This window comes from Paraburkholderia sp. 32 (assembly GCF_050435345.1).
In the GTDB taxonomy this organism is placed as follows: Bacteria; Pseudomonadota; Gammaproteobacteria; order Burkholderiales; family Burkholderiaceae; genus Paraburkholderia; species Paraburkholderia tuberum.
In genome coordinates this window covers 1,437,820-1,553,162 of record NZ_JBNDKD010000002.1, presented here as the reverse complement: position 1 = coordinate 1,553,162, position 115,343 = coordinate 1,437,820, and the positions used below count along the sequence as shown (strand labels likewise).

The window sequence follows — 115,343 nt, the reverse complement described above, 5'->3', positions numbered from 1 at the left end:
TCAAACCCCGGTAGTCGAAGTCACTGGCGCGCGCTTCAAGATGAACCTGATCTCCGCGATCAGCCCGCGTGGCCAACTTCGATTCATGTGTTTCGAAGGCAGCTTCAAGATCTCCGTGTACGTCGACTTCGTCAAACGGCTGATGCTCACCGCCGATGCGCCTGTCTTCCTGATTGCCGATGGTCATCCGGTACATCGTTGCAAAGCGATCCGGCAGCTTGCCGCGGAATCGAATGGGCGCCTTTGTCTGTTCTTCCTTCCTGCTTACTTGCCAGACCTGAACCCGGACGAGCTGGTATGGGGTTATCTCAAACATCACAGGATCGGCAAGCTTGCCATCAAAGGTCCCGGGCATCTCAAGCAGCGAGTTCGAGCGGTTCTGCGCTCGTTGCAGAAGATTCCAGCCTTGGTCCGATCCATGTTTCAACATCCGTCAGTCCGCTACGCGGCTTGACCCATGTCCGGTTACTTTGTTTCGGCTTAGTAACAGCATGGTTGGCGTCCTGTATGAAGACGCCCGCAATGACAAGCTCACCGGACTCATGCGCCGCGCCGCCTTTGAATCCGAGTACGGCCGCTTCCAGGATGGGTGGCTCAACAGACTGCTGGTCATCGATTGCGACAGGTTCAAAAGCGTGAACGGCACGCTCGGGCACTGCACCGCGGAGCTTGTCCTTCAACGGGTTGCCGCCGCGATCAGAGGCAGCGTCCGTGGATGGGATCTTGCGTGCCGGTGGGGCGGTGACGAATTCGTTGTGCTTCTCCCCCATACGAAACCGGAGGACGGAATGCGCGTTTGCGGAGCGCATACGCACCGCCGCTGAGACGATGGAACGGCATGGAGTCACGCTGTCAACGGGCGTGGCCACCAATACCAAGGCAGAGCCGCTGGCATCGGTCATCGAGCGCGCCGACGCGGCGATCGACGACGCAAAGCAAGCGGGCAGAAATACGGTCGTGTTCGCCTAATCCGGATTGCCGTATGCCCAGGCCCCCGGCGCCGCAGATCGCGCAATTGCCGCTCGATGCGCACCGCCAGCTTGTCCGGCTGGGCACCGATAAAAGCGGTAGCGACCCAGCCGCCTGCCGTTCGCTCAGGCTTGCGGAAATTCGCGCAAAAGAAGTCCTGACGACTGAAGCGATCAGAGACGGTCAGTATCGGTTCCGGGGGAGTTGGGCGAGGATTTTGAGCCTTTCTGATCCTCAGTTGGCCGCCTCGCGGGCGGCTCTTTGAGCACGCCCAGTTCCAATGGCGTGGTGGTGGCAGCCGGCCTGCGTCGGGGCTCACTGTTCCCATCGATCGCCTGTTCGCGCTCGTCCTCGCCACCATCGTCAGGCTGCGACCGTGCGTTGGGTCCGCTCGGCGGGGTGTGAAGCCGCATGTGCGGTACCGGCATCTCAATGCCCGCCTCGTCCATCTTGCGCTTAAGCCGTGCGTTAAACGCCCGCGCCACGCTCCACTGTTGCAGCGGCCGCGTCTTGATCTGCCCTTTCACCACCATCCAGTTCGATTCAAAGCGGTCGAGCCCCCACACTTCAACAGGCGCGAGTATTTCGTTGCGCAGACGATAATCTGCCTGCAGATCGGCGCCCACTTGCACAATCATGCGCGACACTTCGTCGAGATCAACGGTGAACGGCACCCGCACCTCGAATACCGCATTGGCGAAATCGCGCGACAGGTTCTTCACGATCTTGATCTGCGAGAAGGGGATAGTGTGAACCGCGCCTTGTCCGTCACGTAAGCGAACCGTGCGGATCGTCAGGTCCATGACGATGCCGGAATGACTGCCGTCAATCTCAATCCAGTCGCCGGCCGAGATCGTCTCCTCGACAATGATGAAGAGCCCCGTGATCAGGTCGGTGACAAGCGCCTTCGCACCGAAGCCGACCGCAAGACCGATTACGCCCGCACCGGCCAGGAGAGGCGTCAGATTGACGCCTAGCGTGGCGGCCGCGACGATCGCGGCGAGGGTCGCCACCGTCGTGAAAACCGCGTTGCGCACGAGCGGCAACATCGTGCGTGCGCGCACACCGGGATCGAGTGCCTTGCTACGCGAACTGCTCGGGCCCAGCGCGTTGAGAATCGCGGTATCGCACAGTATCCATATGAACCAGGCGCCGAAGACCGTCGCGATGACTGTTACGAGCGCATGCTTGAAACTGGGTGTCATCGCACTGTGCTTGATCATTCGAGCGATCGGGCCGCTCCACAGGTCCAGTTCGAATTTAATGAACGCGAGCCACATCAGGAGAGTGAGCAGCGTGATCGCGAAGCGCAACAGTCGCATCAGGTGCGGCGCGCGGCGGTGTGCGCGCGTGTCCCTTCTACGCGTCACGTGCATGAGCAGCGCTGACACGAACAGCGTGAGCACGAGTAACAGCGCACTGAGCAGCGACGGCTGTAATACGTTCTCTTCCGAACCGCGCGCATCGATGATCGCCACGACCGAGGCGATCGCGATTAAAAGGATCGGGATGTGCCATAGCGATGCGAGGATATCGAGCGCTTCCGTTGCGAGTTTGTGATCACGCCTTCGTTTATACGGGCGATTGCGTATCAGATGCGTGACGGGCCGCCGGTAAGCGAGTGCGAAATAACCGATCAGGACCGCCGCCGCCACGTTTGCCGATGCGGACACGAGCCCGGCGAGATTCACGCCGAGCAGGCCTGTGACGACCGGATTGGCCGTCGCGTCACCGAGCGCACCACACGCACCGATCGCGAAAAGCGGCCAACGACTTTGCGCGAGCAGTTGGTGAACGGCGACACGCCGGTGTGCCGTGTTAAACGCCGAGAAGACGATTAGGCAGATCGCCGAGAAAAGCAAGCCCGCGACTATGGCATAGACGATCACAAGCCCCAGCGTGCTGCCGAGCGCGTCGGGCATTCCCCGCATGAACAGCGCCACCGTCACGAATGCAATGACCCATGGCGCCGTACGCCAAAATGCGAAGCTCAATAGTTCGAACGACGTTGGATTCGGTTCGAGCGCGGCCTTCCAGCCATATCGTGCACTGACGCGCCGGCGCAGATAGACCAACAGGCCAGCGCACGCGCCCCAGCCCGCAAGCGTCGCGATCAGGCCAAGCAGGACCTGGCCGAACGGCTCCCGGCTCCCGCCACCAAGAATGGTCCACAACTCGTTAGCCGCTGCGCTCGAACGGGCCGCCCAGTAGTGCAAGGGGGTGCGGCCCTCACTCAGATCCGTCTCGACAGACGCAATGCTTGACGCAATCGTGCCGAGCAGGTCGCTGTTGCCCTGTCCGGACGACACCGGCGCCGTAGGTACCGTGGGTGATGCACTTTGGGTACCTGCAAGCAGTCCCTTCAACTGGGCGACCAATTCTTTGCGTTTCGGATCGCTCTCGAGCGTGCCGATCAGGCTGTCCAGCGAACGCGCAAGTTCGGCCTGACTTGCGGGCGTTGGTGCCGATGCAGCCTGCGCCGCCGAGGCTGGCGGCGCGGGACCTCCCGTCGCACTGTTGATTAGGTTTTGCAGCCCGGCGGGCAAGGCGGCGGTCGCCGGATTGAAGGCCACCGTCGCCAGAACGAGGAGGCAGGTCGCGGCCAGCCGAAAGCAGGCGCACTCTATGGCGCGCCACACGCCGGGGCGAGCCCGCCGTCTGACGAAGACCATGGCATGGCTGAATTCTCCCCGCATGCATGCGTGCATGGAGCCCCCTTCCGAAAGGTCACCCCTGTGAGAGCTGGGTCGTCCGGCTAACGCTTTGCGAAAGGCCCTGAGGCGCCCGAACTGTACTTTGTGCGGATAACGGGTAAAAGCTTACATCACCACGAAGCCCCGCCCCTTCCATGCCCCTTCGGCCCTCTCAAATGAAGGACGCAGCGCGTAGGCGGCGAAAGTCTCACCGCGCCACCGACGAGCGGTGGCGAGCCGAGCCCCTGCCGGTCCGCTTGCGGCTTGTGTGCAGGCGCAGACTCGCGCTCCTTTCGAACGTGAGTGTCACGCATATCAACGCCACGCGCTGCCAACCTGAATATAAAACGCGTTCTGGTCCTTGCTATGGGCGACGTCGATCCCGATCGAGACGCCCAGCTTGCGTGCGATCAGGTAACGGAAACCCGCCCCGACACTTTGGACGTTCTGCGCCTGAGAAAAGCTCTGCAACCGTCCATAGGCCTTACCCACGCCACTGAAGCCCAGCAGCGACCACCTGGGCGTCACGTCCCAGCGCAGCTCCGCTTCAGCCGCAAGCGCATTGCGGTCCTGGTATCGACCCTTCTGGACGCCACGCAGATCAACATACGGTTGCGCATAGAACGGGATATCACCGGTCGAAAACTTTGTGTCCAGCCGTAGCCCAAGGATTAACGTATGCGTGAGTGGAATCCACGTGAAGCCCCGCGCAGCGTACACGTTGTAATTCTCGGTGCCCCCGAACCCTGGGCGCGCGAATTGTGTCTCGAACTCGGCAAAACTGCCCGAGGCCGGATAAAAATGTTGAACTAAACCGCTGACGCGGTAGCAGGTGGTTGGCCAACGGAGTCGGCTTCGGCATCGTTGACGGCGAGCATTTCTTCGAATGCGACGATGGCAGTGCAGTTTCTGCCCTGTCCATTTCGAAGGAGTCCGCCATGACGGCATTACGTCGACGCATGATCGAGGATATGCGCGTGCGCAACCTCGCGGCCAATACCCAGCGCGCCTACCTGCAGCAGGTCCGCGGCTTCGCCCAATACTTCGGACGTTCGCCTGCGCTGCTGGGCCCGGAGGAGATTCGCGCTTACCAGGTGCACCTCGCTGAATTCCAGCAGCGTTCCCGGAGCACGCTGGTGGTGGCCACGGCGGCGCTGCGCTTCCTGTACACCATCACGCTCAAACGCGACTGGCCGATCGACGAGATCCCCATGTCGAAGGTACCGCGCAGACTTCCGGTGATTCTTAGCCCCGACGAGGTGACGCGGTTTCTCGAATCGATCAGAAGCGTCAAGCATCGCAGCCTGCTAATGGTGGCGTACGCGGCTGGCCTGCGCATCTCGGAAGCAACCCGCCTGAAGGTCAGCGACATCGACAGCCAACGCATGGTACTGCGTGTCGAACAGGGCAAGGGCGACACCGACCGCTACGTCATGCTTTCGCCGCGACTGCTGGAGATCCTGCGCAGCTACTGGCGTATCGGCCGGCCACAGTACTGGCTGTTCCCCGGGCGGTTTCCTGACCAGCCCATCGATCCAGCAACGATACGCCTGGCGTGCCAGCAAGCGCGTCGCCGTGCCGGCATCAGCAAATCCATCACTCCGCACTCCTTGCGTCACGCGTTTGCGACGCACCTGCTCGAATCAGGTACCGATGTGCGGACCATCCAGTTACTGCTCGGCCATCGCAGCCTCGCCACCACGTCGCGCTATCTGAAGGTCGCAACCAGCACCGTCTGCGCGACGACCAGTCCGTTCGACCGACTGCCTCAACAATCTCCTACATCGATCTGCTCCGCGCCGCCGTCCGTAAGCTGAGCGCGATCATGCGCGCCGCGCTGGAGTTGGCGGACGTTCTGCGTCGCCACGGGCCAACGTATCGGGAAGTCCATGTCGACTCGCTCAGCCGGGAGCAGCGTCGCGTCATGAGCGCGATCGAGCAGTGTCGTACCGCAGCGCTCGGTGGCCACGTCGAACAGTGCGACACATGCGGACATCAGCGCATCGCCTATAACTCCTGCGTTATGGGAAGTTCTGTCTAACGGGGAGAGGATGGCCCGGAGCTAGCGCGAAGCGGACTCACCACCCCCATTGACTCTCCATTAAAGCTTGGCCCTGAGCATCGCGATTACCTTATCGGATGGCCGAAACGAACCCCTGCGCAGATGCGGTGGGACGATCGCGTTGAGGGCTTCGAGCTTCTCAGTTGGATCAGCGCGAGTGTAGATTTCAGTGGTCGCCAGATCGCTATGCCCGAGCCATAAGGACACTTTCCGAATATCCTGAGTGCTTCGTAGTACTATCATTGCGCAGGTGTGCCTCAACACGTGTGGTGATACCTGCTTCTTCGATAGCGAGGGACACGTATGACGAGCTGTCTCAGCGTGGTATCTAAGGATATACGCGAAACCCCAGCGACTCATTGCTTCACCGCGAGCATTGACGAACAATTCCGGTACTGCAGCAGTTCCCCGTACCGCCATCCAGGCACGCAACGCGTTAGTGGTCGTTTTCCACAGGGGCAACGCGCGCTCCCGCCGACCCTTGCCGTGAACACGAATGCTCATCGACGGGAACACAACATCGGCGACTTGCAAACCCGTCAGTTCCGATACACGCAGTCCGGCGCAGATGGCCAGATGCAGCATCGCCCGGTCCCGGATCCCCTCGCGCGTTGATGGATCGGGCGCATCGAGCAGGGCCTGAACCTCTTCCTCGACCAGATAAGGCACTAACCGGGAATCAGTTTTCTTGTAGGGAATGCCCAGGATTCGTCGCGCCTGCTCGAGTATCGCGGGCTCGCGATACTCAAGGAAGTGGAAGAATGACCTGATTGCAGCCAGCCGGACATTGCGAGTCCCAGGCGAGTTCTGGCGCGTATCTTCCAGATATTCCAGGAAGTCGCTGATCAGTCTCGCATCGAGCTGCTCCAGCGCTAGCGACGACGGCGTCATCCTGAGTCGCCCGGCGGCGAACTCGAACAGGAGCTGAAAGGTGCAAGCATAGGAGTCGCAGGTGTGTTGGCTGGCGCCTCTCTCATGAGCAAGGTTTTGACGAAGAAATGCCACAATGTGCGGTGCGATCGGGATCATTTCTGTTCTCCAGTGAGAAACCCCTCTGCGGCGACAGCAATGTCATGCAGAAGCTCGGGAGTGGCCTCCAGATACCAATAGGTGGCGTTGATGTTGACGTGACCCATGTAGGTCGCAAGGGCCAACATGTGCCGCCCAACGCGGTCCCGGCCTTCCGGGCTCACCTCCAGTGCCCTGACGGCGAACGTGTGCCTGAGCTCATGCAGGCGGGGACGGTGGCCGTTGTGGGTGGTGCCGATGCCGGCAATCTTCAACAGCTTCTGGAACGTCCAGTAAGCGACCGTATATCTGAGTGGTCGACCATCGTCATCAACGAACACATGGTCGTCACCCGGACGGGCCTGCAGCCGCAGGGTCAAGTACCCCTGCAAACCCTCCGCCGCCGTCTCGTGAAGTGGAACCAGACGGGTCTTCTGGAATTTACTCTTTCGAATGAGTAATCCTTCGGGTGTAATGTCGGCACGCCGCAGGTTCAGGGCCTCAGAGATCCGCATGCCCGTGACTGACAGCAGGGCGATTAATGTCGCATACGTTTGTGGTTGCAACATATCGCGAGGACCCGATTGCAAGGCTGCGTTGACCAGGCGCTTGATGTCGGCGCGCGAGTAGATGAACGGGACGCGGCGTGTCTTTCGGTAGCCAAAGTACCGGGCGGGCGGCAGCTCATGGCTTTGATCTTCGGTACGCAGATACCGGGCGAACCGACACACGGTCTTTAGCCTCGCGTCACGCTGGGCCACCGACGCAGCCTCAGCGGCCCAGTTGATTGCGGTTTGCGCGCGAACGTGCGTTTCACCGCGCTTGACGGCAAAGCACGCGAAGCTGTGCAACAGATAGTCTGCGTTCAGTAGTTTGAAGCCGGCCGCACGCCGCGCGGCAAGATAGGACTCCACGGCCGGCATCATTTCGTCACCTCCGGCCATGGCTGCGCGACTTGCCTGAGCAGCGCGACGTCGACCTTGGCGTAATAGGCCGTGGTGTCGATGCCGCGATGCCTCAGGACCTGGCCAATCTGGTCGAGGGGAAGCCCATGACGTAACATCTCGGTCGCCGCTGTGTGGCGCAGCAGATGGGCGCCTTTGGCGGGCGAACTCACCCCGGCACGTTTTAGTGCGCGCTTCACTACCGACGATATGCAATCGCCTGAGATAAACGGCTTGAAAGGGGCGATGTTTCGAACAAAGACGTGGTCGCTGCAGGCAACTCGAGGTCGCGACTCGATGTACCGCAGAAGTGCCTCACCGGCATCCTGCGGCAGCGGCAGACGAACTTCATAGCGCCCCTTTCCCGAGACGCGCAGTGTCCCGGTTTCCCACTCGATATCGCTCATGCGAAGGTTCGCCAGGTCACCAGCGCGAACCCCGAGTCGCACCAGCAACAGGACAATCGCGCGATCGCGAAGGCGCCCGTGTAAATTGCCATCGCATGCGGCAATCAGACGGTCAACTTCGTCAGCGCTCAGACACCGTGGCAGTGTCGCCAGGCGCCAGTGCGCCAACGCCGGAACCGCTTGATCGAGTCCGGCGCGACATAAACCCTCAACACCGAGATAACGCAGGAAGGCCCGCGCGCTGGTGACCAGCTTTTCTGCGGTACCGATGCCACAGTTGCAGGCACTGTTCAACAGGAACGTGCGCATGTGCTTTGCGTCCCACTGGGTCGCGTCGCTACCAAGCACCTCCACCATCACTGCGGCATCGCGACAGTAGAGCCGAATGGTCGACGCTTTCGCGCCTCGGTGCGTGTGCAACCATCGCCGGAAACCGCTCACGATTGCCGGCTCTCGAATCTCGGCAATCGAGGGCTTGTTGTCCTGGCAGACGCCGATCTCAATCAGGTATTCGCGAAAGCGCTTGGCACCGAAATACAGATGGTGGTTGGCTTTACCTCCTTTTGCTTCCGGACAGGTGCAGGTAGGCAGATGACGATAGAAGATTTCTGGAGTCTGTGGATCCGCATCGACCAGGGTGCCGCCGTGCGCCAGCATGAAGCGGCCCAGATGGTCGGCGGCTCGCAGATAACGTACGGCGCTGGCCGCGGAGTATCCGTCCCGTTCGAGCGCATCAGCAAAGTCATCAATGAAGGCTCCGCTGGGCCCCGAGCGCAGGCGTTTCAGGGTTTTGGGTGCTACCAGGTAGGTGTCTAGCATCACGTCCTCCTATGAGGGTTGCCGGGGAAGGCCAGACGACCATAGCAAAGGAGAACCGAGATTTTATGGGGAGTTGACCGACGACCAACCAGACACCAAACCGACGCGGCCAGCCGCATTCGTGTCGAATCTGATCTGCAACTCCCCGTTAGACAGAACTTCCCATAAGGCAGGTAACGGAGTGCACTCCGTTACCTGCGGTAACCGGCACTGTCCGAAGTGCCAGTCGCTCGCCCGCGCGCAATGGCTCGAGGACCGCCAGGCCGACCTGCTGCCCGTACCGTACTTCCATGTTGTCTTCACCATCCCCGAGGAGATCGCGTCGGTCGCCTTCCAGAACAAGCGCGTGGTCTACGACATCCTGTTTCAGGCCACGGCCGAAACGCTACAGACGATCGCTTCCGATCCACGCCATCTCGGCGCGACCATCGGCTTCATCGCGATCCTGCACACGTGGGGGCAGAATCTTGTGCATCATCCCCACCTGCACTGCGTCGTCCCGGGCGGTGGCCTCGCACCCGACGGCAGCCGCTGGGTAGCCTGCAAGCCTGGTTTCTTCCTGCCCGTGCGGGTGCTTTCGCGTCTGTTCCGGCGACTGTTCCTCGAACGGTTGCAGCACGCCTTCGACGTGGGCGAACTGCGGTTCTTCGCCTCGCTGGCGCACCTGGCCGAACGACGCGAATTTGCCCGCTACCTGGCCGGTTCGCGGCACACCGAGTGGGTGGTCTATGCAAAGGAGCCGTTCGGCGGCCCGCAGCAGGTCCTCGACTACCTCGGCCGCTACACACACCGCGTCGCGATCTCCAACAACCGCCTCGTCGGCCTGAGCGCCGACCACGTCACGTTCCGCTGGAAGGACTATCGTCATCCGGGCCGGCCGCGCGTGATGCACCTGGACGCCCACGAATTCATCCGGCGCTTCCTGCTGCATGTGTTGCCGCGTGGGCTACAACGCATCCGCCACTACGGGTTGCTCAGCAATCGCCTGCGTGAGCCCCGGCTGACCGTATGCCGTCATCTGCTCAACGTCGAACCCACCGCCATGGCCTGCAGCGTTCCCGAACCTGACTATCGCGACCGCTACGCGAAACTCACAGGCCGCTCGCTCCGCGACTGTCCGGTGTGCTCGCGCGGGCGCATGCTGTGCATCGACCGGCTGTTACCCTGTGCGCCGCCGCGAGCACCACCGGCGAATTCCCGATGAATCTCGACCCCTTCTCCTGCAACACCGGTTCCAGCGCGTCCCGCAGGCACCGTTGGACACGCTTGGCCAGACGGCGCCGACCGTCCACGCACGCACCCCGCGTCGATTGTTCATCGTCTGCGTTGCGCGGACATTCCTTCCTCAACCCGGACCTCCAACCGTTCATCCCGGACGCTGCGAATACTGTCGTCGTGAACATCGCAAGCGCGCGTCGATTCAATGCCCATAGCCCAACCGTCTGCGGAGCGGTTTAGCTCAAAGAATTTTTAGCGAAGCACAGACGGCCCGCACGTTGTGCCAACGCGCGCCTCGTGCGCCGTCTGCGCTTCGCTAAAAATCCTCTGCCTTATCGCGCGAATCGTAGTCCACGATAAGGCTTCCGGCGCCGATTCGCTGGTCCTTCTGGAAATGGCCCAGTTCACCGGGAACGCTCCCGCCCGTGAAGGTGGAGGAAGAATCGAAGAAAACGTAACGTACGCCCCCATACCAGCGGGTGTTGCCCATGCGCACAAGAAACTGCTGGAGCAACGCGTTGCCCTGCAGCGTATAGGCCCTCGGCTGGCTCGAGAGGCCGAAGTAGTCCAGGTGCGCATCGACTTTTGCCAGCGCACCGAGGTAGCGGTACCGGTCATCGTCCCAGGTGTGAAAGTGGGCGGCCGCCGCTGCCCACGTTCCGTTTGCCGTATACAGACCGCCCAGCGCGGTGACGTTCGGAGGAACGCGGTCGGGATGATCGGCCGTTGTATCCGTGGCGGCGTCGGCAATCGGCCCTGAAAAGAAGAGCAGTCCGAGTCCAAGACCATAACCGACGGCCGGCTCAGTGATCACGATCGGCACTGGTAACGCGCCTTTGTGTTTGAGAAGGAAGTCGCTCATGTCCAGTTGGCCATCTTCTGGATCGAAAAAGCTGAGCGGCTGCTCATCGGCGTGCACGTCAACGGCCACGGCCGTGCTTGCCACAACAATAGCAGCGGTCAAACGGGCTAGCTTCGACGCAGGATCACGATGCAATGCCGGGCCTTAACAAATGTTCGTAATCTCGTAAGCGTTGGCTTTAAGGCCACAAACACGACGTTCGATGCCAGGATGCGTGGCGAGATACCGTGGCTAACGGGACGGGTGTCGGAATCTATAGGCTACCGAATGCACGAGGACAACTCAAGGACGCGGCGGCGGAGTCGCGGGATCGTGCCACGCTTCGAGCATGATCGTCCCTTTAGTGAGAGTCGCGGCTCGCCGTGGGCAACTTACCGAGCAGATACGAAGCGTCGATGAGTTTCTGAGCCACGAGATGGCGAACTCACCCTCGCGATGCCAGACGCCGTACGCAGCAAGCAGTGGTTCGCCGCGTACCTCGCGTCGCTGCGCCTCGAGCACGGATGGCCAGACGATCACGCTCACATGGCCGGTTTCATCCTCCAGCGTCATGAACATCACGCCATTGACCGTGCCCGGCCGCTGACGCACGCAGACAAGGCCACACGCGCGCGCGAACTGGTTGTTGCGGTACCGCTTCGATGAACCGCCCATGCCCAATCTCCACGTGCGTTGCTGGGCGAGTGGCTGGTTGCTCGCCGGAACAGACGTCTGAATGTCCGAACCGCGGCGGGTGCGAATGACGGCTCATGGCCGGTCACTGCCTCATGCAATCTGCAGCGATCGGAAGGCTGCGATCGGCAGCAAGCGACCCCAGTCGGCCATAGCAGCTCGCACGCTGGTCGTCGTCCGTTACCGGATGGGGAGCGGCCACGCATACGGGCGAGCCGAACATCGTATTCAACGAGCGGCAGGGCCCGGTCACTTCAAGGGTGAGGGGAAGCATTCCTGAATTCCATCCGTGGAGCGGCGGGCGGGCGTCCGGCCGCCAGGCTCGACAACTTACGGAGTTCAGTCGTCCTGCTGTTCAGCCATTTCTGCCGCCACATGAAGTCCATTGTCCATGGCGGCCTCTTCTGTCGCGTAAGCGATCCCCGGTTCGTGCCGCACCTCTTTGATCGCGTCTCCAGTATGGTCAATATGGACGATCTCAAATGTGTACCCTCCTTCAGCCAGTCGGATCGGTTCAATACGGTAGGTGTGTTTGCCCTTGCTAATCGTTCTTGTCGGCACCGATTTTCTCCTTTGCGTCATCTTTCACCGCCACCGATATTCCACGCCTGTTGCTTCTGAACTGTCGCTAATGGCAGGTTAGCCCGCTGCCAGTCCGCCGGCTGACAAGTCACGGCTCAATCTGCCGAAACCAAGCGTTTGCACAGTCGCGCAAGGACCATGCCGCGAGAGTGGCTGCGCATCGCCTTTGACGTGAGCGTTGTCCGCCGCTCGCTGCGCATATGGTTTCAATGGGGCTGGGCTCCAGCGCGGTGGGAATACGGAGTTTCGGGGCCGCTATCGGACTTTGGTCTCATTGGTCTCACCCGCCTGGCCGAGTAGGGTGAAAACTCCGTCGGCGTTTGGACGGCGACATATCCGCAATATCCCCGGGAGTTCATCATGAAATTTCTTGTGGTTACCGCTTCGGCCATTTTCGTTGCAGTGCTTTCAAACACGTCCGTTTGGGCTCAAGACAATTCCGCAACCGGTGCGCCGGCGGCTGCAGAGCATCCCGACGAAATCGTGAGGATGCACCAACAGGTGGCCGCAGCCAATCGTGTCTATAACAAGCACGTAGCCGCTGCACAAAAAGTTTTCGATGAGAAAAAGGCAGCAGCCAAAAAAGAGCGTGATGCTGCCATAGCGGCAGCACATCAGGGTGTGGGCCAATAGGACGGCTTTGTCAACTCGACGAGCACAGGCTATGTTTTTGGCTAAACGTAGGTATCCTGATCAGATAGCATGCTCGATTTCAGCATCCACGGTCCAACCATGCCAGACGGCGAGGCGTTTCTTGAGTATGGCGCGATGACATCGCTGCGTTCATCTGATGTCTGGGCAAGGCGAAGTGCTGCCGGATCGGGCCAAAGCATGAGAGAAATGCCTGGGTGCGACGTGCATCGCGAAAGCCGCACATGTGCCGTTCGCGCCTGCGGGTCGGCTGATGGCTGTTCTCGGCGCGATTGTTCACGCGTGCAGCCGCTTTGACGAATACGTGCTTCACCTGAGCGAGTTCGGGAATATCAGCCTTTGCTGCCGGGTAACTGCGCAACTGGTCCGTAACAATCCTGCGCGGCACCGGGTTCGAACGCAGCACCCGCAGGAAAAAGCGCTTTGCCGCAGCCTTGTCGCGCCGCTTTTGCACCAGCACATCCAGTTCGGCGCCATGTTCGTCGACCGCACGCCACAACAGATACGGCTCCCCCTGCAGCGTCACGAACATTTCGTCGAGGTGCCATGTACTGCCCGGCTTGCGCCGCACCGCCCTGGCGCGCCGAGAAAATCCAGCGCCGAATTTGTCGCACCAGCAACGGATCGTTTCGTATGTGACTACGACACCACGCTCGAGCAACAACTCCTCGATGTCGCGCAGGCTCAGGCTGAACCGGAAATACCAGCGAACAGCACAGCTGATGACGACAGCGGGGAACCGATGACCGTGATAAAGCGATTTCGTCTTTTTCATTGCTTCATTTTACCGCGGCAGGTCCTCTAACCTGACAGCGCCCAACCAGCCATTGGCCCGCGCGGACGAGTCGCTCGATAGCGGCCGTTGACGGACGCTTTCTTGGTGGCATCGTCCCATGACGGTCACTCCTGTTGGTGGGAAAAGCACCAAGGTAGCTAAATTCGTGCGTCCGCTGCGTCCGGCTGTACTCCTTCGTGATAGCCAGACCGGGCGCGGCGAAGTTGGTCAGGAATCAGGGGCTTACGCTACCCATGGTGGCACGTGGCGCAAGATGTATAACCGGACCCACGGGTCCGTATATTCAATAGTTAGACCGCTTCAGGAGCACGTAATGCGACCCCTTCGGTATTCCATCAACGTCACATTGGACGGTTGCTGCGATCATCGTGAAGTGATCGCGGACGAAGACTTGCATCATCACGCGGCCGAGAACCTCGCGCAGGCCGATGCCCTCCTCTTTGGCCGGTTGACCTACGAAATGATGGAGGCGGCGTGGCGGCCACCGGCGCAGACGGGAGTGATGCCTGATTGGATGGCCGATTGGATGAAGCTTCGCCCGGACGATCGACGCGGCAAAGAAGTACGTCGTGTCAAGCACCCTGGAGCGGGTCGATTGGAACGCAGAACTCGTGCGCGGGGATCTGGGCAAGGCAGTCCAGCAACTCAAGCGGGAGTCGGGCAAGGGGCTGTTCGGGTTCTGTCGCGCTAACGATTACAGCTTGAGCAAAGCGTGATATCGGTAGTACTACTCACGCTACCAACGAGTAGAATTGTTCGGCTGCAGTCGGGGCGACGCCATCGTCACACATCTGCCCCTTGCGGATCATGTGTGCGATTTCTATGCCAGACAGGATGATGCGCGCACAGCGGAAATCCTTGAACCCCAGCATCGGTTTGATGATGCGTTTGATGGCACGGTGATCCTGCTCGACGACGTTGTTCAGGTATTTGTTTTGACGGACCTTGATCGGTGTTAAACGCTCGGCATTGAGCGCTTCAAGCGCAGCCAGATTCGCGCCACTCCTGTCCACGGTGATTGTCTCGGGCTCGCCGTTCTGTTCAATCGCCTTCTCGAAGTAGCGGCGCGCCGCGGCCTTGTCCCGATGGGCGCGCAGCAGGAAATCCACCGTATTACCTGTCTTGTCGACGGCACGGTACAAGTATTTCCATTGGCCTTTGACCTTGACGTAGGTCTCATCGACCCGCCAGCTCTTGCCCACAGGCCGTTTGCGTTTGCGGAATGCTTTTTCAAGCACCGGCAGCAGCTTAATAACCCACCGGTGCACGCTCGAATGATCCACCTCGATACCCCGCTCGGCCATCATTTCCTCGAGGTTACGTAGGCTCAGTGAGTACGCCACGTACCACCGCACGCACAGCAGGATCACGTCCAACGGGTAGTGCAGCCGCTTCAGTACCTTGCCAATGCCAGCGGGCAGCGTCTTGCGCGGCGTTTGCGTCTTTGCCATGATGCTTATCATGCGTTGCGGTCCACGGATTTTACTTGACCGCGTTAATGCGACAAAACCCAGAATCGCCACAAACTCCTTCGGCAGCAGTATGAAGGACGATCGCCGCGCGGCCTATCGGCATTGTTCAGCCGCAGCCGCTCGCTAGCCCTGATCGCCGCCGCCGACCGGCAGCACGGTGCCGGTGATATACGACGCGTCATCGGAAGCGAGGAACAGGATCGCGCCGACCTGTTCGTCGATCGTGCCGTAGCGATGCATCAGGCTCGACGCGATCGTCTGATCGACGATGCCCTGATACCACGTCGCTTCCTGCTCGCTTTGCGGTGCCGTATTGCGCGGCACGCGGCGCGGCGGCGCTTCGGTGCCGCCGGTGGCGACCGCGTTGATGCGGATGCCGTGTTCGGCATGCTCGAACGCGAGGCTCGCGGTCAGCGCGTTGACGCCGCCCTTAGAAGCCGCATACGGCACGCGATAAATGCTGCGCGTCGCAATCGACGACACATTGACGATCGCGCCGCTCGCGCGCTTCAGCATCGCGGGCAACACCGCGTGGCAGCACCACAGCGTCGGGAACAGCGAACGCCGCACCTCGGCCTCGATCTGCTCTGCTTCATATTCCTCGTACGGCTTCGCCCAGATCGTGCCGCCGACGTTGTTGACGAGCGCATCGATGCGGCCGAACGCCTCGATCGCGAAGGCCGTCATCGCGGCCGCGCCCGCATAGGTTTCGAGGTCGGCGATGAACGCGCGCGCATCGCCGCCTTCGCGTGCGATCTCTTCGGCCACCTCGTGCACGATCGGCGAACGGTCGACCAGCACCAAAGCCGCGCCCTCGCGCGCCGCGCGCAACGCGACGCCACGGCCGATGCCCTGGCCCGCGCCGGTCACGACGAGCACCTTGCCCTTGAAGCGATTGGTAAAGGTCGAAGTCATGCTACGTTGCTCGCCGAGAATTTTTCGTAGTAGAAGTTCGCGGGCTCGACGCTGCTGTCGCGCAGCCAGCCCTGCACCGCTTCGACCATCGCGACCGGGCCGCACAGGTAGACGTCGACGTCGCCGTCGTTCAGCCATTCGCTATCCACATGCGCCGTCACGTAGCCCTTGCGCTCGTGGCTGCTCGCGGAATCGACGACACAGGTGCGATAGCTGAAATTCGGCAGCGAGCGCTGTGCCTCTTCGATCTGTTCGAGCGCGACCAGATCGATGTCGTTGGTCACGCCGTACACGAGGCGCACCGGCTGCAGGTTGCCGCTCGCCTTCAGCACGTCGAGCATCGACAGAAACGGTGCGATGCCGGTGCCGCCCGCGAGGAACAGCACCGGACGCTGCGGATCGCGCAGATAGAAGCTGCCATACGGACCCGTGAAGCCGATCTGCTGACCAGGCTGCGCATCGTTGCTCAGAAAGCCGCTCATCTTGCCGTCCGGCACGTTGCGCACGACGAACGCCGCGCGCGTCGCGCCCGGCGCCGAGCTGAACGAGTACGACCGGCTCTCGCCGCTCGCGCCCGGAATCTCGACGTTCACGTATTGACCCGCTAGAAAGCTCGGCACGCTCGCGCCGTCGATATCGATCGAGAAATGGATCGTCGAATCCGACAGCCGTTCGACCGCCGCGAGCGTGCCTTCGAAACGCGACACCCCGGTCTTGCACGCCGCCGACGACGCCTGCACGCGAATCACCAGATCCGAGCGCGGCCGCGTCTGGCACGCGAGGATATAGCCCCGGCTCGCTTCCTCGGGGGTCAACGCATCTTCGACGTAGCTCGACTCGGGCATGTCGTACGCACCCGATTCGCACAGCCCCCGACAGGTTCCGCACGCGCCTTCACGGCAATCGAGCGGAATGTTGATCTTCTGCCGGTAAGCGGCATCCGACAGCGTTTCGTTCTCACGGCAGCTGATGAAGCGCGTGACGCCGTCTTCGAACTGAAGTGCAATAGTGTGTTCCATGACCTGTCTCCTGCAACCGCACCGGCTAGATGTGGTAGATGTCGATGACCTGATTGATGTAGTCGTTCTTCAGCACGACGTACTTGCTCAGGATTTGCGGCTGCGCGCCGTTGAAGTCGATCACGTAGCGCGACATGCCGAAGTAGCTGTAGTTCGTCTTGTAGCGATGGCTCAGCGTGTGCCAGTTGAAGCGCACCGTGTACACGCCGTTGTCCGCGCTCTCCACTTCGACGTTGGCCACGTTGTGGCTCGTGCGCGTGTCGGGCATCGTCGCGCTCGAACGCTCGGTCTTGATGCGGAACACGCGGTCTTCGAGGCCCTGGCGGTTCGGATAGTAGATCAGCGAAATCTCGCGCTGCGGATCGGTGACGAGCTTGTCCTCGTCGTCCCACGACGGCATCCAGAACGACGCGTCCGGGTGATAGCAGGCGAGCCACTCGTCCCATTGCTCGTCGTCGAGCAGGCGGCTTTCGCGGAACAGGAAAGCCTGAATATCGGTGATGGCGATGTTGCTCATGCGCGGCTCCCCGGCGCATTCAGCGCCTTTTTCATCGTGTCGATCCAGTAGCGGTGCTGCACCGTGTAGAGGCCCTCGTCCTCGGTCTTCACACCGCTCATCACCGGGTTGAGGCCGATCTTTTGCGCGGCTTCGTCCGCGCCGTCGATCCAGTGCTTCGAACCGCGGCACATGTCGTTCCATTCGACCGCGCGGCCCGCGTAGCCCAGCTGGCAGGCGCGGAATTCCTCGAGGTCGTCGGGGGTGGCCATGCCGCTCACGTTGAAAAAGTCCTCGTATTGACGGATGCGGCGCGAGCGCGCTTCGTCGGACTCGCCCTTCGGCGCGATGCAGTAGATCGTCACCTCGGTCCTGTTGACCGACAGCGGCCGCAGCACGCGAATCTGCGAGCCGAACTGGTCCATCAGATACACGTTCGGGTAGAGGCACAGGTTGCGCGAGTTCTGGATCATCCAGTCCGCGCGCTCGGTGCCGCAGCGCGCGGCGAATTCCTCGCGGCGGCTGAAATTCGGACGGTCTTCGGGATTGGCCCAGCGCGTCCACAGCAGCATGTGACCGTGCTCGAACGCGTAGAAGCCGCCGCCCTGACGGCCCCAGCTGCCGGCATCCATCGCGCGGATCTTGTCTTCGCGCGCGTTCTCTTCCTTGCGATGATTGGTCGTTGCCGCATAGTTCCAGTGCACGGCCGACACGTGATAACCGTCCGCGCCGTTTTCGGCGGTCAGCTTCCAGTTGCCTTCGTACGTATAGGTCGACGAGCCGCGCAGCACTTCGAGACCGTCTTCCGACTGGTCGACGATCATGTCGATAATGCGCGCGGCCTCGCCGAGAAACGTCTCGAGCGGCGGCACGTCATCGCTCAAGCTGCCGAACAGGAAGCCGCGATAGTTGCCGAAGCGCGCGAGCTTCTTCAGGTCGTGCGAGCCTTCCTTGTTAAAGCAGTCGGGATAGCCGGCCTCCGCGGGGTCCTTGACCTTCAGCAGCTTGCCGCTGTTGTTGAAGGTCCAGCCGTGAAACGGGCACGTATAGGTCGCTTTGTTGCCGCGCTTGTGGCGGCACAGCATCGCGCCGCGATGCGTGCACGAGTTGATGAACGCGTTCAGCTCGCCCTGACGATTGCGTGCGATCACGACCGGCTGACGGCCCATGTAGGTCGTGAAGTAATCGTTGTTGTTCGGAATCTGGCTTTCGTGGGCCAGGTAAATCCAGTTGCCCTCGAAAATGTGCTGCATTTCGAGTTCGAACAGACGCTCGTCGGTGAACGCGCTGCGATGCAGGCGGTAATCGCCGCGCTCGCGGTCTTCCACGAGAAAGTCGTCGATGTTCTTCAGTTGCGGAGTGTGATCCGGGTAGATCGGAATCATGCCTGTCTCCTGGTTCGGACTGTTGGTATGCGTGCGACGCACGCGTATAGGGAGCGGCCTGCCTGCCGGGAGGCCGGTGGCCGGTTGGTCTTTCACGTCGGGGAGCGGAGGCGGTGCGCCTCCGTATGGCGTCAGGCCGTGGCGCGCAAGCGCTCGACCTTCGGCACGGGAGGCAGGACCTGGTGCCTGAGGGAATCGGTGGAATCGGTGGACAACCCTTGCATCGGGGTTGCGATATCAGCATGTCTCATTGCTGCTCCTGAACTCTTTCTAGGTCTTGGATCCCATGCGCGAGGATTTGCCTGCGCCGTCTCCAGGGGCCGACCGACGCTTCAGACCGGGCCGAGTTATCGATGCTCGGGAGGTATAATTTTGTGGGGCGTCTACGGTAACTGAAGGATAGTTCTACGCCATTTGCATCGTCCAACACTGATTTGGTATCGCGACGATACTTAAAAGGTATTTCTATGGAACTGCGCCATCTGCGCTACTTCGTGGCCGTCGCCGAGGAATGCAATGTCACCAAGGCCGCCAAACGTCTGCATATTGCGCAGCCGCCGCTGAGCCGGCAGATCCAGCAGCTCGAAGACATCCTTGGCGTGCAGCTGTTCGAGCGCAACTCGCGGCCGCTGAAGCTGACCGAGGCTGGCCGCTTCTTCTACTCGCACGCCGTGCAACTGCTCGCGCAAACGACGGAAATCGAGGCGATGACGCGGCGCGTCGGCAAGATCGAGCGCAGTTTGTCGGTGGGCTTCGTCGGCTCGACGCTGTACGGCATGCTGCCGAAAATCATCCGGCGCTTTCGTACCGAGAACAGCACCGTCGAGCTGAGCCTGCACGAGATGTCGACGATGGATCAGATCAGGGCGCTCAAGGAAGGCCGCATCGACGTGGGCTTCGGCCGCATCCGTCATGAAGACCCGAGCATCCGGCGCGTCGTGCTGCGCGAAGAACGGATGATCGTCGCGCTGCCGCTCGGCCATCCGCTGATCGCCGCGAAGCCGGTGCTGTCGCTGCAGGACCTGACCGGCGAAACGCTGATCATTTTCCCGAAGGCGCCGCGGCCCAGTTACGCGGACCAGGTGCTCGCCGCGTTTCACGATCGCGGTCTGAAGCCGCAGCGGCTCTACGAGACGCGCGAATTGCAGATCGCGCTCGGCCTCGTCGGCGCGGGCGAAGGCATCTCGATCGTGCCGGCGAGCGTGTACGGCTTGCAGCGCGGCGACGTCGCCTACAAGGACCTCGACGACCAGAACCTCGTGTCGCCGATCATCATGAGCATGCGCATGCTCGACGAATCCGCCGACATCAAGCGCATGCTCGAACTGATCTATGCGCTGTACGACGAAGAGCACATGACGTATCTGCCGCCTGCGCATTCGTAGAGCGGATTGCGCGGTTCCCGGCCCGACGCCCGGGCGGGCGTCGCCGCAACAAAGTTGTATGGACAAGATATCCGCCACGGTATAGACCGCGGGTATACGCGAAAATTCCGGCTGCGCCCGCAGCCCTTCAATTAGCCTTCCAAGCTTGTCCACAAAGGCTTTCACGCCTACTCCCTGTCTCCTTCCCGGGTGCCCGTAAGCACTAACCCTGATTGTCGCTCATCGCTCGTACGGGATAATTGTCTATACAACATCGCACCTCGCAGCATTCCCTCCCGGAGACTTTATGAAGAAACTCGCCTTGTCCCTCGCCCTCGCGCTCGCTGCCACCGGCGCCTTCGCCAAAGATTGGTCCACGGTTCGCTTCGGCGTGGATGCGAGCTACGCGCCGTTCGAATCGAAAGCGACCGATGGCAAGCTGGTCGGCTTCGACGTCGACCTCGGCACTGAAATCTGCCGCCGTTTGAACGCGAAGTGCGTGTGGGTCGAGCAGGACTTCGACAGCATGATTCCGGCACTGAAGGCAAAGAAGTTCGACGGCGTGCTGTCGTCGATGTCGATGACACCGCAACGCGCCGAACAGATCGCCTTCTCGTCGAAGCTGTTCAACACGCCGACACGTCTCGTCGCGAAGCAGGGTTCGGGCATCCTGCCGACCGCCGACTCGCTGAAGGGCAAGACGGTGGGCGTCGAACAGGGCACGATCCAGGAAACCTACGCGAAGACCTATTGGGAGCCCAAGGGCGTGAAGGTCGTGCCGTATCAGAACCAGGACGCGGTCTATACCGACCTGCAGTCGGGCCGTCTGGACGCAGCGCTGCAGGACGCCGTGCAGGCTGACCAGGGTTTCCTGAAGACGCCGCGCGGCGCGGGCTTCGACTTCGTCGGCAAGACCATCGACGATCCGAAGATCCTCGGCAACGGCGCGGGCATCGGCATGCGCAAGGAAGACGCCGATCTGAAGACGAAGGTCGACAAGGCGATCGCCGACATGATCAAGGACGGCACCTACAAGAAGATCGAGCAGAAGTACTTCAACTTCGACGTGTACGGCAGTTGAGTCCGCCCCCCACAAGCCCGCTCCACCCGATCGCCAGGCCCCGCGCGCATGCGCGCGGCTCGCTCCATCAAGGACACTCCCATGCTGTTTCAAGGCTTCGGTCCGCTGCTCCTCGCGGGCACGTGGGTAACCATCAAGCTCGCGGTGCTGTCGCTCGCGGCGTCGTTTGCGCTGGGACTTCTCGGCGCCGCCGCGAAGCTATCGACCAACCGTGCGATCTCGCGCATCGGCACGATGTACACGACGCTGATCCGCGCCGTGCCCGATCTCGTGCTGATGCTGTTGCTGTTCTACAGCATCCAGATCTGGCTCAATGATCTGACCGACATGTTCAGCATCGAGCAGATCGACATCGATCCGTTTCTCGCCGGTGTGATCACGCTGGGCTTCATTTACGGCGCGTACTTCACCGAAACCTTCCGCGGCGCGTTTCTCTCCGTGCCGCGCGGGCAGATCGAAGCGGGCTTCGCGTACGGCATGAGCGCGCGGCGCGTGTTCACGCGCATCCTGTTCCCGCAGATGATGCGCTTCGCGCTGCCCGGCATCGGCAACAACTGGCAGGTGCTCGTGAAGGCCACCGCGCTCGTGTCGATCATCGGTCTCGCGGACGTGGTCAAGGCATCGCAGGACGCCGGCAAGAGCACGCAGTCGTTCTTCTTCTTCACGCTGGCGACCGGGGCCATCTACCTCGCCATCACCACGATTTCGAATCTGCTGTTGAACCGCCTCGAGAAGCGCTACTCGATCGGCGTACGGAGGGCCACGCTGTGATCGAACTGACTCGTCAATACTGGCAGAACTACCTGTTCACGGACGGCTTCAACTACACCGGCCTCGTCATCACGCTGTGGTTGCTGGTTGCGTCGATCGTGCTGGGTCTCGTGTTGGCCGTGCCGCTCGCGATCGCGCGCGCATCGCGCAACCGCTACATCTCCGGACCCGTCTGGCTTTACACCTACATCTTCAGGGGCACGCCGTTATACGTTCAGTTGCTGTTGATCTACACGGGCCTCTACAGTCTGCATTTCGTCCATTCGCACCAGATGCTCGACAGCTTCTTTCGCAATGCGATGAACTGCACGCTGCTCGCGTTCGCGCTGAACGAATGCGCGTATGCCACCGAGATCTTCGCGGGCTCGATCCGGGAGACCTCGCACGGTGAAATCGAGGCGGCCCAGGCTTACGGCATGTCGAAGTTCAAGCTGTACACGCGCATCATCCTGCCTTCGGCGCTGCGCCGGGCACTGCCCTCGTACAGCAACGAGGTGATCCTGATGCTGCACGCGACGACACTCGCGTTCACGGCGACCGTCCCCGACATTCTGAAAGTGGCGCGCGACGTCAACTCCGCGACCTACGCGACGTTCCAGGCGTACGGCATCGCGGCGATCCTGTATGCGGCGATCGTGTTCGCGCTGATCTGGGGCTTCCGCAAGATGGAAATCCGATTGCTGGCTTATCTGCAACCGCAAGCGCATTAAACCCGGACGCATTCGCGTCATGATGGAGCATACGAGCATGTACAAGCTGACGGTCGACGATCTGCACAAGAAGTTCGGCGACAACGAGGTATTGAAGGGCGTCTCGCTGAAGGCGAAGGCGGGCGACGTGATTAGCCTCATCGGGTCGAGCGGCTCCGGGAAAAGCACCTTCCTGCGGTGCATCAACTTTCTCGAATCGCCGTGCGCCGGGCGCATCACGCTGAACGCAGAGGAAATCAACACGAGCAGGGATCGCAACGGCTCGCTACGCGTAACCCATCCGAAGCAGTTGCAAACGATGCGCACGGGTCTGTCGATGGTGTTCCAGCATTTCAATCTGTGGGCGCATATGACGGTGCTCGAGAACATCATCGAGGCGCCGATCAGCGTGCTGGGATTGAGCCGCGCGCAAGCCGAGGAACGCGCTCGGAAGTATCTGACCAAGGTCGGTTTGCCGGCCAGCACGGAGAAAAAATATCCGTCGCATCTGTCCGGTGGTCAGCAGCAGCGCGTCGCGATTGCTCGCGCGCTTGCGATGGAGCCGGAAGTGATGCTGTTCGACGAACCGACTTCGGCGCTCGATCCCGAACTCGTCGGCGAAGTGCTGCGTGTGATGCAGGCGCTCGCCGAAGAAGGCCGCACAATGATCGTCGTCACGCACGAAATGGGCTTTGCGCGCAACGTGTCGAATCATGTCGTATTCCTGCACAAGGGCAAGATCGAGGAGCAAGGGCATCCGCATCAGGTGCTGACGAATCCGCGCAGCGAGCGGTTACAGCAGTTTTTGGCGGGGCGGTTGAAGTAGCGGCGGCGGGGTATGGCGCGTCGTTCAGCCTCGCGCCTTACCCCGAATCATTTCCAGAACGACTGCGCCACTCACCAGATTGCACTGGTCTGCGCGCGGTTCACAGATACACCGTGTGTTCGCTCTCGCCCTCCGGCAGCACGAGGATCACGCCTGACAACAGCGCGCTGTGATGCGCGCACATCAACACCTGCGCGCGATAGCACAGCACATCGCCGGGCTCGAAATCGAGCGGCACCGAAAAATGCGGGCAACGGTTCGCGTAAGCCCACACCTGCTCGCCACGCCGCACGACCACGACGGGCACGCCGGCGGCCGTGGCATCGACGACCCGCGCGCCGCCATCGGGCACGTCGGCAAGCGGGCACAGCGGTGTTTCGTTCATCGCTCAGACTCTCCGTTCCGGATTGCCGAGGCTCCAGTCCCACGGACGGATCTCGACGCAATCGAATAGCCCCGCCTGCATATACGGATCGTTGCTGACGAACTCCATCACATCGTCGATACGCTCCGCTTCGACGACCAGCAACGTGCCATTCATCGCATCGCATTGCGGCGCGAGCGTCGGACCGCCGAGGCGCACAAACACGCCACAAAGCGGATTGCCGCGCAACCACGTCCGATGCACCGGACGCACCCGTTCGCGCACTTCGCGCATGCCGGGCTTGTCGGTCGCGAAGACCGCGAAAAAACGTGCCATCGTCATCAACTCCGATCGAGAATGAAGTCGTAGCGCGCTTCGCGGAACGGTCCATCGAAACCGAAGCGGCGCGCGAGTTCGTGATCCGCGGAGCACTCGCGATAGTCGACCATCAGCGAGGGCTTCACGCCGAACACCGCGTCCGAATCCAGATACGGATCCTCGCGATCGAACACATGCGTGACCAGTGTCCGATGCCCAGGCGCATCTATCATGAAGTGCAGATGCGCGGGTCGCCACGGATGCCGTCCAGTCGCTTCGAGCATGCGGCCGACCGGGCCGTCGGTCGGAATCGGATAACTGACCGGCACGATCGTCGAAATCGCGTAGCGGCCTTCGGCGTCGGTGCGAAAACGTCCACGCAGATTGCCGTGCGGCTGCTCGGTGTCCTGCCCCGAGTACATGCCGTTATCGGCGGTCTGCCAGACGTCGAGCACCGCGTTGGCAAGCGGCTCTCCGTCCGTCGACAGCACGCGCCCATGCACGAGTGCGGGCGTGCCCGGCGTGAACGCGATGTTCTCACCGTACGCGCGCTCGGGCATGCCGCGAATATAGAACGGACCGAATACGGTGGTGTCGGTCGCGCCCGTCGCGAGACGGTGATTGATCGCGTCGACGAGCATCGATACGCCGAGCGTATCCGACAACAGGATGAATTCCTGACGCACGAGGTCATCGCACATCTTGCCGGTGTCGGTCAGAAAGCGAATGGCCGACATCCATTCGGCCTCGGTCGGCTCGACTTCACGCACGAACGCATGCATGTGCCGCACGAGGCTTTGCATTAGCGTGCGCAGCCGTTCGTCGGGCGTGCCCGCGAAGCTTGCTACCACCTGCTCGGTCAGGGCCTGTTCGGCCTCTTTGCTGTCTGTCGACATGTCTTCCTCCATCGATTGTTCTGGCGGCGCTGCGTTGGCCACTGCTCAGGCGGGTTCAGCGCCCTGCCACGCACGTTGCAGCAGCGCGCGGATCGCGTCGCGCTCCACGGGACGCGGGTTCGCATACGGATTCTTGCACGCGAGATCGGCCGCTTCGTCGAGTCCCTGCTCGGGCATGCCGATCTGCGCGAGCGCCATCGGAATGCCGAGCGCGCGTGCGACGCGCGCAAGCGTATCGGGCGCGGCGCTGTGGGTGTAGTGTGCCGTATACGGCAGGTTAAACGTACCGCCCAACGTATGACACAGCTTGTGATGGGAAGTGAATGCTGTTTCGCTGCTAATCGCTGAATCTGTCAATCCGTCACGCTGGATCGTGCAGGTACATGGCTAGCCTGAAAGGCCTGGTTTCGTATCAGCATGGCCCATGCCGTCCGTGCATTCTTTGCCGCGAGCGCCACGGCAGCGATGTTTTTGTGTCGACGTTTGAATGTACGAATGAACGGATTTGGATGTCATAACCGACATGCGAAACGCGCCATACATCAAAGGCCGGTTGCTGATCGTCGCGATGTTCGCGTTGCCCGCGTTCGTGTTCACCAACGGCTGTAAGTCGACGGCGACAGCGATACCGTCCGCGACCGCGCCGGGGGCAATCGCCACTGACGACGCTACGCTCGCCCGCCGGGTGAAGCAGGCGCTTGTCGCGGACCCCGCGCTACGATCGTTACCGATGAGCGTGGCAACGTATCGAGGCGTCGTGCAGTTGTCGGGATACGTGGATTCAGAGGCACAGATTCTGGAAGCACTTGCGGTGACCCACGGCGTGCCGGGGGTGCAATCCGTGAGCAACGATCTGCACCTCAAGCCGCAATGACATGCGTTCGCCGGTAGACGGATGACACGAGAGTAACGCGGCACAGCGCACTCAAGCGAGCGCGGTCTCACAGCCGAAAACTCGGCGCGAGACCCAGGGCCGCTTCTGGAGTTCTCCGGACTTCGCTTTGGTCCGGTTCACAACGATAGCGGGCCGCGCAAGGTCATCTTCATATCGTGCTCCTCGTACCGATCAGCTTCTGCGTCACATCCAGTTCCACGATCGATCCTCCGTGACTCGGTCATGCCTCGGCTTTCAATATATCGCACGTGATATTTCAACCAACAGGCCGGCTGCGAAACTGGTGTTCGACAATCGACAGGTATGCTGATTGCTCATGTTATGACGAGGTGGTTTGCGATTGACCGGTTCACCGTCACTTTGCCACCGTCTGATTGTGTCTCGAAAGGAGTTTCGATCGTGTCGCTCTCTCGCCGTCATTTCATGATACTTGCCGCATCCGTTGCCTCAACGACGGTTCTCTCGACAAAGTCAAACGCGGACGCGCCTGTGCTGTCCGAAAACGATCCGACCGCACTGGCCCTCGGATACAAGATGGACGCATCGAAGGTCGACAAGACGAAATTCCCTCGGTACCAGACAGGGCAGACCTGCGCCAATTGCCAACTGTATCAAGGCAAAGCCGGTTCCACGTATGGGCCGTGTCCGACCTACGGGGGCAAGCTGGTCAACGCAAAAGGGTGGTGTAACGCCTACGTGAAAAAGGCGTAATTTACACGCCGTCGTTGTGCTTCATCGTAGCTCGCGCCGATAGCCGCGTTCCAGTGCGCCGTTATGACAAGGAATAACAAGCTAGCCTCCGTTCAGCACCATCTCACCTGGTCATATCCAACAGGATCGACGGTCTAGTCCGGCCACTTGCGAGATTGAGCCGCGATACCAATGGGCGTTACACGCCTCGAAACACTGGGGCCCAGGCAATCCGCCATAGTCGGGAATCACATCCGGAACGTTGTTTCGGCGCGCTCGCATTGACCTCGCCTCGCGCCTCGAGCAACGGCTTGCCGGTCTCGCCGCTCATCAGGAAGGCATACGTTTCATTCCGGGCTCTCAGAAGATCCGCAGCACGGCGCAGCACCGCGGCCCGCTCCCACGCCGGCGTCTTCGACCACAGTGCGAAACCGCGCTCGGCCGCCGCAAGCGCAGCCGCTTCGTCCGCTTCGTCCGCTTCGTCCGCTTCGTCCGCTTCGTCCGCTTCGTCCGCTTCGTCCGCTTCGGTCGCGGCGGGCACGCTGTCGCCGGACTTCTGACCACGATACATGCACCGTCGGACGCACCGCGCCACGCGTCATCAATCAGCGGGCCACAAGATTCGTACATGCCCGCCCCTTCAGATAAGCGTCTTCGTATAAGTTTCCTGAACGCTGTCGGACCACGGGCCGACGTTCCACTGCCCATACGCACCCATCCCGCCTGCGGGATCCGCACCGTAATAGACCGGCACGTGAATCAGACTCAGGCCAGGGTGGGCGTGCGCCTTCGCGAGCGCATCGCGCAGCCCCCGTTCCGTATCGCCCGCTGCTGACGAGTGCCTTCAGCACGACGGGCGCACCTTCCGCACCATTGCTCGTACTGCTGGCGCTTGCGCTGCCCGGTCCGGTTGCCGCCGCGATCTGGTGGGTCAAGGGACGCGAAACCCGGAATATTTCGCTGGAGGAAGGTAGCGACGATGCGTTGACGGAAGCCACAGGTCAGCAAGAATTCCGAACGCGCGAAGCATAAACGCTTGGAGAGCTGAAGGGCTGCAGAGAGAAATCTCTGCAGCTTTTTCTTCAAATCGTCCGTCTTAAGACAACAGGCTTTCCACCCATCGTCTGTTTCGTCATCCATGCAGCAAGCGCCGAATCCAGGTAGTCTGCGTGTCCCGGAAACCAGTTGTACAGATGCATGCCGATGTCTTGCACCAACGCGCAACCGGCCTGCCCTGCTTCGACCGCGGCTTTAACGTCTCGGACTGAATTCAGCACGGCTTCGTGCTCTTCGATGTGGCAGTCGCGCGGGGGAAAGTTTGTCGTGCGCATCCATTCGTCTTCCTGCTCGAAATGGCTGACGGCGTGTTTTTCGAATTCGTCGATTGCGGCAAGGGCGCTCGCATCGGTGCAGGTCACGAGCCGTAGCGCAACTTCATAGAATTCCTTATGCACGTCATCCATCGGCGTGAAGCCGAGTAGCCGTGCGTCCGACCACACAAGGCTGTTGTCACTTTCCCGCACAGGGGCTTCGACATCTTTCAATACAGAGTCTGTCATGTTCGATCAATCTGGCTTTATCAAGATCTAAATCATAGCCGCGACATGTAGAGCGCCGCGAATTTCCCAGCATTCCACCGTCAGCGCAGCTTAAATCCTTAAGTCTTTCGAGGCTAGCCGGGTGGAACAATTCGGCCGGCATTCGGGCACGCCGATGCGCTTGCCCTTCGAATCTTCAGGCTCGTCGATACCGCGATCTGCGGCACCCGGTCGCCGCTTGCCGTTGCGCTCCCTTTCGCGCCGGTGTAGTCACCGAAAAAATTGCCGACCGAAGCACAGCCAGCGCCTCACAAATTAGATCCATCGGCGATGAATCCCGTCCCTTTATATTAGAGATCGAATATTCCTAGTCCTGCGGCACTTCCGACCATACGTACTTTCCCGGATGCCCCCAAAGGTTCTTGCCAATTTCACTAGATATCTAATATAGTTGAGTAACACCTGTTGATGAAGGCGACCTGTCGCCGGGAGACATTACATGCTGACCCACCAAGAAAATGAATTGCTGTGCCGCGTCGAAGGCGATGCCCCGATGGGCCAACTGATGCGACGGCACTGGACGCCGGTTTGCCTCATCGAAGAAGTCAGCGAGCCGGATGGTGCGCCGGTCAAAGCGCGCGTATTTGGCGAAGACCTCGTCGTATTCCGGGACTCGGAAGGCAGCGTTGGTGTGCTGGACGAGTACTGCCCGCACCGTCGCGCATCGCTCGTCTACGGCCGCAACGAAGACTCCGGCCTGCGCTGCCTGTATCACGGCTGGAAGTTCGACGTCGCGGGCAACGTGCTTGAAATGGTGTCCGAGCCGGCAGCGAGCTGCATGACCGACAAGGTCAAGCACAAGGCCTACCCAGTGCAGGAATGGGGCGGCATGGTGTGGGCGTATATGGGCCCGCAAGACGCCATCCCCGAATTCGTGCCGCCGGCCTGGGCGCCGACTGCCGACACCCGCGTGAGCATCGCCAAGGCGCTGCTGCCGTGCAATTGGGCGCAAATCCTCGAAGGCGCGATCGACTCCGCGCACAGCTCCAGCCTGCATTCGTCCGACTTCGTGCCGGCACGCGTCGGCGGCGCCGAAGCGACCGGGAAGAACTGGTTGCGCCCCTCCACCGACAAGGCCCCGCGCCTGCAGGTCGAGCGCACCGACTACGGCTTCCGTTACGCCGCGCTGCGCCGCCCGATCTTCAACGCCAACACGCACGACTACGTGCGCTCCACGGTGTTCGTGGCGCCGGGAACGGTGCTGATTCCGCCGAACAATCTTTACAACGTTGCGAACATCAATGTGCCGATGGACGACACGAACACGGCGTTCTACTTCATCGCCTGGGGCGATCCGGAGACGACGCCGGAAAACGAAACGTGGCGCAAGTTCCTGCGTCAGCAGGTCGGTGTTGATCTCGACCAGTACTATCGTCCGCTGCGCAATCACGACAACCGCTTCTGGCAGGACCGCCAGGCGATGAAGGCTGGCAATTTCACTGGCATTTCGGGCTTCCCGAACCAGGACATCGCCATGTGGGTCACGATGGGCCCGATTGCGAACCGCTCGGACGAGCGCCTCGGCGCGAGCGATCTCGCCATCGTCGAATTCCGTCGCCGCATGATCGATGCGATCGCCGAATTCGAGAAGGATGGCGAAGCAATTGGCACCGGTGCAAAGGCGATTTCCCGGGAAGTGTGTTCGTACCAGGCTGTCGTGCCGAAGGAAATCGACTGGCGCACGTATGCTGCGCGCTACGTCAGCAAAAAGAATCCGGAACCGGCCGACCAACCGTCCGCGCTTGCAACGGACTATCAGGTCAAGCAATAACGGGAGACACACGGCCATGGAGCAGCGCCGTTTGCGTATCGGGGTCGCAGGACTGGGACGGGCATTCTCGCTGATGTTGCCGACCTTCCTGCGCGACCCCAGAGTCCAGCTCGTCGCTGCGTGCGATCCGCGTGACGAAGCGCGGCGGCAGTTCGCCGCCGACTTCGCTGCGCCCACCTATGCGGACGTGGCGGAGTTGGCGGATGACCCCAACGTCGAGATCATCTACGTTGCGAGTCCGCACCAGTTCCACGCGCAGCACACTGAAATTGCTGCGGCAAAAGGCAAACACGTGCTGGTCGAAAAGCCGATGGCGCTCGCCGCTGCGGACTGCGATCGCATGATCGCTGCATGCCGCGCAGCGAACGTGCATCTGATCGTCGGGCATTGCCACAGTTTCGACACGCCGTACCTGTGTACGCGCGAATTGATCAGGCGCGGCGATTTCGGCGCGGTGAAAATGATCCAGGCCGTGAACTACACCGACTACCTTTACCGCCCGCGCCGGCCCGAGGAGCTGGCCACGGCTGAAGGTGGCGGCGCCGTCTTCAGCCAGGCGGCTCACCAGGTCGACATCGTGCGAATGCTCGCCGGCTCGCGCGCGACGCGGCTGCGCGCGAGTGTGGGACGGTGGGATTCGTCACGCCCAACCGAAGGTGCTTATTCGGCGCTGATCTGGTTCGAGAACGGTGCTTATGCCTCGCTCTCGTACAACGGCTATGGCCACTTCAATACCGAAGAGTGGAGCGGCTGGATCGGCGAAATGGGCGATCGAACAAGCCCCGACATGTACGGGAGCGCCCGCCGCCGTCTGGAGACGCTCGCGTCCTCGGGCGACGAAGCCAGACTCAAGGCGGCCGGCACCTACGGCGGATCGGCATACAAGCCGCCGACGGCCACCGCGGACGAGCCGCCGCGCTTTCATCAGCACTTCGGTCCGATCATCGTCTCGTGCGAACGCGCGGACCTGCGCCCGCTGCCCGATTCAATCGTCGTCTACGGCGACGAGCAGCGCCAAACGCTGCCACTGCCTGCGCCCGTCGTGCCGCGCGCCGAAGTCATCGACGAGTTGTATGGCGCGGTCGTCGACAAACACTCGCCCCTTCACGATGGCGAATGGGCAAAGGGCACGCTGGAAATCTGTATCGCGATTCTGAAGTCGAGCGAAACCGGCGCAGATGTAACGCTTTGATAGTTCGCGGTAAGCGCAAAAGCCCTCATTGCCCTCGTTTGAACCGAGCTATGTACAGTTAAAACGAGGGATTTTTTGTCAGCGCTTCCTTCTACGGGGCGCACACATACGCCCCGATCTCGTTACCCGGCGAACACCGCGAAGCGCCGCGAAAAATCAATCGCCCTGACGTTCTTCGTCAGCTTACCTAACGAAATACGGTCCACGCCGGTCTCGGCAATGGTTCGCAGCGTCTGCTCGGTCACACCGCCCGAGACTTCCAGCTCGGCGCGCCCTCCGATGACACGCACAGCCTCGCGCATCGTCTCGATCGAGAAATTGTCGAGCAGAATCGCCGCGGCGCCCCCAGCCAACGCTTCCTTTAACTCATCGAGCGTCTCCGCCTCGACCTGCACGGGCACACCCGCACCCAATGCTTGAGTGGCGCGAAGCGTCGACGCAATGCCGCCGCCCGCCGCGATGTGGTTTTCCTTGATCAGAATGCCGTCGGTGGTCTGCCGTCGTGCCTGTCGTGGACTTGGCACGCCCGTCCATATTATTAGATCTATAATGAATATGCTACTCGGGAAGGACCTGAAACGCCGAGCTGCGCCTCAATCCTGATCGATTTCTTCGCCGCGTGCCGCGATCAGATTGCCCACTTCCCGCGTCGACGGAATGCGCAGCGCCGGGTTGTCCGACTCGGATTCGTCGCGTGCCATGTTCTCGATGATCGTCAGCAGAACCTTCCGCGCGACGTTGATCTCGGTGGTTTTCAGGCCCCTGACGCTAATTTCGTTGACTTCTTCCGCGAGCGGGACGAGCTTGTTTTTCAGGCTCCGGCCGCGCGGCGTGAGGTAGACGTGCGTGTTCTTGCGATTGCCGGGTTCATAGCGGCGCTCGACATACCCGAGCTTTTCCATTGCCGACACCGCACTGAACGTGGTGGGCGTGGTGGTGCCGGTCTCGTCGCTGAGCTCCTTCTGCGTAAGCCCGTCGGTGACCCATAGCACACGCAGATAAGCCCAGTGGCCGAACGAAACTTCATGCTGCGCCAGGCGCATTTGCAGACCGCGAATCATCGCGCGGCCTGCATCCTTCACCAGGTGAGCAAGACGATCATCCGGAACCGCCTCGCGCCAGTGCCGCAGGATGGGGTCCTCGCTCGCGCCCCCGCCCTTGCCCGAAGTACGTGCTGCTGCCATACCTTCCTCGCTGTTATTGTGACCAGACCGGTGACAATCATAGCGCTTTAGCCGGCGCGAGAGGCGCTGGAGCGCATCGCCTGGGCCGCTCAGAAGGTGTGGCGAATGCCCACGGTCACGCCCGCCTGGTCCATGCCTGGCGCAATGTCCACGCCTGTGCCACGAATACCGACATTGGAGAATGAACGATTGGAGACATACGCCCCTTCCGCATACACGTCGGTGCGCCTGGACAGCGAGTAGTCGACGAGCAATACCCCCATCGTCGGGCCGCCGTGCGGATTGCGAAACTGCGTGTGATAGACGCTGGCGGAAATGGCAAGCGGCGCATTCACCCTCCAGGTCACGCCGCCCCAATAGAGCAGCGAGCTCGGCGGCACATCCGTATTGCGCGTGTTCAGCCAGCGCAGGCCGGCCAGCGTCGTGACCGGCCCGAAGTCGTACGACACGCCGAGCAGCGCGCGCTGCTGCGCATTGCTCTGTGTCGCGATCGAGGTGCCCTGCAACTGGTCGTACGTCAAACCGATGCTGAACGGCCCCCGATCGTACAGGACCGCCGCGCTCATTTCGCGGCCCACCTTCGTTGCGCCGGGCACGCTCCCACCGTTCGGAATCGTCGCGTCGAACCCGGTGCTGTACAGTGCCGCGAACGTGACGCCGCCGAGGTGCACGCCATAGCGCACCGAATTGTCCGCGCGGTTCACGAACTGGCTGTCCATGCTTTGCGCGGAATAGCTGGGGTTGAACGTCAGCGCGTCGTACTTGTACATCAGCTCGTAGAGCAGGTTCTGGTGACGTCCGAGCGTGAGCGTGCCGTACGGCGTTGAGACGCCAACGAATGCCTTGCGGCCGAACAGCCGTCCGTTCTGACCTAGCGCGCCGGTGTTCACGTTGAACCCGCCCTCCAGCGTAAACACGGCCTTGTAGCCGCCGCCAAGGTCTTCTGATCCCTTGAGCCCCCAGCGCGATCCGGCGAGATTGCCCGACTGTTCCCGGATCACCGAGCCCGTCTGACTGCCCTGGGGTACCCGATTGACGTACTCGACGCCAGCATCAACGATGCCGTAGAGCGTGACCGAACTCTGCGCATGGGCCGACGTGCAGGCGAGCGTCAGCAACCCGCCGCAGGCGAGCGGGAATGTGTGTCTCTTCATGTTCATCTGTCTTCTGGATTACTGAGTATATTGGATGTATTGTCCCCTTCCGCGCATCCGTCGCGCACCCAGCGCCTGCCGGATGCGCGACGGCTCGAACAACCGCCGCGAGAGGTCAGATCTTGAATCGCTCCAGGCTGGCCGGGTGGAACAGTTCGGCAGGCTGCAGGCGACGGCTCGACAATCCCTCGGCGTGGTGCTGCGCGAGGAAGCGGTCGATCACGTGCTCGTTGTTCGCGAATCCGTACGACCAGAAGTCGTGCCCCATCAGACGCCGTGCATTGCGCAACTGGTCCTCGACGAACGGCAGCGTCACCTTGGTCGCCGAGGTGTCGCTCAAACGGGCCAGCGCCACTTCCTTCGATTGCTCGAACGCCTTCGCGATCGCGCCGGGCAGCCACGGGTGCTGAACCGCGAGCGTCTTGCGAATGCCGAGCGTGTGCATGATCGGGAAGAGCTGCCTGTGCTCGTACCATTCAGCGGCGCTTTTCTGCGGATCATCGAAAAGGTACTTGACCTTCGGATGCCCACGGTCGAAGCACGACGGCGCGCGCGGTCCGATCACGCCGTCAATCTCGCCGTCGGCCAGCAGGTTCGAGATCGTCTGCCCTTCGGGTGCGCTTTCCAGCACGACGCCTTCAGGCAGCTTGAGCGCAATTTTCTCCACGCGCGTCGGATCCTCGTAGCCGCCCCGCACCCAGCGGATATCCGACGCCTTCACGCCATATTCCTCTTCGAGAAAGAGCCGCACCCATACGTTGGCCGTGAGCTGGTATTCCGGCACGCCGATGCGTTTGCCTTTCAGGTCCTCGGGCCGGTCGATCCCACGGTCGGAACGCACGTAGACCGAGCTGTGTCGGAACGCGCGCGACGGAAAGACCGGCACCGCGATGTAGGGCGACGTGCCCGCGGCCGTCTTCACCGAATAGCTGCTGAGCGAAAGCTCGCAAATGTCGTAATCGGCGTGCCGGAACGCACGAAAGAAGATTTCCTCCGGGTCCTGCAGCATGAACACCGGATCGACACCGTCGATCTGGACGTCGCCGTCGATCAGCGGCCGCATCCGGTCGTAGTTGCCCACCGCGATGGAAAGTTGAAGCTTGCTCATTCCTGCTCCTGTCTGACTGTCAAAATGCTTGCCGTCGCGTGCATCGTCACGCGCCGGATTGCTGTGCCTGCCGCTCGCGCGGCACGCCGAAGAAGACGGCGATGCCACCGATGAAAACGAGCGCCGCCACCAGCAGGATGCCGGCCGAAAAGCTGCCGGTCACGCTCTTCACCCAGCCGAGGACGATTGGTGCGAAGAAAGCGCCCACCTGACCGAGACTACTGATCACGCCAATGCCGCCGGCGGCCGCCGCGCCCTTCAGGTAGTTCGGCGGAATGGTCCAGATAATGGCTGCGGCCGCGAAATAGCTCACCGAAACGAGACTCAGGCACGCGATGGCGGCAACCGAGTTGTGCGTCAGAACCGTCAGGAGCACCGCGCCCGTGGCGCCCGCTGTCGTCGACAGCACGAAGTGCCAGCGGCGCTCGAGCCGCAGGTCGGAGCTGCGTGCGATCAGCAGCATGGCAACCGCGCCAACGATATAAGGCAGCGCCGACAGGAAGCCGATCTGCAACAGGTCGGAAACGCCCGCCTGTTTGATGATCGTGGGCGTCCAGTAGTTGAGGATGGTTCCGCAAATGGGCACCGTGGCCCAGCCCGCGGCAATCACGTACACGCGCGGGTCGCGCAGCGCCGCGAGGAGCGTGCTCGGCGAGTTATGCGGCTTGCTGCGACCTTCCTCGTCGAGCGCGCCGATGACAATTCGTTTTTGATCCTCGGTCAGCCACCTCGCATCTTGCGGCCGGTCGATCAGGTAGAAGTAGGCAACGACACCGGCAATCACGGCGGGGACGCCTTCAAGGAAGAACAGCCACTGCCAGTTGCGAAAGCCCCAGACGTCCATGAAGTTTTGCAGGATGAAACCAGAAAGCGGGCCGCCGACAATCCCCGCAACCGCGATCGCCAGCAGGAACCGCGACGTGATACGAGCGCGGCGCTTCGACGGGTACCAGTACGAGAGATAGAGGATGATGCCGGGCCAAAAGCCCGCTTCGGCCGCGCCGAGGAGCGTCCGGGCGAGATAGAACTGCCATGGAGCGGTCATGAACGCCATGGCAGTCGAGATGGCGCCCCACAGCAGCATGATCCGCGTGACGGTCTTGCGGGCGCCAATGCGCCGCAGCAACAGCGTGCTCGGCACTTCGAGCAGGATGTAGCCGATAAAGAACAGACTCACGCCGAGTCCGTACGCCGCGTCGCTCAGCCCGAGATCGTGCTTCAGCTGCAGCTGCGCGAAGCTGACGTTGACGCGATCGAGATAGTTGAGGACCCAGCACAGGAAAAGAAAGCTCATTAGCCTTAACGTGATCTTGCGGTATGTCGCCTCCTCCGCCGCCGAGTCGGCTATGGCAGACAGGGATAGGTCCCCTGAGTGCAACGTTGAATGTGCCATGACTGAATCTCTCCGAATTTCACTCTGGATACCGGCCGGAACAGCGTCCCTCTCACCGTTTAATTAGAGCTCTAATATTCAGCTTACGGCGGCTTTATGTCGCTGGCAAGAACGGGTTTATACCGAGAGCAAGATCGCGAAAAATCGCGCGCCTTGACTTGCATAATTAGAGATCTAGCCATAATATGCAATCCATGTTGATGCAACGCAAGACTGGACTGGTCAGAAGGAGGAGATGGTATGGACGCCTCCCTCCCGCGTCGGATAGGAGAGGCAGTAGGAACGGCGGAGCCCTCGCTATACCCGACGGCATCAGAGTGCCAAAGTGGTGGTGTCAAAACGACCAGGAAGGGTAAGGAGGGCTCGAAATGAAGACTACGACATTTGGCGTGGACCTGGCAAAGCGGGTCTTTCAGGTGCACTGGGTAGACATGGACACAGGCGAGATCAACCGTCGTCAGCTCAAGCGCGAACAGCTCGTGACGTTCTTCGCGAAGCAGGCGCCCGCGCTCATCGCGATGGAAGCGTGCGGCAGCGCCCATTACTGGGCACGCCGCTTCGCGAGCTTCGGTCATCAAGTCCGGCTCATTGCGCCGTCATTCGTCCGACCGTTTGTGAAGCGCAACAAGACCGATGTGGCAGACGCGCAGGCGATCTGGGAAGCTGCACAACGGCCGGAGATGCGTTTCGTCGCTGTGAAGAGCGAAGCGCAGCAAGCGGTGCTGACGCTGCACCGCGTGCGCGCACAACTGCTCAAGATGCGTCGCATGCAGATTAACCAGACGCACGGCTTGCTGTACGAGTTTGGCGCGGCAGTGCATCGCGGCTCGCACAGCATGAACGACGCGGCCCGCATGCTTGGCGAGCTGGCCGACGCTTTGCCCGCCATGGTCATCGACACGCTTCGCGAACAACTGCAGCGTATCGAAGCGCTCACGCGCGACATCCGTGCCATTGAACACCGGCTCGCAGCATGGTTGCGCCAGGACGAAGGGGCCACGCGGCTCGCCGCCATTCCGGGTGTGGGCCTGCTCACGGCGACTGCCGCCATTGCCACCATCGGCGAGGCGAGTACGTTTCGCTCCGGGCGCGAGTTCGCCGCGTTCCTCGGTCTGGTGCCACGGCAAAGCGGCACGGGAGGTCGTGTCAAGCTGCTGGGCATCAGCAAAAGAGGCGACGTGTACTTGCGTACCTTGCTGATTCACGGCGCGCGCGCAGTGCTCTCGCATCCGAAGCGCCTGAGCGACGCGCTGCAACGTTTGCTCGCGCGACGACCGTTCAATGTAGTGGTCGTCGCGCTCGCAAACAAAACGGCACGCACGATCTGGGCGCTGCTTGCCCACGCTCGAACGTACCAATCTGGTTACGTGGCTCACGCTGCGTAGAAGATCAACTAACTATGGAGACGTGGTCGCTAATAGGTTGCGCAGGTTGATATACATGTGATGGCGAAACAGGTCGGACCGCGGGGAAGCAAACCTGAATTCTGTCTTGTCCTTCGAGGACTCGCAGGAGATGAGGACTTCCCCGGCAGATTCCATCAGGGCCAGCGGATCACCATCCGCACCACAGGCCGGATATAAGTCTGCAACCTCATCCTGTCCGTCACACACCGAATATCACCTGGCAAACCGGGAGGCGTCCATATAAGACAGACATGACGCCCCCATCGGAAGACGGTTTTCGTCGTCTGAACATTGCTGGCAAGGAGAAGATCGCCCGTGACATCTGGCGCTTTGAACTGACCGACCCGCAAGGCGCGCCGTTGCCGCCGTTCGAGGCGGGCGCGAACTTGACCGTCGTGGTGCCCAACGGTTCGCGACGCAGTTATTCGCTGTGCAATGACTCGCAGGAGCGCAATCGCTACGTCATCGCGGTCAAGCGTGACGGCAACGGACGGGGCGGTTCGATGAGCTTCATCGACGATACGGCCGAGGGCGACACCGTGGACGTCTCTTTGCCCCGCAACGAGTTTCCCCTCGATGAGCGCGCAAAGTCATTCGTTCTCGTCGCGGGCGGCATCGGTATCACGCCGATGTTGTCGATGGCACGGCAGTTGCGGGCGGAAGGCCTGCGCTCGTTCAAGCTGTATTACCTCGCCCGCGATCAGGAAGGCACGGCGTTCTTCGATGAACTGACCAGCGACGAATGGCGTTCGGACGTGAAGATTCATCACGATCACGGCGACGCGTCGAAAGCATTCGACTTCTGGCCTGTGCTCGAGAGGTCGAAGTCGGCGCAACACGTGTACTGCTGCGGCCCGCAAGCGCTGATGGACACCGTGCGGGACATGACCGGCCACTGGCCGTCGGGCACGGTGCACTTCGAGAGCTTCGGTGCAAGCAATGCGGATGCGCGCGAAAGCACGCCGTTCACCGTGCGGCTTTCGCGCAGCGGCACGTCGTTCGACATTCCCGCCAATCGCTCGATCCTCGAGGTGCTGCGCGACGCCAACGTGCGCGTGCCGAGTTCGTGCGAAAGCGGCACCTGCGGCTCGTGCAAGACAGCGTTGTGCTCAGGGGAGGCGGATCACCGGGACCTCGTGCTGCGCGACGACGAGAAAGAAACGCAGATCATGGTTTGCGTGTCGCGTGCGAAATCCGCGGAGCTGGTTCTCGATCTTTGAGCATCGCGGGCTGGGTACGAACGCGTCGCATGAAGGCCTCCAGCGCACCCAATTAGAAAAGCCCCCGCCGAGGGGCAAAAATCCTTAAATGCCGTTCTGCATGCTGGTTCCGATTCCGGAAGTCCTGACGGCTGAAACCAGCATTTCCTGAGACGACATTCCTCCGGCGCCGATTGGACGCACGCACCGATCTCCATCGCATCGATTCATCGTCTATCGAAGGGAAAATCATGGCGGGCAACAGATCACTGCGTTCTGAGGTCGAAAAACTCGTTGGCCCGACGCGGGGCCGCGGGGCGTGCGTGCGCACGATCGCCGATGGATTCGAGTGGTCGTTTGGCTGGTCAGCCCCGGCCGCGCAACGGCTGCGCTTCCTGCTCGACTTCGGCTATCTGCGGCACGCGTCCGTATCGACGACGTCGATCTATCTGCACAGTGACGAAGTAAAGCGGGCACGGCAGATGAGCGACGTGTTTGCTGTACGAAAGCGAAGTCGCTTCGATGCAAGCGTGCTATCCCGGTGCCAACCAGACATAACGCCGCGACGGCAAGTCGTCGTGGCCGCCTTTGTCAGCGGGTTTTGGGGCGAAGCCCGAGTGTGATGGCAGCATGGCGCCCGACCGTTAGTTGCGCATCCGACAGGAAGACGTTCGGTCATCTGCGCCAACGTATCGGAGGCCGCAGTTCGGCGCGAAGCGGACGAAGTTCGCCGGTCGGATGGCTTTACACTTGTGTCTCGTCATCCCTTGCCGAGCGGCGGCCGACTCGGGAATCCCGCCATATTGCTTAGCTGGGCCAGTTCATTCGCCGCCTCGCGCAGCAGCATCGAGTACTCGTGAATCTTCTCGGTCGTCAGCCGCACCCGCGGACCGGCCAAACTGATGACGCCGACGCAACGCGAGCCGCTCACCACGGGCACCGCCACCGCTGACATGCGCGGGGCAAACACCTCGTCGATCATCGCGTAGCCACGCACGCGCGCAGCGTGCAGGAAGCCCAGCAGCGCCTTGAGCGTCGTCGGCGCATTGGGTCCAAACTCATTGGGCTGTCCAAAACCCTGCTTCAAAACCAGTGCCGCCGCCTGTTCGTCAGTCATTGTCATCAGCCATGCGTGTCCGGTCGACGTGCATGAAAGTCGTGCTGCCTGGCCCATGTCAGGATCGTAGCGAAAGCCGATGCGCTGTCCGTCCGCCTTCCCCACCCAGATGATTGCTTCGCCGTCCACCAACGACAGCCGCGCCAGTTCACCTGTCTGCGCAGCGACGCGTTCGATGATCGGCTGGGCGATATCCGCGATGCCCGTCAGGCTCAGGAATTCCAGCCCGTTCGACGTCATACGCATTGTCAGAATGTAGCGGCTGTGATCGACCAGTTGCCTGACATAGCCGCCTTCGATGAGCTCGGCGAGCACGCGGTGGCACGTGCTGCGGGGCAGGGACAAAGCGTCGGCAATCGCCAGAAGACCCGCGCCTTCGGCTTGCGTCGCCAGGAAATCAAGAATTCTCAGGCCGTTTTTGAGCGACATTTCGCGTGATTTTCATTATGTGCAATGCAGTTCCGGTGCGGAACGCCTCGCTTTCCGAGCGCAAACAATAGCACTTGTTCGTCGCCAGAACGAACGGTTCGACATATGAGGAATTCAGGAGACAACATGTCATTTTTTGCTGATTCAGGCCTTGCCGCGGAACAACAGTCCGCGCAGGCTCACTTGATGGCGCGTCGGGCGGTGGCAGGCGCAACCGTCGGAACGGCGCTCGAATGGTTCGACTTCGCGCTGTATGGTGTGGTCGCGGCCACGATCTTTCCAAAGCTGTTTTTCCCATCGCTGGACCCGACCGCCTCGCTGCTCGCGTCGTTGGCTAGTTTCTGGGCAGGGCTGGCCGCACGCCCGCTAGGCGCGGTGATCTGCGGGATGCTCGGGGACCGTTGGGGACGCCGCAAACTGATGCTTATCACCGTGTCGGTAATGGGAGCTTCATCGTTCCTGATGGGGCTGTTGCCCACTTACCACCAGGTTGGCATCTTCGCGCCGACGTTGCTGGTGACACTGCGCATCATCCAGGGATTCGCGCTTGGCGGCGAGTCGACGGGCGCGCAACTGATGGCGGTCGAGCATGCGTCTGCTAACCGACGCGGTTGGTATTCGGGCCTGCTTGGCATCTGCTCGCCACTCAGCCAGATTCTCGCCAACTTCTCGCTCTTTACACTGGCCGCGTTGCTTTCATCGGACGACTTCGACTCCTGGGGATGGCGAGTCCCGTTCCTCGCAAGCTTTGTGCTGGTGCTGCTGGGCATCTACATCCGCAGGAAGGTTAGCGAGACACCCGCCTTCGAGGCGCTCAGGAAGAGTGGCTCGCCCACACGCGCTGCCAATCCGCTAGGCACCGTTTTCAAATATCACTGGCGCACCGCGCTTCGCCTGACGCTGTTCTTCTGTGGCCCGGCCGCACTGTTTTATCTGATCGTGGTTTTCTCGCTCAGCTATCTGACGAAACACCTCGGCGTACCAAAGCAGACCGGTTTCATGCTGCTGATGGTTGCGAATGTCTGTGCCATCGCGGGAGCGCTGGCGGGCGGTTATCTGAGCGATCGGATCGGACGCAAACGTGCACTGATGATCGGCTCGTTCTGCACGCTGATCTGCTGCCTGATCTACTTTCCGATTCTCAACCAGAACTCGATCGCCATGACGATGGCCGTGATGGGCGCCTTCCTCGGCTTCACACAGTTCCAGAGCGGCATCCAGCCGGTGTGGTTCGCCGAGTCATTTCCGACCGATGCGCGCTACACGGGGTCCGCACTGTCGTACTCGGGAGCCAACCTGCTCACCGGCGGCCCGATGCCAATCGTCGCCGTGGCGCTGCTCAATGCCTTTAACGGTTCCCCTTGGGCCATCGTAGCGGTCTGCGGCTCGCTGAACCTGATCTCCTTCCTGATGATCGCAATATCCCGGGAAACCAAAGACACGGCCCTGGAACGCTCTTCTACACACTGACACCATGACTCGCAAACTCTACATCCTCAATGGCTCCAACCTGAACATGCTGGGCGCGCGGGAGCCTCATCTTTATGGCAGCACTACGCTGAAGGACATCGAACAGAACTGCCTCGCGCTGGCCGACGCCCTCGAGTTCGACTGCGTATTCCGACAGACGAACAGCGAAAGCGAGTTGATCGACTGGATCCAGGAAGCATTCTTGCAGGACGCCGCGCTGATCATCAATCCAGCCGGCTTTTCATTCGGTCGGATTCCGGTGCTCGACGCAGTCAAGCTCATCCGCCGACCAGTAGTGGAATTGCATATCACCAACATTCACCGACGCTCGGAGGAATATCGTCACTCGACGATTTCGGTGGCGGCTACCGCGGTAATTTGCGGGGCTGGCGCAAACGGATACTTGCTGGCAATCCGCGCGATTGACGATCTGTGGGGCAACCAGACCTGAGCCGGCTCCTCTATCCATGAAGCACGCGGGCTCCTCGATGGAGCCCGAGTTCGGCTGGGGCGTCTTCTACGCAGTGGTGGTTGCCACGTTCGCCTTCCTCATGTTCTTGCGCGAGCGGCGCGTGAATCGCGCGATCGACTCCGAACTGATAGGGCTCGACATCAAGAACTGGCTGATGTCGGCGTGCGTCAGCGCGGCGCTGTTGCTGGCGTTTTCGATTGCATGGCTGCTCGAACGAATCGGGCACGGCCACCTGACACCGTACATCGACCCCGGCGTGCTCGCACTACTGACGCTCGTCCTGATCCCGATGCCGATCGGAACCGTGATCGGCGCGGTCAAGGAAGTGTTGCTGATCACGCCGCCGGATCTGGAGCGCGGGCTGCGCGACCTGATGCAACAGCTGACCGCCGACTGCGGCTTCGTCAAGCACTCGCACTACGCGACGCGCGTCGGCCGCGGCCTGTTCGTCGAGGTGCATATCGTGTTGCCCGAGGCGATGGAGCACGCCGGCGTCCGCCATCTCGACCAGATCCGCGACAGGATCTCGCGCGCAATCGGCGAATCGGGCCCGGACCGCTGGCTGACGGTGGCGTCCACGCGCGACCCGCGCTGGTTGTAACTTTCGCGACTAGTCCCCGAACGGGTTGTTGGTGTCCTTCACTTCGGTACTGAGGTTGTATTCCGCACGCATGGCCTTGAGTACGCCCTCGATGTCGCGCTCGAAGCCGATAGCGTTACCGAAGTGGGCCATATTCCAGTTGCAGCCTGTCTTGTCAGCCTCTTGCAATTGCGGCCGCGGCACGCGAATCTTCACGCCATCCTCGACGATTTCCTGCAGTCGATGGAGTCGCCGACTGACCTCCTGCTGAAGCTGCGAGGCATTAAGCGTCTTGCGTATCATCCAGGTCTCCTCCCGGTTGCTCGAGCCAGTCTAACGCAAGTGATGCGTTTCGCGACCTGGCGCTGAAATGCGAAGCGCCAGAGAGAAAGCAGGCGTATCGGTTCGTGGGGGTGCGTCAGCCAGCGCCGACGCGCGAAAGTCTGGCGGCTTTAGACGACGATGGTTGTGCGTCGCACCACACATTCGTTCGCTTTCTCTGTCGCCGCCTGGATTGTTTCCCCGATAGCCAGACATACGGATTACGAGGAACATAGGTATGCGCTAAAGGTTGCCAACGTGTAAAACCGGTGGGGGTAAGCATGGGACAACTCGACTTCAGTACCTTCGAGCACGAAGGTTGGGAGCGGGTCGCGCAGGCCTATCATGAGTATTTTGGTGATTTGACCGCCCAGTCGAACCAGGCCATGCTCGAGACCCTCTGCATTCGGCGCGGAGCCCGTTTTCTCGACGTCGCCTGCGGCCCGGGCTACCTCGCGGCGGCCGCCGCGCGCAGCGGCGCGGATGTCGCCGGCGTGGATTTTTCGGTCGCGATGGTCGACAAGGCGAGACGCGTCTTTCCGGCACTTGAGTTCCGCGTCGGCGACGCGGAGGATTTGCCATTTCCCGACGCAAGCTTCTCGGCAGTGGGGATCAGCTTCGGAATGTTGCACTTTGCGCACCCCGAGCGCGCACTCGCGGAGGCGTTTCGTGTACTGCAACCTAACGGCAGAATCGCCTTCACGGTATGGGCGACACCGAACAAGGCGGTTGGCTTCGGCATGGTGTTGAAGGCGGTCGAGGAGCACGGGACGACCGACGTACCCGTCCCGCCGGGACCGCCCTTCTTCCGATTCAGCGATTGGGAGGAATCGAAGCGCCTGTTGCTCGATGCCGGGTTCGTCCAACCGGAGGTGCGGGAGTTGGACCTCACGCTCGTGCTTCGTGCTCCCAATACACCTTTTCATGCACTCCTGCGTGGTGGCGTGCGGGTTTCCGCGTTGCTACACGCGCAGACGCCGACCGCGCTAGCGTCTATTGAACGGGCAGTCGCACACGAGGCGGAGGCGTATCGCAGCGATACTGGGGACCTGCGGCTTCCGATGAGCTGCGTTCTGGCTTCCGCACTCAAGCCTTAGGGCGAGCGGGTTGACTCAACTCAACTAGACCGTCGCGGCGAGCTTGAATTCATCGAACCTGGCTACTGGTGGCGATAGTTCCTGGACTTCCAGACGGTCCACCAGAGCTGCATGCGCACCGTCAACCAGCCAATCGCAGATTCGCTCGAGTTCTTCAGCGTGTCCTTGGAACACAGCCTCGACCGAACCGTCCATCCGGTTGCGCACCCAACCCGTGATGCCTCGAGCCGTGGCCTCGTTGATGCAAGCCTGCCGGTAACCTACCCCCTGCACGTGGCCATATACCCTGACCAGTCTGGTCCGTAAATCGGTATCGAACTGTGGCGTCATGATGCACGTAACTCCAGGTCGGATAAGACGCAGCGCAATTGCCTCTGATCGCTGTCGCTGTCAGTCCGGAAGCAAAAGCTCTGCTCGACACGAATCGCGAATTCGACAGTCAACCTCCGCGCACCTCGTCGGTTTCGCCTGCCGAGTCTGTCGCCTCCCAATCCGCCTTCGTCGTTGCTGCTGGCGTCACCGGCTTGATACGTGTCCACCACGCGGTATTTGCCGGTGCATGGAAGCGGAACTGCGTGCTCCATGCCGCCCAGAACTCCCGCTGTGCGGCCTGGGACGTCGGGAGAACAAAACCTAACTTCTCAGCGAGTGCCGGCAGATAAAGGTCAAACGCTGATTTGACAACGTCGCCCCAGCTTCTTGCCTCAAGAATCGCAAGCCGATACGCAATTGCCGCAATGGCGGCCGCAATCGCAGCGTTCTGAAAAAGATCCGCCAACAGGTAATTACCGGCCAGTCCGTCGGCAAGCCAGATGTCAATCGCTCGCACCAAGGTAAAGATGGACGTAAAGGTACCCAGAACGACGAGTCCGACCAGAAAGTCAACTGGCGCTCTCGAATCCGCAATGATTGCCTGATAGTCCTTTGGGATGACTGCAAGAAGACGCGGCCATACGAATATGCTGTCAACCTTATAGACTTCGCTCGAGTAACCCTCGAATGCACGCAACGTGTTCCCAAAGGCCGTAGGAAGAACGAGATTTTCATGCCGGGGGAAATCACGGGCGTTCCGCTCCTGGTTGCGGTACAGCCTCGCCCTTACGGTGGCTCGGTTCGATTCAGCCTTTCTGTATTCCAACGATTCCTTTGAGGCTTTAAGCCGCTCGATTGTACTGTTCTCTGTAGCGAGTTCCGTACGGAGGCGTTCTATGAGGTCCAGCTGACGATTGCGGCGATTTCGCTCATCGCGCTTCCAGGCCTCGCGATTGAATGGCCATTTGTATCCTTCGAGGACCTGATAAAACCAGTTGTTCAATACCAACAGGATCAGCGATAGGACCCATACGATGATGAGGAAAGAGAACAGGCTTCCAACCTTGTCGCTGTCCGAGGTCGCCTTGTGTAGCAAATCGCAAAATGCCGGGATATCGGCGTTTGCCGCGAGAAAGCCTGTAAAGCCAAGCAGGGCCGGCAAAAAGAAGCCGAGGACAAATGCTTTGTCCAGCAGTTTCGATAGGCCCGAGAGCATCGGAGATTATCCCTTGGCAAGTTCAGCGACGCACTGGCGGTGGGTTGTCGTCATCTGGGTCCTGCTGCGACTGTCCCGGAAGACCTCCGAATTGAAGAGCCCGGTGAACGGCATTCAAATCGATGCTTGCCAGTTTGCTCGGCGGCGTTGCTGAGCCGGAGTCGTCTACAAGATGTTGATAGAGGAAATCGACAACCGCACCGAGGGCATTGAGGGCGCTCGCGTAATCTCGTGCAATCGCCAGGTCGTGGACTTCTACGGCCCGCCTCATCACCAATTCGCGTAGTGGTTCCGGTGCTGATTCGTATTGGCGAGCAAACGCGGCGTTCCGTTTGATCTCTTCAAGCCGGTCAATCGCTTTTGAGGCACTGCGGCGGCTCTGCCCCCTGGGTACATGCGTGGCGCTGCGCCCGACCACTTTTGTCAGCAGTTCGACGATTTCACGAGATGAGTTTTCTTTCATCCTGGCTCTCCAAGGGGAAAACACACTCGCCTCCCCGCCCGCCCGGTCGTCAATGCTCGAACCGTTACTCGATGTTAGTACAGCTGTTCGGTAGGAGGAAACAGTATATCGGTGCGTAGGCCGCAGAAGTGTCGCGTGGACTTCGCAACAAGTGAACTATCGCCGGGTTCCTCGCTGCCTCGCACATACGGTTGGTCAAGCGAGCGCCACAGGACAATCCCTGAACGCTTGCCGGGCAATTTCAGGAACATGCGGGCGCAATTCTCCGCAGCGAAATGTTGGTTTCGGACCGTCGCTGCCCGGTCAAAGTGTAGGGCGAGTCCCACCACCGAGTCCACGTCGCCACTGTCACGCGAGCATTCAACGCCTACGCAGCCCGTTAGCGGCACGCCTGCCTGACAGCCCCTCCGTCGGCACGGTCTTTGCGTCCAGAAACTGCGTCAACCGGAGATAGCCATGATGCGATGTTTTGCGGACTTCGCTCCCAAGCAAGCGCTGCGCGGCAGTGCAGCCGTACTTGCTGCCACCATACTCCTAACAGCATGCGGGACGGGAATGGCGGCATTCGCCGGACTGCTTCCGAAATCCGACGGGGTAGCGACCGCAGTGACCGCTACGCCGTTGGTCGAACTGCAGACCACGATGACGAATCTAATCGAATCCGGTTACGAGGACATTTCCGCAGCTGCTGACTAAGCTCGCCCGCAAGCTCGGCGGTGCCGCGCCGCGCCACGTGATATCACTGTCGGAACCGACTTCACCGTTCATCAGGTGTTGAACACGGTTCGTCTTCAACTCTGTTCTCTGCCATTAGCTATGCTTCTCTCTGTGTCTTGCGCCCGCCGCGAAGCACAGCCACCAAACACCGGCACAGTCGCTTGCGCACGACCCAATGATCGGTCCGACAGGTACCGTTACGTCACCAGCGGGTAGGCACGGTCGCATTGATTGCGTTCGAGCAATGCCCAACACCTGGCGGACCACCGCGTACTGCACGAACATAGGAGCGAAACGTGGCAAATATTGACTTCGAGAACCTCCGGCAGTTGTTTCCAGTCACCGACGATATTCCCGATTCCGCCCGCCTCGCGGAGCCGATTCATCAGCGCGTCTCGCTCGTCGATGGAGAACTGAAGGCATGGGATGGCGCCTGCAAGAACGTGCAGTCCCCAGTCTGCGTGCGACAAGTTTCCGGCGACGCTGAACAGGTCGTAATTGGCAGTTATCCGGTCATGGGCGAGGTCGAGAGCGATGCTGCGCTGAACGCGGCCGTGCGAGCCTACGATCACGGCCGCGGTGAGTGGCCAACGATGACAGTCGCGCAGCGCATCGGCTGCATGCAAGACTTCATTCGTCTCATGGCGGCCACGCGCCATGAGATTGTGAATCTGATCATATGGGAAATCGGCAAGAGCCTTGCCGATTCGCAGAAGGAGTTCGACCGCACCATCAGCTATATGCAAGACACTATCTCGGCGCTCAAGGAGCTAGACAATAGCAACTCGCGCTTTGTCATCGCCGAGGGCACCATCGGCCAGATTCGCCGCTCTATCGTGAGGAGCAGTTCGGACCGATCATCCCAGTCGTGCCGTTCGATGACATCGATACACCACTCGAGTATGTCATCACTTCGGACCACGGTCAGCAGGTCAGCATTTTCGGCACCGACGCTGCCCAAATTGGCTCGCTGGTCGACCCGCTCGTCAATCAGGTGTGCCGCGTCAATCTCAACAGCCAGTGCCAGCGAGGCCCAGACGTCTTTCCGTTTGCCGGCCGCAAGGATTCTGCGGAAGGTACGCTATCGGTCACCGATGCGTTGCGCGCGTTCTCGATTCGCGCCATGGTCGCGGCCAAAGAGACCGACCTGAACAAGACGCTGCTCGATACGATGGTCACGAATCATCACTCGAAGTTCGTGAACACCGGTTTTATCTTTTAGCGGCTCGATGGGTACCGAGCTTGAGTCCCGGTGCGGAGGTTCAGCGCGCGATGCCGTCAAGGTCAGCGCATCGTGCGCATGGTTGAGTGAAAGGGTCCATTCGTCAGTTGGGGCGATTTCGCACGACGTCCGGCCAGTCGATGCCCGTAGAAAAGCATAGGTTTAAAAGCGACGAATATTTGCGACCTGCTCGTATTGTTCCACACCGACTACGACTCGGTACTCCTGCATCAGCCGGATGAGCGCCTGCGACGCCCTGGAAATCACACCGTAGACTTCCAGCTGCTCGGCGTGCACCAGCGCCTGCCCCAAAGTCATGGCCACGTCAGTCCCCTTATTGCAGTTGAACAGCGAGCAAATCGTTGGCGAACGCGGGCCGGGCGGAGGCGAACTCCATCAGGTCGAGGAAGCCCTCGCTGACCGCAAACTCATGCAGCGCATCATCGCCGCTGTCAGCTTTGATGCGACCGTAGCTTTCGACCATTTTCAGGTCGGTAATCAAGTACATCATCTCAACCTCTTTCTGTCTGGGAATGCCCCGAGTTGTCGCGCTCATACCTCGACGGAAAGAATGCGCCCCGTCGGGCCGTTGTCGTCTCATGCTTCGGTCCGAAGAGTACGTAGCGTGGCTTAATTCAAGCTTAAACAATGCCAACGATGAGAACGCCTCGCCGCAACGGAGATTCGGCGGCGCCCAATCGGAAAACCTCGCGGAATAGCATTCAATCCGTCGCGAAGCGGTTGAACACTGGACGGTCGTTTGGCGGGGAGAATAAAGTGTCCTCGGGCCACTTGCTCGATGGCGGAGCAAGCGGCTGTTATTGAATGTCAGTCCGCAATCTCCGGCTCGACCAGCTTCGCCAGTTGCGCGAGCGACTCCTGCCAGCCGAGGTAACACATCTCGACCGGAATCATCTCGGGGATGCCTTCCTGCACGATGTTCAGTTCGGTCCCGCACGACACCTGCCGCAACGAAACGGTCGTGTGCATCTGACCGGGCAGATTCGGGTCGTCGAAATGGTCCGAATAGCGGATCTTTTCGAACGGCACCAGTTCGATGTACTCGCCGCCGAACGAGTGCCCCTTGCCCGAGCCGAAGTTATGAAACGACATCCTGTAGGTGCCGCCGACGCGCGCATCCATCTGATGCACGTCGCAGGTGAAGCCATACGGCGGTAGCCATTTCGCCATCGCGGCGGGTTCGAGGAATGCGCGATAGATACGCTCGGGCGTCGTGCGCAAAACACGGTGGAATTTGACGGTTCCGGTAGCCATGATGAGTATGCCTTTCACGGGAGGGGTTGAATATACTGTCACGACGCGCCCGCGTTGCGGGAATCGACACGCACGAGACCAGGCAAAACCCGTAGACGGGTTGACACTCGTTTAGCAGATGCATCGCCCCATACGGACTGCGTTGCGGTCGAAGCGTCCCCGGTCGCCATAGCGTCCCCGTCCTTTTTAGATGATCGATGATTGCAACGCATCAGGGACCGCCGGCCTACGCCGGCCATTGAAGTCCGGATGCATGGCTGCAATCGTTACCTTCAATCCGTTGCAAATGAGAACTTGGCAAGCCGGGGGCGTCCATGCATGGTGTATAGGCAACTTGATGAGCAGGGACTTCAGGCGGCGAGTTTCTGCTGAACCGGTTGATCGTCTTTCACCGGTTCGCCATCCCTGAAGGCAATGCCTTCCAGCAACAGCTGGATCTTTTCGGGCCCTTGACGCGGCGCCAGGCTTTCTCGGCTTCCTCGATCAGCTTGAATGCCAGACCAAGGAAGGTGGGTCGCGACACACAGTTGCGCGTGCGCGTCGTACGGTGTCGCACCGTCGCGAACGTCGACTCAATCGGATTCGTGGTCCGCAAATGCTGCCAGTGCTCAGCCGGGAAGTCGTAAAACGCCAGCAGGCTTTCCCGGTCCTTCTTCAACGTTTCCGTTGCCTTCGGATATTTCGCCGCGTAGACCGTCACGAAACGATCAAACGCGCCTTCCATTCGCCATTCGAGGTCTTTGCCCCAACACTTGCTTCAGCAGCTCAATCAAGGCTCTAAACATTAAACCCGCCGTTGCGCTTCGACCTTGAAACCGCCGTTTACGTACGGCCATAAAACATAATTCGTATTACATATAGGCGATACCCGCTGAATGATGGCCGAAACTGACGGTGTGATGCGCCCCCGAGAGCACCCGTGTCCCACTATCCTCATCCTCATGGCAGCGTTGTGCAGCACAGCATTCGAAGACCTCCACATCTCGAATCGGGGAAAAAGATGCAAACGTTCGATGTGTTGACTTATGTTGCTCATACCTTGCGTGCGGGAGAGCGCGTAGGTGTTGCCTCTATTCTCTGCGTCGCCGTCGAGATAATGCTGCCGTATGGCAAGGTGTCGTTTGCATCACGCGCGCGCGGCATTCTGTTTCACATTTGTTATTTGTTTATAGGTGGGCTTTTCTTCGAACTTTATCATTCTGTGATCGTCGCACTGCATATCCGACCGCTTTTTTCGATATCGCTTGACGGCGTATTGGATTCGCCGCGGCCAGTCTGGCGCGCCACCAGCATCGCCCTTGCTATCGCTGGGGCGATACTGATTGGTGATTTGCTGTACTACTGGTTCCATCGCGCGCAGCATACGTTCGGTTTCTTATGGCGGTTCCACCAGGTCCACCATTCGATTCGCGAGATGAATGTGTGGAACTGCAATATGCATGTATCGGAGGAGTTGCTCCGTCCCCTCGTTGTCACGCTTCCAATGGCACTACTGATCGACTTCCATCCTCCATTCCTATGGTCGTTGATTGGCATGATGATACTCATTCAGGGCACCTTCGAGCACGCCGATACACGCATCAGCTTTGGCCCGATTTCCTATCTGTTCCCAGACAATCGATTTCATCGAATTCATCATTCAGTCGAGTTGCGCCATTACAACCGAAATTTCGCTGCAGTCGTGACCTTATGGGACGTATTGTTTGGGACCGCACACTTCCCGAAGAAAGGCGAATGGCCCGATGTCGGTCTTGACTACACTGATGAACCTGACGGTCTGGTTGATTATCTGCTGATGCCATTCACCGTCAGGCTACCCGCCACCGCCGTGCAAGACCCATCCCCACGGAGGACGGAGTGATGTCCCCACTCGCAACGACACTCGGATCGCGGCTTGCCGATGCGAAAAACAGGCCATCGGGTTTCGACTACATGCGTCTCGTGCTCGCCGTCCTCGTGGTCGCGAGCCACACCATCAACGTCTGTTATGGTCACAAGTTCACTCAAGCGGTATGGTCCGGGCCTGCACGAGCACCGCTCGCGCTAATCTTGCCAATGTTCTTCGCTCTGAGCGGTTTCCTGGTTGCCGGCAGCTTCGAACGTTGCCGCACGATCGTTTCCTTCTGCGGGCTGCGGGTACTGCGGCTGCTACCCGCATTGGCGGTCGACACGCTGATCGCCGCATTGCTGATCGGGCCGTTCTTTACCACGCTTCCACTTCATCAATATTTCACTGATCCCGAGTTCCGGGCGTACTTCCTGAACATTCTCGGAGACGTCCATTTCGCGCTGCCAGGTATGTTCGCCAACAATCCTTGGCCGGATGCAATCAATCAGCAATTGTGGACGTTACCGTTCGAACTAGCCTGTTACGTCGCATTGACTATTGCGTCGTATGCCGGCATGGCACAACGACCGCATCTTTTACTCGCCGCATCGATTGGTGCGAACGTCTTACTCGTTGCGCTTGCGCACCGTTCCGGTTCGGCTGGTATGACCGTACACGGACCGATGCTCGTTCTCTGTTTCTTCTATGGCGTTTGCGCGTACCAGTTCCGCAACCGGATCGTCTGGAGTTCATGGCTCTGTGTGCTATCTGGCCTCGTCGCAGTGATTTGCCTATCCGTTCGCGGCGCGGATTACTTCGCGGCGCTGCCCGCCGCCTATCTGACCGTCTTTCTCGGACTCACGCAACCAAGACGCCACCGCTTTGTCGCAAGCGGTGACTACTCATACGGCATCTTTCTTTACGGTTTCCCGATACAGCAAACTGTGGCCGCGATGCTTGCCCCGGCCGCCCTCACCTGGTACGTTCATTTTCCGATTTCCCTCGCCCTCACACTTCTCTTTGCAATGATGTCGTGGCATGGCGTCGAAAAGCGTGCCCTGAAACTGCGCGGCTTGCTGGACCGTATCGAAACCGGTGCGTTGCATATTGCCGCCGCCGTACCGGGGGGGCGATATCTCGTACCGGCGCCCGCGGTCCGAATCACGAAGTCGCCGACCCTCGAATGATCGTCAGAAGGCGGGGATAGGCAGCCGCAGAGATTCAATCTCGCGCAATTCGTAGCGGCGCTGCGGGGCGTCTTTGCTCATCAAGGTCAGATACGGAGCAGCGAAATACCACTCTTCATCCAATACATCCGTTGGGTAGGGCCTGCGTTTTTTCATGCCGCCAGGATACCAGGTCTGGCGCGAAGTTCCTGACACGCCTCTAAGATGGGTGGTTCCCGTCAGAGCCACAAAGGAAGGTCATGGGCATCGACTCGACACATCAAACCGCCATCAAAGCTTTCGTGTTCGATGTCTTCGGAACCGTGGTTGACTGGCGAAGCGGCGTCGCGCGCGAAGCGCAACCGTTTCTGCAGCGGCACGCGCCGAATCTCGACGCATCCGACTTCGCGGACGCATGGCGACGCGAGTATTCGCCCGCGATGGAAGAAGTGCGTAGCGGACGCAGACCGTATGTGCGTCTCGACGTGCTGCACCGGGAAAACCTCGTCAAAGTGCTGGCGCGTTTCGGCATCGCCAACGTTCCCGAACCGGAAATCGATGAGTTGAACCTGGCCTGGCATCGGCTGGACCCCTGGCCCGATGCCGTCGACGCATTGCGGCGCCTGAAGGCGCGCTTCATCATCGCACCGCTATCCAACGGCAACATTCGCCTGATGGTGGACATCGCAAAGCGTGCCGGTCTGCCTTGGGATGCCATTCTCGGTGCCGAAGTCGTCCGCGCTTATAAACCCTCGCCGCTGGTCTATAGCGAAACGGCGGAAATCCTCGGCATTGCGCCACGCGAATTATGCCTCGTGGCCGCACATAACAACGATCTCGCCGCTGCCCGGCGCGTCGGCTTGAGCACCGCGTTCGTCGTGCGGCCCACCGAGCATGGCCCTCAACAGACGAGCGATCTGAAAGCGGACGAGGCGTGGGACTTCATCGTCGACGATCTGCACGAACTCGCGACGCAACTAGGCTGCGCGCGCTGATGCAAACCCACGCAAGGCGACGTACTGCAACAGCATGATCGTCTTGCCGTCGACGATTTCCCCTGCGTCGACCGCTCGCAACGCGGCTTGCAACGGCATTTCGATCACCTCGAGATCTTCCCCTTCATCCTCGACGCCGCCGCCGTCGTTGACCCGCATCGACGCGTCGTACTCGCCGACATAGAAGTAGAGCTTTTCGGTTACGGATCCCGGGCTCATGTAGGCCTCGAAAATCTTGTGGACCTGACCCACGCGATACCCCGTTTCCTCCTCGACTTCGAGCCGGATGCGTTCTTCCGGCGAAGCGTTGTCGAGCAACCCGCCCGGCGCTTCGATCATCATGCCGTCGTGACCGTTCACGAACGCGGGCATGCGGAATTGTCGCGTGAGTATCACGTTGCCGGTGCGCGGACTGTGCAGCAGGATCGTCGCGCCGTTGCCGCGATCGTAGGTCTCGCGGTTCTGCCGCTGCCATGTGCCATCGCGACGCAGGAAGTCGAACGTCACCTTCTTCAGCGTGTACCAGTCGTCGGATAGCAAGGTCGTTCCGACGATGCGAACCCGGTCTTTCGTTGCGGTCATGGCGCCTCCTGTCGACCATGGACAATGATTCATGGTATCGTGCAACTTCGTGCAGTTTCAAGATATTTCGTGCAAAGCAATGTTGACGACCCAACGCAAGAAAGCGATCCTCGACGAACTCGCGCGCAACGGGCAGGTCCTGGCAGGCGAGCTGAGCGCGGCGTTTGGCGTGTCGGAAGACACGATCCGCCGCGATCTACGCGAACTGGCCGCGCAGGGGCGCTTGCAGCGCGTCCACGGCGGCGCGTTGCCCGCGTCGGCGGCGCTCGCGTCATTCGAGCAGCGTCAGGACATCGAGACGCTCGCCAAGCGGCGCATCGCTCGGCGAGCGGTCGAACTGATCGCGCCGGGGCAAACCGTGATCGTCGACGGCGGCACCACGTCGGCGCTATTGGTCCAGGCGCTGCCGTCCGATTTGCACGCGACCATCGTCACGCATAGTCCGAGCGTCGCCACGGCGCTTGCCGCGCATCCTTGTGTCGAGGTGATCCTGATTGGCGGCCGGCTTTACAAACATTCGATCGTGGCCGTCGGTGCCGCCGCGATGGAAGGCATTTCGCGCATCCATGCCGACCTGTACTTCATGGGGGTGACAGGCGTGCATCCCAGCGCTGGGCTGAGCACCGGTGACTTCGAGGAAGCCGCGATCAAGCGCGCGCTCGCCGCGCGGGCGGCGGAAACGGTCGTGCTCGCGTCATCGTCGAAACTGAACGCCGCATCGCGGTTTGTGATCGGCGAGATCAAACTCGCGCAGACCATCGTGGTCGAGAAGAAGACCCGCGCGGAATTGACGAAGCCGATCGAAGCGGCTGGGGTGACTGTGGTGAGAGCGTAGGGGTGGCGCGCCATGGATCACGCGTCCGTCGGGCGTACGCCGCCCGATCACATCCGCGCATGACGGATAGACATAGAAGGCGCCGGTCGGACGAGGACAATAGAGTCCATCGATCGCATTCAGTCTATCCACCACGAGATCGCGCCGCTGCGATTTTTCGAAGCCGGAGTTTCATCCGCGCGCGGCCGCTTCCGAACAAAGATCAAACAGGCGACTTTTGAAGTGCTAGGATGACGCGCGCAACCCGGCTTGTTCCACGAAGCGACACTGCCGGGTTGCCGACACGATGGTGAAATCGTTGCGTTGTGCAGCCTGATACTCAAGTACAGAGGAGACACTCAATGAAACTTTCGAAGCTGCTTATAAACGCGTTGGCGCTCTCGGCTCTCAGCTTTACCGCGGTCGCGGCTCATGCCGAAGATCTGCTCGACTCGGTCAAACAGGCCGGAGTCCTGAAGATCGGTCTCGAAGGCACCTATCCGCCGTTCGACTCGCGCAACAAGGACGGCGAGCTCGAAGGCTTCGACGTCGATGTCGCGAAAGCCGTGGCGGCGAAGCTCGGCGTAAAGCCGGTATTCATTCCGACCGAGTGGAGCGGCATTATCGCGGCGCTGCAAAGCGGCAAATTCGACGTGATCGTCAATCAGGTCACCATTACCCCGCAACGCAAACAGGTTCTTGATTTCAGCCAGCCGTACACGTACTCGGCCGCGCAGTTGATCCAACGGGCGGACGACAAGCGTGAGTTCAAATCGCTCGACGAATTCAAGGGCGACAAGAAGATCGGCGTGACGCTCGGCACCAACTACGACCAGATGGCCCGAGCGGTACCTGGCATCAACGTGCAAACTTATCCGGGTGCGCCCGAGAAACTGCGCGATCTCGCCGCCAGGCGTATCGATGCGACGATCGACGACCGGCTGATGCTGCCGTACATCATCAAGAACTCGCAGTTGCCGTTGCGTACGGGCGCGGTGCTGAAAGGCGCCGAGCAGGAAATGGGCATCCCGTTCCGCAAGGACAATCCGAAGTTCGCGAAAGCACTCGACGACGCGCTGACCCAAATGAAGCAGGACGGCACGCTCAAGAAGATCTCGATGCACTGGTTCGGCACGGACGTGACTCAGCCTATCGCGCAGTAATTTTCTCGTTGTTCTCGCGTACCCGCGCCGACCTGCCGAATGGTCGACGCGGGTACGCCGCTTGCTCGCTGAGCGGTTTCTGCCGCGCAATCGCTCGCGATCAACGCTTCCATTGCTTCGAATCACGAAGCAAGCGCGGATACGCCATTACGCGCACCTTCTCCCTCGTTCATCACGTTTCATTCTTCGTGCTGAATGCATGCACGCTCTGCTGCGCCGCAGTTGCCTGATGCTTCGAAAGCGTGCGATGCTTTCGGAGCCATTGATCCGGCCACCTCGTGTCGGACTCGCATGTCGCCGGGAGACGACCGCGAATGGCACGCGATGAGACCAGTGAAATGCCCACAACCTTGGAGGCATCATGAGCATTCAATCACTGTCTCGCAGCCGCAACGCATCAACCGCCCATCTCTTCCCCAGCTCAAGTAAGTACTTCGTGCCGCGGCGTTCGCCGATCACGCTCGGCGTCGCCTGCATCGCCTCGCTCGTCTTCTCATCCGCGAGCTGTCTGGCCGATACCCAGGTGGGCGCCACGCTGCCGCCGGCGCCCGACATTCTGTACGGCGATCTGTTCGTCGCCGTGCAAACCGCGCAGATCTTCGCCGACCAGAAGACGTTCGTCGACGCGACGCCGAATGGCAATCCCGCCGCGATCGTCCAGCTATACGAAACGCAGAAGAACCAGCCCGGCTTTTCGCTGCAGAAATTCGTCAGCCAGTACTTCACGCCGCCGCCCGATCAGAGCATCACGCCGCCGCCGAACCAGAGTCTGCGCGAGCACATCGACTGGCTCTGGGACGGCCTCACGCGCACGACGACGAGCGCGCCCGACTACAGCTCGCTGATCCCGCTGCCCAAACCATACGTCGTGCCGGGCGGCCGCTTTCGCGAAGGCTACTACTGGGATACCTATTTCACGATGCTGGGGCTGCAGGAGTCCGGACGTGAAGATCTCGTCGACGATATGCTCGACAACTTCGCGTACATGATCGACACGTTCGGCCACATACCGAACGGCAATCGCACGTACTATCTGAGCCGCTCGCAGCCGCCGTTCTATTCGTATATGGTGGAGCTCGCGGCGCAAAAGGAAGGCAACAAGGTTTATCAGAAGTACCTGCCCGTGCTGCGCAAGGAGTACGCGTACTGGATGCAAGGCTCGTCCAGCACGCCGCCCGGCGGCGCTACGCACAATGTGGTCGTGCTCAACGATGGCACCGTGCTCAACCGCTACTGGGACGATCTGGACACGCCGCGCGACGAGTCGTACCTCGAGGACGTGCAGACCGCGCAGGCGAGCGGCCGGCCGGCCAACCAGGTCTACCGCGATCTGCGCGCGACCGCCGAAAGCGGCTGGGATTTCAGCTCACGCTGGTTCGGCGACAACCAGACGCTCGCAACGGTGCGCACGACATCGATCATCCCGGTCGATCTGAACAGCCTGTTGTTCCATCTGGAGACGACGATCGCGCGCGGCTGCTCGGAGACACGCGACTTCCGTTGCGTCGCGCAGTTCATCGGCTACGCGGCGCGGCGCGCGGAAGGCATCAACCGCTATCTGTGGAATCGCAACGGCTACTACGGCGACTACGACTGGCAACTCGGCAAGTCGCGCGACAACCAGACACCGGCGATGCTGTATCCGCTGATGGCCGGCGTGGCGTGGCCCGATCGCGCGTGGAAGACCGCCCAGACCGTGCAGAATGTGCTGCTCAAGCAGGGCGGCCTCACGACGTCGACCTATAACACCACGCAGCAATGGGACGCGCCGAACGGCTGGGCGCCGTTGCACTGGATCGCGATTCAGGGCCTCAAGCGCTACGGACGCGCCGACCTCGCGCAGCCGATCGGCACGCGCTTTCTCGCGGACGTCGAGAACGTCTACAACACGCAGCACAAGCTCGTCGAGAAGTACGTCGTGGAAGGCGCAGGCGAAGGCGGCGGCGGGGGTGGCGAGTATCCGCTGCAGGACGGCTTCGGGTGGACCAATGGCGTAACGTTGATGCTGCTCGATCTGTATGGCAATGGGCAGTGAGTCCCCGCGGCATCGTCAAGCGAGTGTCGTGCGGCTAGTCCCAATGGAAGCGGAATGATCTGGCTCGCCAATATTGTTCTCGTGCTGCACGCGCTGATCGTGGTGTTTATCGTCGGCGGACTGTTCGCTATCTGGATCGCCCACGGTTTGCGACTCCCGTGGGCGCGCAATCGCACATTCCGGACGGTACATGTTCTCGCCATCGGTATCGTGGCGACCCTTGCGGTGCTCAATGTGCCGTGCCCGTTAACCGTTCTGGAGGATCGTCTGCGCACGGGAACGGTCGGTCCGCAAGGGTTCATACAGCGCTGGGTCAGCGCCTGGCTGTATTACGACTTTCCGGGCTGGGTGTTCGTAGTCGCCTATGTCGCGTTCTTGCTGGCAGTGATTGTTACGTGGTACCGAATTCGGCCACGAGCGTGACGGGCGTACCGCCGCCCCGCCCGCCGAAGCGATCGACGCCGCCCGGACGGAAATTCCCGAGCCTGCTCTTTTTTTAATTCTATTGAGGACGCATTTTCACCGGTTAAATTTACCATTCAGTTATATTTATCAAACGCAATTAATTCCGACGACATAGCCACGAAAATCCGCAGTTCGTCGTCGCCATTCAATGCAATTCGGATAAATCCACCAGCGTTTTTCTGCCCCCATGCAGCGGCGACCGCGTCAGCGCTCGATCTCGAAGGGCTACTCCTCCACAAGATCCGACTTTATTCTGAATCGCATAATTGCCGCTTGATCCTTGACAAAACCGCATTTCGCATCCTATTTTCACTCTTGCTGTAAGCATCGGAAAGATTCAATTTTAAATTTCTCTTGAAATGTCGAGATAAATCGACAGGGAATCCATTTATCCATTCAATTAGTAATTTCAGAAAGCGAATGGGAATATTAATGAAAGTATTTTGAATTAATGCACTGCGAAAAGCTGTCCATGCAACCGCTGCGTGCCATCGAGTGCGGTGCGGGTTATTCGATCTCCAATGCGCGCGACCGGCGAAAAGCGGCCTTTGTGTAGCGGTATCACTCACCAGGGAACGAGATGAAACCAGACAGAAGGAGTACCGACGATGGTCGCGTCCGTCGTCATGGCCGGCTCGCCGCGCTAAGCGCGCTGACACTCGGAATCGTTATGCTCGCCGGATGCGGCGGCGGCGACGGAGGTTCGTCGGCGTCGACGGTACCAAGCGGCATGGCGCAGGTCGCCAATCAGGCGCAAGCGGCGTCGGCGCCGCAGACGCCATCCGCCAATCAGCCCTACACCGATCTCACCACCTATTCGACGAGTGCGACGTCCGGGATAGCCGCGTCGCTGGTCGCGGAGAAAGCGGCGATCATGCATTACCAATGGACGTCCGGCAGCACCACCGTCAATTACACGACGACCACCGGCCACCTGACCGCAATGGATCTGACGAGCGGCGCACCCGAAGCGACGATGTCCTACGTGGCCTACACGGCGCCGAGCACGAATGGCAAACCGCGCCCCGTGACGTTCGTCTATAACGGCGGGCCGGGTTCTTCGTCGATCTGGCTGCGTCTCGGATCGTTCGCGCCGACGCGCGTCGCGACCACCGATCCGCTGCTGAACGGCACCAGCTGGCCGAACTATCCGCTTGTGAACAACACCGAGAGCCTGATCGACACGACCGATCTCGTGTTCATCGATCCGCCGGGCACGGGCCTCTCCGAAGCGATCCTGCCGAACACGAACCAGACCTACTGGAGCACCGATGCGGACGCGAACATCATGCGCGACTTCATCATCCGCTACCTGACGGTCAATTCACGCAGCAGCTCGCCGATCTATCTGTACGGCGAATCGTACGGCACGCCTCGCACCGACATCCTCGCGCTCGCGCTCGAATCGGCCGGCGTGCAACTGACGGGGATCACGCTGCAGTCTTCGATCCTGAACTACTTCGCGGACGCGATCGAGGCGGTGGCAATCACGGGTTCGCCCGACCAGCTCGCGCTCGAAACCGATACATTGAGCGGCTACATGCCTGGCTATGCCGAGGTCGCGGCGTACTACAACCAGGTATCGCCAGCGCCAGTGAGTCAGGCGACCTACGCGCTTCGCAGCGAGGCGTTCGTGACCGCCAACTACAACCTGTTCAAGAATTATTCGCTGTACTGGACCTTGAGCCAGCTCGGCGCGCCCACCTACGCGGGACCGCCGAACTTCCCGCCGACGTGGCTGGAGAAGTTCTGGGACGCCGAATCCGGTCTCACGTTGCAGGCGATGCAGGGCTACTTCAACATCAATCCGTTCAACCTCACGCTGGTGCCAGGCTCGACGATAGGCCGCTACGATGGTCGCGTGTCGTTGCCCAACTCGGACTCGCGTCTGCAGAGCGACGGCGACCCGTCGGACATCCTGATCTCACTGCCATTCACCAATGCATTGGCGACACAGATGCCGGATTACCTCGGCTACACGGCGCCGAACGCGGCGTACATGCCGCTGAACGACGCAATCATCGAGGTGTGGGATTTCTCGCACGGCGGCCAGCCGCTGCCCGACACGATCCCCGATCTGCTCGGCGCGCTAAAGCTGAATCCGCAACTGAAGGTGCTGGCGGAAAACGGCTTCCACGATCTCGCCACGCCGTTCTTCAATACCGAGAAGCAGCTCGCGCGGCTCAAGACGGTCCAGGGTCTCAACCCGAATCTGCAGGTCAACTTCTTCCAGGGCGGACATATGATTTATCTGGATGACGTGGCGCGCCCGCAGATGAAGGCGGATCTCGCGGCCTTCTATGGTGGCACGCCGATAGCGGGCGCGCTGACGCTCGCGACGCTGCCTCAGCCGTGGGCCGACGAAGCGTCAGCCGCCACGCCGACGAGCGAGGCGCTCGCCGCGGCCGCGCCCTGATCGATGGTGGTTTCGCTTCGCGCGAAACCCTCTGACTACTTTTTATGGCGAATGATCATGTCTTCAATCGATGTCTTGCGACGTACTCTGGCGTTGATCGTCCTCGGTGTGATCGTCGGCAGTGCGCATGCGTTGCCGCCCCAGCCGGTGGCGCCCGTGACGCTACCCAACGGCGGACACGGCGTGGACGGTCCGTTCTTTCCTCATAACCGTGCCAACGCGGTCGCGCCGACCACCGGCTCGACGCTGCAGCAGCAGGCTCAGCAGCGCGTGGAGAGCAGACTGGGCGCGAAATCGGTGCTCAGCAACGGCTCGTCGATCACCAAGGCCCAGGCGCAAAGCAATGGGCTTGGCTATATCGCCAGGCATTTTGACGAGATCGATACCGCGCATTCGGGCCGCGTGACGTTGAACGACGTTCGGCAGTATCTGCAGCAGCATCAGCAGTGAGAGTCCGGTAGTCCAGTGGTCCGGGATGACGGCGGGCGGTGCGTCGCGATCGTGCGACGCACCGCCGGCCGTATGCGGCTGCGCGCCGCGCCCGCGCGCGGCGGATCGCTCACGCTCACTTGCCCGTTGCCGCCTGGATCATCTTCCATCCATTGCCCGCCGGATCGCGAAAGCCCGCATCGACGCTGCCGAAACGATCCACCGGCTCCTGCGTGAATTCCACGCCGCGCGCCTTCAACTGCTCGTAGCTCGCGCGACAGTCGGCAACGGACAGCACCAATGGCGGCATCGCCCCCTTCGCGACCATCGCGCGCAGCGTTTGCGCGGTCGCTTCATCGTGGACCGGGGGCCCCGGCGCGAACAGTCCCAACTGGAAAGTCGGCTGTTCCGGGTGCTGGACCGTGAGCCAGCGGTAAGCACCGTTGCGCACGTCGGTGTGGACGCGAAAGCCGAGTTTGTCGACGTAGAACGAAAGCGCCGCATCCTGATCGTCGACGTACAAACCGACCACATTGATACCCTGATTCATAACTCCTCCCTCGCTGGTTGAGGGTTCGACTGTATCGCTGGCCACGCGGCGGCGCTTCTCCAAAACTGCGATCGGCAGGTTCGGGCGTTTGCCCGGCCTTCGGCACGCTGGCGCGCCGGTTTCGGCGACGACCGCGCGAATCTCGTCCTCCGAGTAACCGAGCGCGCCGATCGGATCGGTCGGCCACGCGACGCCGCCGGAGGCCGCGAGACGCTAAAGCGCTTCGCAAAGGCAGCGGGGCATCGGTGTCGCGGCGCTCGCGCGTCGAACGCGAGCGCTGCGTCCCTTCTGATCGTCGACGTGCGCGCCGACCACATCGATACCCTCATTCACGAAGTCTCGCTGGTAGGAGGCTCGACAGTGTCGCCGACCACGCGGCGGCGCTTTTCCAGAACTGCGGTCGTCAGATCGGGGCGTTGTGCGGCCTTCAGCACGCAGGCGGGCACGCGATCGAGTTCAGCGGGATTGGCGCGTGCCTGCACGCGCATCTCGCTCGGGCTCAGGCCGGTAATGTCGCGAAAGACGCGGCCGAACGTGCCGAGGCTTTCCCAGCCGGTCGCGAACGCAATGTCCGTAATGCCGAGGTTGGTGTCACGCAGAAGCGTGGTGGCCTGTTCGATACGCCGCGTCAACAGATAGCGGTGTGGCGGCACGCCGAAGGCCCGCTTGAACGAACGCGCGAAGTGCGCTTCCGACACGCCGCTGACTTCAGCCAGGCGCCGCACCGGCCAGGCTTCGTGCGAGGCCGCATCGATGCGGTCTTTCGCACGCAGCAGGCGACGCAGCAGAGCCGGGTCTTCGAGTGCTTCGGCGCCGCCCGAGACGGGGGTCGGCGGGACTGCAGGGTCGTGTGAGCCGGGCATATGTTCGCGTTAGAACCGATAGCCGATGCCCGGCCGCCGCCGCGCCAAGAACGATCGCGGCCATGAGGAGCGTCCAGGCAGGCTTTGTCATCGAGCGGCAGGCCTCGTGTTGATGGAACGACGCACTAGCTGCGGCCCCTGGCCCTGACCGCAACCCGAGGCCATTGTTGCACGGCTTTGCTTGAACCTCGCGTCAAAGGCCGATCGAAAATTTTTCGATTTATTTAAAGAGATGGCAACGGTGCTGTGGACGATACCGCGAAGAACACCGACGCGTTCGACGGCTACCTGAAGAACGTCGTGTTCGCCTACAACTACATCAGCACCGGCGACGACCGGCCAGACGTGGCCGGGTTCTTCGCAGTAAGCAGCAAGCGTTAAACGCTGATGGCAACAGCGTGCGGCGGCGGCAAGCCGCACGCGTCGAGATAGACGTGTTTCATTCGACGGCCCGCGCGGACTATTCCGCACGGGCCGTTTTCATTTCATGCGCCGGGTCGATCACATGTCCGCCATGGTGGGCGCTTCACGCGGTCTGTTCGGTCTTGCCGTAAGTGAGCCGGCCGTTTTTCGACAGCAGCACCGCCACCGGCCGCGTCATTTCGAACTCGGAGAAAATGATCGTCATGCTGGCGGTGATCGGCACCGCGAGAAAGGCGCCCGGCACGCCCCACAAAGCCGACCACACGGCCATGCTCGCGAGAATCGCGAACGGGCTCAGGTTCAGGGAGTTGCCCGTCAGATACGGATCGAGAATATTGCCGATCACGAAGTGAATCGCGGTCAGCGACACCAGCACGACCAGGATCGAATTCAGGTCGCCGAACTGCAGCACCGACATCAGCACCGGGAACACGATCGCGAGCACCGAGCCGATATAGGGCACGTAGTTCAGCAGCGCGGTCAGTATCGCCCACAGCCCGGCGAACTCGAGGCCGACGCTGCGCATCGCGAGCCAGCAGATCCCGCCTAGCAGCACGCCGAGGAACGTCTTCAGCGCGAGATAGGCGCCAATGCGCCGGTTGATGTCGGTGACCACGCCCCGGATGCGCGCCGCGTTGGTCGAATTGGCGGTCATGTTCGTCAGCTTGTCGCCGAACGTCCGGCGCTCGACCAGCAGAAAACTCGCATACAGCACGATCACGAACAGGTCGATGATCACCGACGACAGCGACGCCAGCATGCCGGTCACCATCGCCTGAATATTCAACTGTGTGAGCATGTTCCGCCGCAGCGATTCCCACGTCGGCTCGCTTTCGAGGTGCAGCAGCGTCGAAATCTTGTGGATCATCAGCAGGACCGAGTCCTGGTAGCGCGGCGCGAGCGCGACGAGCGCGTCGTAGTTCTCGACGAGCATGTCGACCGCGAAGAAGATCGCGGCGCCGATCAGGAACATCGAGAGTCCGTAGCGCAACTGGACCGGCAGCCGCGGGCCGATCACCGGAATGCGTTGCAGCAGCCGCGTGAAGTCGACCACCACGTATACCGCGATCGCGCCGAACACGATCGGCACGAAAACCGCGCGCCCGATATACAGCACCCAGCCCACAATCAGCAGCAGCACCACTACATATACGGACGCTTGCAATCTGTCGGTCATTGGTCAGTGCTCCATGAATCCGCAAACAGGTGCGCCAGAGAGTCACCCCAAGGTCACCCGAGGACGACGGCGATGGCCGGGCACGCGCCCGCCGTGCGATCCCCTTACCAGCCGGTCGCGCGATGGACAGCACTGATCTTCGCACAGAACGATGACAGCTCACATAAAAAGCGCGCCAGATCGCTCCGCCGGCAAACTCCGGGCCGACACCTCGAAATGCGCCAGCAGAATGTCGCGAAACGTTGCGATGCGCCGGATTCGCTCGTGAAACCCATCTGCTACGCTGCCCTAATCGGTTTCAATCTCCTGACATGATCCGAAGCGAGCGCCTGCGTCACGCGGTGGCAGCGCACGGCCGAATCCATGCAGTGAAGCCGCGCCGCGCGTGCCCGTGCGATGTCCGCGCTATATCTGTGCGTGATGTCCGATTGCACGCATCCTCTCACCTCACGACATGGGAGTACGAGATGCTGCAACGGCTGGGGTCGCGATTCGTCGCAGTGGGTCTGATGTGGACATTGTCCGCTTGTGGCGGTGGTGGGGGCGGCAGCGGCGCCGACCCGGCCAGCACCGGCTCGAACGGCGCGGCTGGCGCGACCACGCCAGCATCGAGTCCCGCGCCCGCGTCGAGTCCGACACCGGCATCTAGCCCGACCCCCGCGTCGAGCCCGTCGAGCGCATCCGACGCGAGCGCCACGACACCGAAGCTCGCCGCCGCGACGCCGATCATCGACGGCACGACACTCGGCGCCGCCATCTGGCCCGCGGGCGTCACGGCTTCGGGCGGAACCGGTCAGCCCGTCAGCGGACTGAACTGCGGGTTGCGCAGTACCGCGTACACATACGCGCATCTGTCGATCTACCAGAACGGGCAACTCCTGACGCTGCCACCCAACATCGGCATGGTCGAGCCGACCCTGACCACGCCGACTGGCTGCGCATATCCGGTGCACACGGTCGATTCGAGCGGCAAGATCCATATGGACGCGACGACCGGCGCGACCTATACGCTCGGCCAGTTCTTCTCGATCTGGGGCGAGACGCTGAGTGCGTCGAACGTGGCGGGATTGACCGCCTCGCCAATCGCGATCTACGTGAACGACGGCGGCACGCTCACGCAATATACGGGCGACCCCGCGAGCCTCGTGCTGAAGCCGCACACCGAAATCACGGTCATGGTCGGCACGCCTGTCACCCAAGTGCCCACCTACACCTGGACCGATCCGCCGCCGTTCGACCCGAACCCGATCACGCTCGTCTTCGGAGGCGTGGTCGGCTCGTCGTTCTGGCCGAACGGCACGACCTCGACGGGCGGCACCGGCACGCCGGTCGACGGCCTGACCTGCGCGCCGGACATGAGCGTGCTGTACCACGTGCACGCGCACCTCGCGATCATCAAGGACGGGCAGTGGCTCGCGTTGCCGATGAACGTCGGCATCCTGTCGCAATGCACGTATGAGATGCATACGCACGACAACACCGGCATCATCCATATCGAAGCGCCGAACCTCAAGACCTATACGCTCGGCGAGTTCTTCGATATCTGGGGCGAGCCGCTGACGAACACGAACGTCGCGGGCATCATGGGCGACGTGGTCGCGTATATCAACGACAACGGCGATTCGCGCCGCTATATGGGCGACTTGCGCAGTATCGAGCTGACGTCGTTGCGCGACATCACGCTGCAAATCGGTACGCCGCCGGTAAGCACGTTGGCGACGTATTCGTGGTACGAACCGCAGTGACGTCGGCCGGAGGCCGCGTCACTTCGCCATGGCGCGGCTTCAACGCGACGTACCCGAATGCCCGATACCGCCCGGCCCGCGCGGCACGATGCCCGCGACGGAGCGCGGCGCCGCGTTCGCGACCAGAATCATCGCCGCGCCGGCGAGACCGCTCGCCACGTGCTTCAACGCATGGCCGGCGATCACGTGATGCGTCAGCTCCCATATCTGCCAATCGAGGCTTTCGAAAATCTTCGCGACCCCGTAGAAGACGATCACGAGCGTCCATGCGATCACGCCGTCCACCTTGCGCGTGAGCGTCAGGCCGACGATCAGCATGAGCCCGCCGAACTGAAGAATCGCGTAAGGCCACAGGCTGTTGAACACGAGCCAGTAGCCGACGGTGGCGGGCGACACGACCACCATGATCAGCATCTGCGCCCAGCCGACGCGCTGTCCGCTCCACGACGTCCATAGCATGGCGAGGATGCCGGCGAACACGATGGTCATCGGCAGGCGGTCCCAGACGAGCGTCGCATCGTTCGGCGCCATGTGGTAGTAAGCCGAGCCGAACGCGGTGAAGAGCAGCCCGAGCGCGGCGACGACCATGCCGGGAAATTGCGCCGGCTGGTCGGACGCATGGCGCCGGACCCAACGCAGACAGAGCACACCGGCGATCAGAATGACGACGTTCGACAGCACGTCCGCCGCATGGTGCAGCGGCCCCAGCGAGCGTTGATCGGCGAAGTGGTGATACGAGGCCGGCTGCGCGAGCGGCCATATCATCTGCAGCGCGGTGCCCACCACGAAAAGCAGCACGCTAGCAAGCAGCAAGCGGGAGATCTTCACGTTGCTCGACTCCACAGTGGGCGAAACGCTCGAAGGCGCCGTGAACCGGACCCTTTATGACCCTTTGCGCTGACACGGAGCGGATCACGCTCGATTGCATGGAAACCATGCGGTCGATGCGCGGCCGGGTTGGCCCCCGTTCGAATTCGCGCAGCCTGCTCGTATCATCGGACAAAGCGCTTTGCGCAACAAGAGCGTCGGGCGGCGCACCGATGGGCATGCGCTCATAGTATTCTTCTCAACCAATGCAAGTTGCGTGCAAGCATGCGCGCGACACCGTCAGTACAGGCGGTCGAGCGAAGCTTTGTCGAGCAACGCCACGCGATGTTCCGATTCTGGAACCGGCCGGCTCGCGCGACCCAAACGAAGACCTGGACTCCATGCAAGCGCAGATCCACCACCCGTCGTTCCCGCACCGCCGATGGAGAGGCGCGCTGTGCGCGCTGCTGTGCGCAAGCCTGCTGGCCGGCTGCGCGCCGTTACCGTCGCTCGAGGGTCGCCAGGCGTCGCATGCGTTGTCGCCCGCGGTGGCGGCCACCACGGATCTCGGTCGCGCGGTCGCGCCCGAGCTGGCCGCGCACGCGGGGCTGGCGGGCATTTATCCGCTGGCGGATGCGCATGTCGCGTTTGCCGCGCGCATGGACCTGATCCGTTCCGCGCAACGCACGCTCGACATCCAGTACTACATCTGGCGCGACGATCTGACCGGCACGCTGCTGCTCGAACAGATCCACGAAGCGGCGGACCGGGGCGTGCGGGTGCGCCTGCTGCTCGACGATCTCGGCATCGCCTCCGCGCTCGACCCGACACTGGCGGCGCTCGACGCGCATCCGAACATCGAGGTGCGCCTGTTCAACCCGTTCGTCGTGCGCAGCCCGAAAATCCTCGGCTTCGTGACCGACTTTTCGCGCGCCAATCGGCGCATGCACAACAAGTCCCTGACCGCCGACGCCACCGCGACGATCCTCGGCGGCCGCAACATCGGCGACGAGTACTTCGATGCCACCGACGGCGTCGTCTTCGCCGACCTCGACGTACTCGCGGTCGGACCGGCCGCGACCGACGTCTCGCGCGATTTCGACCGCTACTGGGCAAGCGCGTCGGCGTATCCGGTCGGGAAGATCCTGCCGCACGAGAGCGTCGATGAGCTGGCCACGCTGGAGCGTAATGCGCAGGCGATCGAGCAGGATCCTGCCGCCGCTGAGTACAAGCAAGCGCTGCGCGGCCCGCGCGTCGTGCAGAACCTGCTCGACGACAAGCTGCCGCTCGACTGGGCCAAAACGAAGATGATCAGCGACGACCCCGCGAAAGGCCTGAACAACGCGCCGCCGGAAGCGCTGATTTCCCACCAGCTCCGCGAAGTGATGGGCCAGCCGACGAAGTCGCTCGACCTCGTCTCCCCGTACTTCGTGCCGGCAAACACGGGCACGCAGTATCTGAGCGGGCTCGCCGCCCAGGGCGTCGACGTGCGGGTGTTGACGAACGCGCTCGAAGCGACCGATGTCGTCGCCGTGCATTCGGGCTATATGAGGCGGCGCGTCGAGTTGCTGCAAAACGGCGTGCACCTGTATGAATTGCGGCGCGTGGCAGGCGCCACCTACAAGAAAGAACAGTCGCCGGGGCCGTTCGGCAGTTCCGGGTCGAGCTTGCATGCGAAGACTTTCATCGTGGACTCCCAGCGGGTCTTCGTCGGTTCGTTCAACTTCGATCCGCGCTCCGCGCATCTGAATACCGAGCTTGGACTCGTCATCGACAGCACCGAGCTCGCGACGCGGGTCGATCGCAAGTTTCTCGCGCTACTGCCGAGCGTCGCGTACGCGGTGCATCTCGACAAAAACGGCAAGCTGTACTGGATCGAAACCAACGGCGACGTCGAAACCCGCCATGACACCGAACCGAATACGACGTGGTACGCACGGCTCGGTGTTTGGATGCTGTCGATTATGCCAATTGAGTCGCTGCTATAGCTCACAGTTCAGAATCGTCGCAAATCGCGATCTCGCACGGGATCGGGCGTGCGCTGCGTCTCGCGCAACACGCCGTTGGTGTCGAACGCGAAATTGAACAACATGTGGTGGATGTTGCTTTCGATATAACGGTATGACCAGACTTCGCGTTGCGAGAGCCGGAAGAACTGCGTTTGCACGGGGCGGCCGAAATTGATCAGCACATCGTCGCGCGTCCATTTGCCGATTTCCGCGCGATTGAATTCGCTCAACTGCAAGACCTGACGCACGTTCACGATCTTGCCTGAAGCGTCGATGTCGGCGGCGACGGTGGTCGAGCCCATCGGCTGGGTCGGCCACATCAGTCGGCGGCCGCCCCCCGGCAGGTCATAGACTTCGCGCGGCGGACCCATGCGGGCGACGATCGCCGCTTGATCCTGACCCGCCTGGAATTGCTGCCACGGTTGCGCGCAAGCCGCGAGCATCATCGCCGTCGCGCACGTGAGCGCGGCGCGGCGCAATGCCAGCGGCGCGCGCGCGGTTCGCGCGGCAGCGTTCCGAACGCGGGCGAGGCGGGTAAGCAAGGGTTCCTCCCGTTACGTTCGATCGCACGATCCCTCACCGCGCAAAAGCCGAGGCGACACGGGCTGCGCGCCCCGCTCGCCCATGGCTGCAGTCAGGTAACCGACGCTTACTGCACGAGCTTCGCGCGCAGACGCGAGTGCTCTTCCCCCGAAATCGAACCGGACGCTTTCAGCTTGTCGAGCTTCTCGATTTCGTCGGCGACACTGAAGCCCACCACATTGCGCAGATCTTCGCGCACCTGCTTGGCCCGCGCCTGATCGCGTTCCGCCATGCCGCGATGCTGCGTGAGCAGATACGCGAAGATGCCGATATACGGCAGGATGATGAGAAAAATCACCCACAGAACCTTGCCCCATCCGGACACGTCATGGCGGCGGAACAGGTCGCTCGACACCGTGATCAACAGCCAGAACCACAGGATAAAGATGAAGATGGAGAAAACGTCGGCCAGAAAATTCGGGAATGTGAAACCATCATTGAAGAAAAGCATTGTTGTTCTCCAGTCATTCCGGTTGCAATTGAACGGCTTAACGGATTTCGACCTATGGTTGCCCCGCTATGGATGACGCATACGATCAGCACGGCAGCGCCGAAAACCTACCATGACCGCATGTCGATTCGCACGCGCATTCATACTGTATGAAAGACATGCATGAGTTTCAATGGCTCGTTTAAAGCCGCAAACCCGCTGTTCGTCACGTCTTTCATTTGTGCTCCTCACTTCGGGCGCCGCAAATGCATGATGCGGATCTTTTTGTCTTTATAGCTTATCCCGCTCGTGTAACGCGAGCAATTTTTAAGGATTCCGTTCGATTGACGATTTCTGGTGGTGTGGCGATCATGCCGCGTGGCATTGAACATGCATATGTGAAAATGATGTCAAAAAACCAGCGCTTTTGCCCGGCAAAAAAAATGCCAAAAGAGACGTTTGCGAAGCATCCATGCAGCCCCTGACCGGCCGGCTATGCGCCTCGTCACGCCGCTGCACGATCAACGCGACTCGTCATTCGCGATGCAGGTCACCGAGTGCGAAGCCGACTACACTTGGCAGGACGACCGAACCACGAGCGCTTCAACAGGTGCCGCGGCCGGATCGCTCACCTCGATCGTCATATGCGTGAGCGCGCTTTTCGCTGCAAACGCATCGAGCCACTGCCGGGCGAGGCGCGGCAGCACGTGCTGTTCGATAAAGCCGATCAAAAGACGCGCACCGGTCTCCTGCACGAGGCAGCGCCCGACGACGTAGTCGACCACCTCCGCCGCATAACTCAGCGCGATGCGGTTGTTGTCCGCCATCCGCCGAACGACTCGATCGAGATGCAAACGCACGATCCGCGCGAGCGAATCCGAGCCCAGCGGACGATATGGCACCAGCGTCACGCGTCCGAGGAAGGCGGCCGGAAACGCCTTCAGCAATTCCGTCGAAAGCGCGGAACGCAGACCGTCAAAGTCCGGCGCAAGCATTTCGTCCGCGCATAGGCTCGCGCTCAGATCGGAGCCGACATTGCTGGTCATCAGGATGGTCGTATTGCGGAAATCGATATAGCGACCATCGCCGTCTTCCATGTAGCCCTTGTCCAGCACCTGGTAGAACATTTCGTGCACGTCGCCGTGCGCCTTTTCAATCTCGTCGAGCAACACGACCGAGTACGGACGTCGGCGCACCGCTTCGGTCAGCACGCCGCCATCGCCGTACCCGACGTAGCCAGGCGGCGCGCCCTTGAGTCCCGAGACCGTATGCGCCTCCTGGTACTCGCTCATGTTGATCGTGATGAGGTTCTGCTCGCCGCCATAGAGCGCCTCCGCCAATGCGAGCGCGGTTTCCGTCTTGCCGACGCCGGACGGCCCCGCGAGCAGGAAGACGCCGAGTGGCTTGCGCGGGTCCGCGAGCCCGGCGCGCGCCGTCTGCACGCGCTCGCCGATCTGCTGCAACGCGTCGTGCTGGCCGATCACGCGCGCCGCCAGCGTGGCGGGCAGCACCTGAACGGCGCTGACCTCATCGGTGATCATGCGTCCGACTGGAATACCGGTCCAGTCAGAGACGATGTCGGCGACGATCGCTTCGCCGACTTCCGGGAACACGAATGGCGTATCCGCCTGCAGGTTCGATAACGTCCGCTCCAGCTCGCGCAACGTCTCCAGCGCGGTCGCCGCGCGATCGCGCACTTCGGCCTCAGGTCCGGCTGCGGCGGCGCGCTCGCTTTCGACCTCGCGCGCGTGCGCCAGCGCCTTCGCCACATCGGACTGGGCCTGCCAGGCGGCTTCGACAACACGTTCCTCGAGCTCGAACGTCGCGATGGTCGCCTTGACGTCGGCCAGCGCAGCCTCGCTGCCGAGCCCGATGCGCACCTCGTTACCGAGCAGCTCGGCTTCGACGCGCGCGGCTTGCAAGCGCTCGCGTATCCGCTGCAATTCGCGCGGCGGCGCATGCTGCGATAGCGCGACGCGCGCGCAGGCGGTGTCGAGCAGGCTGATCGCCTTGTCCGGCAACTGACGCGACGGGATGTAGCGATGCGACAGTGTCACGGCTGCGCGAATCGCTTCGTCGAGAACCACGACGCCATGATGGCTCGCGAGCGTGCGCGCGAGTCCGCGGACCATATCGATCGCGGACGGCTCCTCGGGCTCGGCGATCTGCAGCACCTGAAAGCGCCGCGTGAGCGCCGGGTCCTTCTCGATGTGCCGCTTGTACTCGGCCCACGTCGTCGCGCCGATCGTGCGCAACGTGCCGCGGGCGAGCGCCGGTTTCAGCAGGTTCGCCGCGTCGCCGGTGCCGGCCTGGCCGCCGGCGCCGACCAGCGTGTGAATCTCATCGACGAACAGCACGACCGGCGCCGACGACTTCGCCGCCTCCTCGAGTACCGACTTCAGCCTGGCCTCGAACTCGCCCTTCATGCTCGCGCCGGCAAGCAGCGCACCGACGTCGAGACTCAACAGCCGCACGTCGGCAAGTTTCGGCGGGACTTCGCCGGCCGCGATCGCGCGCGCGAGGCCTTCGACCACCGCCGTCTTGCCAACCCCGGCGTCGCCGGTCAGCAACGGATTGTTCTGACGCCGGCGCAACAGCACGTCGATCATCGTGCGAATCTCGACTTCGCGCCCAACCACCGGATCGATTTCACCGGCGCGCGCGCGTGCGGTCAGATCCGCGCAAAACTGCGCGAGTGCCGCGCCCTTCACCGACGCAGCGAGCGCACCGGACGCCTCGCCCGGCACCGCCGACGAAAAGTCACTCTGGTCGTACGGGGTGTCCTCCGCTTCGGGGGAGCCGGCAATCCACGCCGGCAACGCATCGTGAAGGCCGTCGACGGCAATCTTGCCGAACTCCGGCGAAATGGCCAGCAGCAAGCGCCGCAACTCAGGCGTCTCGACAAGCGCCGCCATCAGCCATGCGCCGCGGATCCGACCGTCGCCGAATGCCAGCGTCGCGACCACCCACGCGCGCTCGATTGCCGTCTCGACGTGATGCGAAAAATCCGTGAGCGCGCTCGCGCCGGACGGCAGCGCAGCAAGCGCGGTCTGCAGGTCCCGCTCGAGCAGTTCGCGGCTGATGCCGCAGTGTCTGACGATGCGGTGCAGGTCGCTATCGGACTGCGCGAGCAACTGGTGCAGCCAGTGCGCGAGCTCGATATACGGGTTGCCGCGCAGCTTGGAAAACGCCGTTGCGGATTCGATGCTCCTGAAGAGCGTTGCGCCGAGCTTGCCGAACAACGCGTGGCGTGAAATGGACATGATGACGTTGCAGGTAAAGATGTTTGTAGCGGAAAGGCGTGGCCTCGCGTCGGCATCCCGCGCTCCGCGGGCAGGTATCCGACAAAGCGCGCCGGCCAGCCAGACTGATCGAGCGACAAAGGATAGCCGGTCGATCGCTGCGTGTATTTGGGCCGTCGCCCATATTCCACTCGAGGAGCGCGAAGTAGCATTCATATCTTCCACGCGCCAACCCACATTTTCAGTTGGTGATCCTTTTATTTCTGCGGCGAGAGAGTTTTTACAAATGCGCGCTTTCCAGGCAAATCTCATTCGCCGTTGCATACGGGTCAGGCCATGACTGGATATCACGCACGCTGGGACCATTCGCCCTTCGAAGCAAGCGCGCTCAGGACCTTCGCACGAACGATCCAGTCTTTCCGGCTCGCTCCAACCGTTTCGCGAATCGATCTGTCGGAAATGAGTGAGGCAAGCCAGCGGGCCTTCGTAGGCGAGAACAGTCACGTCGGCGTGGAGGGTTCGCCTCGCGCTAGGCCGAGCGCGCATACCGACCTTCAGCCTATGCCCGATTTATTACGGAACCCGCCTCTCGAGATAGCGAATGCGTCTGGAGACTTTGTCCAGGCACCACCGTCGAGCGTGAATTCTCCGGCGGACCGGATCGAGCCCGTGCTCATGCAGCCGGATGACTTCAGCGACCTGATCGCACTAGCCGACGAGGACGATAACGATCCGCTGCAGTTGCGGCGCGAACCGAATCCAGCGGAACCCGGCGCACACGACGGCATGGCAAAGCTTCTGGCAGCCGACATCGACGCAGCGGACCCGCTCGCCGCGCTCACGCTGGAATATCGTCACGCGCTGTTGAGCCAGAAGAGCGGCAATGCGCACGAGCCCAAGGCGTCGGCCGAAGATCACGGCGGGTCGATCATCGGCTCACCTCACGATCCGTTCGCCGAGCTTGTCGATCCGTCGCGTGCTGAAGCGTCGGTGTTCGACCTGCTGACGAAGGGGAAGAACATCGACACCCTGCTCGATAGCCTTGACTCGTTCAGTGCCGAGCAGATTTTCGAGTCGGACGAAACGCACGAGATCCTCGCGCTGCTCGCGCCGCGCGGAATTCCCGCGCACCGTGCGAGCAGAACCGCGCAGCTTGCGCGCGAAGAACATCACATGATCAGTATGGACAGCCACATCGCCATGCCTGAATCGATCGAATACGAAGAGCCTGAATTTTCAGATGAAAATAACCGCTGACCTGCCCAAGTCGGACACGCCAACACTTCGCAGCCTGCTCGACGCGCAGACTTACTGCGAACTCAAGGAGCAAACCATCGACAACGTGCGCAAGCATCCGTCGAACGTGCGCGAACGCTGGCTGTTGTTCGAGCTGTTGTGCCTCGACGGCGAATGGAAACGCGCGTTACAACAGCTGCAAACCTGGGCCACGCTAGAGCCGGAAGGCACATCGCGCGCCCAGATGTATCGCGGGCTGATTCGCAGCGAGATGTTCCGCGCCGAGGTGTTCGCGGGTCAGCGCGCGCCGGGCGAGATCAATCCGCTGCCCGAGTGGGTGAAATCGCTGCTGCAAGCCAACGTCAAGCTGGGCGAGGGCAACCTCGCCGCCGCCGACGAACTGCGCGGCGCCGCGTTGAACGCCGCGCCGGCCACGCGCGGCGACAGCACGCAGATCGGCGCATTCGAGTGGCTGACCGATAGCGATAGCCGGCTGGGCCCCGTGTGTGAGCTGACCGTAGCGGGCGGGTATCGCTGGGTGCCGTTCGACTCGATGAAATCGCTGACACTCGGTCCGGTCACCGCGCTGGCCGACCTCGTCTGGCGCTCGGCCGTCGTCGGCCTACGCGACGCGACTATCCTGCGCGGCTACCTGCCGGTGCGCTATCCCGGCTCGGAAAGTGGTCCCGCCGCCACCCGGCTCTCGCGCGAAACAACCTGGAAAGACGTAGGGGAAACCGGCGTGATCGCGCTCGGCCAGAAAACCTGGAGCACCGACAAGGGCGACGTCGGCCTGCTCGACATCGGCGAATGCCGGTTCAATCACGACGAGCACGTATGACCACGTCTGACGCGCGACACCGGCAAGCCTACATGCCGTCGCTGATCGACCGCCTGCTCGACGATGCGCCCGCGCGGCGCAGCGAGCGGCCGGAGGCCTATGCGCCCAATAGCGAAGGCATGCGCCGCATCATCCAGCGTGATCTCGGCCTGCTGCTCAACACGACGAACCTGGACGACGAAATGGACATCGCGCGCTACCCCATGCTAGCCGCATCGGTCGTCAATTACGGCATTCCCGCGTTGTCCGGCAGCTACCTCACCAGTCGCAACTGGGAAACCGTCGAGAAGACGGTCCGCAACGCGATCGTTCGCTTCGAGCCGCGGCTGATTCCGGAGTCGCTGCGCATCCGGCCGCTCAATAGCAAGAACCCGGTACGCTACAACCAGCTCGCGTTCGAGATTCATGGCCTCATGCGCTGGTCGCCCTATCCACTGGAATTTCGCATCCAGAGTGCATTCGACATCGAAATGAATCACGTCACGTTCGAGCTGGGCTCCGGCAAGGGAAGTTGACATGGACCCACGATTTCTCGACTACTACAGCCGCGAACTGACCTACATGCGGGAAATGGCCGGCGAGTTCGCCGCCCAGCACCCGAAAATCGCGCGCCGCCTTGGCATGGAGGGCATCGACGTTGCCGACCCCTACGTGGAGCGGCTCATCGAGGCGTTTTGCTTCATGTCGGCGCGCACGCAGATCAAACTCGACGCCGAATTTCCGCGCTTTACGCAGCGCCTGCTCGAAGTGGTCTATCCGAACTATGTCGCGCCGACGCCGTCGATCGCCGTCGCGCAGTTGCGTCCGAGCCTGCGCGAAGGCGATTTCACGAGAGGGCTGAAGGTGCCCCGGCAAAGCATGCTGCGCTCGGCGATCCCGCCCGGCGAGCAAACCGCGTGCGAATTCCGCAGCAGCCAGGACGTCACGCTATGGCCTATCGAGATCGCTGAAGCCCGGCTCAGCGCCGTGCCGCCGGATATCCCCGACACCGATCGCCATCTGTTGCCGCACCTGCAATTGCGCGGCGCGTTACGGCTGCGCCTGCGCACAACAGGCGAAGTGAAGTTCAACCAGATGACAGACTTCGACCGGCTGCCCATTTACATCGGTGGCGACGAACGTATCGCTTCGCATCTGTTCGAGCTGATCCACGCCGGTAGCGTCGCCTCCGTCGTGCGCGCGTACGGCGCGTCGAGAGACGAAGGGCACGTGGTCGCGAAAACACCGGTCGAATTTGAAGGTCTGCAAGCGCAACAGGGTCTGCTGCCGCTCACGTGGAATACGTTTCACGGCCACAACCTGCTTCAGGAATACTTCGCATGCCGCCAGCGCTTCTATTTCTTTGCGCTGACGCAGCTCGCAGCGGGTCTCGCGCGCGTGGACAGCAAGGAGGCCGAGGTCGTGCTGCTGCTCGACCGCCTGCCGGAAGAGCTGGCCGCGCACGTCGACGCAGCGCGTTTCCTGCTGTTCTGTACGCCAGTCATCAACCTGTTTCGCAAGCGCACCGACCGCGTCGAAATCAATCGCGCGCAAACCGATTTTCATCTGCTCGCCGACCGCACCCGGCCGCTCGACTACGAGATTTTTTCGGTGTCGCGCGTGTTCGGTCAGCGAGCGCAAACATCGCTCGAAGTCGAGTTCAATCCGCTTTATCAGACGCTGCATAGCGACGTGGGCAACCATGGCCGCTATTTTTCGGTGCGCCGTGAGCAGCGCGCGCTGTCGGCCAATGCACGCAAGTACGGCACCCGTACGCCGTATATCGGGACCGAGGTCTACGTGTCGCTCGTCGATCAGGCGGAGGCGCCGTACGCTGACGACATCCGCTACCTGTCGGTCGAAGCGTGGGTCACGAACCGTGACCTGCCGCGCTTGATCCCGCGTAACGGCAAAACCGACCTCACGATGTCGGACTCCGTGCCGATCGAGGGCGTGCGCCTCGTGCATGCACCGAGCGCGCCGCGCGCGCCGTACGCGAGCGGTGAAACGGCGTGGCGTCTGATCAGGCAGCTGAGCTTCAACTACATGCCGCTCGCCGAACTCGACCACGGCGACGGCGGCCAGGCACTGCGCAACATGCTCGGCCTCTTCATCGCCCCAGGCGAGCGCGAACAGGCACGGCAGATCGAGGCACTCGTCGGCGCACGCACTGAACCGGTGGTCCGGCGTCTGCCGGGCGACGGACTACTCGTGTATGGGCGTGGCGTGCGCTGCGAACTGACGGTCGACGAAACCGGCTTCTCAGGCATCAGCCCGTATCTGCTCGGGCTCGTGCTCGAGCATTACCTCGCGCGCCACGTCTCGATCAACGTGTTCACCGAAACCGAACTTCGTTCGATGCAACGTGGCCTGATCACCCAATGGCGGCCACGCATGGGCGGACGCGGAGCGGTATGAGCATGGATGGGGCAATGGCGAGCGCCGTCGCGCCAACGCGATCATCGCTCGATCCGCAATCGCTCGACGCGTGGTTCGATCCGGACACGCCGTGGCAGTCCGGCTTCCTGAGCCTGCTGCGGGCTATCGCCGCGCGCAATCCGCTGATGCCGTTGCCGGGCACCGCGAGTCTGCCGCAAGAAGAGCCGTTCCGGATCGGTCAGCAACCCACTCTGGCGTTTGCGCCACGCGAAATCGCGTCGCTCGGCATGCGAGACGGTCGCCTCGACGTGCGGCTGTTCGGGCTCGGCCTGTGGGGGCCGCAGGGGCCGCTGCCGCTGCATATGACGGAGCTGGCTCACAGTCGTGTGGAAAGCCACCAGGATCATGCGCTCGTCGGGCTGGTCGATCTGTTCCATCACCGCGCGCTGTCGCAGTTTTATCGCGCGTGGGCATCGGGGCAAGCCACCGCGTCGCTCGACCGTGCCGGCGACGAAACGTTTTCGTTCTACGTCGCCAGTCTGATCGGCGTCGACCCGGCCGAGGCGGAGCGGTCCTGTCTGCCCACGCACTCGCGCTACAGCGCGGCGGCGCACCTCGTGCGCGAGGCGCGGACTCCGCACGGCATCGCGGCGACGCTCTCGCATTACTTCGGTGTTCCGATGACGATCGAAGAATTCGTGCCGCACTGGATCCATCTGTGCGCATCGGAACATACGAGGCTCGGGGTGCCGGGGCCCGCGGCGATCATCGGTGAATGCGCCCAACTCGGCGAGGCAATTCCCGACCGGCAACACAAGTTCCGGCTCGTCGTGGGTCCGCTCGACCTCGATCAGTATTTGCGCCTCACGCCGCACGGCGAGGACTTGCCGACGTTCGTCGAATGGGTGCGAGCGTTCGTCGGCCACGAATACGCGTGGGAGGTCAAGCTGCTCGTCAACCCCCGCGCGGCGCCACCCGCCTGCATCGGCACGTCGCAGAGACTCGGCTACTCGACGTGGCTCGGTGATTCCCTCGACGACCTGCCGGTCGTCGGCATGGTTTTCGAACCTGAACAGTACAACGACCGACCCCGGAGTTCCCTCGCATGAACGCCAACACTCCCGCCGCCGTGCTGCGCTACGCCGATCTGCTCGAACCGGTCTGCGCACACGCGCCTTGCGGTCCCGATCTCGAATACGATCCGGCCTTCGTGATGCTGCAGGCGGCCGCGGCCCCACGCGCCGAAGCGCAGTACGGCGACTTCGTCGACGTGCCGCCAACGGCCAATTGGGCCGACATTGAACGCGACTGCCGCGCGCTGCTGCTGCGGACAAAAGACATCCGCCTCGCGGTGATCCTGCTGCGTTGCCGAACCCGGCTCGACGGCGCGGCTGGCCTGCGCGACGGACTGGCATTGCTGATGGCGATGCTCGAATGCTATGGCGAAGCGCTCCACCCGCTGCCCGTGTTCGAAGGCGAGCGAGACCCGGCGATATTCGCCAACGCGATCGGCGGACTCGTCGAACCGGATGGCACGCTGGCCGATGCGCGCGACATCCCGATGCCGAGGGCCGCGGGGCTTCAACTGCATTTGCGCGATATCGAAAAATCATTCGCGACGCCGCGCCAGAAGGACGCGCTCGCCCCTGAATCCGTCGCCCGGTTGCTCAAGGAATTGTGGGGCCGACGCGACGCGGCAATGGCCGCACTAGTCGAAGCGCAGTGTCTGACGCAGCGCATTGGCGCATGGTGCGATGAGATGCTCGACACCGACGCGCCCGATCTCGGCGCGTTGTCCCGAGCGCTGGAGCCATTCGCGCAGCATCGGGTGGGCGGCGGCGGGTCCGCGCCAGCGCCCGCCCGAGCCGTCAACGAGCAGGACAACAAGCAGGACAACGACAGCGTGCGTGGATCGGCGTCGGCGATCGTGGCTACGGCGACGCTACCGCAGTCCGACGCGCCGACCGATCTGCCAATCACTGCGCCTTCTCCAATGGATCGCTGGAGCGCGCTCGCAGCCATTCAGGAAACACGCATGTGGTTCGAGCAAAACGAACCGAGCAGTCCTGTCATTGTTTTGCTGCGCCAATCGGAACGAATGGTGGGCAAACGGTTTTCAGAACTCGCCCATATCATTCCCGCCGATTTACTCGCTAAATGGGACGTAGCCGACAGTTGAGGCGACGCGCGCATGTGCGACTTTCCCCGCTGTCAGCCCATTCAGTCCGCCGCTCAACCAACAACTTCCAATGAAAAGACTCATTCATTTTCTTATCCTGGTTTGCTTCGCGATACCCCATTTCGCGTTCGCCACCTGCATCCAGTTGAAGCCTTCGCAAATTTCCGAACTGCTGTCTCAAGGCTACATCGCGGGACAACCATTAGCGGTCAACATACCGTTCCGGGAAAGCTCGGTATCGATCGATCCGGCGTTACCGGTCGGCTCGGTGATCGCCACGGGCTTGTCGCCGGCGTACGCGACCTATGCGAACTTCGCGGACTGCACCGACGGGGGCACGGTATCAATACAGTATTCCAACGCAACGCCGTCCGTTGTATTGGGGGCTACCGTCTATAACACGAACGTCCCAGGCATCGGCTTTCGTTTGACCTATCTTCGTGCAACCGGCGTGAACTCGCCACTTCCGTTTACGCCGTCCTTTCCCGCGGGCGAACCCAATCAGGTTATGTATGGGCGCTTCGGCATTGGCTCGCAATTCGAGATCGAACTGGTCAAAACCGGCGACATCGCAAGCAACGTCAACGTGATACTCAACACCGTGGGAGCCGGCGTCGCCGAGGGTGACGGCAGTCGGGTCGTGACCATCACAGGCGGCAGCATCAACGTCAAGGTTCTTCCAAGTTGCTCGGTCAATACCAGCACACTGAACATCGATTTCGGCACGTTCGGCCCAAGCGATGTGTCGACCACAAGCGGGCCAACTCAGCCAGTCGACTTTACGGTGCTCTGCACCGGGCCCACGCCACCGGCTTCGATTACTGCCGTACTTTCCGGCACCCCCGATACAGAAGATAGCAGCCTGTTGAAGAACACCGGCGCGACGCATCTCGCGATTCGTTTGCGGGATGTTTCAACCAACACAATCTTCAGGCCCAACGATCCGACGAGCACCCTCGTCCACACACCGCAGGGCGCGATGCAATCGCCGTTTGCACTCGAGGCGACGGTGCTGCGCGTCGGAACAGCAACGCCGAGCGCAGGCAGGATCCAGGCAACCGCAACAGTCACGATGACCATTCTTTGAATCGACTATTCAACGACGAAGGTCCACCAGAATCAACGCGCATGACCCAGTTATCCGTCACACCGCCGCACTCGATCTTCGTGCAAATCGCGAGTTATCGCGACCCGCAGTTGATTCCCACCCTGCTGGATTTGATCCAGAAAGCTAGAAAACCTGATCTACTACGGATCATCGTCTGCTGGCAGCATGCGCACGACGAGACGATGATCCAATTCTGGCAGCAAAGCTTTGGCAATTGGCGAACCGAGCAGACCGACGGTTGGACCATCCAACATCTCAGTCATCGTGAAGCGAAAATCGAATTGATCGACGTGCCCCACATGATGACGCAGGGCGCATGCTGGGCTCGCAATCTGGTCCAACAGCGATACGGCGGCGAGCGCTACACGCTGCAACTCGATTCGCACCACCGCTTCGTCGACGCATGGGACACGCTCGCAATCGAGATGCTGGAGTCTTTACGCGATGAAAGTCCGAAACCCGTGCTGACCGCCTACCTTCCGATGTACGACCCCGAGAACGACGACGCTCGATCCAGCGAAGAGCCGAGCATATTGGCCTATGCAAGGTTTTCCAGGGAAGGGGTGGTCCTGTTTCGCTCGAAGACACTCTCCGACTGGAGAACGCGCATTCGCCCGGTCCGTTCGCGCTTCTTCAGCGCGCACTTCGCATTTGCCGACGGTCACTTTGCCCAGGCGGTCCAGCACGATCCTGACTATTTCTTTCACGGCGAGGAGATTTCGCTTGCCGTCCGTGCGTTCACCCACGGCTATGACCTGTACAGTCCGCACAGGCTGATCGGTTGGCACGAATATCTGCGCTCATACCGCGTCAAGATGTGGAACGACCACAATCACGAGGCCAAGGAACGGGGTGAAATCGACGAGCCCTGGCACGCGCGCAACGAGCGCTCGTTGCAGCGCAATCGTGCTCTGCTCGGTATCGACGGAGAAACGTTGGCTGACGTTGAGTTCGGCAAGTATGGACTCGGAGCGCAACGCACGCTCGCCGATTACGAGGCCTACGCGGGCATCGGCTTCAAGTGGCGCGGTGTCCAGCAGTCGGTATTGAATGATGTTCCACCAGTCGCGGGCACGCAACGTCCCGACGAAGCGACATGGAAAGCTTCTCTGCTACGCGCAAACGACGTCCGTGTGTGCGTGCATCAGAATGGATTCGACAGGCATCTGGTCACGCCCGGCGTCGAGCACGCGCTGCGGGCCGCGACGTCAGGCACCGTCGTGATTTACGGCAACGACGAGACGGTACTGCGCCGCGAGACTGTCGACGGCAGCGGTCTTTCCCGATACCGGAAAAACGGCTGGCTCGACTTCCATGTGATTTTCGAATCAGAACTTGGCCAGCTCCCAGCCTGCTACGTCGTGGAGTTGTTCGACGACGCCGGCAAGGTATTGAGCCGGGTCCGGTGCGCCATCGATGCATGACGCATCCGCGACCACGACGCACGGAAACGCCTCCGGCGTCGCGCGGCCGACAGGATTGCACCACGTCAGCGGATTCGGCGCGTAGCGATACGGACTGGCTCCGCCTTCGCCGTTGTGATCGGGGCTGATGTAGCGGCCCGCGTGAGGATCATAGAAACGCGCACCGTTGTAGTACAGCGTGGTTTCATCGTCCGCGTATTGGCCGGCATAACGAAGCGGCTGCGCAAACGCGTCGCTGCTTAGCCACTCCGGCGTCACGAGACTGCCCCACGCCCGGTAACGCCCGCGCCATGCCACCTGGCCGGTCTCATCCGTGAGCGCGACGGCCGTACCGGCGACGTCAGTGTGATAGTGATAGACCTGCGTGTTCTTGATCGCGCCATCATCGGTGAGGGTCTGGTCCACGCAAGCGAGCGGCGCGAAGCCGGTTGAGCGGTCGGGCTCGGGTTGATACAGGTACGTGCGCAGTTCCATCGCGCGCTGCTGCTGGATCAGTCTGTGTCCTTGCCACAAATAGCGCGTGACCTCGTCCTGTTCCGGCGTCGATGACTGCTGCGCACGCCGTGACGAAGCGGGTTCGACACGCCTGCCGATACGTCGACCGATCGCGTCGTACTGATAGCGCACGGTATAGCCCTTGCGATGCGCGGCAATGACGTGCCCCTCCGCATCCCAATCGAGCGATAGCGTATGGTTGCGGCCACGCCTACGCACCAATTGCCCCCACACATCATAGTCATAACGATGTCCGCGGCACTCCCGTAACCGGTGGTCGGGATACACGGCCGGGAACCAGCTGCCGCCAGGCGTATCGAGCAGATTGCCAGCGGCGTCCCACGTGAAATACTCGATGTCCCCCTTCTCCGACACCGAGCGCAACAGACAGCCACGCCGGTCGTAGTCGTACCACGTCTGACCGTCGGCCTCGGCGCCTGTCCTGACGATCACGTCAGCGAGACTGTAATCGGCTTCGCGCCACAATCCGGCGACAGGTTCTGTCGCGCAGCCCGGCGTATCCACGTCGCGCCCCGTCACCGAGCGCCACCACACCGGCAAGCCGAGCGGCGAATAGCCCGTATGCGTGCGCAAACGGCCTTGCGTGCGCGCAACCGGACGCCTCATCGCGTCATACCAGAAGCGCGCAATCTGTCGATCGTCCAGTTCGACGAACGCGACAGCGCCAGTTTCGAAGCGGCGCATACGCAACTCCTGTCCCTGTGGCAGTTGAATCGCGACAAGGCGGCCAACGACGTCGTACGTGTAGCGCAGTGTGCCGTTTGCGCCGTGCTCGGCAATCAGACGGTCACCGGCGTCGTGTTCGAAGCGGATCTCATCCGCTCCGATTCCGAGTAGCTCGCCTTCTCGTGTTGGCTCGCGGCTCACGCAGTCGAGCAATCCGCGCGGCCCGTAGCGATACATATAGCGGTTGTGCGCGGTCTCACGCCGGATCAGACGGCCCGCGCGGTCGTAGTCGAACGTTTCGCGACGCTGTTGCGCGCCCGCCTTCCACGTGAGACAACGGACCCGCCCGGTATCCGCATAGTCGAAGTTGCGTTCCACGCCATCTGCATCCGTGATCGACAGGCAACTGCTCGCATTCCACCGAAGCAACTGCACCGCGCCGTTCGCGCTTTCGATTCGAACCGGGCGCCCATGCGCATCGTATCGACGCACGATCACGTGCCCCTCTTCGTCGACCGCGCGTACGACATTGCCGCGCCGGTCTCGATACCAGTGCCGGCTTCGGTCACTCGGGCCGACGAACGACGTCCGCTGGCCAGCCGCATTCCACACATGACGCTCGGCCTGTCCGTCCGGACGCGTGATGGTCAACGGTCGGCCGAGCCCATCGCGCTCGATTCGCGTGACCGCGCCGAGCGCGTCGGTCACACTGACCACGTAACCATTGACGTCATACTCGTAGTCCGTCGTGCTTCCGCCAACTCCAGTGCGACGTGTCACCTGCCCCCACGCGTTATGCGCGAAGGTCGTGGCGACCCCCTGCGCATCCGTCGAGCACACGACATCGCCATCGTCACCATATTCGAAACGCGTGAATTCTCCAGACGGGGTTTGATAGTGCAACGGCTGCAAGCGATCGTTGCGTGCCCACATCCACACACGGCCATCGCTCAACGCGACTGACACCGGCTCGCGTGACGCAAACGCATACTGCGTCGAGCGGGTTGCGCCCTCGCGATCCGTCTCACACGCGACGCGTCCGAGCCCGTCGTATTCGACGTGAACCACCCGCTCGCCGGGCAGGTGCATGGTGAGCGGCGCGACGGCGTCGCCGTAGTCGAACCGGTAGCGCCGGTCGTCGAAGTCTGTGTGCGACAGCACGCGGCCCTGCTCGTCGTATTGCCAATGCGCCGTGTTGCCGAAGACGTCGCTGACCTCACTGGTCCGGCTATCGAAGTCGTAGGCGAAGCGCTCACGCGCGCCTTCTGACGTGACTCGTCGAATCACGCGCGCGGCGCCGCCGATCGTCTGCCACACATAGCGTGTCGCCATTCCGAGCGCGTCTGCTTCTTCGACGATCCGCCCATCGCGGTATGCAAAGCGACGCACGATTTCGCCGACCCGGTTGCGTACCTCGGCGAGTTCGCCGCGCTGGCTGTAGCCGTACTGGACCAGCGCGCCGGTGGGACCGCCGTCGACACACTCGACAGCGCTCAGACGCGCGCCCATCCGCGCTTCGTAGTGCATGCGCAGCTCGTGGCCGCAGGTTCCACGCATGCGCAGCAAGCGCCCGCCGGGATCCCAGATCAGGCCGATCCGCTGCTGACGAAGATCCTCGACGTATTTGAGCCGTGCGATTCCGTTCGCGTCGAAGTCGCCGAACACGCGGTAATGCGGCGTCAGATCCGCGACGACGAGGCGTCCGTCGCTCAGATGCGCGATGTGCAACTGCGCAGCCGACGCAATTACCTGCGACCCGCGCTCGGGAAACGGCACGCTGAGCGTGCTGCCGCATTCGTCGGTGTAGAGCAGTTGATCGTCGCGCTTGTGCAGCGTGACTTCCCAACTCGTGCGCCAACCGACGCCGAGCAGCCCGAGCGCGTGCTGCTCGCTCGAATAACAACGCGACCATACGAGCGGAAGACGGCCTCGCAGCCTGAAGTCGGTTTCGTCGGTAGGTAGGCAGACTTTGCTGCCGCTGATTACCTCGACCGAGCCGCACAGAATGCCCGACAGCGCACGACGCATCCGAAAGCGGTCGACGACGTCGCCGAGCCGCTCACAGCGATCGAGCAACGGTCCGACACTGGCGAGGGGCAATACGACGCCGGGCAAACCGACCAGCTCGCCGCCGATTCCCGCGAGTCCCGTCGTCACATGGCCCCCATCGTCATCATGAACCGATGCGCACGTCTGGCGAGCCAGCGGAACACGGCGCGCCACACGAAACCTTGCCGCCAACCAATGCCGCCGGCACGTTGTTGATCAACACCGTACCCGAACCCGCGACCACAGCTTGCGAGCACGGGTGCAGCGCGCAAACGGCAGAGCTCATACCGACGAGCGCCGCAGGCAATCGATTGATGAAGACCGTCGGGGAGCCCGAGACGATCGAACCGCCATGTCCGATCGCATCGCCTTTGCGAGCCGCTGGAAACATGATCGATTTTCTCCTCATGGAAACTGAACGTCCGTGCAGGGCGATGCGCGAAGGCATTCGCCGTCTGCACGGTATTGCGAAATACGCTGTTACGCGTCCGAGCCGGTTGCGGGCGGTGTTTCGATCGGCGGCGGCGGTTCCTCCGACGGCGGCGGCTCCTCCGACGGTGGCGGCTCCTCCGATGGCGGCGGTTCCTCCGAGGGCGGCGGCTCTTCCGAGGGCGGCGGCTCCTCCGACGGCGGCGGCTCCTCCGACGGTGCCGGCTCTTCCGATGGCGGCGGTTCCTCCGAGGGCGGCGGTTCTTCCGATGGTGCCGGCTCTTCCGACGGCGGCGGCTCCTCCGACGGTGCCGGCTCTTCCGATGGCGGCGGTTCCTCCGAGGGCGGCGGTTCTTCCGATGGTGCCGGCTCTTCCGAGGGCGGCGGCTCCTCCGACGGCGGCGGCTCCTCCGACGGCGGCGGCTCCTCCGACGGCGGCGGCTCCTCCGACGGTGCCGGCTCTTCCGATGGCGGCGGTTCCTCCGAGGGCGGCGGTTCTTCCGAGGGCGGCGGACATATCGTCGGAAGCGGACATATCGTCGGAAGCGGCTCGTCCGATGGAGGTGACGGAATAACTGGAACGTCCAGCGCATCGAGCACCACTACAGGAACTGGCACCGTCACTGAGCTGCCGCATTCCTTGTCACCGGGGTTAAGGTCCAGCGGCGTGCCTTGCACCACGACACGGGTGTCACCCTGGATGCGGATCGACTTACCGATGAGCTTGATCTCGCCATCCTTGTTCATGGTCAGCGAGGACTTGCCGCACACGATAGACAGCGCCTTCCCGGCCGACAGCGAATAGGCTCCGCCTACCGCGTGCGTCGACGCGCCACCAACCGTGACCGTACGTGCACCGCCCACCGTCAGAAGGGAGGCACCCCCAACCGCGGTCTCCTCCGCCCCGCCAATCGAGACAAAGTGTGCAAGACCCACGGAATAGAAGGCGACACCCTTCACCCTTACCGAGTACTTGCCGCCGACGATCGTGCTGGACGTCGCGCCGACGGTCATGCTGTGCGCCGCGGCCACGCCGATCGTGTAGTCGGCACCGACGACGTGTGACTCATTCAGCTTCGTCAGGCGGTTCATGTCCCGTTCCGCCTGCAAAGTGAATTCCTCGGCACCCGCCTTGTCCTCGAAGCGGATGCTGTTGTAGTTCTGCAGGCCCCCTTCCATCGACCGGCTCATGAAACCGCTCTGCGTCGCGTTGCCTGGCAAGTCATAGGGCGGACGCGTCGCCGCGTTGTACAGGCTCCCGGTGATCAGCGGACGATCCGGGTCGCCGTTCCAGAAGTCGACGATGACTTCCTGGCCGATGCGCGGAATGTAGATGCCACCGAAACCCTGACCGGCCCACGCCTGGCTCACACGGACCCAGCACGAGTCGGTTTCGACGTTTTGGCCGTAACGGTCCCAGACGAAGCGGACCTTCACGCGGCCGAATTCGTCGGTCCACAGTTCCTTGCCCTCGGGACCCACGACGACAGCCGACTGCGGCCCGTTGACGATCGGCTTCGAGGTCTCCCGCGGCAGTCTGAACACTTCGCTTGTCGGTTGCGCGTCGAACTTGTTGCTGCAGGTGTATTCGTAGCCGCTACCCGATTCGTCCGGCGTACCGGTCAGGTCGAGCTTCGTACCGATGACGAGGTATTCGCAGTTCGCGGTCGTATAGTCGTAGTTGGTCAACACGAACGTCTGCCCGCACGCGAGTCCCCGTACGTTACCTTCGCCTTGCGCTCGCGTACCCGGCGCGCGCAGTGCTTCCATGCGCGTACGCGCCAGCAGTTCACCGTGGCTGCTGTCGGTGTAGTCGCCCGGCCAGTCGTAGCGCTCGAGCAGGTTCCAACTGGTGTCGCGCGGTTGCTGATTGATCGCCCGCATGTCGGCGCGCGAACGCGTGAAGTCGAAGTCGCTCGTCACGTAGTGACCGGTGCACAAGACTTCGGCCGTCGAAAACGCGCTGATGTATTCGGTGTCGGTCTTGCCGCCCTGCGGTAGGAACGCCAGCGTCCGGTATGAGGGGTTCGGCGAGTGGCGGTGCGCGCCAATGTGATCGCACAGCACGAGCCGGTGCTTGCCGTCGGCATGCTCGAAAAACCAGTAGATGCCCCACTCTTCCATCAGGCGATGAATGAAGTCGTAATCGGTCTCGCCGTACTGGACCTGGAACGTGCGCGGTTCGTTGGTCGGACTCTCACCCTCGAGCGCATAGCGGCTCACGTCGAGGCGCTTTTCGACCGGGTACGGATAGTCCTTCAGAACCTCGTCGATGATCTCGATGACCGTCCTGTTCTGGAAAATCTTGTAGTCGGTCGTCAGCGTCGCCAGCCACAGCCACGGCTTCAGCACGACACGATAGACGTTGTAGCGGCCGTCCCGACGCAGGTATTGCGCGGCGACGACGAGTCCGGTGATTTCGCGCTGAGATGCTTCGGTGTCGGCGCTCGGCTGGAGGTCGATCGCGACGGTCATTTCCTTGCCTAGCAGCGCCTTCAGGTCGAGGTTGGCACTGACGGCAAGCGGTACCGTGTAATCGTCAGGCGTGCGCAACAGCAGTTCGTACTCAAACAGCTTGCCGAGATGCTCGTCGCCGTTCAATGACATGAACTCCAGCGCCGGCTGCGTCTGTCCGTCCGCGATCTGCCCCGGCCACCGCGGTATCGCCGCGCTGGATACGGTCACTGAGCGGCTTTGCACACTTATCGCGTTCAAGGGATTACTTGACATGCACTCCTCTAAATTCTCTATATCGAAAAGACGCTACAGTTCGTCGGCGAATGCGGAGCCTGACGACGCGTCCGCTCGCTTTCCCATCGCGTTTCCGCTACCGGGACAACGAAAATCGCGCAGCAACGCCGTGAGTTGCGGTCCTGACTGTCCGCCCGATGTCAGTTCGATGACCGCGTGCCGGTCGTCGAAATTGAAGTCCACCGCCGAGCGGCTCGACGACAACGTCGACGTCACGCGGCCCCGGTCGATCAGACGGAACAGCGCCCACGGACCTTCGGTCATGACGGTCGACGTGTCCGGACGCACGCGCGGATTCGCGGTGAGGCCGGCCATCGAACCGCCGCGCGGCCCCGGCCAGGTGATCGGGGACGTCGTGACCGGACCATGCGCATAGCGCAGGTTTTGCCCGTCGACGTCGATGAGCAGATCGGTAATCTCGGGGTCCAGCGACACGACCTTGAGGCCCGCGTTCCACGACATCCGGGTCGCGCCGGGATCGCGGAAAAATGTCTGACGGATCGCCGCGGCGCGCTCGAACGGTTCGAGGCCCGGTCCCTGCATGGGCGGCATGCCGGGGCTGACCGGCTTATAGCGCCATGGCCGCATGCTCGTATCGACGCGGCTGGCGAGCGTCTTGTGGAAAAAGTCGTCGAGCAGGCCGCCGGCCGCGAACACGCGATTGAAATCGTCGATGTCGACTTCCTGGGCGCTCGCGGCAAACGGATATTTGCCTTCGACAGCACGTCGGCATTGCGCGCCAACGCTCGATTCGACCTGCATCGTGAGCAAGGAGCCGACATTGCGGTCCACCTTGCGCATCGACTGCGACGCGAGGCCCACGAGCACGGCCCGAAACGGCGGCGGAAGCTTCTGCGCCTCGAGCTGCAGCGTGGAGCCGAGGTCGTCCGTGGGCGGCATGCTGTTGGTGGCGAGCACGTCGCCGGCCGTCATCAATCGCGTGTACTGCTCGTTGATCAGCCCGATGACGCCGCCCAGCTGCAGCACGCCGCTGCCGCCGGGCAGCGCGCTCCCGCTATCGGCCTGGCCGGTCACGACTTCGCGCAGCGCGGCAAAGCGTCTGTCGACCAGTTCACGTTCCATCTTCTGTTGCGCGAGCTGACCGATCGTGGCGGTTGCGGCCACGGCGCTCGCCGCGCGCGCCGCCTGCGAGCGACGCATGATCACGTTCATGGCACTACCGGCGGCCGACGGCTCGTCCGCGCCATCCACGATCGACAGCGACGTCTCGCGCGCGGCCGTTCGCGCGAGTCTCGCCAGCGGCGAATCCGGCGCAGCCAGCGTACGGAGCGTCTGCAGATCGGGCGCCAGGGTGCCTTCGCTGCCGGACACCGGTCTCACGTCGTCGAGAAACTGGCTCCAGTAATTGCCATAGTCGGTCAGGTATTGGCGACGGATATCGTCGGCGAGCCTGTCCTTGCGCGATGCGTTGCCGTTTGCCATCCGCCGCCACCGCGCCGATGCATCGGCCTCGCCCATCACCCAGGCGTCCTGTTTTCGCGCCTGCTCGAGAAAATCAGGGAGGCGCTTGTTAAAAACGGCGTGATAGCCGTCGTAGGTATAGAGACCGGGGATACCTCGCGCGAGCGTCGAACCGCCGGCCAGCATGAACACGGTAGTGGCCTGCGGACCCGCGGCGCTCAGCAGCGTGACGTTCTCGGGCGCCTCGGGAGCCATGGCGTTCATCGCACGTTCGTAGAGCCGTCCGGACGCCGGATTGCGGCCAAGGAACTCGCGCGCGCGGCGCACGAGCTGCGCATTCACCGGTCTTGCCGGCACCGTGGGCACCCCTTCCACGATCAGCGCATCGAGGTGACGCGCCATCACGTTGCGCTCGCCGAGCGATGCGACGCTGTTGGCGTGTTCCCAGTCGCCGAGCACCCATGCCTTGACTGCTTTCGCGTCGTAGTGCGAGCCATCGAACAGCATCAGGTAGACCATCAGCGTGCGATAAACGCCGTCCGCGTCCTGTACGCCGATTTGCGTATCGAGCACCGTTTCGAGCCGGCCGACGACTTGCGGCAGCAGCATCTGTTTCAGCAGATTGTTGTAAGTCTCGCCGGCGGCGACGCGGATGGCGGGCGCCGTGTAGAGCCCGTAGTGCCATGCGACACCGGGACTGTCGAGGTCCATGCCGTCGAACTGAGGCAGGTCACGCGACGCTGACAGAAGCGTCCCCATCGTCCCGGGCTGCGGCGCCTTCCGTTGCGACAAGACCCGCGCGGCGAGCGCATTGGCCTTGCCATCGATCGCGGCGAGATACTCGCGGTTGTTGCCGAAGCTCACGACGAGCGCACCAATCAGCCACACCGCCACGACGATCGCGAGCAGATGTCCGATAAGACGCAACGCGCGGAAGCGGACTTCCCAGTACAGGTTCGGCCGCACCAGATGCGCTTCGGCCAGGATCACGCGCTGAAACAGATTGCGCAAGAAATAGCCGCGATAGCCGGTAGGCGTCGCGTCGCCGGACGACGGCGAGACCGTATTCGGCGCGGCACCAAATAAACCCGCGAGCCCGCGACGCAGCCGCTGCAAGAGCGTGGAGCTGTCGGCGGACACGGCCTCGTGAGTTTGCGCCGCGCTCGTGAAATAGACGCCGCGCAGCGTGCTGTTCAACTGCGTGTCGTCGTATTTCGAATCGAGAAACACCAGCGCGAGCAGTTCATTGAGTTCCGCGCACAGGCTACGAAATTCTGACGGCAGCGCATAAAGTTTCTTGCGCAGATCGACCTCGTACACCTCTTGCAGCCTCGTGTTGACGCCGTCTTCGAGTCCCTGCTCCAGCTCACGCATTTCGGCCGCGCAGTTCAGGCGCAGTGTGTCGCGGCCGTGTTGTTCCGCCGCTTCCTGATAAGGCAGTGTGAAGCCGAAAATCTGCGCGCGGCTTTCCGCCGTCAACGACTGGAAATACTCCCCGAAGCCGGGCAGCAGATCGAGCTTCGTGACGAGCACGTAGACGGGGAATCGAATCCCCAACTGCTGGCGCAACTCGCCGAGCCGAGCGCGCATCGACGCGGCGAGCGCCTTTCGTTCGGGCGCTGGGTGCGTCAACAACTCTTCGATTGAAACGACCAGCAACGCACCGTTGATCGGCGCGCGCGGGCGCCGCTTGCGAAGCAGCCCCAGAAGGCCGCGCCACTCGGCCTCGTTCACGCTCTTCAGGTCTTCCGGATCGACGTCAACCTTCGCGGCGTCTTGCGACGCTGCGTCCTGAACCGTATAGCGGCCAGCGGTGTCGATCAGCACCGCTTCGTTCGCGAACCACCAGTCGCAGTTCGCCGTTTCGACGCGGCTTCTCAGCGACGCCGCGACCATCTGATCCGCCTCCGGAAAATCCAGACCCGAGTTCAGGATCAACGTCGTCTTGCCGGCGCCTGGCGAGCCCACCACCATGTACCACGGAAGTTCGTACAGGTAGCGTTGGCTTTCGAGCAGACGACGCAGCCCTGCCGGTCCGCCGCGCATGCGTTTGAGCTTGTCGATGGCCTTCGCGACGACCGCGTGAAGCGCGCGGATTTCGTCTCGTGCGACAGGGGTCGCGGCCGACTTCTTCGTGAACGGGTTCAGAACGCGCTGCAGCAGCACGTCATCGCTGCGCACTGCCCGCCACAGACGATACAGCCCATAGATCGCGTAGCAGGCAAGCAGCACCGAGATCAGCAGCACGCGGGACCATGTGGTGCCGAGTGGATGCGTTTGGCCGAACGCGAGTATCGGTCCGAAATACCAGAGCGCGAGACACAGCAACGCGACGCCGATGACGCCAGGCGACCAGCCGAGCAGCCAGAACAGCAGCAGCAATAACAGCACGACGATCGACAGCGTGCGCGAGAGCACGCTCTCGAGTGGGCGGTAGTCGCCAAACGCAATCAGAGGTCCCACGAACCAGACGGCCACAGCCGTCACGAGGATCGCGGCGAGCACCAGCGTCTGGCGCGTGAGCACAAGTTTCGATAAGCGGTTCAAATAAGACATCAAGGCTTTCCCGTTAATGCGTGACGAAGACTTCCACGCGTCGATTGCGGGAACGACTTTCCGCTGTACTGTTGTCCGCGACAGGTTGTGTATCGCCCTTGCCGACAGCCTCGATGCGATTGCCGGGCATGCCGTGCGCCTTCAATACGTCGGCGACGAACGCGGCGCGCTTTTCCGATAGCACCAGGTTGTCAGGAAATTCCGCCGTATGAATCGGCTGGTTGTCGGTGTGCCCGGTCACCGTGACATTGCCGCCGACCCGGACGACCTCCTGCGCGACCTTGGTCAACACCGGATCCAGTTCCGGTCGAATGCGGCTTTGCCCCGGCAGGAACACGTAGTCGCCACGGAACACGACCCGGCTGCTGCTCGCGGTCTCTTCGACGGAGACCTGGCCGCGAGCGATCTCGTCTTTCAGCAAAATCGACAGGCGCAAGCGCTCGTGAACGACCGGGGCCGCGACCTTGATCGGCTCTCCGATCGCGAGAATCTTCGCTTCCAGCGCATTGCTTTGCGCCAGAAGCCGATACTTGTACCAGGCGAACAGCGAGAACACACATAGCGCAGCGACGCCCGCCGTCGCCCAGACCGGCACGCTTTTCAGCAGCCGCATCCTGCCCGGCTCCTCGCCGCGCCAGTGCGGCGACAGTTCGAGCCGCATCGTGTCCCGCGTGCCGCTGATAAGCGTCAGCATTCGCTGCCGGATCTGCTCCAGATGACGTGGACCGTCCGCGGCAACGCTGTAGCGTCCTTCGAATCCAAGGCTGAGAATGCGATACAACACCTCGAGGACGTCGATGTACTCCTGGGGATCCGTTGCCATGCGGCCGATCAGCAGGAAGAACTTCTCGCCGCCGTCCACTTCTCCTTCGAACTTGAGCAGCAGCCCCCCCGCGGCCCAAATTCCGCCGTTCCCCCAACGCGTGCGGTTGGCGGCTTCGTCGAGCGCGGTGCACAGCGCGTAACGGACAGCCGCCACGTGCTTCCACGGCAAACTCGCTTTGTCGCAGACCTTCTGGAATGCGGCGACCTCACGCACCAGCAGCGAGCGCAAGCTCGCGACCGCAGCCAACGAATCGAGCGAAGCCGGCACGTCCGCCAGCATGCGCAACAAAGGCTGCGCGGCTTCGCACAACGGATTGCGCGCAGCCTTCATGCGCTCCAGACGCGTCTGCACTTGTTCCGGCGGATCGAACGCGGCCGCATCGACCACCGGTTCCTGATTGGCGACACCCGCGGTTGTGGGACGCCCAGCGGGACTGGCAGACGGCTGGCTCTGGCCAGAAGCAGAGTTGTCGGGGTTCAACAGAAACTCGAACGCGTCGTCCCCGTATGCACCGGTACTCATTTTTGACGCACGCCCCACAGCTCAAGCTTGAGTTCCGGGAAGTGCCCGGCGACATGCATGGCAAGCCCTCCGTGCCGCGCAATCTGTTCCCAGAACGGTCCGGTACGCGACAGTTCGAAATAGATAAAGCCCGAGTTGAACGGAATCTGGCGCGGAGGAACCGGCAGCGCCGCTACTGCCAGACCCGGCAGGTGCGAACGGATCAATTCCGGCAAGCGCTGCGGATGACTGATCTTCGTTTGGGCAAGAAACTGCTGCTGCAGCAATTCGGAAGGCATCTGCGCGCCCACGGCGAGCACGAGGCTCGAATAGCCGGCCAATTCGTTCGGCAGCATGGCGGCCGTACGGATGCCATGCGCCTGCTCCGTAAGCGGAATGGGCTGCGCACCACGAATCAACACCTGGTTCAACAGATAGTGAACCTCCTCGACGAGGGGCCTGATACTGCGGTAGAGCTGCGCATGGTCATAGCCCGGCGCCGCCCGCGGACGCCGCGTTTGCGGACGCACGAAGGTCGAAAGCTCGCCCGCGAAAAGCGCGAGCTCGCGATACAGGGTCACCGGCGCGGTCTCCTCGAGTTGGCAAATATGCTCCAGCAGCGGCTCATAGCGATTGAGCACCTGGAGCAGCAGATAGTCGGCCACTTCGGCCGCCGCGCCCGTACGGCCATCAGCACCTGACAGACGGGCGGCGAGCGCGTCGGCGCGTAGTCGCGCGAGGCCGTGCAGCTGCATCGCCCATTCGCGCAGCAGTGGATTCGCGCCGTAACCGGTCACGGGCGGAATGTGGTCGGCGCTGTGCAGCGACACGGCGCCGTCGGCGTGCAGCGCCTTCACGCGCGTCAGCGCAAGCCCGATCCACGACTGCGTCAGCTCTTTCTCGGGCAACAGCCGCAAGCGCAGATTCGAGAGTTGGACGGGCTTCGGACCCTGGCCGATCGCGTTGCTGTCGCGCAGTTCCGCGTCGTACGCATGGTAACGGGCCAGCGATCCGCTCTGCTCGGTGAAGGCGGTTTCCTCGGTGTTAGGCAAGCGAAGCGGGACCGCCAGGTAAATCACCTGCTCCTGATGTTCCGGTCCGATCGTCAGTGGGGGCGGGGGCAGCGTCAGGCCAGGCACCTCGAACGGTGTGCCGTCTGGAAATACGCCGAGCCCGCTCTTGAACACCAGCTTGCCGAACGCGAGCGATTCCTGATCGATTTCATAACGGCTGAAGCCCCAGAAAAACGGACTCAGCGGCGCGCTCCGGCGATGCGCGAACGACTCGAAATACCGCTCCTGCTGCTGAAACAATTGCGGGCGCAGGAAGAGTCCTTCGCTCCAAACAACTTTGCTATACCAACTCATCGAAATTAGTCTGACTTTGAAATCGAAACAGTGCGCCGATCGAGCTGGATCGTCAGCTTCTGTTCCTTGTCTGGAAGAGCCATCCTGTACCATGCGGCGTCGGGCGCGATTGGCAACCGGTAAACCGCGCGCCAGACCGATTTCCCGAGATCCCGGTAGCCGGCCAGCACGCCAATTGCGGTAGTGGCGGGGTTCGACTTCCGGACGATCTCGCGTGTATCGCCGGGACGCAGAATAAATTCGTCAACGACCAGCACGTCGTCGCCAAGGATTTTTTTGTCGTCGCTTTGCAGCGTGAAAAAGTCGCCGGTTTGAAACGCCGTCGGCGACTTCAGTTCGTAGACCCGCACGAGGATCGGCGCCGCCGTTCCCCACTCGTTCGGATTGACGTTCTCGTTTGCCGCGATCTGAAGCCGGAGGGTCGTTCGCTCCTTGACAACGGGAGCCGACGCGGTAGCGCACCCGGACAGCCATGCGCTCGCCCCGCTTAGGGCTAGCCAGCCTCCGATACGCAGCCATATCGCGAAGCGGGAAAAAAAGATCGAAACCATCTGACGGTATCAAGGTGATCTCGCACATCGCCCTGAATGAACCAGGATGCCTGCATCCAGCCGGGCATCCCGGTTAACAACCTTGACACGGCGTCCCGGACAAAAGGGTCGTCGTGCCAAGATTCAGGAAAATGTGCGATTTAGGCTGTGTTCTTCTTGATATCGAAGGTCGCCGTGATCGCACCACCGCTACCGCCTTGTGCGTTCTGCACCACATATTCCTGCTTCAGGCGAGCAAAGGACAGACGCACCGTTTCGCACGGACGCGATTCACTGTCGCTGACGCCGGACGGATGCACCGAGGTAACCAGCACGTCGTTCATCGTGAATTTGATGTATTCGAGCGGATTACCGCCAGCCTTGCGCACGACGAGTTTGGCTTCGTCGATGTGCTTACCGGTCAGGCAGTATTGCGTCAGGTTGGGCGTTGCACGATCGATGAAATGCTCAAACGTGAAGTCGTCGACCGTAGCTCGGCCAGCGCCACCACCGGAACCAACGTGCATATTCGATTGCTGCGTAACGCCCCACGCCCAGCTCAGAACATCGATTTCGTCCTTGTGGTTAGCGTCTGCCGACTCACCATCGATCCCGTTAATCTTGAGAAAGATGTCTTGCGCCATAAAAATACTCCTTGATACCGATTAGTTTTAAAGATGCTCAATGAAAGTCAGGCATATTTAGTGAGCGCCTGTCCGTCGCTCAATCACCGAATGAACGGTAGACGTCAGGTCAGGCTGCATCCTTCACGAGCGGCAGCTTCGCGACGAGACGCAAAGAAACCGTCAGACCTTCAAGTTGGAAATGCGGACGCAGGAAGAACTTCGCCTGGTAATATCCCGGGTTCCCCTCGACGTCCTCGACGACCACTTCGGCCGCGGCCAGCGGTCGACGTGCCTTGGTTTCCTGCGACGAATTCGCGGGATCGGCGTCAACGTAGTTCATGACCCATTCGTTGAGCCATTGCTGCATTTCGTCCCGCTCCTTGAATGCGCCGATCTTGTCGCGCACGATGCACTTCAGGTAATGCGCAAAGCGCGAGCACGCGAACAGATACGGAAGACGTGCCGATAGATTCGCGTTCGCAGTTGCGTCGGGATCGTGGTACTCGATCGGCTTCTGCAACGATTGCGCGCCGATGAACGCCGCGTAGTCAGTGTTCTTGCGGTGAATGAGCGGTATGAAACCACTCTTCGACAATTCCGCTTCGCGGCGGTCGGAGATCGCAATTTCCGTTGGGCACTTCATGTCGATGCCACCGTCATCCGTCGGGAACGTGTGACACGGCAGGTTTTCAACTACCCCACCGCTTTCTACGCCGCGAATCAGCGTGCACCAACCGTAGTTCTTGAACGAACGGTTGATGTTCACCGCCATTGCGTAGGCCGCGTTCGACCATACATAGCGTTGATGATCCGCGCCGGCGGTCGCCTCTTCGAAATTGAATTCGTCGACCGGATTCGTCTTGACGCCATACGGCAGACGTGCAAGGAAACGCGGCATTGCAAGGCCGATGTAGCGCGCGTCTTCCGAACTACGCAGCGAGTTCCAAGGTGCGTACTCGAGGTTTTGCGTAAAAATCTTCGTCAGGTCGCGCGGGTGTTGGCGAGTTCCTGCCACGAGTCCATCTGCAGCACGGACGGTGCCGCGCCCGTAATGAACGGCGCATGCGACGCTGCCGCCACCTTTGCAATCGAGCCCAGTAGGTCGACATCGGCCGGCGTGTGATCGAAGTAGTAGTCAGCGACGAGACAGCCGTACGGCTCGCCACCCAACTGCCCGTACTCTTCCTCGTAAATTTGCTTGAAGAACGGACTCTGGTCCCACGCAATCCCTTTATAGCGCTTCATCGTGCGACGCAGGTCGTCCTTCGACACATCCATAAAGCGGATCTTCAGCTTCTCATCCGTTTCCGTGTTCGCGACGAGGTGATGAAGCCCCCGCCATGCGCTCTCAAGACTCTGAAAATCTTCATGGTGGAGAATCAGGTTGATCTGTTCGGATAATTTGCGATCGATCTCCCCAATAATTGACTCTATGTTTTTGTACGCGTCGTCGGACACCGTTGCCGATGTAAGCAGTGCTTGTTGAGCGAGCGTCCGGACAGCCCCCTCGACAGCCTCGCGCGCGCGCTCCGTTTTGGGCTTGAATTCGCGCGATAGGAGTGCATTGAAATCGGACTGACTGGTCACGCTCGCCGTTGCCTTGGCGCGCATGTTCGCTTGAAGTTCGGCCATCATTTCCCCATTGTTTCAGGCTGTGCTTTCGTGCGGAAAGCAAAAATCATTCGTTGGTCACCGGTTCGCCGGTGGATGCCGCTTCCGGCTTTGGCGCCTTTGCGAGCGCTTCGAGTAACGCTGGGTCTCTCAACACCTTGCTGACCAGGTTTTCCGCGCCACTTTTGCCATCCATATACGTTTGCAGATTGGCCAGTTGCGTACGCGCCTCGAGTAGCTGCGCAAGCGCGTCAACCTTCTTCGCGACGGCTGCGGGCGAGAAGTCGTCCATGCTTTCGAACGTGATATCGACCATCAGATGACCTTCGTTCGTCAGCGTGTTGGGCACCGCGAACGCGACACGCGGTTTCATGGCCTTCATTCGCTCATCGAAGTTCTCGATGTCGATATCGAAGAACTTACGATCGCCGACGGCGGGCAACGGTTCGAGCGGCTTGCCCGACAAGTCGGCGAGGACGCCCATCACGAACGGGAGTTCGACTCTCTTTTCCGAACCGTAAATTTCGACGTCGTATTCAATCTGGACGCGGGGGGCACGATTACGTGCGATGAATTTTTGAGAACTGGTAGAAGCCGACATAGTGCTCTGAGGTTGTTCGCTCAAATAAAAGAAGGAGCGGCGACACCGCTCGCTTTCGTATGAAATCCGCAAGCTGATGATGTTATGTCTCGGAGCAGCGCGGCGATATGGGCGGTTGCCCAAAAGTCTGTCCCGTTCGCAAAAGCGAGGCCGGGTTGGCGTGCGCGAACGCAGGTTCCCAGAGGGCTAACCGCGACGAGTACTTTCAGTGCGTGCCTGAATCGGGAACAACGGTGATTTCGACACGACGATTCATCTCGCGCCCCTGACTAGTTTCGTTGCCGGCGATCGGCCGGGTATCGCCATACCCATGAATTGCGAAACGTGTGACGGGCAACGTAGCCGTGTTGACGAACCAATCGCGGATGGCCCGCGCGCGTGCCTCGGAGAGCTTTTGATTCGCGACGCTGGCACCCACGTTGTCAGTATGACCCGCGATGAGAATTCGCTTGTCGGAATTCGCGCGAATCAGATCGAGAACCGTGTGGAGCCTTGGCTCTGCACCTGACTTGAGCGTCGTCTTGCCGCTGTCGAATAACAAGAGGCTGTCGATCGTCACAGCAAGGGGCGGGGAATGCGCGGCGATCGTCGGGGAATGCGATGTCGCGGTCACGCGTCCAAGCGCGACTTGCAACTGCTTGCCCCGATACAGTCCCCAGCCGAGCCCGGTCGGCACACCGTTGCTCGCATAGCGAGCCAGCTCGGCGGATTGTCTGCGCAACGATTCGAATCGCTCATGCTTCGCATCCGCGCGGGCTGTGGGTATATGCGTGTAAACCTCGAGATCGTCGGCGACTCGCGTGACCAACCTGCTGTTCGACCATGCGGAGACACCAATCGACACCATCAGGACGACCGCCGACGCAGCCAACGCGTGCAAGCTTCCGGAATACGACCGGGCCCACTCGCTCTTCGAAACCCGGAATCTGTCGTTCCGCGCGATGTTCGTAAGTAAAGGCAGAGACAGCGGCTTCGGTTGAGCCTCCGGCCTCGTCAGCAGCGGCCGCAGCGCGGTCTTGCCGGTGAGCCATCGCGTCCATGCGCCTGGACGCATCGGCGGGTGTCCGATGTCGGCCAACAGCAAGCCGCGCAGCGAGAACGGCGCGGTGTTCGCGAGCGATGAAAGTATCGATAGCAGCGCCTCATCTTCTAGCCAGTCGAACACTGCATGCCCCAGACCGGCACGCGACGCACGTTCCGGGTGGGCGACAGCGAGCCAGGCCTGATCCAGCTGTTGCCTGAGCGCTTGCACATGTTGCCGCGCGGTTGCGGTCGCGGGTTGCATCGTCGAGATATTCATGGCATCGCCGAACCAGACCGGTTCCACTGCGTGGTCGCCATTCGAGCCGAGGTACGCGTAGATCGCGATATAGCAGGGTAATACGAACGCCCGGGGACCGATGCAAGCGTCGATTTGATGCTTCCAGCGGGAAAATTCGCGGCGAATCACAGCATCGTCGCACTCACCGTCGGGAACAACGGGCATCAACACGGCATCCGGCGGACGTTGATGCGACTCCATCACCGTGGCCAACACGCTGGACAACTGCTGCGGGGACCGGACACGCAACCACAGCGCATCACCGTTACGTCGCACTGTGGATGTCTGGCCATCGTGTGCAAACAACGCGCCGGCATGCGGCCCGACGACGAGAACGATCGATAACTGACGCACGTTCCCGAGCTGAAAATCCTGATCCTCGTGGGTCGGATGCGATCGCCCGTAAGCTGGCAAAACGGCGGCGCCCACCCCCGTCAACAGAACAAGACTGAGCACAACGGGCCACGATGGTTGGAGAGCAAGCGGCAAACATAGCCATATCAGTCCAACTACGGAGACAGCGATCCAGATCAGCGCCGCCCGGTAGCTGTTTCCGGAAATCATTGCGAACGCTCCGTCTGCATAGGACTACTCTGCGGCGACGACGTTTGAGGTAGACCGCGTGTCGCAACGTCCAGACTGAGGTCCATCGCCGTCCATAGTGACGCGATGGCAACCGCACCAGCAATCACCCCGCCGGCGGTTCTGCGTGAATGTGAGATGCGTGACACGTCCGACGGCCGAAGCGAATTGGTCAGTGGCATGGCGTTATCCGGTGCGTCGGGTATGGAGAACGCCGCCTTATGACGCAGATGCCCGTTCAACGCCGATTTCGCACGCTCCAGATATGCGTTGGCGTTTTCGCGTCCGCCGTCGAAGCCCAGCCCCAGCAACATGGTGTAGAACTCAAGTCCGGCGGGGTCCGGATCGCCGCCGTCCACCACCGCCTCGATCCGGTGCCATACCCATGCGGCGCCATCGCGCACGCCATGAAAACGCATCTGCAGCGGCTCACGCAACCATTCCTCGCGCTGCCTGGACGGCAATGCATGCAACGTCAGTTCATCTAGCAGAACACATTGTGCGAGGCTGACTTCCCGGATGTCCGTTGCCGGAAAAGTTCGATCCAGCATTTGCTGCTGTAGCGTCTCGACCAACGTACTGCAACGCGCGCGCCAAAAAGGAACAGCCGGCAGCTCCGCGCCGTCGGACAGCAGTGCTGCATGCAACGCAGTCGCTCGCATGAGCGCGACTGTTGAGTCAAACATAATAAGAAACGTATTCGCGCCGGCACCCTCAGGGCATTTCGACGACATAGGTGACGAATGTATTGACGGTGCCAGCCGTGGCCCGACCGGTTGCGTAGTAGCTGGCAATGAACTTCACCGGCGTTGGATCCGTGGACGTGATCGGAACGACTCTCATCGTAGACCGGTCGCCGACCTTGATCCGCGATCCGTCCTCATTGGCCAGCATGACCTGTACATTCGTTGCCGACGCCGCCCCGCTCGCATTCTGCAGGTCCAGATTCCCGGTGTTGGGATCGGTCGACGAACCGCTCTCGAAATACACGCGCGCCCCCGTTACACCGCTTGGACATTGGATCGTGATGGTAAAGAACTTTGAGCCGCGATCGATAACTCCGGCCGTCGGCAGCGATTGCGTCGAAAGCGTCGGCAACGTGACCGTCATGTCGGGCGAACTCACCAGCGCACACGTCGTCGCGTTATAGGTGCCACTAAAATTGAGCGTGACCGAAGGCGAGCCTTGCGCATGTACGCAAACCGATCCCAACAGCGCACCTGCGATCAATCCGGAAATTAGTCCGGCAATCCGAAAGTATCTACAAATATTTTTCATTTTCTGACCTCTACTGTCGGCGGAATCATCTAAGCCGCAGCGCTGGAGCTGACCGGGTATCGACCTTCGCACTTCAGCGAAGCGAACTGACAAGCGCCGCGCCCGCTGAACGTCGCGCTACGGACTTTGCCGGCGGAGACCAGACTAGCGCTGGATCACAGCTCAGCTTGATGCGCGCAACGATGCCCGCGCGCTGACCGCTGTCCGCCTTGTCGTCGTCCGGCACCGTGTAGGGCATCACGCACTGCTCCGCTGCGCGATTGCCCCAGCGCACCAGCAGCTTGCCTTCGTGCTCGAGGCCGCGCAGGTACGCGAGGCCCCCCTGACCGACGATGCCCACCGATTTCTCGGACTCGTCGAATAGCTCGGTGCCCATCGGCATGGCTTTGCCTTCCCGATCCGAAACCTCGGCGAAAATCGGCGTGCCCTGCGTGGTCGCAATCTTCACCTTGACGAGCGAACTCGCGCGCGGCACGACTTCCTCACTCGTGTTGCCCAGTTCAACGTCGAGCGACACGTCGCTCGGATCCAGCGCGACCGTGTTGACCCGGTATGGCATCAGCGAAGACACCACCGCATAGCCGTTAGCGTCAATCCTTGCACCCTGGCCATTGATGATCCGGCCACCTTCCGCGCCTTTCGCTTCGACGAGCGCGAACGCCTGCCCAAGCGGCGGGCTCAGCGTCATGCCGCCACTGTGAACGACGACCGCGCCGTCGGCGTTGAACGCGGCTTGACGGGTCTGATTGCTGATCGATGCATTGACGTTGTAAGTAGCGAACGGCGCGCGATACATTGCGTAACCACCCGCGGAAACGGTCCGATTGTCGCCGGCGACGATCCGTGACGCGTTGACACCGTAGGTGATCGGCGTGGCTCCGCTCGTGTTGCCCGACGCAGTGGCCTGAATTGTGCTATCCCCGTTCGAGCCGCGCGAAACGTTGGTGGTCAGATAGTCGAACATATGATGCTCGTTCGAGTCGACCTTGCCGAGCGGAATCGTCAGGTTCAAACCTACCTGCGTGCTGATCTTCGAGTTTTGCAGGCGCGTGCGTTGCGCATATAGCGAGTAGGACACCCGCTTGTACGCGCTGTTGAAACCAACCTGATATTGCAGATCGTAGCCCTTCGACGCGCCCCAGTAGTTCTGCGAACTGCCGGCGATATAAAAAGAACTCGACTCGCCGATTGGCTGGTTGATATTCAGCTGCAGACGGCTGCGCGTGCGGTAGTCATACTGACCCGTGGTGTCTCGGGAGCCATATCGCGCGTACATCGCGTCATGCAGGCTATAGAAGCGTGAGGTCGAGTATCGGTAAGCCGCAACCGAAAAATTCGTGTTGGGCCCTGGAAGGAGCTTGCTGTAGCTGATCCGCGTACTGTAGCCGGGACGACCACCAGACACGCCGGGAATATTCGTTCCCGCCGCCGTTACGTCAAACGCGAATGCGCCGAGCGGCGTATTGAGCGCGACACCCACCAGGCCAGCCCAGTAACCTTCCGCAAACTGTGCACCGGTGTAGCCGGTCAACAGGTTTGTCAGGCCGCGCTGATAAACCGCCTGCGCCACCCACGGATGGTTATTCAGCACGGTATCGCGATAGACACCGGTCGTCAGATTGAAACGTGCAACACCAGGCCGCAGCAACTGCGGGACGGACGCAAACGGCACCAGAAAAGTCCGCTGACGGCCGTCGGATTCTGTAATAGTGACCTGAAGGTCGCCGCCATAACCCGTAGCCGGCAGGTCGTTCAGTTCAAACGGCCCCGGCGGCACGCTGGTCTCGGCCACGATGATGTTGTTCTGACGCACTATGATGCGTGCATTGGTATCAGCCACGCCACGCACAACCGGCGCGTAGGAGCGCATGGAATCCGGCAACATGCGGTCGTCGCTCGAAAGCTGGACGCCACGCACGTTGAATGAGTCGAAGACGTCACCGCTCGTCGAGCTGTCGCCGATCGTCAGTTGGCTCTTAAGCGCCGTGACATCGTGTTGCGCAAACAGCGCGACACTTTGCCAATGCGTGCCGGAACCCCGGTTCTGCGAGCTTACCGTGGACCACTGGCGGAAACGCCAGCCGTTCACGTTGAATCCGCTTTGCAGACCGAGGTAGACACTGCTGAAGTCTCCGCTACCATTGTTCTGGTGAGTCGTATAGCCGGCGAGACTGTATTGCACGAAGCCTGCGTTGATCCCGTTGTCCCAACGGGACGGATCAACGTAACCGGCAGCCTCCTTGCGCAATTCGATCTGTGGAATCGACAGATCGAGTTGCAGATCGGCGGTGTTGAACGATGCAACCGATCCCGGTACGGCTTCAACCAGCGGGACGCATTGCACTGACGCGTCCGTATCGTCGAAGTCGCCCTTTCCTACTTCCTTCAACCGCTGGGCCACGCGCTCGGTATCTACGCCAGCGCGCTCGAGGCCAGGCATCGTGAAACAGGGCGTTGCGATATCCGAGCCCGGCACTGCCTGAAACAGGACATCGAAGCGTCCACGCTTCTTACCATTGACGAGCAGTTCGAGCGGATAAACACCGGGAGCAACAGGATTGCCTCGCGTATAGCGTGACAAATCGGCGACGTTGCCCGTAAAGAATGCTGGATTGAACTCGACTTCTTGCGGAACTTCCGCAGCGGGCGCATTTGATGTCGCCGTGGTAGATGACGCATCCGTACGCGCAGCCTCTCCGTCGACACCGGCTGCCTGTTGCGGCAACTCGGACGCCGAGCAGTCGCTGGATGGCGTCGCCGCTGAGTCCGGCGCGCACGCGGCAACCGCGGAATTTGGGCAAAAGACCCAGCCCGACGCTATGATTGCCGCCCAAGCCAGTGGGTGAAACCGGAAAGGGACATTACTGAATACTCTTTCAACCGCCGTCTTACTATTCCGCACGCCCGACATCCCGTATTTCAATTATTGATTCTTTTGCGCTTCCGCGCTTTGCGCACCTGTCACTTCCGCCGAGTCCTTGACCGCTGTACCGAAGTCGTTCAGAACCGTATAGGAAACGGTGGCAGGAGCTTTGATATCCAGCTTTCCATCTTGTGGACGGAGATCGACGTGCCCGAACGGCGGTGCCATATCGGGCAAAAGAGCGACTTTCCTGCCTGCCGTTTCTACCTCTGCCGTGCCGAGGGAAATGTAGTAGGGCGATGGGTTGTCCAGACGAACGATGCTCTGACCTTTGTCATTTGCCTCGACATGCCACTTCAGCTCGGCTCGCCCCGCCGTTGGGTCATCGAGCAACGATACCGGCCGGTAGAACATCTTGATACGCGTTCGGAACGCGAGCTGAATCATGTTCCGGTCATCAGCGTCCTTAGGCTTCGGCGGAATTTCGAGAACGTTCAGCCAATAGACAGCCTCACGGTCCTTCGGCATGTCGCCGCCTGTGAACAGGATGCGCAAAGCCTGCCCTCTGTGAGGCTCGACCCGAAATACCGCCGGCAGCAACGTGAACGGCACCTTGATTTCATTCGGGGCAGCGGCCGCATCGCCGTCGTCCAGCCATGCCTGGACCAGGACCGGACGGCTGTCAACATTGTTCAAACGAACATTGACTTCGCGGTTTTGCGCCGGATAAATAACTCGGGTACCGGTAATGGTGATAGCAGCTTGTGCAGCAAACGAGGTCACACTTAAGGCGACAGCTGCGGCGAACAACATTGGAAACTTCATTGAAGACACTCGCTCCTCCACGCGACAGATAAGCGGAATGCCACTTCGGGTTGCCCTCGAGCTAGAAGAGCAACCCGATGCCATTCGGCTTAGATTCGCTTACTGGTATGCCAACGTGTAGCGAACAACAGCCGTCACGTTACCGGCCGTGGCTCTGCCTGTTGCATAGTACTGGCCGGCGTAGTACATCGTTGCCGTACCGTCGTTCCCAACAGCAACGAACTCGCCCGCGCTGCCCAGCGGAAGCACCGACTCCTCGCCACTCGTGCCATTGTGGTCAAGCAATTGCACTTCGACGTTCCCGGCCGGCAAGGTAGTTGCCTGGTTAATGGCATTACGCGTAACCGGGTCCATGTTCGTGGTCTCGAAATGCGCCGCGACATGGGTCAGCGTTGCCGGGCACTTGGACACCGAAAATGGTGAACGGCTTGGACCCGCCGGTTACGCCAGCCGCAGGCAGCGCCTGCGAAGACACCCGAGGCAGCGTGACCGTTTGGTCCTCGTCACCCGAGTTGATCACACAGGTGTCGTCATACAGTTCTCCATTGAACGTTACCTGACCTGTGCCCGGTACAGCTTGAGCGAAAACCATCGGCGCGACGGACAGGCCCATCAGCGCGATCATGAGTTGCGTTACTTGTTTTTTCATGAGATTCCTCTTTGTTGCCATTTCAGAACTACAAACCCTTGTAAAGCCGGGACGTCCAGCGATCGTCAAGGCAGAGGAATGATCTCATTGAAGAAGATCGGTGTTAATGGGCCAATACCCAAAATGAAAGACCAAAATAGGTCAGTCGAGAAACGGCGTGTCGATTCCTCGAACTGAACAGGTCACAGGACCACCCTACGATAGGGAGAAGGCGCTACGAGAACGACAGAATCCGCCTGAGAATCGCGGCAATTGCTACGAGCAGGACCACTCGCGCACGATTGTGACGAGTTCTACGTCGTTTCTGGCACCGAGCTTCTTCATGCCAGCGTTCTTCTGATTGCTCACGGTCTTCGGACTGCGATTGAGCCGCTCGGCAATTGTTGCGATCGACATCCCGTCGCAGATCATTCGCACGACCGTCGATTCTTTTTCAGATAGCAAATTGAGAGAAGATCCGCCTTGCGCTGCGCGCCCCGTTGCGCGCAACATCTTGTCCGCAATGGAATCAGGCAGAAACACGCTTTTATTTTTGGCAACGCGGACGGCAGCGGTAAGGCTGACAAAGCCCTCGGGACCCTTGCCGACGAAGCCGGCCGCCCCCGCGTTGAGCGCAGCTGAAATGATGTGCGTGGACGAATGCGTGCTCAGGAAAACTACTCGTATGGCTGGGGCGACACGCCGGATCCGGTCAAGAAGGTTGAGACCGTCGGCATACGGATCGCCTTCGAATTCGTAGTCGCACACAAGAACATCGACTGGCACTTCAACCAACCGCTGGAGAAGCAGGCCAATACTTTCGCTTTTGAAGCAGACCTGGATGTCAGGACAACGCTGAAGAAGATGCTCGACGCCGAGGAGAATAAATGGATGATCGTCGGCGATACCCACTCTTATTTTGTTCACTCACACTCCATACCACGCAGGTGAATACCTTTTCCTTGCCGAAACACCCTGCATGATTTGTCACCAAAGTACCATGTCATTTCACGCCGTTACATGATGAGAAAGGCGCAGGGCATCTCGTCCCGTCCGCTCGTCGACTTCCCTGATCCTGTGTGTCGCCACGGGACGCTGCGTTTGCGTGGGCCTAGCCGCACACCTCAACAGCAAGATCGAGAGCCGCAACCTTCCTGCTTCCAATGAAGCGAACGGCGTCGGGAACGCCTATCATCTAAGCGCACAAGTCGGTGCGGTCCAAATAGCGCATATCAAATTGTCTTGATCGTTCCACAAAAGCATTTTGGCACCACGCAAATAGAAGTTTTCGAACCACTGTTTTTTAAACGATGCAAAATCGGTGAGAAAGCCGGTGTGCTTTGGTAAAGACAAAGCAATTTTTGGGCATACAACCTGGCATGGATCAATCATGAAGATGGGATAGCGCAACGCACCCCAACTCGTCGGCGAGGAATTAAAACATCTTCGCCTTGCGCAGAGGCGGATTGTACGATGCGCTAACAAGAAAAAAGTCAGCAGAGTCCTATATGCGTCATAGGTGCAAGAAGTGCTTTCAACATCCAGCCCAGTCGGCCCGTCGCAATGCCCCATCGCCGCCGGCGCCACCGCCGTGTTTCTTCTAGCGGACCGCGCGACAGCAGGTCCGCCCTCGCGGGCCCATTTGAACCGAAACCGCTAGTTGCTGCCCGCGTGCTGAATTCCGTTGAAGATGAAAAAACTGGATTTCATTGAAACGTCGCGCACGGGGAGACTGCATCTGATGCAGCGCGAAGGCGCGATTCACACGCGCCCGGCCGACTATTTCATCCGCTGCATTCGCCAGGCCGCGATCATGTGAGCCGCGCGGCGCGCGAGCGGAAGCCTTAGGCCGCAAAATGATTGCGCACGAGATCGACGAACGCGACCAGCCCGGTAAGCAGAACCACAATGAACAGCCAGCGTTCGAGCAGCGTAAACACAGGCCGTTTCCCCTTGCGACGCTCGGCGATGTAAAACCACACGGTCGCCGCCGTATAAAGCACGGTCGACATCAACAGATAATGCAGGCCGCCCGCGTACACGAGAAAGAGCGCGTAGCCGCAGCCCAGCAGCGCGAGCATGAAATCGATGCGCCGTGACCACGGCTGCCCCGCATACGATTCGCCGCTCGCTGCGAGCTTCAACCCATAGCCGGCGACGAGCAGATACGGGATCAGGCTCATCGACGTCGTGAACTCCTTGGCCAGCGTGAACGCTTCTTTCGAAAACAGCGTCACGATCAGAAAGGCCTGAATCACGAGGCTCGTCATCCACAGTGCGGCGACCGGTACGTGGTTGCGGTTTTCTCGCCCGAGAAACGCGGGCATCGTGCGGCTCTTGCCCGCCGCGTGCAGAATTTCGGCGGCGAGCAACGTCCATGCGAGATAAGAACCGAGTACCGATATCAACAGGCCGAGCTTGACCGCGACCGCGCCCCAGGCGCCGACCGCGGCGCTCAGCACGCCAGCCATCGACGGATTTTTCAGCGTGCCCAACTGCTCGAGCGGCAACACGCCATACGACAACATCGTGACCATGACCATCAACGCAAGCACGCAGAGAAAGCCGAGGACGGTCGCGACCCCGACGTCGCGCCGTTCGCGTGCATGCCGTGAATAGACACTCGCGCCTTCGACGCCGAGAAACACGAATACCGTGCCCAACATCGTCTTGCGCACCTCGCCGAACAGATTGGTCGCCGACGGCTCGGGAACGGTCCACAGGTTCGCGACGAACAACTGCCACTTGACACTCGATAGCACGAGCACCGCGAACAGTCCAAGCGCGAACAACTTGGCGGCCGTCATCGACGCATTCACTACCGACGAGCCCTTCACGCCGCGCAGTATCAGACAATGAAACACCCAGATCATCAGCGAGGAACTGACGATCGCGCTAAACGTATTGCCAGCGCCGAATGAAGGCGCGACGATCGCGAGCGCGGACTTGATCAGCACGAGATACGCCACGTTGCCGAGACAGCTGGCGCACCAGTAGCCGAACGCCGACAGAAATCCCGTGTAACGTCCAAACCCCACGCGCGCATACGTGTAGACGCCAGCGTCGAGTTCCGGCTTGCGCCATGCGAGCCGTTGAAAGATCAGCGCGAGTATCAGCATGCCGGAGCCGGTGATGGTCCAACTGATCAACGAACCGACTACGCCGGTATATTTGCCGAGCGCCTGCGGCAGCGAAAAGACGCCCACCCCGACCATCGAGCCGATCACCATCGCCATCAGGCCCGGCGCTGAAAGTCTGACGCGCTTGTCCATTGCTGCGATCGCTCTCCCCGCGAACACGTTCCGATCGAGCCGCGCTCGTGCGACTACGATGATCGACCGCTCAGATGACGATCGTGCCGGTCGCGAGGCCGATCAGCGCGCCAATCGCGCCGCAGGCCGCGACGGCAAAGATGACCCACTCGACTTTCGAAAACACCCGCTGGCCGCGCTCGCGTTTGGCCACCACATACAGCACCGTACCGGGCGCATAAAGCAGCGCCGATAGCATCAGGAACTTCAGGCCGCCCGCGAACAGCAGAAAGGCCGTATACAACGTCGCGAACATCGCGACGAAATACTCGGTGCGCAACGCGCCGCTCAAGGTGCCGCCATTCTGTCCACTATCGTAACGCGCGGCCTTGATGCCGTATGCGGCCACGAGAAAATAAGGAATCAGCACCATCGAACTCGTGAGATTGAGCATCAGCGCAAACGCGTCGGTCGACCAGTACGTGCTGATTACGAAACACTGCACCACGGTACTCGTGAGCCAGATCGCGGCGACCGGCAGCTTGCGCTCGTTTTGTCGCGCGAAGATACGCGGCATCGTCTCGAGACGCGCGGCGGCGAACAGCACCTCGGCACAGATCAGCGACCATGCGAGGTACGCGCCGAGGATCGAAATGATCAGACCGGCGCTGACGAACACGACACCGAATGGGCCGAGCAGCGCGCCGAGTACCGCGGCCATCGACGGCTGGCGCATCACCGCAATATCGGCGCGCGGCAAGGTCGCGTAAGGCAGCAGCGTCACCAGCACCAGCAGACACAGCACGGCGACGAAGCCGGTGATCGTCGCGGCGCCGACGTCCGAGCGCTTTTTCGCATAGCGCGAGTACACGCTCGCACCTTCGATACCGACGAACACGAAGACGGTGACGAGCATCGTCGCGCGAACCTGCGAGAACAAGCCCTTGCCGATCTGATCGCTGCGTTCCCACAGATTCGCGCGAAACATGTCGGCGCGAAACAACACGATCAGCATCACGATGAACAGCACGATTGGAATCAACTTCGCGACCGTGACGATCGTGTTGATCATCGTGGCCTGCTGGACGCCGCGCAGCATCACCAGATGAAACAGCCAGATGCCCACCGACGACACGATGATCGCGGTCGCCGTATTGCCGTTGCCGAAGGCCGGCACGAAAGCGCCAAGCGTCGATTTGATCAGCACCCAGTACGACACGTTGCCGAAGCAGCCGGCCATCCAGTAGCCGAATGCGGAGAGAAAGCCCGCATAATCGCCGTAGCCCGCTCGCGCGTATGCGAACACCCCCGCATCGAGCTCGGGCCGACGCTGCGCGAGCGCCTGAAAGACGCGCGCCAGCGCATACATGCCGATGCCCGCCACGCACCATGCAATGACCGCGCCGAACGGTCCGGTCGCGCGCGCGAAATTGCGCGGCAACGAGAAAATCCCTGCGCCCACCATTGAGCCGACGACCATCGCGGTCAATGCGGGCAACGACAGTTTCGTCTCGACCTGGGTTGCCATCGTCCACCCTTCAGAGAAGCTGATTTCTTCCGGAAAGGGACTGACGCGGAGCAGGTACGCGTGCATTGCGCATCTCCTGTTAGTCCTCCCCGACTCAAGCCAACGGCCTTGCGAGTACCGGACCGCACTCCTCCTGGTCGTTCACTGTGCGGCCGGTGCCGTTGCGGTGGCGGGCGCGGCTTCCGTCGGCGCTCGTGTATTCGAGGCCACTGGCGGATTGGCCAACCAACCGCCTCCCAACGCCCTGAACAGCGCGAACTGTGCCTGCAGTTCGCCGACCTCTTCCCTCGCCTGCGACGACTGGCTTTCGAGCAGCGCAACCCGCACCTGATCGATATCGACGCGGCCGGTATCGCCGAGTTCGTAGCGACGTCGCATTTGGCTCAACTGCGTGGTGCGACGCGTGACTTCTTCATTGCGTGCCTTGAACAACTCGTCCTGCCGGTTCAAACGCGCCAGTGCACGGTCGACGTCATAGAACGCGCCGAGCGCGGTCTTTTCGTAGTTCGACATGGCCTGCTGCGCCTGCGCATCCGACGACTCCACCTGCGAGCGCCGCGCGCCAAAGTCGATCAGCGGCAGCGCCATCGCCGCGCCGAATAGCCAGAACGTGCTGGCCCCGAGGCTTTGACCCGCGATCTCCCAACCATTGCGTGCAAGCAAACCGCTCAACGACATGGTCGGCCAGTAATTGAGCCGCGCGACATCCGACTGCCTGAGCGCCGCATTCACGCGTGCCTGCGCCGCGATCAGATCCGGGCGCCGCATCAGCAGGTCGACCGGCTGGCCGGGCTCGATATGCGGCAGCGCGGTCATCAGCGTGTCGCTTTCATCGAGAATCCCCGCGAATTCCGCGGGCTGCACGCCGCATAGATTCTGCAAATTGAGTCGTGCCTGCGCGATGCCGTTCTCCACGTCCTGCAAACGCGCATCGACCTGCGCGCGGCCGGCGCGCGCTGCTTCGATGTCCGTACTCAGCACGAGACCCGCGTTAAAGCTCTTCTCGGCGATGTTGACGAAGTCGTCCGCGATCGCGCGGCTCTGCAGCAAAATCGCGCGCTGACGCAGCAGCCCGCGATAGGTGACGTACAGATCCGCGACACCCGACACCACGCTCAGGCGTACCGCCTCCGCGTCGCCCGCGGCCGCGCGTGCCTGTTCGCGTGCAGCCGAGAGCCTTGCGCGTCCCTGACCGAACAGATCGATCTCCCATTGCGCCCGCAAGCCGACACGCCAGAACTGCGCATCGGTATTGTCGATGCCGAGGAATTCCGCGAATTCGAGCTGCGTCTCGGCGCCGTGATACTTCGCGGCGCTCACGCTTGCACCGACCGACGGCAACAGTTGCGAGCGGGCCAGGCGGATGCCGGCCTGCACCTGATCGACGCGTGCGTAAGCGGTCGCGATGTCGAAGTTGTGCGCGAGCGCGAGATCGATCAGTCTGTTCAGCGTCGGGTCGTTGTACTGGGTCCACCATGCCGCGAGCTGCTGCCCGGACATCGGTGTCGCCACGCCCGGTTGCGCTTCCGAATACTGCGGCGGAAACGCGGCGGGCTTTTGCAGCTGCAATGAACCCGTACAGCCGGCTTCGAGCAGCAGGGCCGCGATGGCGAGAAGACAAGGGCGCGCGCGGATCATTTTGCTTCCGGGTGTCGACCCGGCTCCCATTCCGCCTGCCTGATCGAGAACAGCATCGCATACAGCGCCGGCACGGCGACCAACGTCAGCACGGTGGCAAAAACAAGGCCCGCCATAATCGTGATCGCCATGTCCTTGAAGAAAGGATCCCACAACAACGGCGCCATGCCGAGCGCCGTCGTACCGCCCCCCAGTATCACCGGCCGCAGACGGTTCATCGCGCCGTGGGTCACCGCCTGCATGCGCGGCACGCCCGCGGCGATCTGCGAATCCATCTCTTCGACAAGCACCACGCCATTCTTGATCAGCATGCCGATCAGACTCAATAGACCGAGCAACGCCATGAAGCCGAACGCGCCGCGAAATAGCAGCAGACCGAGCGTGACGCCGACGATCGACATCGGCACGACGAGCAGCACGACGAGCGCCGGCTTCAGGCGTCCGAACATCATCAGCACGAGCAGCGCCATGCCGATGAAGCCGAGCGGCAGTTGACGGAACAGGCTCTGCTGCGCGCGCGTCGACGATTCGTGCTCGCCGCCCCATTCGAAGCTATAGCCCGGTGGCAGCTTGATGTTCTCGATGCTGGAGCGTATGCGGTTGAACGCGTCGACACTGTTCTGCCCATAGATCGGGTTGGCCGAAACCGTCAGCGTGCGAATCCGGTTTTCGCGCGCGATCTGGCCTTCCTCGGTACCGACCATGAAGCCGTCGACCACGTCGCCGAGCGGCACGTAACGGCGCAGCCCCGCGCTGAACACCTGCAGGTCCTGCAGACCCGCGACGCCACGCGTGTAGTCGGGCGAGCGCAGCACGATCGGCAGTAGCTGATCGCCTTCGCGATAGATGCCCGCCCGCAGGCCTTCGGTTGCATAAGCCATCGTGTCGCTAACCTGACGGCGCGTCACACCGAGCGAGCGCGCCCGCGATTCGTCGAATTCCGGCCGCACGATGCTGATCGGGTTCTCCCAGTCGTCGCGGATCGCGATGATGCGGCCGTCGGCCTTCAGCACGTTCTGTGCTTCCTGAGACAAGCGACGCAGCACGATCGGGTCGGGTCCGGAGAAACGTGCCTGAATGGCCGCGCCACCGCCAGGGCCGAAGTTCGGCCGCGTGACCGTCCAATGCTGTTCGGGGAAGCGCTTCTTCAGATCCGCTTCGATCTCCGGAATCATGTCGTCGATCAGGCCCTGGTCCTTCACGCCGACGATGAACTGCGCGTACGACGGATCACGCCCCTCCGGATCGTAGACGAGGAAGAAACGCGTCGCGCCCGAGCCGATATAGGTCTGCACGTTGGTGACGTCCGCATGCTTGAGCAGCACCTTCTCCACCTCGCGGCTCTTTTCGACGACCGCGCGAATATCGGCGCCGCGCGGCAAACGCATGTCGACATAGAAGATCGGCGTGGTCGACGCGGGGAAGAAGCTCCGCTCGACGAAACGGAACGCCCACCCGGCCAGCACGGTCAGCGCGACGAGGCCGATGACCACGAACACGCGCTGTCGGGTGACCCATGACAACAGCTCGCCGTAACGCTTGTACAGCTTCGACTTGAACGGGTCGTCATCGATGATGTCCGCGGGCTTGAAAAGATACGTGCCGAACAGCGGTGTCAGGGCGATGGCGATCACCCAGCTGAATAGCAGCGAAATCGCGGCGACGGCGAACAACGACGCACAGAATTCGCCGACCGAATCCGGCGACAGGCCGATGCCCGAGAAAGCCAGAATCCCCACAATGGTCGACGCGAGCAGAAGCCATTGGCTTTGTTTGAGAATCTCGGTCGCCGCCTGGAGATGCGACATGCCTCGTTGAACCTTCACGAGCATCCCCTCGACCACCACGATGCTGTTGTCGGTCAGCATGCCCATCACGATGATCAGCGCGCCGAGTGAGATACGCTGCAGCTCGATGCCTGCCGCGTACATGACCAGCAGCGTGCCGAGGATCGACAGGAACAGCTCGACGCCCAGCACGACGCCCGCGCGCCAGCCGAGCGCAATGCCCAGCGCGACACCGACGATCGCCACGGACAGGAACACGTCGAAGATAAAGCCGCGCACGCTCTCGTCGACGACCTGCGGCTGATCGTAAAGCGAGTGCAGCTTGATGCCGATCGGGCGGTTACGCTCGAGTTCGGCGAGCCTCGCCTTGATCTCCTCGCCGACCCTCACCACATTGACGCGCGGCCGCGCGCTGATACCGATCGTAACCGCCGGCTGGCCGTTATAGTGAATGACCTGGTTCGGAATCGTCGCGTAGCCGTGGCTTACGCGCGCGATGTCGCCGAGCAGCAGCGGGGCGGGCGTATTGTTGACAGGCAGCGAACGAATCGCCTGCAGCGAATCGAGCGAGCCGGACGGCGCAATCCGCAACGACAGGTCGCCGACACGCTCGCGGCCCGCGGGCCGAACCTCGTTCTGCACGAACAGCGTCTGCGCAAGATCGTCGGTGGACAGATTGTTGGCGATCAGTTGCGACTGGTCGACGTCGACCGAGATCTGCTCCTGCTGCTCACCGGCGATCACGATGTCGGACACGTCGCCGA

At 61.5% G+C, this 115,343-nt stretch carries 100 protein-coding genes and 11 pseudogenes (2 of these 111 only partly in view); 47 read left to right on the top strand and 64 right to left on the bottom strand.

Going from position 1 to position 115,343, the window contains the following annotated elements; all coding sequences use genetic code 11:
* The 3 genes in view from OKW26_RS22485 to OKW26_RS22475 are tightly spaced (at most 37 nt apart) and all read left to right on the top strand, a layout consistent with a single transcriptional unit that may run on beyond the window.
* On the top strand, positions 1-454 hold the 3' portion of the coding sequence (locus tag OKW26_RS22485) for an IS630 family transposase (RefSeq protein WP_429355214.1). The gene continues 572 nt to the left of window position 1, outside the view; 454 of the gene's 1,026 nt are visible here — the last part of the coding sequence; its start codon lies beyond the left edge, outside the window; the stop codon is at positions 452-454.
* Between the two features lie 37 nt (positions 455-491).
* Positions 492-824 carry a GGDEF domain-containing protein gene (locus tag OKW26_RS22480; RefSeq protein WP_429355213.1) on the top strand — a complete coding sequence of 111 codons (333 nt, stop codon included), beginning with the start codon at positions 492-494 and terminating at the stop codon, positions 822-824.
* A 4-nt stretch (positions 825-828) separates the two neighbouring features.
* Positions 829-969, top strand: coding sequence for a diguanylate cyclase (locus OKW26_RS22475; protein WP_143037333.1), 141 nt, complete (start codon positions 829-831; stop codon positions 967-969).
* 173 nt (positions 970-1,142) lie between these two features.
* On the opposite strand, the gene OKW26_RS22470 is transcribed toward OKW26_RS22475, so the two are convergent.
* Together OKW26_RS22470 and OKW26_RS22465 are read right to left on the bottom strand one after the other, a co-directional pair.
* A complete protein-coding gene (locus OKW26_RS22470) occupies positions 1,143-3,677 on the bottom strand; it encodes a mechanosensitive ion channel family protein (protein WP_429355212.1) in 2,535 nt (844 codons plus the stop codon).
* A 300-nt stretch (positions 3,678-3,977) separates the two neighbouring features.
* Positions 3,978-4,463, bottom strand: a pseudogene (locus OKW26_RS22465) (BamA/TamA family outer membrane protein); the annotation flags it as partial.
* A gap of 35 nt (positions 4,464-4,498) precedes the next feature.
* Between OKW26_RS22465 and OKW26_RS22460 the strand changes: the two are divergent.
* Positions 4,499-5,479: a tyrosine-type recombinase/integrase gene (locus tag OKW26_RS22460; RefSeq protein ID WP_429332935.1), complete on the top strand. Its 981-nt coding sequence runs from the start codon at positions 4,499-4,501 to the stop codon at positions 5,477-5,479.
* An 8-nt stretch (positions 5,480-5,487) separates the two neighbouring features.
* Positions 5,488-5,682: pseudogene (locus tag OKW26_RS22455) on the top strand (transposase zinc-binding domain-containing protein); the annotation flags it as partial.
* 81 nt (positions 5,683-5,763) lie between these two features.
* Here the strand turns inward: OKW26_RS22455 and OKW26_RS22450 are convergent.
* The 3 genes from OKW26_RS22450 to OKW26_RS22440 are packed head-to-tail and all read right to left on the bottom strand — an operon-like array spanning position 5,764 to position 8,902.
* A complete protein-coding gene (locus OKW26_RS22450; protein ID WP_429355211.1) occupies positions 5,764-6,753 on the bottom strand; it encodes a tyrosine-type recombinase/integrase in 990 nt (329 codons plus the stop codon).
* Positions 6,750-7,658, bottom strand: coding sequence for a tyrosine-type recombinase/integrase (locus OKW26_RS22445; protein WP_429355210.1), 909 nt, complete (start codon positions 7,656-7,658; stop codon positions 6,750-6,752). Before OKW26_RS22445 ends, OKW26_RS22450 begins: the two co-directional genes overlap by 4 nt.
* Positions 7,655-8,902 (bottom strand): site-specific integrase, encoded by a 1,248-nt coding sequence (locus tag OKW26_RS22440; RefSeq protein ID WP_429355209.1) that lies wholly within the window; start codon positions 8,900-8,902, stop codon positions 7,655-7,657. The genes OKW26_RS22445 and OKW26_RS22440 overlap by 4 nt, the downstream gene beginning before the upstream one ends.
* Positions 8,903-9,095: 193 nt before the next feature.
* Between OKW26_RS22440 and OKW26_RS22435 the strand changes: the two are divergent.
* Positions 9,096-10,106: pseudogene (locus OKW26_RS22435) on the top strand (IS91 family transposase); the annotation flags it as partial.
* A gap of 330 nt (positions 10,107-10,436) precedes the next feature.
* Here the strand turns inward: OKW26_RS22435 and OKW26_RS22430 are convergent.
* The 3 genes and pseudogenes from OKW26_RS22430 to OKW26_RS22420 form a co-directional block, all read right to left on the bottom strand.
* On the bottom strand, positions 10,437-11,084 hold the full coding sequence (locus OKW26_RS22430; RefSeq protein WP_429355208.1) for a hypothetical protein: 648 nt from the start codon (positions 11,082-11,084) through the stop codon (positions 10,437-10,439).
* Positions 11,085-11,322: 238 nt separating this feature from the next.
* Positions 11,323-11,615 (bottom strand): annotated as a pseudogene (locus tag OKW26_RS22425) (OB-fold nucleic acid binding domain-containing protein); the annotation flags it as partial.
* Between the two features lie 378 nt (positions 11,616-11,993).
* On the bottom strand, positions 11,994-12,215 hold the full coding sequence (locus OKW26_RS22420) for a hypothetical protein (protein ID WP_429355207.1): 222 nt from the start codon (positions 12,213-12,215) through the stop codon (positions 11,994-11,996).
* A gap of 381 nt (positions 12,216-12,596) precedes the next feature.
* On the opposite strand from OKW26_RS22420, the gene OKW26_RS22415 reads away from it, so the two are divergent.
* The gene (locus OKW26_RS22415) at positions 12,597-12,869 is read left to right on the top strand and encodes a hypothetical protein (RefSeq protein WP_090812195.1); all 273 of its coding nucleotides are present in this window, start codon (positions 12,597-12,599) and stop codon (positions 12,867-12,869) included.
* Positions 12,870-12,948: 79 nt separating this feature from the next.
* Here OKW26_RS22415 and OKW26_RS22410 read toward each other — a convergent pair whose 3' ends face one another.
* Positions 12,949-13,662 (bottom strand): IS6 family transposase, encoded by a 714-nt coding sequence (locus tag OKW26_RS22410; RefSeq protein WP_429355206.1) that lies wholly within the window; start codon positions 13,660-13,662, stop codon positions 12,949-12,951.
* Between the two features lie 590 nt (positions 13,663-14,252).
* Here OKW26_RS22410 and OKW26_RS22405 point away from each other — a divergent pair.
* Positions 14,253-14,399 carry a hypothetical protein gene (locus OKW26_RS22405; RefSeq protein ID WP_429355205.1) on the top strand — a complete coding sequence of 49 codons (147 nt, stop codon included), beginning with the start codon at positions 14,253-14,255 and terminating at the stop codon, positions 14,397-14,399.
* Between the two features lie 15 nt (positions 14,400-14,414).
* Here the strand turns inward: OKW26_RS22405 and OKW26_RS22400 are convergent, their stop codons facing one another.
* The 5 genes from OKW26_RS22400 to benA all read right to left on the bottom strand — a co-directional run bounded on the left by OKW26_RS22400 (position 14,415) and on the right by benA (position 18,970).
* Positions 14,415-15,146, bottom strand: a complete 732-nt coding sequence (locus OKW26_RS22400) for an IS6 family transposase (RefSeq protein ID WP_429354294.1) — start codon at positions 15,144-15,146, stop codon at positions 14,415-14,417.
* A 132-nt stretch (positions 15,147-15,278) separates the two neighbouring features.
* Positions 15,279-16,070 carry a 1,6-dihydroxycyclohexa-2,4-diene-1-carboxylate dehydrogenase gene (locus OKW26_RS22395; protein WP_429355204.1) on the bottom strand — a complete coding sequence of 264 codons (792 nt, stop codon included), beginning with the start codon at positions 16,068-16,070 and terminating at the stop codon, positions 15,279-15,281.
* Positions 16,067-17,089 (bottom strand): benzoate 1,2-dioxygenase electron transfer component BenC, encoded by a 1,023-nt coding sequence (gene benC / locus OKW26_RS22390; RefSeq protein WP_429355203.1) that lies wholly within the window; start codon positions 17,087-17,089, stop codon positions 16,067-16,069. Before benC ends, OKW26_RS22395 begins: the two co-directional genes overlap by 4 nt.
* 25 nt (positions 17,090-17,114) lie before the next feature.
* Complete coding sequence (gene benB / locus OKW26_RS22385; protein ID WP_184023816.1) at positions 17,115-17,606, bottom strand: benzoate 1,2-dioxygenase small subunit; 492 nt, start codon at positions 17,604-17,606, stop codon at positions 17,115-17,117.
* Entirely contained in the window at positions 17,603-18,970 is a 1,368-nt protein-coding gene (gene benA, locus OKW26_RS22380) for a benzoate 1,2-dioxygenase large subunit (RefSeq protein WP_429355202.1), read from the bottom strand. Before benA ends, benB begins: the two co-directional genes overlap by 4 nt.
* 467 nt (positions 18,971-19,437) lie before the next feature.
* On the opposite strand from benA, the gene OKW26_RS22375 reads away from it, so the two are divergent.
* The 5 genes from OKW26_RS22375 (at position 19,438) to OKW26_RS22355 (ending at position 23,701) form a co-directional block, all read left to right on the top strand.
* Positions 19,438-20,355: a LysR family transcriptional regulator gene (locus OKW26_RS22375; RefSeq protein WP_429355201.1), complete on the top strand. Its 918-nt coding sequence runs from the start codon at positions 19,438-19,440 to the stop codon at positions 20,353-20,355.
* A gap of 286 nt (positions 20,356-20,641) precedes the next feature.
* Positions 20,642-21,415, top strand: coding sequence for an ABC transporter substrate-binding protein (locus OKW26_RS22370; protein ID WP_090810807.1), 774 nt, complete (start codon positions 20,642-20,644; stop codon positions 21,413-21,415).
* 81 nt (positions 21,416-21,496) lie between these two features.
* A complete protein-coding gene (locus OKW26_RS22365; RefSeq protein ID WP_090810805.1) occupies positions 21,497-22,186 on the top strand; it encodes an ABC transporter permease in 690 nt (229 codons plus the stop codon).
* The gene (locus OKW26_RS22360) at positions 22,183-22,896 is read left to right on the top strand and encodes an ABC transporter permease (protein WP_429355200.1); all 714 of its coding nucleotides are present in this window, start codon (positions 22,183-22,185) and stop codon (positions 22,894-22,896) included. Before OKW26_RS22365 ends, OKW26_RS22360 begins: the two co-directional genes overlap by 4 nt.
* Before the next feature lie 37 nt (positions 22,897-22,933).
* The gene (locus tag OKW26_RS22355; protein ID WP_429355199.1) at positions 22,934-23,701 is read left to right on the top strand and encodes an ABC transporter ATP-binding protein; all 768 of its coding nucleotides are present in this window, start codon (positions 22,934-22,936) and stop codon (positions 23,699-23,701) included.
* Positions 23,702-23,801: 100 nt separating this feature from the next.
* Here the strand turns inward: OKW26_RS22355 and OKW26_RS22350 are convergent, their stop codons facing one another.
* The 4 genes and pseudogenes from OKW26_RS22350 to OKW26_RS22335 form a co-directional block, all read right to left on the bottom strand.
* Positions 23,802-24,086, bottom strand: coding sequence for a Rieske (2Fe-2S) protein (locus tag OKW26_RS22350; RefSeq protein WP_429355198.1), 285 nt, complete (start codon positions 24,084-24,086; stop codon positions 23,802-23,804).
* Between the two features lie 3 nt (positions 24,087-24,089).
* Positions 24,090-24,401 (bottom strand): YciI family protein, encoded by a 312-nt coding sequence (locus tag OKW26_RS22345; protein ID WP_429355197.1) that lies wholly within the window; start codon positions 24,399-24,401, stop codon positions 24,090-24,092.
* A gap of 5 nt (positions 24,402-24,406) precedes the next feature.
* Positions 24,407-25,279, bottom strand: coding sequence for an intradiol ring-cleavage dioxygenase (locus OKW26_RS22340; protein ID WP_090810797.1), 873 nt, complete (start codon positions 25,277-25,279; stop codon positions 24,407-24,409).
* A gap of 45 nt (positions 25,280-25,324) precedes the next feature.
* Positions 25,325-25,594, bottom strand: a pseudogene (locus OKW26_RS22335) (maleylacetate reductase); the annotation flags it as partial.
* A 208-nt stretch (positions 25,595-25,802) separates the two neighbouring features.
* Between OKW26_RS22335 and OKW26_RS22330 the strand changes: the two are divergent.
* Together OKW26_RS22330 and OKW26_RS22325 are read left to right on the top strand one after the other, a co-directional pair.
* Positions 25,803-26,153 carry a BON domain-containing protein gene (locus tag OKW26_RS22330; RefSeq protein WP_429355196.1) on the top strand — a complete coding sequence of 117 codons (351 nt, stop codon included), beginning with the start codon at positions 25,803-25,805 and terminating at the stop codon, positions 26,151-26,153.
* Positions 26,154-26,573: 420 nt separating this feature from the next.
* A complete protein-coding gene (locus OKW26_RS22325) occupies positions 26,574-26,885 on the top strand; it encodes a high-potential iron-sulfur protein (protein ID WP_429355195.1) in 312 nt (103 codons plus the stop codon).
* Between the two features lie 178 nt (positions 26,886-27,063).
* Here OKW26_RS22325 and OKW26_RS22320 read toward each other — a convergent pair whose 3' ends face one another.
* Complete coding sequence (locus OKW26_RS22320; protein ID WP_429355194.1) at positions 27,064-27,435, bottom strand: aldehyde dehydrogenase family protein; 372 nt, start codon at positions 27,433-27,435, stop codon at positions 27,064-27,066.
* Positions 27,436-27,946: 511 nt separating this feature from the next.
* The gene (locus OKW26_RS22315) at positions 27,947-28,423 is read right to left on the bottom strand and encodes a bacteriohemerythrin (protein WP_429355193.1); all 477 of its coding nucleotides are present in this window, start codon (positions 28,421-28,423) and stop codon (positions 27,947-27,949) included.
* A gap of 478 nt (positions 28,424-28,901) precedes the next feature.
* On the opposite strand from OKW26_RS22315, the gene OKW26_RS22310 reads away from it, so the two are divergent.
* On the top strand, positions 28,902-30,233 hold the full coding sequence (locus OKW26_RS22310; protein WP_090810787.1) for a Rieske 2Fe-2S domain-containing protein: 1,332 nt from the start codon (positions 28,902-28,904) through the stop codon (positions 30,231-30,233).
* A gap of 16 nt (positions 30,234-30,249) precedes the next feature.
* Complete coding sequence (locus OKW26_RS22305; RefSeq protein WP_429355192.1) at positions 30,250-31,425, top strand: Gfo/Idh/MocA family protein; 1,176 nt, start codon at positions 30,250-30,252, stop codon at positions 31,423-31,425.
* Positions 31,426-31,547: 122 nt separating this feature from the next.
* On the opposite strand, the pseudogene OKW26_RS22300 reads toward OKW26_RS22305, so the two are convergent.
* From OKW26_RS22300 to OKW26_RS22280, 5 genes and pseudogenes are all read right to left on the bottom strand, one after another.
* Positions 31,548-31,928, bottom strand: a pseudogene (locus OKW26_RS22300) (nicotinate-nucleotide diphosphorylase); the annotation flags it as partial.
* Positions 31,929-32,018: 90 nt separating this feature from the next.
* Positions 32,019-32,609 carry a MarR family winged helix-turn-helix transcriptional regulator gene (locus OKW26_RS22295; protein ID WP_187612328.1) on the bottom strand — a complete coding sequence of 197 codons (591 nt, stop codon included), beginning with the start codon at positions 32,607-32,609 and terminating at the stop codon, positions 32,019-32,021.
* A gap of 89 nt (positions 32,610-32,698) precedes the next feature.
* Positions 32,699-33,769: a porin gene (locus OKW26_RS22290; protein WP_429355191.1), complete on the bottom strand. Its 1,071-nt coding sequence runs from the start codon at positions 33,767-33,769 to the stop codon at positions 32,699-32,701.
* Positions 33,770-33,878: 109 nt separating this feature from the next.
* Positions 33,879-34,871, bottom strand: coding sequence for an ABC transporter substrate-binding protein (locus tag OKW26_RS22285; protein WP_429355190.1), 993 nt, complete (start codon positions 34,869-34,871; stop codon positions 33,879-33,881).
* A 46-nt stretch (positions 34,872-34,917) separates the two neighbouring features.
* Positions 34,918-36,264: an MFS transporter gene (locus tag OKW26_RS22280; RefSeq protein ID WP_090810778.1), complete on the bottom strand. Its 1,347-nt coding sequence runs from the start codon at positions 36,262-36,264 to the stop codon at positions 34,918-34,920.
* Between the two features lie 368 nt (positions 36,265-36,632).
* On the opposite strand from OKW26_RS22280, the gene OKW26_RS22275 reads away from it, so the two are divergent.
* The 3 genes from OKW26_RS22275 (at position 36,633) to OKW26_RS22265 (ending at position 39,492) form a co-directional block, all read left to right on the top strand.
* Entirely contained in the window at positions 36,633-37,649 is a 1,017-nt protein-coding gene (locus OKW26_RS22275) for an IS110 family transposase (protein WP_429353833.1), read from the top strand.
* A 272-nt stretch (positions 37,650-37,921) separates the two neighbouring features.
* Positions 37,922-38,890, top strand: coding sequence for a PDR/VanB family oxidoreductase (locus OKW26_RS22270; RefSeq protein ID WP_429355189.1), 969 nt, complete (start codon positions 37,922-37,924; stop codon positions 38,888-38,890).
* Between the two features lie 173 nt (positions 38,891-39,063).
* Positions 39,064-39,492 carry a hypothetical protein gene (locus OKW26_RS22265; RefSeq protein WP_429355280.1) on the top strand — a complete coding sequence of 143 codons (429 nt, stop codon included), beginning with the start codon at positions 39,064-39,066 and terminating at the stop codon, positions 39,490-39,492.
* 137 nt (positions 39,493-39,629) lie between these two features.
* Here OKW26_RS22265 and OKW26_RS22260 read toward each other — a convergent pair whose 3' ends face one another.
* Positions 39,630-40,415: an IclR family transcriptional regulator gene (locus tag OKW26_RS22260; RefSeq protein ID WP_018422624.1), complete on the bottom strand. Its 786-nt coding sequence runs from the start codon at positions 40,413-40,415 to the stop codon at positions 39,630-39,632.
* A gap of 126 nt (positions 40,416-40,541) precedes the next feature.
* On the opposite strand from OKW26_RS22260, the gene OKW26_RS22255 reads away from it, so the two are divergent.
* The 3 genes from OKW26_RS22255 to OKW26_RS22245 are packed head-to-tail and all read left to right on the top strand — an operon-like array spanning position 40,542 to position 42,958.
* On the top strand, positions 40,542-41,885 hold the full coding sequence (locus OKW26_RS22255; RefSeq protein ID WP_429355188.1) for an MFS transporter: 1,344 nt from the start codon (positions 40,542-40,544) through the stop codon (positions 41,883-41,885).
* A gap of 4 nt (positions 41,886-41,889) precedes the next feature.
* Positions 41,890-42,336: a type II 3-dehydroquinate dehydratase gene (locus tag OKW26_RS22250; RefSeq protein WP_090810774.1), complete on the top strand. Its 447-nt coding sequence runs from the start codon at positions 41,890-41,892 to the stop codon at positions 42,334-42,336.
* 16 nt (positions 42,337-42,352) lie between these two features.
* Positions 42,353-42,958: a cation transporter gene (locus OKW26_RS22245; RefSeq protein WP_429355187.1), complete on the top strand. Its 606-nt coding sequence runs from the start codon at positions 42,353-42,355 to the stop codon at positions 42,956-42,958.
* A gap of 9 nt (positions 42,959-42,967) precedes the next feature.
* On the opposite strand, the gene OKW26_RS22240 is transcribed toward OKW26_RS22245, so the two are convergent.
* A complete protein-coding gene (locus OKW26_RS22240; protein ID WP_429355186.1) occupies positions 42,968-43,240 on the bottom strand; it encodes a hypothetical protein in 273 nt (90 codons plus the stop codon).
* A gap of 299 nt (positions 43,241-43,539) precedes the next feature.
* Between OKW26_RS22240 and OKW26_RS22235 the strand changes: the two genes are divergently transcribed.
* Positions 43,540-44,355 carry a class I SAM-dependent methyltransferase gene (locus tag OKW26_RS22235; RefSeq protein WP_429355185.1) on the top strand — a complete coding sequence of 272 codons (816 nt, stop codon included), beginning with the start codon at positions 43,540-43,542 and terminating at the stop codon, positions 44,353-44,355.
* A gap of 24 nt (positions 44,356-44,379) precedes the next feature.
* On the opposite strand, the gene OKW26_RS22230 is transcribed toward OKW26_RS22235, so the two are convergent.
* The 3 genes from OKW26_RS22230 to OKW26_RS22220 form a co-directional block, all read right to left on the bottom strand.
* Positions 44,380-44,685 carry an acylphosphatase gene (locus tag OKW26_RS22230; RefSeq protein WP_429355184.1) on the bottom strand — a complete coding sequence of 102 codons (306 nt, stop codon included), beginning with the start codon at positions 44,683-44,685 and terminating at the stop codon, positions 44,380-44,382.
* Positions 44,686-44,794: 109 nt separating this feature from the next.
* Entirely contained in the window at positions 44,795-45,883 is a 1,089-nt protein-coding gene (locus OKW26_RS22225) for a hypothetical protein (RefSeq protein ID WP_429355183.1), read from the bottom strand.
* Positions 45,884-45,905: 22 nt separating this feature from the next.
* The gene (locus OKW26_RS22220) at positions 45,906-46,346 is read right to left on the bottom strand and encodes a hypothetical protein (protein WP_429355182.1); all 441 of its coding nucleotides are present in this window, start codon (positions 46,344-46,346) and stop codon (positions 45,906-45,908) included.
* A gap of 1,013 nt (positions 46,347-47,359) precedes the next feature.
* Here OKW26_RS22220 and OKW26_RS22215 point away from each other — a divergent pair.
* A pseudogene (locus OKW26_RS22215) lies at positions 47,360-48,285 on the top strand (aldehyde dehydrogenase family protein).
* A gap of 162 nt (positions 48,286-48,447) precedes the next feature.
* On the opposite strand, the gene OKW26_RS22210 reads toward OKW26_RS22215, so the two are convergent.
* The 4 genes and pseudogenes from OKW26_RS22210 to OKW26_RS22195 form a co-directional block, all read right to left on the bottom strand.
* Positions 48,448-48,609 (bottom strand): hypothetical protein, encoded by a 162-nt coding sequence (locus tag OKW26_RS22210; protein WP_184061799.1) that lies wholly within the window; start codon positions 48,607-48,609, stop codon positions 48,448-48,450.
* 10 nt (positions 48,610-48,619) lie between these two features.
* On the bottom strand, positions 48,620-48,796 hold the full coding sequence (locus OKW26_RS22205; RefSeq protein WP_184005448.1) for a hypothetical protein: 177 nt from the start codon (positions 48,794-48,796) through the stop codon (positions 48,620-48,622).
* A 317-nt stretch (positions 48,797-49,113) separates the two neighbouring features.
* Complete coding sequence (locus OKW26_RS22200) at positions 49,114-49,560, bottom strand: SRPBCC family protein (protein ID WP_018422638.1); 447 nt, start codon at positions 49,558-49,560, stop codon at positions 49,114-49,116.
* 350 nt (positions 49,561-49,910) lie between these two features.
* Positions 49,911-50,275: pseudogene (locus OKW26_RS22195) on the bottom strand (transposase); the annotation flags it as partial.
* A gap of 204 nt (positions 50,276-50,479) precedes the next feature.
* On the opposite strand from OKW26_RS22195, the gene OKW26_RS22190 reads away from it, so the two are divergent.
* Both OKW26_RS22190 and OKW26_RS22185 read left to right on the top strand, forming a co-directional pair.
* The gene (locus OKW26_RS22190; protein WP_429355181.1) at positions 50,480-51,421 is read left to right on the top strand and encodes a sterol desaturase family protein; all 942 of its coding nucleotides are present in this window, start codon (positions 50,480-50,482) and stop codon (positions 51,419-51,421) included.
* Positions 51,421-52,575, top strand: a complete 1,155-nt coding sequence (locus OKW26_RS22185; protein ID WP_184074451.1) for an acyltransferase family protein — start codon at positions 51,421-51,423, stop codon at positions 52,573-52,575. The genes OKW26_RS22190 and OKW26_RS22185 overlap by 1 nt, the downstream gene beginning before the upstream one ends.
* Before the next feature lie 36 nt (positions 52,576-52,611).
* On the opposite strand, the pseudogene OKW26_RS22180 reads toward OKW26_RS22185, so the two are convergent.
* A pseudogene (locus OKW26_RS22180) lies at positions 52,612-52,731 on the bottom strand (IS5/IS1182 family transposase); the annotation flags it as partial.
* Positions 52,732-52,814: 83 nt separating this feature from the next.
* On the opposite strand from OKW26_RS22180, the gene OKW26_RS22175 reads away from it, so the two are divergent.
* Positions 52,815-53,549, top strand: coding sequence for a haloacid dehalogenase type II (locus tag OKW26_RS22175; RefSeq protein WP_429355180.1), 735 nt, complete (start codon positions 52,815-52,817; stop codon positions 53,547-53,549).
* Here the strand turns inward: OKW26_RS22175 and OKW26_RS22170 are convergent.
* Positions 53,532-54,131, bottom strand: a complete 600-nt coding sequence (locus OKW26_RS22170) for an NUDIX domain-containing protein (protein WP_184023738.1) — start codon at positions 54,129-54,131, stop codon at positions 53,532-53,534. The genes OKW26_RS22175 and OKW26_RS22170 overlap by 18 nt on opposite strands.
* A 79-nt stretch (positions 54,132-54,210) precedes the next feature.
* On the opposite strand from OKW26_RS22170, the gene OKW26_RS22165 reads away from it, so the two are divergent.
* The 6 genes from OKW26_RS22165 to OKW26_RS22140 all read left to right on the top strand — a co-directional run bounded on the left by OKW26_RS22165 (position 54,211) and on the right by OKW26_RS22140 (position 61,474).
* Positions 54,211-54,966 (top strand): DeoR/GlpR family DNA-binding transcription regulator, encoded by a 756-nt coding sequence (locus OKW26_RS22165; protein ID WP_184045063.1) that lies wholly within the window; start codon positions 54,211-54,213, stop codon positions 54,964-54,966.
* A 341-nt stretch (positions 54,967-55,307) separates the two neighbouring features.
* The gene (locus OKW26_RS22160) at positions 55,308-56,108 is read left to right on the top strand and encodes a transporter substrate-binding domain-containing protein (protein WP_184061795.1); all 801 of its coding nucleotides are present in this window, start codon (positions 55,308-55,310) and stop codon (positions 56,106-56,108) included.
* Between the two features lie 361 nt (positions 56,109-56,469).
* Positions 56,470-58,143, top strand: a complete 1,674-nt coding sequence (gene treA / locus OKW26_RS22155; RefSeq protein WP_429355179.1) for an alpha,alpha-trehalase TreA — start codon at positions 56,470-56,472, stop codon at positions 58,141-58,143.
* Positions 58,144-58,197: 54 nt separating this feature from the next.
* Entirely contained in the window at positions 58,198-58,566 is a 369-nt protein-coding gene (locus OKW26_RS22150; RefSeq protein ID WP_429355178.1) for a DUF2784 domain-containing protein, read from the top strand.
* A gap of 622 nt (positions 58,567-59,188) precedes the next feature.
* Entirely contained in the window at positions 59,189-61,024 is a 1,836-nt protein-coding gene (locus tag OKW26_RS22145; RefSeq protein WP_429355177.1) for a S10 family serine carboxypeptidase-like protein, read from the top strand.
* A 51-nt stretch (positions 61,025-61,075) separates the two neighbouring features.
* Positions 61,076-61,474 carry a 2-oxoglutarate dehydrogenase gene (locus OKW26_RS22140; protein WP_429355176.1) on the top strand — a complete coding sequence of 133 codons (399 nt, stop codon included), beginning with the start codon at positions 61,076-61,078 and terminating at the stop codon, positions 61,472-61,474.
* Positions 61,475-61,589: 115 nt separating this feature from the next.
* Here OKW26_RS22140 and OKW26_RS22135 read toward each other — a convergent pair whose 3' ends face one another.
* Together OKW26_RS22135 and OKW26_RS22130 are read right to left on the bottom strand one after the other, a co-directional pair.
* Positions 61,590-62,003: a VOC family protein gene (locus tag OKW26_RS22135; protein ID WP_090810736.1), complete on the bottom strand. Its 414-nt coding sequence runs from the start codon at positions 62,001-62,003 to the stop codon at positions 61,590-61,592.
* 329 nt (positions 62,004-62,332) lie between these two features.
* Positions 62,333-62,866: a helix-turn-helix transcriptional regulator gene (locus tag OKW26_RS22130; RefSeq protein WP_429355175.1), complete on the bottom strand. Its 534-nt coding sequence runs from the start codon at positions 62,864-62,866 to the stop codon at positions 62,333-62,335.
* Between the two features lie 246 nt (positions 62,867-63,112).
* Between OKW26_RS22130 and OKW26_RS22125 the strand changes: the two genes are divergently transcribed.
* Positions 63,113-63,247 carry a hypothetical protein gene (locus OKW26_RS22125; RefSeq protein ID WP_429355174.1) on the top strand — a complete coding sequence of 45 codons (135 nt, stop codon included), beginning with the start codon at positions 63,113-63,115 and terminating at the stop codon, positions 63,245-63,247.
* 145 nt (positions 63,248-63,392) lie between these two features.
* Here OKW26_RS22125 and OKW26_RS22120 read toward each other — a convergent pair whose 3' ends face one another.
* On the bottom strand, positions 63,393-64,466 hold the full coding sequence (locus OKW26_RS22120; RefSeq protein WP_184061789.1) for an AI-2E family transporter: 1,074 nt from the start codon (positions 64,464-64,466) through the stop codon (positions 63,393-63,395).
* Positions 64,467-64,933: 467 nt separating this feature from the next.
* On the opposite strand from OKW26_RS22120, the gene OKW26_RS22115 reads away from it, so the two are divergent.
* A complete protein-coding gene (locus tag OKW26_RS22115; protein WP_429355173.1) occupies positions 64,934-66,211 on the top strand; it encodes a hypothetical protein in 1,278 nt (425 codons plus the stop codon).
* Between the two features lie 39 nt (positions 66,212-66,250).
* Here OKW26_RS22115 and OKW26_RS22110 read toward each other — a convergent pair whose 3' ends face one another.
* Positions 66,251-67,039 carry a hypothetical protein gene (locus OKW26_RS22110; protein ID WP_429355172.1) on the bottom strand — a complete coding sequence of 263 codons (789 nt, stop codon included), beginning with the start codon at positions 67,037-67,039 and terminating at the stop codon, positions 66,251-66,253.
* Between the two features lie 380 nt (positions 67,040-67,419).
* Between OKW26_RS22110 and OKW26_RS22105 the strand changes: the two genes are divergently transcribed.
* Positions 67,420-69,006: a phospholipase D family protein gene (locus OKW26_RS22105; protein ID WP_184061786.1), complete on the top strand. Its 1,587-nt coding sequence runs from the start codon at positions 67,420-67,422 to the stop codon at positions 69,004-69,006.
* A gap of 8 nt (positions 69,007-69,014) precedes the next feature.
* Here the strand turns inward: OKW26_RS22105 and OKW26_RS22100 are convergent, their stop codons facing one another.
* Both OKW26_RS22100 and OKW26_RS22095 read right to left on the bottom strand, forming a co-directional pair.
* Entirely contained in the window at positions 69,015-69,569 is a 555-nt protein-coding gene (locus tag OKW26_RS22100; protein WP_429355171.1) for a hypothetical protein, read from the bottom strand.
* A gap of 107 nt (positions 69,570-69,676) precedes the next feature.
* Entirely contained in the window at positions 69,677-70,060 is a 384-nt protein-coding gene (locus tag OKW26_RS22095; RefSeq protein ID WP_184045085.1) for an SHOCT domain-containing protein, read from the bottom strand.
* Positions 70,061-70,305: 245 nt separating this feature from the next.
* On the opposite strand from OKW26_RS22095, the gene OKW26_RS22090 reads away from it, so the two are divergent.
* Complete coding sequence (locus OKW26_RS22090; RefSeq protein ID WP_429355170.1) at positions 70,306-70,524, top strand: hypothetical protein; 219 nt, start codon at positions 70,306-70,308, stop codon at positions 70,522-70,524.
* Positions 70,525-70,608: 84 nt separating this feature from the next.
* Here OKW26_RS22090 and tssH read toward each other — a convergent pair whose 3' ends face one another.
* Complete coding sequence (tssH, locus tag OKW26_RS22085) at positions 70,609-73,302, bottom strand: type VI secretion system ATPase TssH (RefSeq protein WP_429355169.1); 2,694 nt, start codon at positions 73,300-73,302, stop codon at positions 70,609-70,611.
* Positions 73,303-73,956: 654 nt separating this feature from the next.
* On the opposite strand from tssH, the gene OKW26_RS22080 reads away from it, so the two are divergent.
* The 8 genes from OKW26_RS22080 to OKW26_RS22045 all read left to right on the top strand — a co-directional run bounded on the left by OKW26_RS22080 (position 73,957) and on the right by OKW26_RS22045 (position 82,427).
* A complete protein-coding gene (locus tag OKW26_RS22080; RefSeq protein WP_429355168.1) occupies positions 73,957-74,538 on the top strand; it encodes a TagK domain-containing protein in 582 nt (193 codons plus the stop codon).
* A complete protein-coding gene (locus OKW26_RS22075) occupies positions 74,522-75,358 on the top strand; it encodes a type VI secretion system accessory protein TagJ (RefSeq protein ID WP_429355167.1) in 837 nt (278 codons plus the stop codon). The genes OKW26_RS22080 and OKW26_RS22075 overlap by 17 nt, the downstream gene beginning before the upstream one ends.
* Positions 75,355-75,873 (top strand): type VI secretion system baseplate subunit TssE, encoded by a 519-nt coding sequence (gene tssE, locus OKW26_RS22070; protein WP_184061782.1) that lies wholly within the window; start codon positions 75,355-75,357, stop codon positions 75,871-75,873. The genes OKW26_RS22075 and tssE overlap by 4 nt, the downstream gene beginning before the upstream one ends.
* Before the next feature lies 1 nt (position 75,874).
* Complete coding sequence (tssF, locus tag OKW26_RS22065; RefSeq protein ID WP_090810718.1) at positions 75,875-77,755, top strand: type VI secretion system baseplate subunit TssF; 1,881 nt, start codon at positions 75,875-75,877, stop codon at positions 77,753-77,755.
* Between the two features lie 2 nt (positions 77,756-77,757).
* Positions 77,758-78,825, top strand: a complete 1,068-nt coding sequence (gene tssG / locus OKW26_RS22060; RefSeq protein ID WP_429355274.1) for a type VI secretion system baseplate subunit TssG — start codon at positions 77,758-77,760, stop codon at positions 78,823-78,825.
* Entirely contained in the window at positions 78,822-79,895 is a 1,074-nt protein-coding gene (locus OKW26_RS22055; RefSeq protein WP_429355166.1) for an ImpA family type VI secretion system protein, read from the top strand. The genes tssG and OKW26_RS22055 overlap by 4 nt, the downstream gene beginning before the upstream one ends.
* Positions 79,896-79,965: 70 nt before the next feature.
* Positions 79,966-80,982, top strand: coding sequence for a fimbrial protein (locus tag OKW26_RS22050; RefSeq protein WP_429355165.1), 1,017 nt, complete (start codon positions 79,966-79,968; stop codon positions 80,980-80,982).
* Positions 80,983-81,023: 41 nt separating this feature from the next.
* Positions 81,024-82,427 carry a GlcNAc-transferase family protein gene (locus OKW26_RS22045; protein ID WP_429355164.1) on the top strand — a complete coding sequence of 468 codons (1,404 nt, stop codon included), beginning with the start codon at positions 81,024-81,026 and terminating at the stop codon, positions 82,425-82,427.
* Here OKW26_RS22045 and OKW26_RS22040 read toward each other — a convergent pair.
* The 17 genes and pseudogenes from OKW26_RS22040 to OKW26_RS21960 all read right to left on the bottom strand — a co-directional run bounded on the left by OKW26_RS22040 (position 82,332) and on the right by OKW26_RS21960 (position 107,302).
* A complete protein-coding gene (locus OKW26_RS22040) occupies positions 82,332-85,766 on the bottom strand; it encodes an RHS repeat-associated core domain-containing protein (RefSeq protein ID WP_429355163.1) in 3,435 nt (1,144 codons plus the stop codon). The genes OKW26_RS22045 and OKW26_RS22040 overlap by 96 nt on opposite strands.
* 16 nt (positions 85,767-85,782) lie before the next feature.
* Positions 85,783-86,049, bottom strand: a complete 267-nt coding sequence (locus tag OKW26_RS22035; RefSeq protein ID WP_090810707.1) for a PAAR domain-containing protein — start codon at positions 86,047-86,049, stop codon at positions 85,783-85,785.
* Between the two features lie 89 nt (positions 86,050-86,138).
* Positions 86,139-88,817, bottom strand: coding sequence for a type VI secretion system Vgr family protein (locus OKW26_RS22030; RefSeq protein WP_429355162.1), 2,679 nt, complete (start codon positions 88,815-88,817; stop codon positions 86,139-86,141).
* Between the two features lie 33 nt (positions 88,818-88,850).
* The gene (tssM, locus tag OKW26_RS22025) at positions 88,851-92,816 is read right to left on the bottom strand and encodes a type VI secretion system membrane subunit TssM (protein WP_429355161.1); all 3,966 of its coding nucleotides are present in this window, start codon (positions 92,814-92,816) and stop codon (positions 88,851-88,853) included.
* Between the two features lie 13 nt (positions 92,817-92,829).
* Positions 92,830-94,164, bottom strand: coding sequence for a type VI secretion system protein TssL, long form (gene tssL, locus OKW26_RS22020; protein WP_429355160.1), 1,335 nt, complete (start codon positions 94,162-94,164; stop codon positions 92,830-92,832).
* On the bottom strand, positions 94,161-95,510 hold the full coding sequence (gene tssK, locus OKW26_RS22015) for a type VI secretion system baseplate subunit TssK (RefSeq protein ID WP_184023673.1): 1,350 nt from the start codon (positions 95,508-95,510) through the stop codon (positions 94,161-94,163). Before tssK ends, tssL begins: the two co-directional genes overlap by 4 nt.
* Positions 95,511-95,515: 5 nt before the next feature.
* Positions 95,516-96,061, bottom strand: a complete 546-nt coding sequence (gene tssJ / locus OKW26_RS22010; RefSeq protein ID WP_429355159.1) for a type VI secretion system lipoprotein TssJ — start codon at positions 96,059-96,061, stop codon at positions 95,516-95,518.
* 140 nt (positions 96,062-96,201) lie between these two features.
* Positions 96,202-96,684 carry an Hcp family type VI secretion system effector gene (locus OKW26_RS22005; RefSeq protein WP_184023663.1) on the bottom strand — a complete coding sequence of 161 codons (483 nt, stop codon included), beginning with the start codon at positions 96,682-96,684 and terminating at the stop codon, positions 96,202-96,204.
* Between the two features lie 109 nt (positions 96,685-96,793).
* Positions 96,794-98,277: pseudogene (gene tssC, locus OKW26_RS22000) on the bottom strand (type VI secretion system contractile sheath large subunit).
* A gap of 67 nt (positions 98,278-98,344) precedes the next feature.
* The gene (tssB, locus tag OKW26_RS21995) at positions 98,345-98,878 is read right to left on the bottom strand and encodes a type VI secretion system contractile sheath small subunit (RefSeq protein ID WP_184045111.1); all 534 of its coding nucleotides are present in this window, start codon (positions 98,876-98,878) and stop codon (positions 98,345-98,347) included.
* A 205-nt stretch (positions 98,879-99,083) separates the two neighbouring features.
* On the bottom strand, positions 99,084-100,763 hold the full coding sequence (locus OKW26_RS21990; RefSeq protein WP_429355158.1) for an OmpA family protein: 1,680 nt from the start codon (positions 100,761-100,763) through the stop codon (positions 99,084-99,086).
* Positions 100,760-101,443, bottom strand: a complete 684-nt coding sequence (locus tag OKW26_RS21985) for a DotU family type IV/VI secretion system protein (RefSeq protein ID WP_429355157.1) — start codon at positions 101,441-101,443, stop codon at positions 100,760-100,762. The genes OKW26_RS21990 and OKW26_RS21985 overlap by 4 nt, the downstream gene beginning before the upstream one ends.
* Before the next feature lie 52 nt (positions 101,444-101,495).
* Entirely contained in the window at positions 101,496-102,059 is a 564-nt protein-coding gene (locus tag OKW26_RS21980) for a fimbrial protein (RefSeq protein ID WP_184061770.1), read from the bottom strand.
* Between the two features lie 73 nt (positions 102,060-102,132).
* The gene (locus OKW26_RS21975) at positions 102,133-104,784 is read right to left on the bottom strand and encodes a fimbria/pilus outer membrane usher protein (protein ID WP_429355156.1); all 2,652 of its coding nucleotides are present in this window, start codon (positions 104,782-104,784) and stop codon (positions 102,133-102,135) included.
* 198 nt (positions 104,785-104,982) lie between these two features.
* On the bottom strand, positions 104,983-105,747 hold the full coding sequence (locus tag OKW26_RS21970; RefSeq protein WP_429355273.1) for a fimbria/pilus periplasmic chaperone: 765 nt from the start codon (positions 105,745-105,747) through the stop codon (positions 104,983-104,985).
* 99 nt (positions 105,748-105,846) lie between these two features.
* Positions 105,847-106,396: pseudogene (locus tag OKW26_RS21965) on the bottom strand (fimbrial protein).
* 255 nt (positions 106,397-106,651) lie between these two features.
* On the bottom strand, positions 106,652-107,302 hold the full coding sequence (locus OKW26_RS21960; RefSeq protein WP_184023628.1) for a response regulator transcription factor: 651 nt from the start codon (positions 107,300-107,302) through the stop codon (positions 106,652-106,654).
* Between the two features lie 763 nt (positions 107,303-108,065).
* Here OKW26_RS21960 and OKW26_RS21955 point away from each other — a divergent pair.
* Positions 108,066-108,194, top strand: a complete 129-nt coding sequence (locus OKW26_RS21955; protein ID WP_429355155.1) for a hypothetical protein — start codon at positions 108,066-108,068, stop codon at positions 108,192-108,194.
* 25 nt (positions 108,195-108,219) lie between these two features.
* Here the strand turns inward: OKW26_RS21955 and OKW26_RS21950 are convergent, their stop codons facing one another.
* From OKW26_RS21950 to OKW26_RS21935, 4 genes are all read right to left on the bottom strand, one after another.
* The gene (locus OKW26_RS21950) at positions 108,220-109,647 is read right to left on the bottom strand and encodes a basic amino acid/polyamine antiporter (RefSeq protein WP_429355154.1); all 1,428 of its coding nucleotides are present in this window, start codon (positions 109,645-109,647) and stop codon (positions 108,220-108,222) included.
* A gap of 70 nt (positions 109,648-109,717) precedes the next feature.
* Positions 109,718-111,154 (bottom strand): basic amino acid/polyamine antiporter, encoded by a 1,437-nt coding sequence (locus OKW26_RS21945; RefSeq protein WP_429355272.1) that lies wholly within the window; start codon positions 111,152-111,154, stop codon positions 109,718-109,720.
* 141 nt (positions 111,155-111,295) lie between these two features.
* A complete protein-coding gene (locus tag OKW26_RS21940) occupies positions 111,296-112,792 on the bottom strand; it encodes an efflux transporter outer membrane subunit (protein WP_429355153.1) in 1,497 nt (498 codons plus the stop codon).
* A protein-coding gene (locus tag OKW26_RS21935) for an efflux RND transporter permease subunit (protein ID WP_429355152.1) crosses the window boundary here: on the bottom strand, positions 112,789-115,343 show its 3' portion. Its footprint extends 505 nt past the window's final position; 2,555 of the gene's 3,060 nt are visible here — the last part of the coding sequence; its start codon lies beyond the right edge, outside the window — the gene reads right to left on this strand; the stop codon is at positions 112,789-112,791. Before OKW26_RS21935 ends, OKW26_RS21940 begins: the two co-directional genes overlap by 4 nt.

Bases quoted from the DNA above. Each gene is read 5' to 3' on its own strand.
- OKW26_RS21985 (WP_429355157.1), bottom strand. From the start codon at position 101,443: ATGCGAGCGACTGCGTTGCATGCAGCACTGCTGTCCGACGGCGCGGAG.
- OKW26_RS22315 (WP_429355193.1), bottom strand. From the start codon at position 28,423: ATGACAGACTCTGTATTGAAAGATGTCGAAGCCCCTGTGCGGGAAAGT.
- OKW26_RS22440 (WP_429355209.1), bottom strand. From the start codon at position 8,902: ATGCTAGACACCTACCTGGTAGCACCCAAAACCCTGAAACGCCTGCGC.
- tssH (WP_429355169.1), bottom strand. From the start codon at position 73,302: ATGTCCATTTCACGCCACGCGTTGTTCGGCAAGCTCGGCGCAACGCTC.
- OKW26_RS22280 (WP_090810778.1), bottom strand. From the start codon at position 36,264: ATGGCACATTCAACGTTGCACTCAGGGGACCTATCCCTGTCTGCCATA.
- OKW26_RS22445 (WP_429355210.1), bottom strand. From the start codon at position 7,658: ATGATGCCGGCCGTGGAGTCCTATCTTGCCGCGCGGCGTGCGGCCGGC.
- OKW26_RS22245 (WP_429355187.1), top strand. From the start codon at position 42,353: ATGAAGCACGCGGGCTCCTCGATGGAGCCCGAGTTCGGCTGGGGCGTC.
- treA (WP_429355179.1), top strand. From the start codon at position 56,470: ATGAGCATTCAATCACTGTCTCGCAGCCGCAACGCATCAACCGCCCAT.
- OKW26_RS21980 (WP_184061770.1), bottom strand. From the start codon at position 102,059: ATGAAAAATATTTGTAGATACTTTCGGATTGCCGGACTAATTTCCGGA.
- OKW26_RS22170 (WP_184023738.1), bottom strand. From the start codon at position 54,131: ATGACCGCAACGAAAGACCGGGTTCGCATCGTCGGAACGACCTTGCTA.
- OKW26_RS22255 (WP_429355188.1), top strand. From the start codon at position 40,542: ATGTCATTTTTTGCTGATTCAGGCCTTGCCGCGGAACAACAGTCCGCG.
- tssB (WP_184045111.1), bottom strand. From the start codon at position 98,878: ATGTCGGCTTCTACCAGTTCTCAAAAATTCATCGCACGTAATCGTGCC.
- OKW26_RS22330 (WP_429355196.1), top strand. From the start codon at position 25,803: ATGCGAAACGCGCCATACATCAAAGGCCGGTTGCTGATCGTCGCGATG.
- OKW26_RS22395 (WP_429355204.1), bottom strand. From the start codon at position 16,070: ATGACTTCGACCTTTACCAATCGCTTCAAGGGCAAGGTGCTCGTCGTG.
- OKW26_RS22470 (WP_429355212.1), bottom strand. From the start codon at position 3,677: ATGCACGCATGCATGCGGGGAGAATTCAGCCATGCCATGGTCTTCGTC.
- OKW26_RS22230 (WP_429355184.1), bottom strand. From the start codon at position 44,685: ATGACGCCACAGTTCGATACCGATTTACGGACCAGACTGGTCAGGGTA.
- tssL (WP_429355160.1), bottom strand. From the start codon at position 94,164: ATGAGTACCGGTGCATACGGGGACGACGCGTTCGAGTTTCTGTTGAAC.
- OKW26_RS22225 (WP_429355183.1), bottom strand. From the start codon at position 45,883: ATGCTCTCGGGCCTATCGAAACTGCTGGACAAAGCATTTGTCCTCGGC.
- OKW26_RS22200 (WP_018422638.1), bottom strand. From the start codon at position 49,560: ATGGCTACCGGAACCGTCAAATTCCACCGTGTTTTGCGCACGACGCCC.
- tssE (WP_184061782.1), top strand. From the start codon at position 75,355: ATGACCACGTCTGACGCGCGACACCGGCAAGCCTACATGCCGTCGCTG.
- OKW26_RS22220 (WP_429355182.1), bottom strand. From the start codon at position 46,346: ATGAAAGAAAACTCATCTCGTGAAATCGTCGAACTGCTGACAAAAGTG.
- OKW26_RS22050 (WP_429355165.1), top strand. From the start codon at position 79,966: ATGAAAAGACTCATTCATTTTCTTATCCTGGTTTGCTTCGCGATACCC.
- OKW26_RS22045 (WP_429355164.1), top strand. From the start codon at position 81,024: ATGACCCAGTTATCCGTCACACCGCCGCACTCGATCTTCGTGCAAATC.
- OKW26_RS22005 (WP_184023663.1), bottom strand. From the start codon at position 96,684: ATGGCGCAAGACATCTTTCTCAAGATTAACGGGATCGATGGTGAGTCG.
- OKW26_RS22035 (WP_090810707.1), bottom strand. From the start codon at position 86,049: ATGTTTCCAGCGGCTCGCAAAGGCGATGCGATCGGACATGGCGGTTCG.
- OKW26_RS22150 (WP_429355178.1), top strand. From the start codon at position 58,198: ATGATCTGGCTCGCCAATATTGTTCTCGTGCTGCACGCGCTGATCGTG.
- OKW26_RS22185 (WP_184074451.1), top strand. From the start codon at position 51,421: ATGTCCCCACTCGCAACGACACTCGGATCGCGGCTTGCCGATGCGAAA.
- benC (WP_429355203.1), bottom strand. From the start codon at position 17,089: ATGGAACACACTATTGCACTTCAGTTCGAAGACGGCGTCACGCGCTTC.
- OKW26_RS22115 (WP_429355173.1), top strand. From the start codon at position 64,934: ATGCTGCAACGGCTGGGGTCGCGATTCGTCGCAGTGGGTCTGATGTGG.
- OKW26_RS22450 (WP_429355211.1), bottom strand. From the start codon at position 6,753: ATGATCCCGATCGCACCGCACATTGTGGCATTTCTTCGTCAAAACCTT.
- OKW26_RS22410 (WP_429355206.1), bottom strand. From the start codon at position 13,662: ATGAAAAAGACGAAATCGCTTTATCACGGTCATCGGTTCCCCGCTGTC.
- OKW26_RS22120 (WP_184061789.1), bottom strand. From the start codon at position 64,466: ATGACCGACAGATTGCAAGCGTCCGTATATGTAGTGGTGCTGCTGCTG.
- OKW26_RS21950 (WP_429355154.1), bottom strand. From the start codon at position 109,647: ATGGACAAGCGCGTCAGACTTTCAGCGCCGGGCCTGATGGCGATGGTG.
- OKW26_RS21945 (WP_429355272.1), bottom strand. From the start codon at position 111,154: ATGGCAACCCAGGTCGAGACGAAACTGTCGTTGCCCGCATTGACCGCG.
- OKW26_RS22270 (WP_429355189.1), top strand. From the start codon at position 37,922: ATGACGCCCCCATCGGAAGACGGTTTTCGTCGTCTGAACATTGCTGGC.
- OKW26_RS22165 (WP_184045063.1), top strand. From the start codon at position 54,211: ATGTTGACGACCCAACGCAAGAAAGCGATCCTCGACGAACTCGCGCGC.
- OKW26_RS21970 (WP_429355273.1), bottom strand. From the start codon at position 105,747: ATGAAGTTTCCAATGTTGTTCGCCGCAGCTGTCGCCTTAAGTGTGACC.
- OKW26_RS22090 (WP_429355170.1), top strand. From the start codon at position 70,306: ATGCATGATGCGGATCTTTTTGTCTTTATAGCTTATCCCGCTCGTGTA.
- OKW26_RS22080 (WP_429355168.1), top strand. From the start codon at position 73,957: ATGCAGCCGGATGACTTCAGCGACCTGATCGCACTAGCCGACGAGGAC.
- OKW26_RS21955 (WP_429355155.1), top strand. From the start codon at position 108,066: ATGAAAAAACTGGATTTCATTGAAACGTCGCGCACGGGGAGACTGCAT.
- tssM (WP_429355161.1), bottom strand. From the start codon at position 92,816: ATGTCTTATTTGAACCGCTTATCGAAACTTGTGCTCACGCGCCAGACG.
- OKW26_RS22250 (WP_090810774.1), top strand. From the start codon at position 41,890: ATGACTCGCAAACTCTACATCCTCAATGGCTCCAACCTGAACATGCTG.
- OKW26_RS22305 (WP_429355192.1), top strand. From the start codon at position 30,250: ATGGAGCAGCGCCGTTTGCGTATCGGGGTCGCAGGACTGGGACGGGCA.
- OKW26_RS22320 (WP_429355194.1), bottom strand. From the start codon at position 27,435: ATGTATCGTGGTCAGAAGTCCGGCGACAGCGTGCCCGCCGCGACCGAA.
- tssJ (WP_429355159.1), bottom strand. From the start codon at position 96,061: ATGGTTTCGATCTTTTTTTCCCGCTTCGCGATATGGCTGCGTATCGGA.
- OKW26_RS22290 (WP_429355191.1), bottom strand. From the start codon at position 33,769: ATGAACATGAAGAGACACACATTCCCGCTCGCCTGCGGCGGGTTGCTG.
- OKW26_RS22285 (WP_429355190.1), bottom strand. From the start codon at position 34,871: ATGAGCAAGCTTCAACTTTCCATCGCGGTGGGCAACTACGACCGGATG.
- OKW26_RS22030 (WP_429355162.1), bottom strand. From the start codon at position 88,817: ATGTCAAGTAATCCCTTGAACGCGATAAGTGTGCAAAGCCGCTCAGTG.
- OKW26_RS22370 (WP_090810807.1), top strand. From the start codon at position 20,642: ATGAAGAAACTCGCCTTGTCCCTCGCCCTCGCGCTCGCTGCCACCGGC.
- OKW26_RS22415 (WP_090812195.1), top strand. From the start codon at position 12,597: ATGAAATTTCTTGTGGTTACCGCTTCGGCCATTTTCGTTGCAGTGCTT.
- OKW26_RS21990 (WP_429355158.1), bottom strand. From the start codon at position 100,763: ATGATTTCCGGAAACAGCTACCGGGCGGCGCTGATCTGGATCGCTGTC.
- OKW26_RS22275 (WP_429353833.1), top strand. From the start codon at position 36,633: ATGAAGACTACGACATTTGGCGTGGACCTGGCAAAGCGGGTCTTTCAG.
- OKW26_RS22175 (WP_429355180.1), top strand. From the start codon at position 52,815: ATGGGCATCGACTCGACACATCAAACCGCCATCAAAGCTTTCGTGTTC.
- OKW26_RS22055 (WP_429355166.1), top strand. From the start codon at position 78,822: ATGAACGCCAACACTCCCGCCGCCGTGCTGCGCTACGCCGATCTGCTC.
- benB (WP_184023816.1), bottom strand. From the start codon at position 17,606: ATGAGCAACATCGCCATCACCGATATTCAGGCTTTCCTGTTCCGCGAA.
- OKW26_RS22340 (WP_090810797.1), bottom strand. From the start codon at position 25,279: ATGTCGACAGACAGCAAAGAGGCCGAACAGGCCCTGACCGAGCAGGTG.
- OKW26_RS22145 (WP_429355177.1), top strand. From the start codon at position 59,189: ATGAAACCAGACAGAAGGAGTACCGACGATGGTCGCGTCCGTCGTCAT.
- OKW26_RS22355 (WP_429355199.1), top strand. From the start codon at position 22,934: ATGTACAAGCTGACGGTCGACGATCTGCACAAGAAGTTCGGCGACAAC.
- OKW26_RS22375 (WP_429355201.1), top strand. From the start codon at position 19,438: ATGGAACTGCGCCATCTGCGCTACTTCGTGGCCGTCGCCGAGGAATGC.
- OKW26_RS22240 (WP_429355186.1), bottom strand. From the start codon at position 43,240: ATGATACGCAAGACGCTTAATGCCTCGCAGCTTCAGCAGGAGGTCAGT.
- tssF (WP_090810718.1), top strand. From the start codon at position 75,875: ATGGACCCACGATTTCTCGACTACTACAGCCGCGAACTGACCTACATG.
- OKW26_RS22105 (WP_184061786.1), top strand. From the start codon at position 67,420: ATGCAAGCGCAGATCCACCACCCGTCGTTCCCGCACCGCCGATGGAGA.
- OKW26_RS22235 (WP_429355185.1), top strand. From the start codon at position 43,540: ATGGGACAACTCGACTTCAGTACCTTCGAGCACGAAGGTTGGGAGCGG.
- tssK (WP_184023673.1), bottom strand. From the start codon at position 95,510: ATGAGTTGGTATAGCAAAGTTGTTTGGAGCGAAGGACTCTTCCTGCGC.
- benA (WP_429355202.1), bottom strand. From the start codon at position 18,970: ATGATTCCGATCTACCCGGATCACACTCCGCAACTGAAGAACATCGAC.
- OKW26_RS22140 (WP_429355176.1), top strand. From the start codon at position 61,076: ATGATCATGTCTTCAATCGATGTCTTGCGACGTACTCTGGCGTTGATC.
- OKW26_RS22160 (WP_184061795.1), top strand. From the start codon at position 55,308: ATGAAACTTTCGAAGCTGCTTATAAACGCGTTGGCGCTCTCGGCTCTC.
- OKW26_RS22350 (WP_429355198.1), bottom strand. From the start codon at position 24,086: ATGAACGAAACACCGCTGTGCCCGCTTGCCGACGTGCCCGATGGCGGC.
- OKW26_RS22400 (WP_429354294.1), bottom strand. From the start codon at position 15,146: ATGATAAGCATCATGGCAAAGACGCAAACGCCGCGCAAGACGCTGCCC.
- OKW26_RS22095 (WP_184045085.1), bottom strand. From the start codon at position 70,060: ATGCTTTTCTTCAATGATGGTTTCACATTCCCGAATTTTCTGGCCGAC.
- OKW26_RS22135 (WP_090810736.1), bottom strand. From the start codon at position 62,003: ATGAATCAGGGTATCAATGTGGTCGGTTTGTACGTCGACGATCAGGAT.
- OKW26_RS22475 (WP_143037333.1), top strand. From the start codon at position 829: ATGGAACGGCATGGAGTCACGCTGTCAACGGGCGTGGCCACCAATACC.
- OKW26_RS22345 (WP_429355197.1), bottom strand. From the start codon at position 24,401: ATGGCACGTTTTTTCGCGGTCTTCGCGACCGACAAGCCCGGCATGCGC.
- OKW26_RS22365 (WP_090810805.1), top strand. From the start codon at position 21,497: ATGCTGTTTCAAGGCTTCGGTCCGCTGCTCCTCGCGGGCACGTGGGTA.
- OKW26_RS22295 (WP_187612328.1), bottom strand. From the start codon at position 32,609: ATGGCAGCAGCACGTACTTCGGGCAAGGGCGGGGGCGCGAGCGAGGAC.
- OKW26_RS22480 (WP_429355213.1), top strand. From the start codon at position 492: ATGGTTGGCGTCCTGTATGAAGACGCCCGCAATGACAAGCTCACCGGA.
- OKW26_RS22310 (WP_090810787.1), top strand. From the start codon at position 28,902: ATGCTGACCCACCAAGAAAATGAATTGCTGTGCCGCGTCGAAGGCGAT.
- OKW26_RS21940 (WP_429355153.1), bottom strand. From the start codon at position 112,792: ATGATCCGCGCGCGCCCTTGTCTTCTCGCCATCGCGGCCCTGCTGCTC.
- OKW26_RS22260 (WP_018422624.1), bottom strand. From the start codon at position 40,415: ATGTCGCTCAAAAACGGCCTGAGAATTCTTGATTTCCTGGCGACGCAA.
- OKW26_RS22130 (WP_429355175.1), bottom strand. From the start codon at position 62,866: ATGCCCGGCTCACACGACCCTGCAGTCCCGCCGACCCCCGTCTCGGGC.
- OKW26_RS22205 (WP_184005448.1), bottom strand. From the start codon at position 48,796: ATGATGTACTTGATTACCGACCTGAAAATGGTCGAAAGCTACGGTCGC.
- OKW26_RS22075 (WP_429355167.1), top strand. From the start codon at position 74,522: ATGAAAATAACCGCTGACCTGCCCAAGTCGGACACGCCAACACTTCGC.
- tssG (WP_429355274.1), top strand. From the start codon at position 77,758: ATGGATGGGGCAATGGCGAGCGCCGTCGCGCCAACGCGATCATCGCTC.